Annotated in this window: 80 protein-coding genes and 4 tRNA genes; 38 read left to right on the top strand and 46 right to left on the bottom strand. The window is 72.2% G+C overall.

All coding sequences use genetic code 11. From position 1 onward, the window contains the following. Window positions 1-633: molybdopterin oxidoreductase family protein (locus tag ACIGFK_RS37820; protein WP_400055488.1), on the top strand; the 633-nt coding region annotated here is incomplete at its 5' end. On the opposite strand, the gene ACIGFK_RS37815 is transcribed toward ACIGFK_RS37820, so the two are convergent. Both ACIGFK_RS37815 and ACIGFK_RS37810 read right to left on the bottom strand, forming a co-directional pair. After that, window positions 566-1,570 carry a nucleotidyl transferase AbiEii/AbiGii toxin family protein gene (locus tag ACIGFK_RS37815; protein WP_400055487.1) on the bottom strand — a complete coding sequence of 335 codons (1,005 nt, stop codon included), beginning with the start codon at window positions 1,568-1,570 and terminating at the stop codon, window positions 566-568. The genes ACIGFK_RS37820 and ACIGFK_RS37815 overlap by 68 nt on opposite strands. Next, window positions 1,567-2,148 carry a hypothetical protein gene (locus ACIGFK_RS37810; protein ID WP_376656760.1) on the bottom strand — a complete coding sequence of 194 codons (582 nt, stop codon included), beginning with the start codon at window positions 2,146-2,148 and terminating at the stop codon, window positions 1,567-1,569. The genes ACIGFK_RS37815 and ACIGFK_RS37810 overlap by 4 nt, the downstream gene beginning before the upstream one ends. A gap of 113 nt (window positions 2,149-2,261) precedes the next feature. Between ACIGFK_RS37810 and ACIGFK_RS37805 the strand changes: the two genes are divergently transcribed. After that, on the top strand, window positions 2,262-3,425 hold the full coding sequence (locus ACIGFK_RS37805; protein ID WP_376656759.1) for an RNA polymerase sigma factor: 1,164 nt from the start codon (window positions 2,262-2,264) through the stop codon (window positions 3,423-3,425). 66 nt (window positions 3,426-3,491) lie between these two features. Here the strand turns inward: ACIGFK_RS37805 and ACIGFK_RS37800 are convergent, their stop codons facing one another. From ACIGFK_RS37800 to ACIGFK_RS37785, 4 genes are all read right to left on the bottom strand, one after another. Further along, window positions 3,492-5,414, bottom strand: a complete 1,923-nt coding sequence (locus ACIGFK_RS37800) for an ABC transporter ATP-binding protein (RefSeq protein WP_376656758.1) — start codon at window positions 5,412-5,414, stop codon at window positions 3,492-3,494. Next, a complete protein-coding gene (locus tag ACIGFK_RS37795; protein ID WP_376656757.1) occupies window positions 5,411-7,144 on the bottom strand; it encodes an ABC transporter ATP-binding protein in 1,734 nt (577 codons plus the stop codon). Before ACIGFK_RS37795 ends, ACIGFK_RS37800 begins: the two co-directional genes overlap by 4 nt. A gap of 121 nt (window positions 7,145-7,265) precedes the next feature. Beyond that, complete coding sequence (locus ACIGFK_RS37790; protein ID WP_376656756.1) at window positions 7,266-8,738, bottom strand: FGGY family carbohydrate kinase; 1,473 nt, start codon at window positions 8,736-8,738, stop codon at window positions 7,266-7,268. A gap of 105 nt (window positions 8,739-8,843) precedes the next feature. Beyond that, entirely contained in the window at window positions 8,844-9,146 is a 303-nt protein-coding gene (locus ACIGFK_RS37785; RefSeq protein WP_376656755.1) for a YtxH domain-containing protein, read from the bottom strand. Window positions 9,147-9,291: 145 nt separating this feature from the next. Between ACIGFK_RS37785 and ACIGFK_RS37780 the strand changes: the two genes are divergently transcribed. The 5 genes from ACIGFK_RS37780 (at window position 9,292) to ACIGFK_RS37760 (ending at window position 11,074) form a co-directional block, all read left to right on the top strand. After that, window positions 9,292-9,364 (top strand) — tRNA-Asn (locus ACIGFK_RS37780). A 5-nt stretch (window positions 9,365-9,369) separates the two neighbouring features. Continuing rightward, window positions 9,370-9,442: transfer RNA gene (locus ACIGFK_RS37775), tRNA-Asn, on the top strand. A 188-nt stretch (window positions 9,443-9,630) separates the two neighbouring features. Then, window positions 9,631-9,704: transfer RNA gene (locus tag ACIGFK_RS37770), tRNA-Ile, on the top strand. A gap of 218 nt (window positions 9,705-9,922) precedes the next feature. Continuing rightward, complete coding sequence (locus ACIGFK_RS37765; RefSeq protein WP_376656754.1) at window positions 9,923-10,336, top strand: SHOCT domain-containing protein; 414 nt, start codon at window positions 9,923-9,925, stop codon at window positions 10,334-10,336. A 36-nt stretch (window positions 10,337-10,372) separates the two neighbouring features. Continuing rightward, window positions 10,373-11,074, top strand: coding sequence for a GAP family protein (locus ACIGFK_RS37760; RefSeq protein ID WP_376656753.1), 702 nt, complete (start codon window positions 10,373-10,375; stop codon window positions 11,072-11,074). On the opposite strand, the gene ACIGFK_RS37755 is transcribed toward ACIGFK_RS37760, so the two are convergent. The 3 genes from ACIGFK_RS37755 to ACIGFK_RS37745 form a co-directional block, all read right to left on the bottom strand. Beyond that, window positions 11,064-12,056 carry a hypothetical protein gene (locus ACIGFK_RS37755; protein WP_386472027.1) on the bottom strand — a complete coding sequence of 331 codons (993 nt, stop codon included), beginning with the start codon at window positions 12,054-12,056 and terminating at the stop codon, window positions 11,064-11,066. The genes ACIGFK_RS37760 and ACIGFK_RS37755 overlap by 11 nt on opposite strands. A gap of 42 nt (window positions 12,057-12,098) precedes the next feature. Next, the gene (locus ACIGFK_RS37750) at window positions 12,099-13,715 is read right to left on the bottom strand and encodes an MFS transporter (RefSeq protein ID WP_400055484.1); all 1,617 of its coding nucleotides are present in this window, start codon (window positions 13,713-13,715) and stop codon (window positions 12,099-12,101) included. 117 nt (window positions 13,716-13,832) lie between these two features. Continuing rightward, window positions 13,833-14,990: a glutamate--cysteine ligase gene (locus ACIGFK_RS37745; protein WP_376659160.1), complete on the bottom strand. Its 1,158-nt coding sequence runs from the start codon at window positions 14,988-14,990 to the stop codon at window positions 13,833-13,835. A 214-nt stretch (window positions 14,991-15,204) separates the two neighbouring features. On the opposite strand from ACIGFK_RS37745, the gene ACIGFK_RS37740 reads away from it, so the two are divergent. After that, window positions 15,205-16,473 (top strand): MFS transporter, encoded by a 1,269-nt coding sequence (locus tag ACIGFK_RS37740; protein WP_376659159.1) that lies wholly within the window; start codon window positions 15,205-15,207, stop codon window positions 16,471-16,473. Window positions 16,474-16,498: 25 nt separating this feature from the next. Here the strand turns inward: ACIGFK_RS37740 and ACIGFK_RS37735 are convergent, their stop codons facing one another. Next, a complete protein-coding gene (locus ACIGFK_RS37735) occupies window positions 16,499-16,861 on the bottom strand; it encodes a cupin domain-containing protein (RefSeq protein WP_376659158.1) in 363 nt (120 codons plus the stop codon). A gap of 49 nt (window positions 16,862-16,910) precedes the next feature. On the opposite strand from ACIGFK_RS37735, the gene ACIGFK_RS37730 reads away from it, so the two are divergent. Continuing rightward, a complete protein-coding gene (locus ACIGFK_RS37730) occupies window positions 16,911-17,723 on the top strand; it encodes an AraC family ligand binding domain-containing protein (protein WP_376659157.1) in 813 nt (270 codons plus the stop codon). A 123-nt stretch (window positions 17,724-17,846) separates the two neighbouring features. Next, complete coding sequence (locus ACIGFK_RS37725) at window positions 17,847-18,920, top strand: esterase-like activity of phytase family protein (protein ID WP_400055481.1); 1,074 nt, start codon at window positions 17,847-17,849, stop codon at window positions 18,918-18,920. Here the strand turns inward: ACIGFK_RS37725 and ACIGFK_RS37720 are convergent. The 3 genes from ACIGFK_RS37720 to ACIGFK_RS37710 form a co-directional block, all read right to left on the bottom strand. Beyond that, the gene (locus ACIGFK_RS37720; protein WP_376659155.1) at window positions 18,917-20,269 is read right to left on the bottom strand and encodes a carboxyl transferase domain-containing protein; all 1,353 of its coding nucleotides are present in this window, start codon (window positions 20,267-20,269) and stop codon (window positions 18,917-18,919) included. The genes ACIGFK_RS37725 and ACIGFK_RS37720 overlap by 4 nt on opposite strands. A gap of 4 nt (window positions 20,270-20,273) precedes the next feature. Beyond that, complete coding sequence (locus ACIGFK_RS37715) at window positions 20,274-20,942, bottom strand: hypothetical protein (RefSeq protein ID WP_400055480.1); 669 nt, start codon at window positions 20,940-20,942, stop codon at window positions 20,274-20,276. 91 nt (window positions 20,943-21,033) lie between these two features. Beyond that, on the bottom strand, window positions 21,034-21,735 hold the full coding sequence (locus tag ACIGFK_RS37710) for a LysE family transporter (protein ID WP_376659153.1): 702 nt from the start codon (window positions 21,733-21,735) through the stop codon (window positions 21,034-21,036). Window positions 21,736-21,804: 69 nt separating this feature from the next. On the opposite strand from ACIGFK_RS37710, the gene ACIGFK_RS37705 reads away from it, so the two are divergent. Then, entirely contained in the window at window positions 21,805-22,245 is a 441-nt protein-coding gene (locus tag ACIGFK_RS37705) for an Lrp/AsnC family transcriptional regulator (protein ID WP_376659152.1), read from the top strand. 67 nt (window positions 22,246-22,312) lie between these two features. On the opposite strand, the gene ACIGFK_RS37700 is transcribed toward ACIGFK_RS37705, so the two are convergent. Then, window positions 22,313-23,878: a GAF domain-containing protein gene (locus ACIGFK_RS37700; protein WP_376659151.1), complete on the bottom strand. Its 1,566-nt coding sequence runs from the start codon at window positions 23,876-23,878 to the stop codon at window positions 22,313-22,315. Then, the gene (locus ACIGFK_RS37695) at window positions 23,875-24,912 is read right to left on the bottom strand and encodes a rod shape-determining protein (protein ID WP_376659150.1); all 1,038 of its coding nucleotides are present in this window, start codon (window positions 24,910-24,912) and stop codon (window positions 23,875-23,877) included. The genes ACIGFK_RS37700 and ACIGFK_RS37695 overlap by 4 nt, the downstream gene beginning before the upstream one ends. Window positions 24,913-25,123: 211 nt before the next feature. Here ACIGFK_RS37695 and ACIGFK_RS37690 point away from each other — a divergent pair, with 211 nt between their 5' ends. Then, window positions 25,124-25,834: an esterase/lipase family protein gene (locus ACIGFK_RS37690; RefSeq protein ID WP_400055478.1), complete on the top strand. Its 711-nt coding sequence runs from the start codon at window positions 25,124-25,126 to the stop codon at window positions 25,832-25,834. On the opposite strand, the gene ACIGFK_RS37685 is transcribed toward ACIGFK_RS37690, so the two are convergent. Further along, window positions 25,831-26,391 carry a hypothetical protein gene (locus ACIGFK_RS37685; protein ID WP_400055476.1) on the bottom strand — a complete coding sequence of 187 codons (561 nt, stop codon included), beginning with the start codon at window positions 26,389-26,391 and terminating at the stop codon, window positions 25,831-25,833. The genes ACIGFK_RS37690 and ACIGFK_RS37685 overlap by 4 nt on opposite strands. A gap of 78 nt (window positions 26,392-26,469) precedes the next feature. Here ACIGFK_RS37685 and ACIGFK_RS37680 point away from each other — a divergent pair, with 78 nt between their 5' ends. Continuing rightward, a complete protein-coding gene (locus ACIGFK_RS37680) occupies window positions 26,470-27,192 on the top strand; it encodes a hypothetical protein (RefSeq protein WP_376659147.1) in 723 nt (240 codons plus the stop codon). Window positions 27,193-27,261: 69 nt separating this feature from the next. On the opposite strand, the gene ACIGFK_RS37675 is transcribed toward ACIGFK_RS37680, so the two are convergent. Beyond that, window positions 27,262-27,684: a MarR family winged helix-turn-helix transcriptional regulator gene (locus tag ACIGFK_RS37675; RefSeq protein ID WP_376659146.1), complete on the bottom strand. Its 423-nt coding sequence runs from the start codon at window positions 27,682-27,684 to the stop codon at window positions 27,262-27,264. Between the two features lie 95 nt (window positions 27,685-27,779). Between ACIGFK_RS37675 and ACIGFK_RS37670 the strand changes: the two genes are divergently transcribed. The 3 genes from ACIGFK_RS37670 to ACIGFK_RS37660 all read left to right on the top strand — a co-directional run bounded on the left by ACIGFK_RS37670 (window position 27,780) and on the right by ACIGFK_RS37660 (window position 30,182). Next, window positions 27,780-28,802: an NADP-dependent oxidoreductase gene (locus ACIGFK_RS37670; RefSeq protein ID WP_376659145.1), complete on the top strand. Its 1,023-nt coding sequence runs from the start codon at window positions 27,780-27,782 to the stop codon at window positions 28,800-28,802. A 64-nt stretch (window positions 28,803-28,866) separates the two neighbouring features. Continuing rightward, window positions 28,867-29,289, top strand: coding sequence for an organic hydroperoxide resistance protein (locus tag ACIGFK_RS37665; protein ID WP_030657091.1), 423 nt, complete (start codon window positions 28,867-28,869; stop codon window positions 29,287-29,289). A gap of 77 nt (window positions 29,290-29,366) precedes the next feature. Next, window positions 29,367-30,182 (top strand): EI24 domain-containing protein, encoded by an 816-nt coding sequence (locus tag ACIGFK_RS37660; RefSeq protein WP_386471998.1) that lies wholly within the window; start codon window positions 29,367-29,369, stop codon window positions 30,180-30,182. A 3-nt stretch (window positions 30,183-30,185) separates the two neighbouring features. Here the strand turns inward: ACIGFK_RS37660 and ACIGFK_RS37655 are convergent, their stop codons facing one another. From ACIGFK_RS37655 to ACIGFK_RS37645, 3 genes are read right to left on the bottom strand one after another with little or no spacing between them, the layout of a single operon-like run. Continuing rightward, window positions 30,186-30,917, bottom strand: a complete 732-nt coding sequence (locus ACIGFK_RS37655; RefSeq protein WP_376659143.1) for a hypothetical protein — start codon at window positions 30,915-30,917, stop codon at window positions 30,186-30,188. Window positions 30,918-30,922: 5 nt separating this feature from the next. Beyond that, entirely contained in the window at window positions 30,923-31,633 is a 711-nt protein-coding gene (locus tag ACIGFK_RS37650) for a carbon-nitrogen hydrolase family protein (protein ID WP_386471995.1), read from the bottom strand. 5 nt (window positions 31,634-31,638) lie between these two features. Then, window positions 31,639-32,628 carry a LysR family transcriptional regulator gene (locus tag ACIGFK_RS37645; RefSeq protein WP_376659141.1) on the bottom strand — a complete coding sequence of 330 codons (990 nt, stop codon included), beginning with the start codon at window positions 32,626-32,628 and terminating at the stop codon, window positions 31,639-31,641. A gap of 58 nt (window positions 32,629-32,686) precedes the next feature. Between ACIGFK_RS37645 and ACIGFK_RS37640 the strand changes: the two genes are divergently transcribed. After that, complete coding sequence (locus tag ACIGFK_RS37640; RefSeq protein WP_400055474.1) at window positions 32,687-33,502, top strand: NAD(P)-dependent oxidoreductase; 816 nt, start codon at window positions 32,687-32,689, stop codon at window positions 33,500-33,502. On the opposite strand, the gene ACIGFK_RS37635 is transcribed toward ACIGFK_RS37640, so the two are convergent. From ACIGFK_RS37635 to ACIGFK_RS37625, 3 genes are all read right to left on the bottom strand, one after another. Next, window positions 33,499-34,623 (bottom strand): low temperature requirement protein A, encoded by a 1,125-nt coding sequence (locus ACIGFK_RS37635; RefSeq protein ID WP_376659139.1) that lies wholly within the window; start codon window positions 34,621-34,623, stop codon window positions 33,499-33,501. The two genes, ACIGFK_RS37640 and ACIGFK_RS37635, sit on opposite strands and share 4 nt — an antisense overlap. 115 nt (window positions 34,624-34,738) lie before the next feature. Continuing rightward, entirely contained in the window at window positions 34,739-35,719 is a 981-nt protein-coding gene (locus tag ACIGFK_RS37630) for an endonuclease/exonuclease/phosphatase family protein (RefSeq protein ID WP_376659138.1), read from the bottom strand. A gap of 70 nt (window positions 35,720-35,789) precedes the next feature. Then, the gene (locus ACIGFK_RS37625) at window positions 35,790-36,371 is read right to left on the bottom strand and encodes a TetR/AcrR family transcriptional regulator (RefSeq protein ID WP_376659137.1); all 582 of its coding nucleotides are present in this window, start codon (window positions 36,369-36,371) and stop codon (window positions 35,790-35,792) included. A 101-nt stretch (window positions 36,372-36,472) separates the two neighbouring features. Here ACIGFK_RS37625 and ACIGFK_RS37620 point away from each other — a divergent pair, with 101 nt between their 5' ends. After that, a complete protein-coding gene (locus ACIGFK_RS37620) occupies window positions 36,473-38,977 on the top strand; it encodes a beta-glucosidase (RefSeq protein ID WP_400055472.1) in 2,505 nt (834 codons plus the stop codon). A 99-nt stretch (window positions 38,978-39,076) separates the two neighbouring features. Here the strand turns inward: ACIGFK_RS37620 and ACIGFK_RS37615 are convergent, their stop codons facing one another. Further along, entirely contained in the window at window positions 39,077-39,973 is an 897-nt protein-coding gene (locus ACIGFK_RS37615; RefSeq protein ID WP_400055471.1) for an SGNH/GDSL hydrolase family protein, read from the bottom strand. Between the two features lie 247 nt (window positions 39,974-40,220). Here ACIGFK_RS37615 and ACIGFK_RS37610 point away from each other — a divergent pair, with 247 nt between their 5' ends. Next, a complete protein-coding gene (locus tag ACIGFK_RS37610) occupies window positions 40,221-40,715 on the top strand; it encodes a DUF3145 domain-containing protein (RefSeq protein ID WP_030160508.1) in 495 nt (164 codons plus the stop codon). Window positions 40,716-40,777: 62 nt separating this feature from the next. On the opposite strand, the gene fabF is transcribed toward ACIGFK_RS37610, so the two are convergent. The 5 genes from fabF to ACIGFK_RS37585 all read right to left on the bottom strand — a co-directional run bounded on the left by fabF (window position 40,778) and on the right by ACIGFK_RS37585 (window position 45,682). Continuing rightward, window positions 40,778-42,043, bottom strand: a complete 1,266-nt coding sequence (gene fabF, locus ACIGFK_RS37605; RefSeq protein WP_376660494.1) for a beta-ketoacyl-ACP synthase II — start codon at window positions 42,041-42,043, stop codon at window positions 40,778-40,780. 79 nt (window positions 42,044-42,122) lie between these two features. Further along, window positions 42,123-42,374, bottom strand: coding sequence for an acyl carrier protein (locus ACIGFK_RS37600; RefSeq protein WP_386472500.1), 252 nt, complete (start codon window positions 42,372-42,374; stop codon window positions 42,123-42,125). A gap of 56 nt (window positions 42,375-42,430) precedes the next feature. Further along, entirely contained in the window at window positions 42,431-43,435 is a 1,005-nt protein-coding gene (locus ACIGFK_RS37595; RefSeq protein WP_376660492.1) for a ketoacyl-ACP synthase III, read from the bottom strand. Between the two features lie 19 nt (window positions 43,436-43,454). Continuing rightward, window positions 43,455-44,372, bottom strand: coding sequence for an ACP S-malonyltransferase (locus ACIGFK_RS37590; RefSeq protein WP_376660491.1), 918 nt, complete (start codon window positions 44,370-44,372; stop codon window positions 43,455-43,457). An 89-nt stretch (window positions 44,373-44,461) separates the two neighbouring features. Continuing rightward, window positions 44,462-45,682, bottom strand: a complete 1,221-nt coding sequence (locus ACIGFK_RS37585; protein ID WP_376660490.1) for a PucR family transcriptional regulator — start codon at window positions 45,680-45,682, stop codon at window positions 44,462-44,464. Window positions 45,683-45,762: 80 nt separating this feature from the next. Between ACIGFK_RS37585 and ACIGFK_RS37580 the strand changes: the two genes are divergently transcribed. Beyond that, complete coding sequence (locus tag ACIGFK_RS37580) at window positions 45,763-46,419, top strand: pirin family protein (RefSeq protein ID WP_376660489.1); 657 nt, start codon at window positions 45,763-45,765, stop codon at window positions 46,417-46,419. Here the strand turns inward: ACIGFK_RS37580 and ACIGFK_RS37575 are convergent. Further along, complete coding sequence (locus tag ACIGFK_RS37575; RefSeq protein ID WP_376660495.1) at window positions 46,416-47,234, bottom strand: serine hydrolase domain-containing protein; 819 nt, start codon at window positions 47,232-47,234, stop codon at window positions 46,416-46,418. The genes ACIGFK_RS37580 and ACIGFK_RS37575 overlap by 4 nt on opposite strands. A gap of 79 nt (window positions 47,235-47,313) precedes the next feature. Between ACIGFK_RS37575 and ACIGFK_RS37570 the strand changes: the two genes are divergently transcribed. Next, window positions 47,314-47,697, top strand: coding sequence for a MerR family transcriptional regulator (locus tag ACIGFK_RS37570; protein ID WP_376660488.1), 384 nt, complete (start codon window positions 47,314-47,316; stop codon window positions 47,695-47,697). Beyond that, window positions 47,694-48,713: an aldo/keto reductase gene (locus tag ACIGFK_RS37565; protein WP_400055467.1), complete on the top strand. Its 1,020-nt coding sequence runs from the start codon at window positions 47,694-47,696 to the stop codon at window positions 48,711-48,713. Before ACIGFK_RS37570 ends, ACIGFK_RS37565 begins: the two co-directional genes overlap by 4 nt. A gap of 134 nt (window positions 48,714-48,847) precedes the next feature. Here the strand turns inward: ACIGFK_RS37565 and ACIGFK_RS37560 are convergent, their stop codons facing one another. The 3 genes from ACIGFK_RS37560 to ACIGFK_RS37550 form a co-directional block, all read right to left on the bottom strand. After that, window positions 48,848-49,684 (bottom strand): DUF4429 domain-containing protein, encoded by an 837-nt coding sequence (locus ACIGFK_RS37560; protein WP_386472507.1) that lies wholly within the window; start codon window positions 49,682-49,684, stop codon window positions 48,848-48,850. A gap of 75 nt (window positions 49,685-49,759) precedes the next feature. Then, window positions 49,760-50,995: an alpha/beta hydrolase gene (locus ACIGFK_RS37555; RefSeq protein ID WP_400055465.1), complete on the bottom strand. Its 1,236-nt coding sequence runs from the start codon at window positions 50,993-50,995 to the stop codon at window positions 49,760-49,762. Window positions 50,996-51,158: 163 nt separating this feature from the next. Next, window positions 51,159-51,806 (bottom strand): TetR/AcrR family transcriptional regulator, encoded by a 648-nt coding sequence (locus ACIGFK_RS37550; protein WP_400055463.1) that lies wholly within the window; start codon window positions 51,804-51,806, stop codon window positions 51,159-51,161. Window positions 51,807-51,925: 119 nt separating this feature from the next. Between ACIGFK_RS37550 and ACIGFK_RS37545 the strand changes: the two genes are divergently transcribed. Together ACIGFK_RS37545 and ACIGFK_RS37540 are read left to right on the top strand one after the other, a co-directional pair. After that, window positions 51,926-53,518 carry an MFS transporter gene (locus ACIGFK_RS37545; protein WP_386472515.1) on the top strand — a complete coding sequence of 531 codons (1,593 nt, stop codon included), beginning with the start codon at window positions 51,926-51,928 and terminating at the stop codon, window positions 53,516-53,518. Window positions 53,519-53,727: 209 nt separating this feature from the next. Next, window positions 53,728-54,108: a peptidase inhibitor family I36 protein gene (locus ACIGFK_RS37540; RefSeq protein WP_386472518.1), complete on the top strand. Its 381-nt coding sequence runs from the start codon at window positions 53,728-53,730 to the stop codon at window positions 54,106-54,108. Here ACIGFK_RS37540 and ACIGFK_RS37535 read toward each other — a convergent pair. Both ACIGFK_RS37535 and aceE read right to left on the bottom strand, forming a co-directional pair. Continuing rightward, window positions 54,089-54,874, bottom strand: a complete 786-nt coding sequence (locus ACIGFK_RS37535) for a potassium channel family protein (protein ID WP_386472521.1) — start codon at window positions 54,872-54,874, stop codon at window positions 54,089-54,091. The genes ACIGFK_RS37540 and ACIGFK_RS37535 overlap by 20 nt on opposite strands. A 71-nt stretch (window positions 54,875-54,945) precedes the next feature. Further along, window positions 54,946-57,678: a pyruvate dehydrogenase (acetyl-transferring), homodimeric type gene (aceE, locus tag ACIGFK_RS37530; protein ID WP_376660480.1), complete on the bottom strand. Its 2,733-nt coding sequence runs from the start codon at window positions 57,676-57,678 to the stop codon at window positions 54,946-54,948. Between the two features lie 462 nt (window positions 57,679-58,140). On the opposite strand from aceE, the gene ACIGFK_RS37525 reads away from it, so the two are divergent. The 6 genes from ACIGFK_RS37525 (at window position 58,141) to ACIGFK_RS37500 (ending at window position 62,688) form a co-directional block, all read left to right on the top strand. Further along, entirely contained in the window at window positions 58,141-58,566 is a 426-nt protein-coding gene (locus tag ACIGFK_RS37525; RefSeq protein WP_371678684.1) for a DUF3052 domain-containing protein, read from the top strand. 223 nt (window positions 58,567-58,789) lie between these two features. After that, a complete protein-coding gene (locus ACIGFK_RS37520; protein WP_400055461.1) occupies window positions 58,790-59,248 on the top strand; it encodes a peroxiredoxin in 459 nt (152 codons plus the stop codon). Between the two features lie 102 nt (window positions 59,249-59,350). After that, window positions 59,351-59,926, top strand: a complete 576-nt coding sequence (locus ACIGFK_RS37515; RefSeq protein WP_376659784.1) for a TerD family protein — start codon at window positions 59,351-59,353, stop codon at window positions 59,924-59,926. Window positions 59,927-60,125: 199 nt separating this feature from the next. After that, window positions 60,126-60,701 carry a TerD family protein gene (locus ACIGFK_RS37510; protein WP_376659783.1) on the top strand — a complete coding sequence of 192 codons (576 nt, stop codon included), beginning with the start codon at window positions 60,126-60,128 and terminating at the stop codon, window positions 60,699-60,701. A 25-nt stretch (window positions 60,702-60,726) separates the two neighbouring features. Further along, the gene (locus ACIGFK_RS37505; protein ID WP_376659782.1) at window positions 60,727-61,848 is read left to right on the top strand and encodes a DUF475 domain-containing protein; all 1,122 of its coding nucleotides are present in this window, start codon (window positions 60,727-60,729) and stop codon (window positions 61,846-61,848) included. A 99-nt stretch (window positions 61,849-61,947) separates the two neighbouring features. Beyond that, window positions 61,948-62,688, top strand: coding sequence for a Tellurium resistance (locus ACIGFK_RS37500; RefSeq protein WP_376659781.1), 741 nt, complete (start codon window positions 61,948-61,950; stop codon window positions 62,686-62,688). A 53-nt stretch (window positions 62,689-62,741) separates the two neighbouring features. Here the strand turns inward: ACIGFK_RS37500 and ACIGFK_RS37495 are convergent, their stop codons facing one another. Next, a complete protein-coding gene (locus ACIGFK_RS37495; protein ID WP_376659780.1) occupies window positions 62,742-63,488 on the bottom strand; it encodes a TerD family protein in 747 nt (248 codons plus the stop codon). 194 nt (window positions 63,489-63,682) lie between these two features. On the opposite strand from ACIGFK_RS37495, the gene ACIGFK_RS37490 reads away from it, so the two are divergent. The 4 genes from ACIGFK_RS37490 to ACIGFK_RS37475 are packed head-to-tail and all read left to right on the top strand — an operon-like array spanning window position 63,683 to window position 68,833. After that, complete coding sequence (locus ACIGFK_RS37490; protein ID WP_400055459.1) at window positions 63,683-64,849, top strand: HpcH/HpaI aldolase/citrate lyase family protein; 1,167 nt, start codon at window positions 63,683-63,685, stop codon at window positions 64,847-64,849. 8 nt (window positions 64,850-64,857) lie between these two features. Continuing rightward, window positions 64,858-67,356 (top strand): phosphoribosyltransferase, encoded by a 2,499-nt coding sequence (locus tag ACIGFK_RS37485; protein ID WP_400055457.1) that lies wholly within the window; start codon window positions 64,858-64,860, stop codon window positions 67,354-67,356. Beyond that, window positions 67,353-68,174, top strand: coding sequence for an HAD family hydrolase (locus ACIGFK_RS37480; protein WP_376659777.1), 822 nt, complete (start codon window positions 67,353-67,355; stop codon window positions 68,172-68,174). Before ACIGFK_RS37485 ends, ACIGFK_RS37480 begins: the two co-directional genes overlap by 4 nt. Further along, complete coding sequence (locus tag ACIGFK_RS37475) at window positions 68,171-68,833, top strand: O-methyltransferase (RefSeq protein WP_376659776.1); 663 nt, start codon at window positions 68,171-68,173, stop codon at window positions 68,831-68,833. The genes ACIGFK_RS37480 and ACIGFK_RS37475 overlap by 4 nt, the downstream gene beginning before the upstream one ends. Window positions 68,834-68,878: 45 nt before the next feature. Here the strand turns inward: ACIGFK_RS37475 and ACIGFK_RS37470 are convergent, their stop codons facing one another. From ACIGFK_RS37470 to ACIGFK_RS37460, 3 genes are all read right to left on the bottom strand, one after another. Continuing rightward, complete coding sequence (locus tag ACIGFK_RS37470) at window positions 68,879-69,100, bottom strand: zinc ribbon domain-containing protein (RefSeq protein WP_376659775.1); 222 nt, start codon at window positions 69,098-69,100, stop codon at window positions 68,879-68,881. A gap of 25 nt (window positions 69,101-69,125) precedes the next feature. After that, complete coding sequence (locus tag ACIGFK_RS37465) at window positions 69,126-69,647, bottom strand: DUF4383 domain-containing protein (RefSeq protein ID WP_376659788.1); 522 nt, start codon at window positions 69,645-69,647, stop codon at window positions 69,126-69,128. A gap of 528 nt (window positions 69,648-70,175) precedes the next feature. Next, on the bottom strand, window positions 70,176-71,465 hold the full coding sequence (locus ACIGFK_RS37460) for a hypothetical protein (protein ID WP_376659774.1): 1,290 nt from the start codon (window positions 71,463-71,465) through the stop codon (window positions 70,176-70,178). 65 nt (window positions 71,466-71,530) lie between these two features. Between ACIGFK_RS37460 and ACIGFK_RS37455 the strand changes: the two genes are divergently transcribed. Continuing rightward, a tRNA-Val gene (locus tag ACIGFK_RS37455) sits at window positions 71,531-71,605 on the top strand. Window positions 71,606-71,890: 285 nt separating this feature from the next. Here ACIGFK_RS37455 and ACIGFK_RS37450 read toward each other — a convergent pair. Genes ACIGFK_RS37450 through ACIGFK_RS37440 form a run of 3 tightly spaced genes read right to left on the bottom strand, consistent with a single transcriptional unit; the run spans window position 71,891 to window position 73,300 of the window. Then, complete coding sequence (locus ACIGFK_RS37450) at window positions 71,891-71,965, bottom strand: 50S ribosomal protein bL37 (protein ID WP_099895366.1); 75 nt, start codon at window positions 71,963-71,965, stop codon at window positions 71,891-71,893. A gap of 46 nt (window positions 71,966-72,011) precedes the next feature. Then, window positions 72,012-72,599, bottom strand: a complete 588-nt coding sequence (locus ACIGFK_RS37445) for a hypothetical protein (protein ID WP_400055455.1) — start codon at window positions 72,597-72,599, stop codon at window positions 72,012-72,014. 50 nt (window positions 72,600-72,649) lie between these two features. Next, the gene (locus ACIGFK_RS37440; protein WP_400055453.1) at window positions 72,650-73,300 is read right to left on the bottom strand and encodes a TerD family protein; all 651 of its coding nucleotides are present in this window, start codon (window positions 73,298-73,300) and stop codon (window positions 72,650-72,652) included. A 95-nt stretch (window positions 73,301-73,395) separates the two neighbouring features. Between ACIGFK_RS37440 and ACIGFK_RS37435 the strand changes: the two genes are divergently transcribed. Next, a complete protein-coding gene (locus ACIGFK_RS37435) occupies window positions 73,396-74,049 on the top strand; it encodes a hypothetical protein (protein WP_376659771.1) in 654 nt (217 codons plus the stop codon). Window positions 74,050-74,056: 7 nt separating this feature from the next. Then, window positions 74,057-74,284 (top strand): DUF2277 domain-containing protein, encoded by a 228-nt coding sequence (locus ACIGFK_RS37430; protein ID WP_376659770.1) that lies wholly within the window; start codon window positions 74,057-74,059, stop codon window positions 74,282-74,284. 233 nt (window positions 74,285-74,517) lie between these two features. Here the strand turns inward: ACIGFK_RS37430 and ACIGFK_RS37425 are convergent, their stop codons facing one another. The 4 genes from ACIGFK_RS37425 to ACIGFK_RS37410 form a co-directional block, all read right to left on the bottom strand. Next, window positions 74,518-75,063 carry a hypothetical protein gene (locus ACIGFK_RS37425; RefSeq protein ID WP_376659769.1) on the bottom strand — a complete coding sequence of 182 codons (546 nt, stop codon included), beginning with the start codon at window positions 75,061-75,063 and terminating at the stop codon, window positions 74,518-74,520. 441 nt (window positions 75,064-75,504) lie between these two features. Then, window positions 75,505-76,128 carry a DedA family protein gene (locus tag ACIGFK_RS37420; protein ID WP_386472542.1) on the bottom strand — a complete coding sequence of 208 codons (624 nt, stop codon included), beginning with the start codon at window positions 76,126-76,128 and terminating at the stop codon, window positions 75,505-75,507. 161 nt (window positions 76,129-76,289) lie between these two features. Further along, the gene (locus tag ACIGFK_RS37415; RefSeq protein ID WP_400055450.1) at window positions 76,290-77,957 is read right to left on the bottom strand and encodes an alkaline phosphatase D family protein; all 1,668 of its coding nucleotides are present in this window, start codon (window positions 77,955-77,957) and stop codon (window positions 76,290-76,292) included. A 104-nt stretch (window positions 77,958-78,061) separates the two neighbouring features. Beyond that, on the bottom strand, window positions 78,062-78,706 hold the full coding sequence (locus ACIGFK_RS37410) for an HNH endonuclease family protein (RefSeq protein WP_386472551.1): 645 nt from the start codon (window positions 78,704-78,706) through the stop codon (window positions 78,062-78,064). A 508-nt stretch (window positions 78,707-79,214) separates the two neighbouring features. Here ACIGFK_RS37410 and ACIGFK_RS37405 point away from each other — a divergent pair. After that, complete coding sequence (locus ACIGFK_RS37405; RefSeq protein WP_376659766.1) at window positions 79,215-79,796, top strand: TMEM165/GDT1 family protein; 582 nt, start codon at window positions 79,215-79,217, stop codon at window positions 79,794-79,796. The last annotated feature ends 1,270 nt before the right edge of the window (window positions 79,797-81,066 follow it).

Raw genomic sequence — 81,066 nt, 5'->3', positions numbered from 1 at the left:
GAGAAGGGGTTCCCGACCGAACCCGAGGAGGTGTTCGACGAACTGCGCCGCGCCTCGGCGGGCGGCCCGGCGGACTACTCGGGCATCGACTACGCCCGCATCGAGGCCGAACAGGGCGTCTTCTGGCCCTGCCCCGACGGCACTTCGGGCACGCCCCGCCTCTTCCTGGACCGGTTCGCCACCGAGGACGGCCGCGCCCGCTTCGTCCCCGTCTCCCACCGCGAGGCCGCGGAGACCCCCGACGCCGACTACCCCCTCCTCCTCACCACCGGCCGGGTGGTCGCCCAGTACCAGTCGGGCGCCCAGACCCGCCGCGTCGACGAGCTGAACGCGGCCGCCCCCGGCCCCTTCGTGGAACTCCACCCCCGCCTCGCCGCCCGCATCGGCGCCGTCGAGGGCAGCCCGCTGGCGGTCACCTCCCGGCGCGGCCGCGCCGTGGCCCCGGCCAGGATCACGGACGCCATCCGCGCGGACACGGTCTTCATGCCGTTCCACTGGCCGGGCGAGGGCCGCGCCAACACCCTGACCAACCCGGCGCTGGACCCGACCTCCCGGATGCCGGAGTTCAAGGTCTGCGCGGTCCGCGTCGAGCGGGCCGAGGTGTCTGCGGAGCCCCCTCGAAAGTCGGCGTGACCGCCGCCACCAGCCGCCGTGCGTACTCCTCCTCCGAGCCGGCGAGCTGCGGGTACTCCGCCGCGAAGTGCTCCCACTCGTGGCCGACGTTCCCGTAGGCCGCGATGTCCTCCAGGGTCACCCCCGGGTTCGGAAGCGGCTGTTCGGGCGCCAGCCGGAACACCTGGTCCAGCAGTTCCCACGGCAGCGGATACCGCTCGGCGAGCAGGACCGCGTCGTACAGGTCCTTGCCCTGCGGATGGGCGTCGCTCACCAGCCACAGCAGCTTCCAGGCCAGGGAGAGGGCGGGCGGGGCCGCCAGGACCACGGCCCCGCACTTCAGCTCCGTCAGCTCGGGTTCGGCCGGCAGCCTCTCGTTGAACACGAAGTCGAGCTGGACCTGCCCGGCCGGCAGTCCCGGCACCTCCCACGGGACCACCATCCGCAGACCCGGTACCCGGTCGTAGGTCCAGATGTCCTCGACCACCGCGCCGGACGCCTTGATCCCGGCCCGCCCGGCCGCACCGGCGGCGATCGCGTCCAGCATCCGCGCCGTCCGCCCGTCCCCGATGTTCCAGCTGCGCGGCACGACCACGAAGTCCAGGTCGCCCGGCTCCCGGGCCGCCTCCCCGAACCAGTCGGCGAGCAGCACGCTCCCGCGCAGCACCAGCGAGTCCCCGTAGGCCGATTCGGATACGGCCATCAGTACGGCGTCCAGCGCCGCCCGCCGGGCGGCCAGCCACGCGGCGGTCCGCGCCGGGTCCTCGAACTCCGGGTCGGCACCCCGGTACGCCCGGCTGAAGTGCTTCAGTGACGGATCGAACACCGCCTTCTGACGGAGGCCGTCACCCGTCACCGGCCGCAGCGTCAGCGGGAGGCCGCGTGCCCGGCGCGTCTCCTCGTCCAGCGGCTCCCGTGGGAGCTCGGTGCTCCGCCAGTCGAAACCCTGCCACGTCATCGTGACGTCCCCTCCTCCATCCACCCGTCGTCCACCGACAGGTCGCTGTCGTACAGCACGAACTCCCGCTCCTCCGAGCGGATCCCGTACCCCGCCGAGCAGAGCGCCGCGACCAGCGCGTCGCAGGCCGACCCCGCCTCCGCCGCCGTGCCGCGCCACCGCTGGGTCACGAACCGCTCGTGGCGGCCCCCGGACAGGACGCGGCGGGCGTTCCACGACAGGTGGGCCCCGTGCGGGACCACCAGGGACTCCAGGGCCGCCCGGTCGAAGCCCGCCGGCAGCAGCAGCTTCAGGTGGTGCTCGAAGTAGCCGCCGCCCGGGCCCGGCCGTTCCGTGGTCCAGGGGACCGTCTCCACCTTCACGCGGACCGGGTCGAAGCCCGCCGCCCGCAGCTGCGGCACCAGGCGCTCGTGGCCCGTGCGGTCCCGCAGGGTCAGCATCGGCTGCGACACCATCCGGCCCCGGGCCAGCAGGATGTGGGTGACCTTCAGCTCCCGCGCCCCGGCCCACGCGTCGAGGCGGGCCAGCGCCTCCGCATCCGCGCAGCGCACCGTGACATGGGTTTCGTACGTGTGCATGGCGCAGATCCTCTCGGACATGTGTCCGATCCGCATCGGCATAACGGCCAAGGGGTAACCATCGGTCACGTGCCGGACTCAGAAAGTGCTCGCACGCCCCTCGTGGCCGCGATGTGTCGTACCCCACACTGAGGTGCGGTGCCCCCGTCCTCGGAGCCCTGGAGGTCGCCCCCGTGCAGACCCGGACCCTGACCGTGAACGAGAGCGAGTCCTCGGAGGTCGAAGCCGTGGACGAAGAGCCCGACGCCGAAGCCGACGCCGACGCCGAAGGCGAGGCCGACCCCGGGCCCGAGGTGCTGGAGCTGATCGAACAGCCCGTGCCGCAGCAGCGCAGGCGCAGCAACGCGGAAGGCGGGGGCGGATCCGGGCCCTCCGCCGATCTGTTCCGCCAGTACCTGCGCGAGATAGGCAGGATCCCGCTGCTCACGGCCGCCGAGGAGGTCGACCTCGCACGGCGCGTCGAAGCCGGCCTGTTCGCCGAGGAGAAGCTCGGCAACACCCCCGACCTCGACTCCCAGCTCGCCGTCGACCTCGACAAGCTCGTCGTCATGGGCCGGATGGCCAAACGCCGTCTCATCGAGTCGAACCTGCGGCTCGTGGTCTCCGTCGCGAAACGGTACGTGGGCCGCGGGCTCACCATGCTCGACCTGGTGCAGGAGGGGAACCTCGGGCTCATCAGGGCCGTGGAGAAGTTCGACTACGCCCGCGGGTACAAGTTCTCCACGTACGCCACCTGGTGGATCCGGCAGGCGATGTCCCGGGCCCTCGCCGACCAGGCCCGGACCATCCGCGTGCCCGTCCACGTCGTCGAGCTCATCAACCGCGTCATCCGCGTGCAGCGCCGCATGCTCCAGGAGCGGGGGTACGAGCCCACCGCCGAAGAGGTCGCCGTCCACCTGGAGCTGACCCCCGAGCGGGTCATGGAAGTGCTCCGCCTCGCCCAGGAGCCGGTCTCCCTGCACGCACCGGTCGGGGAGGAGGACGACGTCGCGCTCGGCGACCTCATCGAGGACGGCGACGCCGCCTCACCCGTCGAGTCCGCCGCGTTCTTCCTGCTGCGCGAGCACCTGGAAGCCGTGCTCTCCACGCTCGGCGAGCGGGAACGCAAGGTGGTCCAGCTCCGCTACGGGCTGGACGACGGCCGCCCGCGCACCCTGGAGGAGATCGGCCGGATCTTCGGCGTGACCCGCGAGCGGATCCGCCAGATCGAGTCGAAGACCCTCAACAAGCTGCGGGACCACGCCTTCGCCGACCAGCTCCGCGGCTACCTGGACTGAAACGGGAAGGGGCGCCCCGAAGGACGCCCCGCCCCGCTCGGCCGAGGACCGAAGACGGCCCTGGTCTCAGTCGACCTCGGCCACCGCCTGCGCGAACTGCGCCGCGTACAGCCGCGCGTACGCGCCGCCCGAGGCCAGCAGCTCCTCGTGCGTGCCCTGCTCCACGATCGATCCGTTCTCCATCACCAGGATCACGTCCGCGTCGCGGATCGTGGACAGCCGGTGCGCGATCACGAAGGACGTACGGCCGTGCGCGAGCCGCGCCATCGCCTTCTGGATCAGCACCTCGGTACGGGTGTCGACCGAGCTCGTCGCCTCGTCGAGCACCAGGATCACCGGGTCCGACAGGAACGCCCGGGCGATGGTGATCAGCTGCTTCTCGCCCGCGCTGACGCCCGCGCCCTCGTCGTCCAGCACGGTGTCGTAGCCGTCCGGCAGGGTGCGGATGAACCGGTCGGCGTGGGCGGCCCGCGCCGCCTCCTCGATCTCGGCGCGCGTCACCTCGCGCGAGGCGCCGTAGGCGATGTTCTCCGCGATGGTGCCGCCGAACAGCCAGGTGTCCTGGAGCACCATGCCGATGGAGCCGCGCAGCTCCTCGCGGGTCATCTTCGCGATGTCCACGCCGTCCAGGGCGATCTCGCCGCCCGTGACCTCGTAGAACCGCATCAGCAGATTGACGAGCGTGGTCTTGCCGGCGCCCGTCGGGCCGACGATCGCGACGGTGTGACCCGGCTCGACCTTCAGCGACAGGTTCTCGATCAGCGGCTTGTCCGGCTCGTAGCGGAAGGCCACCTTGTCGAGGGTTACCTGACCGCGCAGCTCCTCCGGCCGCTCCGGAACCTCCGCGTCCGGCTCCTGCTCCTCGGCGTCCAGCAGCTCGTAGACCCGCTCCGCCGAGGCGACGCCGGACTGCACGAGGTTCGCCATCGATGCGACCTGCGACAGCGGCATCGAGAACTGCCGCGAGTACTGGATGAAGGCCTGCACGTCACCGATCGACAGGGTGCCCGAGGCCACCCGCAGACCGCCGACGACCGCGACCAGCACGTAGTTGATGTTCGATATGAAGAACATCACCGGCTGCATCAGACCGCTGACCAACTGCGCCTTGAACGAGGCCCGGTACAGCGCCTCGTTCTGCTCGGCGAAGATCGCGGCGGACTCCTTCTGCCGGCCGAAGACCTTCACCAGCGTGTGCCCCGAGTACATCTCCTCGATGTGGGCGTTGAGCGCGCCGGTCGTCTTCCACTGCGCCACGAACTGCGGCTGCGACTTCTTGCCGATCTTCGCCGCGACGACGACCGAGACGGGAACCGTCACCAGCGCGACCAGCGCCAGCAGCGGCGAGATCCAGAACATCATCGCGAGCACGCCGACGATCGTCAGCAGCGAGTTCAGCAGCTGCCCCATCGTCTGCTGGAGCGTCTGCCCGATGTTGTCGATGTCGTTCGTGGCCCGACTGAGCACCTCGCCGCGCTTCTGCTGGTCGAAGTACGACAGCGGCAGCCGCGACAGCTTCGCCTGCAGCTCCTCGCGCATCCGGTACACGGTGCCGTTCATGACGTGGTTCGACAGCCGCGTCGCCACCAGCATCAGCAGACCGGCCAGCGTGAAGACCACCAGCGCCCACACGGCCACGACCCCGACGGCACCGAAGTCGATGCCCTCGCCCGGGGTGAAGTCGGTGCCGGACAGCATGTCCGCCATCCCGCCCTGGCCCTTGGCGCGCATCCCGTCCAGCGCCTGCTGCTTGGTGATGCCGGCCGGCATCTGGCGGCCGACGATCCCCGCGAACACCAGGTCGGTGGCCTCGCCGAGGATCTTCGGGCCGACCACCGCACAGCCGACGCTGCCGACGACGGCGGCGACCATGCCCCACAGCTTGGCCCGGTCCTGGGCGAGCTGGCCCAGCAGCCGCTTGCCCGATCCCTTGAAGTCCAGGGACCGCTGGGCCGGTCCCATCATCATCCGTCCTCCGGGCCCGCTCATGCGGCCTCCGCCTCCGTCAGCTGGGAGAGCACGATCTCCCGGTAGGTCTCGTTGCCGGCCATCAGCTCGTGGTGGCGCCCCTCGCCGACGACCTCGCCCTCGTCCAGCACGATGATCCGGTCGGCGTCGCGGATCGTGGAGACCCGCTGGGCGACGATGACCACGGTCGCCTCCTCGGTCTCGCGGCCGAGCGCCGCGCGCAGCGCCGCGTCCGTGGCGTAGTCCAGGGCCGAGAAGGAGTCGTCGAAGAGGTAGATCTCCGGGCGCTGCACCAGCGTGCGGGCGATGGCCAGACGCTGGCGCTGGCCGCCGGAGACGTTGGTCCCGCCCTGGGTGACGGCGGCCTCGAGGCCCCCGTCCAGCGCGGACACGAACTCCTTGGCCTGGGCCACTTCCAGGGCCCGCCACAGTTCCTCGTCGGTCGCGTCCGGCCGCCCGTAGCGCAGGTTGGAGGCGACCGTTCCGGAGAAGAGGTACGGCTTCTGCGGGACCATGCCGACCGTCCTGGCGAGCAGCTCCGGGTCGAGCCGGCGCACGTCCTCGCCGTCCACGAGCACCTCGCCGCCGGTCGCGTCGAACAGCCGCGGCACCAGGCCCAGCAGGGTGGACTTGCCGCTGCCGGTGGAGCCGATCACCGCGGTGGTCTCGCCGGGGCGGGCCACCAGGTTCACCCCGCGCAGCACGGGTGCCTCGGCGCCCGGGTAGCGGAAGTCGGCGCCGCGCAGCTCGAGCCGGCCGCGGACGAGGAGCTTCTTCACCGGGTCCGTCGGCGGCGCCACGCTCGACTCCGTGTCCAGGACCTCCTGGACGCGCTCGGCGCAGACCTCGGCGCGCGGCACCATCATGAACATGAAGGTGGCCATCATCACGGCCATGACGATCTGCATCAGGTAGGCGAGGAAGGCCGTCAGCTGGCCGATCTCCATGCCGCCGCTGTCGACGCGCATCGCACCGAACCAGATGACCGCGACGCTGGAGATGTTCACGACCAGGATCACGGTGGGGAACATGAGGGCCAGCAGCTTGCCCGCGGCCAGCGAGACCCCGGTGAGGTCCGCGTTGGCCTCCCGGAAACGGTCCTTCTCGTAGTCGTCGCGGACGAAGGCGCGGATCACCCGGTTGCCGGTGATCTGCTCGCGCAGCACCCGGTTCACGGTGTCGAGCCGGTCCTGCATCTTGCGGAACAGCGGCCGCGTCTTGAAGACGATCGCGCCGACCGAGAGGCCGAGCACGGGGACCACGGCGAGCAGTACGCCCGACAGCTTCACGTCCAGCGAGAGCGCCATGAAGATGCCGCCGACGCACATGATCGGCGCCGAGACCATCAGCGTGAAGGTCATCAGGACCAGCATCTGGATCTGCTGGACGTCGTTCGTCGTACGGGTGATCAGCGAGGGGGCGCCGAACTGCCCCAGCTCCCGTGCGGAGAAGCTCTGCACCCGGTCGAAGACGGACGCGCGGATGTCGCGGCCGACCGCGGCCGCGGTGCGGGCGCCGTAGTAGACGGCCCCGGCGTTGCAGACGAGCTGGACGAGCGAGACGCCGAGCATCAGTGCGCCGAAGCGCAGGATGTAGCCGGTGTCCCCGTGGACGACACCGTTGTCGATGATGTCCGCGTTGAGGGTGGGCAGGTAGAGGCTCGCGCTGGTCTGCAGCAGTTGCAGCAGCACCAGCGCGGCGATCGGTTGCTTGTACGGACCGAGATGGGTCCGCAGAAGTCGTATGAGCACGCGTAGGCTCCGGTCGGCATGATCGAGGGGTTCAACCCATATTGGGCCAACCGGCCCCCCGATCCCCAGCGGATTTCGCAAAGCCCGGTCAAAAGGCGTAGACCGGGCTGCGCCCGCCGCCCTACGGCTGCGGAGCCCCCGAACCCTGGAACGCGCCGGGGTGGATCTGCTCCCGCGTCGCGATGTACTGCTGCCGCACGGCCTGCCCGGCCGCGAGCTCCTCGCCCGGCTCGAACACCTGGGCCGCCGCGGCCGGCCAGACCGGCGGGGTGTGCGGGGCGAGCGTGCCCTGCGCGACCCCGAGCGCCCACGCCGCCTGCCGCGCCGAGCCCAGCGCCGCGTAGTCGGCCGGCGCCGGCACGACGATCTGCGTCCCGAACAGCCCCGGGGCCGCGGCCTGTACGGCGGGCAGCTCGGCCGCCGCGCCGAGCAGGAACACCCGGCGGATCCCGGCCCCGCGCGAACGCAGCACGTCCAGCGCGTCCACGAGCCCGCACAGCATGCCCTCGAACGCGGCCCGGGCCAGGTGCTCCGGCTTCATGGAGTCCCGGCGCAGCCCCGACAGGGTCCCGGCGCTGTGCGGCAGGTTCGGCGTCCGCTCACCCTCCAGGTAGGGGAGCAGGACGAGTCCGTGCGCGCCCGGCGTCGACTTCAGCGCGAGCTCGCTCAGCCCTTCCAGGTCGGTGCCCAGCAGTTCGGCGGTGCCGCGCAGGGCCCGTACGGCGTTGGAGGTGTTCACCACGGGCAGGTGCATGCCGCTGGCGTCGGCCAGCGAGGTGATCAGCCCGCCCGGCTCCGACAGCGCCTCGTGGTGCACCGCCATCACCGAACCGGAGGCGCCGAGCGAGACCACGGCGTCGCCCGGGCCGAGCCCGAGCCCGAGCGCGGCGGCCATCGTCTCGCCGGTGCCCGCGGAGATCAGCAGCCCCTCGGGCGTGGTCCCCGCGGCGTCGGCCGGGCCGAGCACCTCGGGCAGCAGCGCCCGGTGGCCGAGCGCGAGCTCGACCAGGTCGGGCCGCCAGGATCCGGTGGCCGGGGACCAGTAGCCGGTACCGGAGGCGCCGCCCCGGTCGGTGGTCCGCCGGGCGGGCCGGCCCAGCAACTGCCATACCAGCCAGTCGTGCGGGGACATCAGCACGGCCACCCGCCGGGCCGCCTCGGGCTCGTTGCGGGCCATCCAGGCCAGCTTCGCGAGGGGCTGCGCGGAGTGCGGGACCGAGCCCACCGCCTCGGCCCAGGCCGCCCGACCCCCGAGGGCGTCGATGAGGTCGGCGGCCGCGACCTGGCCGCGCTTGTCGTTGCCGACCAGGGCGGGACGTACGAGGGCGCCCTGCGCGTCGAGCGGGAGCAGACCGTGCTGCTGGGCGGAGACGCCGATGGCCTGGACCCCTTCGAGGAGCCCGCCGCCGGCGGCCTCGCCGAGGGAGAGCAGCCAGGCCTGGGGGTCGGTTTCGTAGGGGCTCGCTCCGTCCGCATCTGCCGGGGGCTGTGGATGGGGCGCGTAGCCCTGGCGCAGGACGGCACCGGTTTCGGTGTCACAGACGACGATGCGAGTGAAGGCTGAAGAGCTGTCCAGCCCGGCGACTATCCCCATACGGAGAATTCTGCCGCACATACGACCGGTCCTGACCTCTCCGGAGTGCGCGGAAGTCCCCGGAACCCCACGGGTCCCGGGAACCTCACGGTCTCACGCACCGGCTCAGGTGTTGCTGGTGCCCCAGTCGTCCTCGAAGCCCCCGTACCGGCGGTCCCGCAGCCCGCGCACCCGCCCGGCCAGGGAGGCCGGGACCGCGTCGCCGACCTTGTCGCTCACCGCGGCGAAGGCCTTCCCGGCGTACACGCGCCCCTGGTGGCCCGCGGTCTCGGCGGCGTTGCGCACCGCCGGGTTCTGCGCGAGCTCCCGCGCGGACTTCTTCATCTGCTCGTACCGCTCGCGCCCGGCCCGGGTGCCGAGGACGTAGCCGAGGGCCAGTCCGGCCAGGAACGTCGCCTTGTACCGCATGCCTGCCACCCTTCGTCGTGTGGTGCCCGGCCTGCTGTCGATACCGATTGGCGGAGCACCCCCCTGCTTGCGCTAATCTATGACTCGCAACGGGCGCTCGCCCCCCGGCAAGGCCGGAGGTGGGCCGTTCGATGCACCGCAGCAATCCCCTGTAGCTCAATTGGCAGAGCAGCCGGCTGTTAACCGGCAGGTTACTGGTTCGAGTCCAGTCGGGGGAGCGCGGTCCCCTGTAGCTCAATTGGCAGAGCATTCGGCTGTTAACCGGAGGGTTGCTGGTTCGAGTCCAGCCGGGGGAGCAAGCAAGAGAAGAAGAGGGCCCCCAGCGGGTCCTCTTCTTTTTTGCCCGGTCCTGGAACCGGGCAGCCCTCAGGACGGTCTCTCTGAACAGGCGAAGCCGATCATGCGAGGCATCCGAGGCAGGAGATCGTATGAGCGGCTATGCTGCGGCAGACGGCGCGCACAGATGTACGCGCCACGCCGTGAAGGGGCGGTAGCTCAGCCGGTTAGAGCAGCGGACTCATAATCCGTCGGCCGTGGGTTCGAGTCCCACCCGCCCCACTGCAAGCCGCAGGCGAAGAAACGTTCTCGCCTGCGGCTTCGGTGTTTTCAGGGGCCGTCGTGGCGGCGGGGCCGGTGCGTGGCGGCCGTGTGGCCGCCGTCACCCCGGGGGCTCCTCGCGCGGGCGGGCCCGATCCCGCCCGCGTGGCGATCAGCAGTCGTCGGGCCGACGATGGGACTGCCGGGAGGCCCGTGCCGCCGGCGATTGGAGACCGGCCATGACGGACTCGTTGCAGGACCTGGCCATGGACTACCCGCTGCTGGGCGCGTTCTGGACCCTGATGATGATCTTCCTGTGGGTCCTCTGGTTCTGGCTGCTCTTCCGCGTCTTCGCCGACGTCTTCCGCGACGACGACCTGAGCGGCTGGGGCAAGGCGGGGTGGACCGTCTTCGTCGTCATCCTGCCGTTCCTCGGGGTGTTCGTTTACCTGATCGCCCGCGGGCGCGGGATGGGCGAACGCGACATGCGGCGGGCCCGCAGCCGCGAGGAGCAGTTCCGCTCCTCCGTGCGCGAGAGCGCCGGGACCGCCGGCCACGCGGACGAGCTCGGCCGGCTCGCCGAACTCAGGAACCGCGGGGACATCACGGCCGCCGAGTTCGAGCAGGCCAAGGCCAAGGTCCTCGCTTCCTAGGGCGGAGCCGCCCGCGCCGGCTGAAGGTGCGCTGACATGGTGCTCGACCTGCTGTTCATCGGCCTGATCATCACGATCTACCCGTTGCCGATCCTGGCCTTCGTCCTGGTCGTGTCGGCGCCGCGCGGGGTGTGGAAGGGGCTGGTGTTCATCCTCGCCTGGCTCGGCTGCCTCGTCGTGGTGATCGCCATCGTGTTGCTCCTGACCAACGGGGAGCCGCCACCGCCGCGGTCCCCGCCCTCCACGGCCGTGCTCGCGATCAAGCTGCTCCTCGGGGTGGGACTGATCGTCTACAGCGAGCGCAAGCGGCGCCGGAGGAAGCGCGCGGCCGCGGCGGCAGCCGTCGGCGGTGGTGGGGCCGAGCAGGCTGAGGCGGCGGCGGAACCCGCCAAGAGCCCCATCACCTCCCGTACGGACCAGGCCACCTTCTGGTCCGCGGCCACGCTCGCCGTGCTGCTCCAGCCCTGGGGCATGGTCGGCCTCGCCGCCACGACCGTCGTGGAGGCGGACCTCTCCCACGGCGAGACGTTCCTGGTGCTGCTGGCGTTCTGCATCCTCGCCAGCGCCACCCTGCTGGCCATGGAGCTGTACATGGTGTTCGCGCCGGAGCGGGCGCATCTGGCGCTGACGAACCTGCGCGACTGGCTGGACCGGCACAAGGAACCGGCGATCGTCGTCTCCTGCCTCGTGCTCGGGCTGTGGATCGTGGGCCGGAGCCTCTACGAGCTCACTTCCTGAGGTCGTCGGGGCAGGCGGCGGCCGGGTCGTCGTGGGTGAGGGCGCAGATCATCCGGGCGCCGCGGTCGTGGTCGGGGTACGTGCTCAGCAACTCGGCCTCGAAGTCATTCCACTGGCGGGTGATCTCGGCGGTGGCTCCGGCCGTCGCGTGCCCGAAGTTGTCGTCCGCCGTCGAGCGGGCCCTTGCAGCGGTGTCCTTGTTCAGCACGCGGTCGTGGGGGACGCGGCCGTCGCAGTCGGCGGGTTTGACGCCGGTGGAATCGAAGTCCGGGTAGCAGCCGGTGGTGAGGTCGGCCGGGATGTGCGCTCGGGCGTCGCGGGTCCAGTCGGCGTCCTCCATCGCGCTGTAGCGGCGGATGTCGAGGAACGGCGCGGGGGCCGTGCGTCCCAGACCGGGCGGGTTGTCGACCGAGACGGGGCCCGGCGCGGCCCGGTCGGTCCAGTTGGAGTGCGAGTAGAAGTCCTCGATCGGGTGCCAGCCGCGGCCGAGTTGCTCGAGGACGGCGCATTTGGCCCGGTCGGAGGTCTCGGACCAGGTGCACGGCGCGGACAGGTCGCTCTGGTCCGCGCGCACCCTGCCCTCGGCGTCGACGAGGCCGTCGGCGGCCCGGACCGCGGCCCGGAACCGGGCGACGGAGGTGCGGATGCAGGCGAGGAGCTCGGTGGTGGCCTCGTCCCGGGTGCGGGGGTAGGCACGGGTGTAACGGGGTGCGAGGTAGTCGGCGTTGTCGCAGTGCAGGGGGCCGATGTCGAAGTAGGGCGGGCGGTCGTTCGCGTTGACCGCCCCGCTGCGGGCATCGGCCATCGCGGTCAGCGTGACGGGCTCCCAGGGCAGCGCCGCCCGGGTGACGGCCTCGTGGTTGCCGCCGGTGAAGGCATGGGCGGGGCCGCCCGGCACGGCGGCCAGGGCCGCCGCCAGGAGGGCTGCGACGGCCGCGGAGGAGGTACGGGATCGGCTCCCCGGCCGCGGGAGGTCGGCCATGCCTCCATGCTGCGCGCCCGGCCGGGCCCCCGCACACGGGCGCTACGGCTCCGGTGAGCGGGGCTGGGTCGAGGGGATCCGCTGGGTGAAGAACAGGGCGACGATCGCGGCGAAGGCCAGGACGGCGAGCGCCGCGCGCAGGCCGTCGAGCCTGGCCTCGGCGTTCGCGTCCAGTGCCGCCTGGGTCACCTCCGGGCTCGTGCCGGCCTCGTCGAGGGCGGTCTTCAGCTGGGCGTCGGACAGGAACGGTGCGCCGCTCTCCAACTGGACGGTCGCCTGGCTCGTGACGCTGTCCGGGACCGCCGGATTCTCCGCGACGCTGGTCAGGAAGGAGGCCGTGAGCGCGCCGATCATGATCGATCCGGCGAGTGCCGTGCCGATCGAGGCGCCGAGGTTCGTGACGGCGTTCTGTACGCCGCCGACTTCGTCGCTCTGCGCCTGCGGCACCGCGGACACGGTGACCGAACCGAGCTGGGATGCCAGCGCCCCCATGCCGAGGCCGATCAGCAGCAGGGGGACGGCGACGACTTCCGGGCCCGCGTCCAGGTCGAGCGCGAGCATCAGGACCACCGCTCCCGCGAGCAGCGCGAGGATCCCGAGCCGCACCACCCGCCGCGGCGAGACGTCCGGAAGGAAGCGGGGAATCAGGATCGCGGCCGCCAACAGGCTCACCGAGAGCGGCAGCAGCCGGGCGCCGGTCGCCAGCGCCGACAGGCCCAGCGCGACGGACAGGTAGAGCGGGACGACGAAGAACACGCCCATCTGTACGAGGTACTGGAAGAAGAACATCGTCAGGCCGCCGGTGAGCTGCTTGTTCTCCAACATGCCGGGATCGACGAGGGGATCCCGGCTCCGCGCGACGACCCCGGCCTCCCAGCGGAGGAAGAGCCAGAGCAGCCCCAGACCCACCAGCATCAGCCACGTCGTCAGGGACACTCCGATCCACGCGGGCGCGTCGGGCTTCGGCTGGAACCAGCCCCATTCGTCGGAGCGCAGCACGCCGTAGACGAACAGCCCGAGTCCGAGCGCGGAGAGGAGGATGCCCAGGAAGTCGATGCGCCGGCGTTCGGCGGGCGGGGCGTCCGCGATGCGGCGCGCGAGCGCCAGGATGGCGAGCACCACCAGGACCTCCCCGGCGAAGACCCACCGCCAGGAGAAGTACGTCGTCGCGATGCCGCCGATGAGCGGTCCGACGGCGATCGCGATCGCCCCCGCGGCCATGATGAGGCCGTAGGCGGCGGGGCGGCGCTCGACGGAGAAGTTGCCGGCGACCAGCGACACGATCGCGGGCAGGATGAGCGAGGCCCCGATCCCCTCCAGGAGGGACCAGCCCAGCAGCAGCACGGTGAGGTTCGGCGCCAGCGCGGTGGTCAGGGAGCCCGCCCCGTAGATGCAGCAGCCGATCACGAAGGCGCGTTTGCGGCCGATCAGCGCCCCGACCTTGCCGCCGGGGATCATGAACATCGCCATCACGAGGGTGTACGCGGTGATCGCGCCCTGGATGCCCGTCACGCTCGTGCCGACGTCCTCGGCCACCGTGGCGATGGAGACGTTCATGACGGAGCTGTCGAGGGCCATCAGGAACTGTCCGGACGCGAGCGTCAACAGGACGATCCGCGCCTTCGCCGAACTCTGTGCCGTGCCTGCCCGGGATGACATGGACGCATGCTTCCAGCCCTCCCGGCAGCCGCAGGGCAGACCCGCCGCGCAGTCGACCGGACGGGTGCGGCGCCGGGGCGGGCGCCGCACCCGTCCGGTGCCCGGTCGGAAGTCCTCCTAGAAGTTGTCCGTCTCGTCCGCCAAGTGGCGCAGTACGTCGTTCAGGTCCTGGCGGCGGGCGAAGGCGGCGCGCTGGCGGTGGGCGCCCGAGCCGTCGCGCAGCAGGCCGCCCAGGGTCTTGGCCGCGTGGTCGAGGTCGCCCGACTCGGCCAGTTCCGGGGCGACCAGGTCCAGCAGGGCCTCCGCCAGGTCCGCCGCCGGGAGTTCCGCCCCCGTGTACGGGTCGAGGCCGAACCCCTCCAGCCCGTCGTGGGCGGCCCGCCAGCGCGCGAGGCGCAGTACGTCGTCCCGTACGGGTGGATCGGGGCGCTCCTCCGCGATCTCGCGCAGGGCCGTCGCCACCAGGGCGCGGGCCAGCTCGGCCTGCAGTACGGCTCCGTCGATGTCCGGGGACATGTCGGGCGCCCGGAACTCCAGCGTCGGCCAGCGCCCCGAGGGGCGGAGGTCCCAGTAGACCATCTTGGTGTCCAGGGCCGCCCCGGAGCCGAGCAGGGTCTGCACCGAGCGCCGGAAATGGGCCGTGGACGTGAAGTGCGGGGGCAGCCCCGCCGAGGGCCAGCCCGACCAGGCCATCGCCCGCCAGCTGGCATGACCCGTGTCACGGCCGCCCCAGAACGGCGAGTTGGCGGCCAGCGCGATCAGCGTCGGCAGCCACGGTCTGACCCGGTTGGACACCGCGACGGCCGTGTCCTCGTCGAGGCTGCCCACGTGGACGTGGCGGCCGCAGCTGACCAGGGTGTCGGTGAGCGCGCCGAAGCGGCGGTGCTGCTCGCGCTGGCGCGGCTCGTCGTCGGTCAGGTGCAGCGGCCCCTCCACGGCCACGACCGGCGAGGGAGCGGCCAGCAGCCGGCAGCCGTGGGCGCGGGCCGCGCGGCCGAGGGTGCGCCGCAGCGCGGCGAGCTCCGTGCGCAGCGAATCCGCCGCGCCGGCGACCGGGGTGGAGATCTCCACCTGGTAGCGGGTGCCCTCCGCGTGCAGTTCGCCGGGCAGCCCGCCCGCGGTGGCGAGGACGAGCGGGGCGGCGGGGACCACCCGGAAGGTGCGGGCGTCGACGAGGAGGAACTCCTCCTCGACACCGATGGTGAGGGGGACGGTGGTGCGCACCGTGTTCCGCGCGGTGCCGGTGCTCGTGGTGCTGTTGCCAGGTTCGATCACTGCGCCTCCCTGGACATACGAGTCTTTTCATCATGAGCTGAACGGCAGGCGAGTAGCGCACGGCGATTCGGTCAAATGTCCGGTGATAGTGGCGGGTTACCGGCAAGGGATCGCCCGCGCCGGGATGCCGGAGCCGGGTGGGGCGACTGTTGCCGGTGTGTGAACGCCGAAAAACCGGCTCGGCGGGCCGACGGGCCGGTGGTTACCATCCGCTGTGCCCGATACGACCACGCCCACCCGCCCCCGCCCCCGGCGCCGAATATTCGCCGACCTCACCCCGCTGCGCACTTCCGTGCACTACCGGCGGCTGTGGGTCGGCAGCACCATCTCCTGGCTCGGGCAGGCGATGACCGCCCTCGCGATCTCGCTCCAGGTCTACGAGATCACCCGCTCCAGCTTCGCCGTCGGGCTCGTCGGACTCTTCGCGCTCGTCCCGCTCGTCGCCTTCGGCCTGTACGGCGGCGCCATCGCCGACACCCTGGACCGGCGCAAGCTCGGCCTCTACAGCGCCCTCGGCTCCGCCGGGCTGTCCATCGCGCTCGCCGCGGCCGCGCTGCTCGACTACCACCGGGTGTGGTTCCTGTACGCCGTCGTCGCGCTCCAGGCGGTGGCCGGGGCGCTCGCCGGACCGGCGCAGTCCGCCATGATCCCGAGGCTGCTGCCGGCCGAGCAGCTGCCCGCCGCCAACGCGCTGAACTCCGTGACCATGACCTCCGGCACGATGATCGGCCCGATGCTGGGCGGGCTGATCGTCGGCTGGTGGGGCTACCAGGCCGCGTACCTGATCGACGCCGTCACCTTCACCGCCGCGCTCTACGCGATGTGGAGGCTGCCCTCGATGAAGCCCGACCGGGCGGAGGGCGAGCGGGGGAGGGCCTCCGTCATCGACGGCCTGCGCTTCCTCGGCACCCGGCCCAACATCCGGATGACCTTCTTCTCCGACATGGCCGCCATGGTGCTGGCGCAGCCGAAGGCGCTGTTCCCCGCCGTCGCCGGGCTCTGGTACGGCGGCGACGCGAAGACGGTCGGCCTGCTGGTGGCCGCGCCCGCCGTCGGGGCGCTGCTGGGCGGGCTGTTCTCGGGCTGGCAGGGGCGGATCCGCCGGCACGGGCTGGCGATCCTGCTGTCCGTGGCCGGGTGGGGGCTGGCCATCGCCGTCTTCGGACTCACCCGGAACCTGTGGCTCGGGCTGCTGTTCCTGGCCCTGGCCGGGTGCGCCGACACCATCTCGATGGTGTTCCGCAGCACGATGATGCAGGCCGCGACCCCGGACGAGATGCGCGGCCGCCTCCAGGGCGTGTTCATCGTGGTCGTCGCGGGCGGGCCCCGGCTCGGTGACTTCCTCTCCGGGACCGTCGCCGATCTGACGTCCCCCGCCGTGGCGGTCACGGGCGGAGGCCTCGCGTGCGTGCTCGTGCTGGGGCTGCTGGCCCTGCGCTGGCGGGGCTTCGCCCGGTACGACGCGCGGTCGCCGCAGGCCTGACCGCTGCGACCGCCGGGCCGAGGCGTTACGCGTCCACCGGCTCCCGGGTGCGGGGGCCGCCCGCGGTGCCGGTGTTGGTGGTGCCGGACGGCTCGAACAGCAGGAGCTCGACCTCCCCGTCGGCGGCCGGGCAGTGCTCCACCCCGCGCGGGACGACGTGGATCTCGCCGGGGCCGAGGACCACGTCCCCGTCGCGCAGCCGGATCGTCAGCGTGCCGCTGACCACGAGGAACAGTTCGTCGGTGTCCTCGTGGGTGTGCCACACGAACTCGCCCTGCAGCTTGGCGACCTTGACCTCGTAGTCGTTGACTCGTGCGATGCGGCGCGGGGCCCAGTGCTCGGTGAAACCGGCGAGCTTCTCGGCGATGTTGACCTTCGGTGTCGTCATGCGGACAGCCTGCCGGGGCGGCCGCGCGGCGGTCTTGTACGTTCCTGACATGGCCCCCTTACGCCCGCGCAGCAGCGTCTGCGCCTGGCGGCCGCCGGTGGACGGCATCGCCGAGGTCTTCCACGCCCACTTCACCGAGCACGCGTACCCCGCCCACGTGCACGACACCTGGACGCTGATGATCCTGGACGGCGGGCGCGTCGACTTCGCCCTCGACCGGGAGCGGCACGGGGCCGGGGCCTCGGACCAGGTGATCCTGCTGCCGCCCGGGGTGGTCCACGACGGGCGGACCGTGACCGAGGCCGGCTTCCGCAAGCGGAACCTGTACCTGGACACCTCCGTGCTGCCGGAGCGGCTGACCGGGGCCGCCGTCGACGCTCCGCTGCTGTCCGATCCGGTGCTGCGCGAGCGCGTGCACGGGCTGCACCTGGCGCTGGCGGATCCGGATCCGTTCGAGGCCCAGTCGCGGCTGGCCTTCGTACGGCAGCGGCTGCACCGGTGGCTGACCGGGCGGGAGGCGCCCGCGGGAGGGGAGCCGGGGGCCGGGCTCGCCGCGCGGCTGCGGGAGCTGCTCGACGCCCGCGTCGTCGAGGGCATCACCCTGGAGGAGGCCTCGGCTGAGCTGGGGGGCGTCCATCCCACGCACCTGATCCGGAGCTTCCGGACGGCGTACGGGCTGCCGCCGCACGCCTACCTCACCGGGCGGCGGGTCGCGGTGGCGCGGGGACTGCTGCTGGCGGGGATGGGTCCGGCTGCCGCGGCCGCGGCGGCCGGGTTCTACGACCAGGCGCACCTGACGCGGCACTTCGGGCGGCACGTGGGGACCAGCCCGGCCCGGTTCGCCCGATCCGGGCGGTTGTGAAGGGGAGTTGGCGGGATCGTTGCCGTCGTGTTGCGGGGTCTTCCCATTTGTTTCTAATCGACATATGACAGTTCGGCAGTCCCAACTCACCTGTCATCCCGTCGAATCAGGAGGAAGGCCTTCATGCGCCTTCGTACGCTCGCCGCCGCCACCGTGGCCTCCGTCGCGCTCTGCGGCACGCTCGTGCCGCCCGCTGCCGCGGCGGCCCGGCCGGCCGACGGGAGCGCCTGCTCCCCGTACCTCTCCGTCGCGGGCTACTCCGACTCGCTGGACAAGACCACGCTCGACGGGCGGCTGGTCGGCGGGATCTCCGGTCTGGCCGTCGACGAGGACGGCACGGTGGCCGCCGTCTCCGACAAGTCGGCGCTGTACTCGCTGAAGGTCGGCCGCGGCGACACCCCGACGGCCGGGGCCACCGCGCGGCTGCCGCTGACGGACGGCACGGGGAAGGCGATCGACTCCGAGGGGATCGTCGTCGACCGGGACGGGTCGTACCTGATCACGGACGAGTTCGCACCCGCCATCAGGCGCTACGGCCGGGACGGCCGGGTGCTGGGCACGCTGCCGATCCCGGACGACTTCCGGCTTGCACCCGAGGGCCGGGCCGCCGCCAACACGACCTTCGAGTCCCTCACCCTGCTGCCCGGGGGCCACACGCTGGTCGCGGGCGTCGAGGGCGGGCTGGCCGGGGACGGCAAGGACGCGCAGGGCCGGACCCTGCAGCGGATCCAGACCTGGGAGCGGCGCGGCGGGGAGTTCGTACTGGGCCGCCAGTTCGCCTATCCGGTGGACGCGGGGCACGGACTCGTCGAGCTCGCGCCGACCCGCGACGGGCGGCTGATCGTGCTGGAGCGCGGTTTCACGAGGGAGTTCGCGATCACCGTGCGGCTGTACGTCGCCGATCCGCTGGGCGCGACGGACACCTCGAAGGTGCGGACGCTGACGGAGGGCCCGGGGCTGCGGCTCGCCCGCAAGACCGGTATCGGGGACTTCAACGACTGCCCGACGCTGGGGGCCCCGTCGAAGCTGCCGCAGAACCACCCCCTCGTCGACAACGTCGAGGGCATGGCCGTCACCGACTACGACGGCCCCGGCCGGGTCCGGCTGCTGCTGGCCAGCGACGACAACGAGTTCGCCCAGCAGATCACGCGGCTGTACAGGGTGGACGTGAAGCTGCCGAGGCGCAGCTGGTACTAGGGCCTGTCCGCGGGCGTGACGATGCCGCGGGCGACCCCCAGGGCGACCAGGTCCTGGGGGCGGATGCGGAGCTGGTCGGCCGTGGCGGGGGCGGCGGCCGCAGGGCGCTTGAGGATGGCCGCCGCCAGCTCCGGGGCGATCACCGAGAAGTAGCTGTCCGGGGTGACCCAGGTGTTCCCCGGTGCCGCCAGCGCGAGCGCGCCGCCCGAGCCGCCCTCGCCGATGAGCAGGGTCGTGACGGGGACGGCCGCGCCGGCCAGCGCCGCGAACGTGTCCGCGATGGCTGCGCCGGCGCCCGCGTGTTCGGCGGCGGCGTCGTTGGCCGCGCCCGGGGTGTCCACCAGGGTGAGCACCGGGATGCCGAGCCGGTCGGCGAGGCGGATGACGCGGGCGGCCGTACGGTAGCCCGCCGGGCGGGTCGCGGTGCCGCACTGGGCGGCGTACGCGACGGCCCGCCCCTCGCGCAGCCCGAACCCGCACAGCATGCCGGGGTCGGTGCCGCCGGCGCGGTCCCCGGAGAGCGGCATGCGGAGCTCGAAGTAGGCGTCCAGGTACGCCCCGGCGTGCGGGCGGTCGGGGTGCCGGGCCTGCCGGACGGCCTCCCAGCCGCTGTGCGGGGGTTCCGCCGCGGCCAGCGCATGAGGGGGCTCGGCGGGCCCGGCGGGCCGGGGCGCGGTCAGCAGGCGCAGCCAGTCCGCGAGGGCGCCGGGCAGCTCGGGGGCGGGGACCACGGCATCCACGTGCCCGGCCGCGTACTGCCCCTCGGCGGAGTAGGCCGCCGGGTCCGCGTCGGCCGGGCGCACCCGGGAGCCGGCGAAGCCGACCTGGGCCCCCGGGAGCGCGAGGACCACGTCGGCCCCGGCCCCCAGGGTGGCCCAGCCGCCGCCGGTGGTGGGGTCGCGCAGCACGGCGAGCTGGGGGAGCCCGGCCGCCCGGGTCAGCACGCACTGGCGGGCCACCCGCTGGAGCTGGGTCAGCGCGAGCATGCCCTCCTGCATCCGGGAGCCGCCGGTGGCGATGAGGGAGACGAGGGGGAGGCGGTGCTCGCGAGCGTAGGTGTACGCGGCTTCGAGCCGGTCTCCGGTGCGCTCGCCGAGGGATCCGCCGAGGAAGCCGAACTCGAAGGAGACCAGGGCCGCTTCGTGCCCGCCGATGCGGGCGGTGCCGGTGACGACCGACTCCTGCTCGCCGGTCCGCCCGGAGGCGCGGGCGCGGGAGTCGTCGTAGCCCTCCCAGGCGAGGGGGCCGTCCGGCGGCGACTCCCGCCGGGGCGCGGGGAGTTCGGCGAAGCTGCCGGGGTCGGTCACGGAGGCGATGGCCGCGCGGGCCGAGAGGCGGGTCGTCGTCACGGGGTCACCCTAGGGGGTGATCCGCAGGCCGGTCCGGGAGATGAGGGGCGGTCACGGGCCGGAAGAGGGGGAGGTCCCGGGGGAAGAGCGCGACGGTGAAGAGGAGGGCGCCGAGCGGCATCAGGTCGAGGCTCGCGGCCATGACGGCCGTACCCAGCACCACCAGGGCGGGACGCCAGGCGCCGACGCGGCGCCGGACGGCGAGCTGGACCAGGAGCCAGACGAGGCCGACGTAGAACAGCATCGGGCCGACGGTGTAGACGGCGGGCAGCACCCCGGGGTGGCTCTGGACCTCGTCGAAGAGCCGGTTCATCTCCGGCCGGTCGGCGGCGCTCAGGCCGACGACGAGGTCGATGGCCGCCTGGGCGACGACCGCCAGGGTGCCGGCGAGACCGAGCAGGGCGCCGGCGCCGGCGCTCGCCCGGCCCGCCGCAGTGGCGGGCCCGGTCATCCGGCGCAGGGCCGGGAAGACCAGGGCGAACTGCAGGACCCCCGCGAGCAGGGCGATGTGGCCCACGGTCCAGGCGGGGCCCGGGCCGTGGCCGGGGTCGCCGAGCCGGATCGCACCGTAGGCCAGGATGCACAGGGGCGCGGAGACGAAGGCGGCCCGGGTGAGGGGGGCCGGCCGGGGGTGCTGACGGTTCTCGCGGTGGTGCAGGGGCCGAGTGGTCATGTACCGATCATTTCGGCCGGGGTGCGGGACCGTATCCGGCATCACCCCGAGATCACCCCCGAGCGGCCCCCGAGGGCTCCCCGGCGGTTCGTCACAGGGACGGCAGCGGGAAGGCGATCTTGAGGGCGTAGGCCGCGACCAGGCCGTAGCCGAGGCGGAAGGTCCAGACGCGGGCGGTGTCGGAGATGCGGGCGCCCGCGAGGGAGCCGACGGCGACGAGGGTCTGCTGCCAGAGGAGCGAGGCCGCGCCTACCCCGACGAGGAACGCGGCCCCGGCCGCTCCGGTGGAGAGGCTCGCGCCCTGGGCGGTGGTGAGGGCGGCGAAGTAGAGGGCGGTGGTGGGGTTGACGGCGGTGAGCCCGACGTACCGGGCGAAGGCCTTGGCCGGCCGGCCGGGCGGTGCGCCGGTAGGCGGGCCCGCCTCGGGGCTGAGCGCTGCGACCCCCGGCGGGGCCTGACTGCCGGGGCTCCGCCCCGGACCCCGCTCCCCGAAGGCCGGAGGGGCTGGAACCGTACGCAGGCCGTGGGCGGCGATGGTGAGGAGGATGAGGGCCGAGGCCAGGCGGACCCAGGCCTCGACCGGGGCGATGTGGGAGGCCACCCAGGGGCCCAGCCCGGTCGCGAGGGCCGCATAGGCGAGGTCCACCGCCGCGATGCCCGCAGCCGCGGCGATCGCCGTGCGGCGGTGGCGCATCGCCTCCTGGAGCAGCAGCACGCTCATCGCGCCCATCGGCATCGCCACGCCGAGGCCCGCCGCCGCGCCGCCCAGGGTGGGGGAGAGGAGTTCGGTCATGCCGAGAGGTTCGGGGGGCGGGGGCCGGGGGCGCGGGCGAATACCGGGCCCGACTGCGAGAATCGCGGCATGGACCGCCTCGACAGGGAAATCCTCGGCATCCTGCAGGAGGATGCGCGGATCTCGTACCGGGACCTCGGCACCCGCGTCGGCCTCAGCGCCAACGCCACCGCCGACCGGGTGCGCCGGATGCGCCGGGACGGGGTGATCCGCGGATTCACCGTCGTCGTGGACCCGGCCGCCGACACCCGGGGCGGGCTCGTCGTCTTCATCGACCTCACGCTGCGCCAGGACACCACCAACGAGGAGTTCGAGCAGCGGGTCGCGAAACTTCCCGGGATCACGGAGGTGGTGCACGTGACGGGGGAGTACGACTACCTCGTACGGGCCCGCGCGGCCGATCCGGCGGCGCTGGACGGGTTGCTGCGGCGACTCAAGCGGGAGGCGGGGGTGGCGCAGTCGAGCACCCGGATCGCTCTGCGCGCGGCCGCTCGCCCGTCGCGGACGTAGGCTCCGCTGCGCTCCGGGGGCTCCGCCCCGGACCCGCGCCTCAAACGCCGGCGAGGCCGGATTTCGGTTAGAGCGCCGCTTCCCAGGTCACCGTCGTGCCCCGGGTGCCCGCTTCCGGGCGGCCGTCGTCCGACACGGTGAGCCTGACCCGGGACGGGGTCGCGTCGACCTCGACGTCGATGGAGGTGACCTCCGCGCGGCGGTGCGCCGCCGCCAGGGCGCTGCGGAGCGCGGAGAGCAGGTCGGCCGCCACCGGGTCCGGGAGCAGCGCGTCCACCGCGCCCGCGAAGTGCACCGAGGGCTGGAAGCCGAGCAGTACCGCCGCCCCGCCCGTTTCGCGCAGGACCCGGCCCCGGAAGGTCGTCGGGGCGTCGGTCGGGGGCTGCTGGAGGGCGAAGATGGCCGTCCGGACCTCCTGGATCGTGGAGTCCAGTTCGTCGACGGCGTGGCTCAGCTCCTCGCCGACGGTGTCCCCGGTCGGCGCGTTCGAGGAGCGCCGCCGGGTGGACTCCAGCATCATCTCCGTCGCGAACAGCCGCTGGACCACGAGGTCGTGCAGGTCCCGCGCGATCCGGTCGCGGTCCTCGTAGACCGCCAGCTGCTCGCGGTCGTGCTGGGCGTCCGCCAGTACGAGGGCCAGCGCGGCCTGGGAGGCGAACTGCGAGGCCAGCAGCCGGTCCACGGCGTCGTACGGGGGGCCGCCGCGGGCGCGCGGCAGGGCGAGGGTGCCGATCAGCTGGCCGCCGCTCTGGAGCGGCAGCATCATGCTGGGGCCGAAGCGCTCACGGACGTGCGTGGTCATCCGGGGGTCGGTCGCCGAGTCCTCTATGAAGACGGGTTCGCCGCCCAGGAGTTGCGTCAGGACGGGGCTGCCGGGTGCGATCGCCGTGCCGACCAGGTCCCCGGGGTCCCCGTGCGTGGAGGCGGCCACGATCTCCATGCCGCCCTCGGGGGTCGGCTGGAGCACCACCCCGGCCGCGGCGTCCGCGAGCAGCCGGGCCCGTTCGGCCACGCACATCAGGGCGTCCGCCGCCGGCCGGCCGGCCAGCAGGGTCGTGGTCACCGCGGCGGCGCCCTCGATCCAGCGCTCCCGGCGGCGCGCGGTCTCGTACAGCCTGGCGTTGCCGATCGCTATCCCCGCCTGCGAGGCCAGGACGCGCAGCAGGGCGATGTCCTCGTCGGCGAACGCCCCGCCGCCGCGCTTCTCGGTCAGGTAGAGATTGCCGAAGACCTCCGTGTGCACCCGGATCGGGACGCCCAGGAAGCTGCGCATCGGGGGATGGCCCGGCGGGAAGCCGGCCGCGCGGGGGTCTTCCGTGAGGTCGTCCAGCAGGAGCGGGCGCGGGTCCGTGACGAGCGCGCCGAGCACGCCGGACCGGCCGTCAGGAAGGTGCGGGATGGCGCCGCGCTGGGCCTCGGTCATCCCGGCAGTGAACAGCGCGGTCAGCCGGGCGCGCTCGGGGTCGACCACCCCGAGCGCCGCGTACCGCGCGGAGCACAGCTCGGCCGCCGAGTCCACGATGTGCTGGAGGGTGGTGCGCAGCTCCAGCTCGGAGCCGACGCTGAGCACCGCCTCCAGCAGCACCGGGAGGCTCGCCGCTTCCTCCTCGGGCTCGGGCCCGGCGTCCGTCATCCGGCCAGCGGGTTGAGAACCATGGGGGCGATCTTCCCTTCGAGCATCGCGCCGAGACCGAGCACGGCGCACACGTCCGGCCGTTCCGCGATGGCCACGGGCATTCCGGTGGCGTCCCGCAGCATCTGGTCCAGCCCGGGCAGCAGGGCGCTGCCACCCACCATCATGATCCCCCGGTCCGTCAGATCGGCGACCAGGTCGGGCGGGCAGTCCCGGAGCACCTTGCCGATGCCGTCGAGCACGGCGGTCAGCGGGGTGCGGATGACCTCGCGTACGGCCGCCGTGTCCACGTGGACGGAGCGGGCCAGTCCGGTGGCCACGTCGCGGCCGTGGATCAGGGTGGAGGCGGGTCCGCCGTCGGTGATCCCGGCTCCGTGCAGGGCCAGCTGGAGCGGCCGGACGGCCTGGCTGGGCAGCATCAGCTCGTGCGCGTGGCGCAGGTGCTGGACGACGGCGTGGTCGATGGCCTCGCCGCCGACGGGGATGCGCACGGCGGTGACGATGGAGCCGAGGGAGAGGACGGCCACCTGGGTGGTCGCCGCCCCGCACACCATGATCATCGTCGCGGTCGGCTGCTCCACGGGCAGTCCGCAGCCGACGGCCGCCGCGATCAGGGTGTCGACGAGTTCGACGCGGCGGGCACCGAGCCCGACGAGCGTCTCCACGGCGGCCCGCTGGGCGAGCGGGTCCGCGTCGTGCGGGGTGCAGGCGGCGGCCCGCAGCCGCGGCTTGCGGCGCAGGGCGCGGCGCAGTTTTTCGCCGAGCAGGTGGCGCAGCATGCGCTGGGCCATCTCGATGTCGACGACGGTGCCGCCGGAGACGGGACGCACGACCCGGATGTAGTCGGGTGTGCGGCCGGTCATCCGCTCGGCGAAGGTCCCCACGGCGATGAGTGCACCGGTCCGCGTGTTCACCGCGGCGCAGCTGGGCTCGTCGACCACGAGGCCGGCTCCCTTGACGTACACGCGGGTGCTGGCCGCCCCCAGGTCGACGGCGACGTGGCAGCGGCGCAACTGCTCAAGACTGACGGTCACGGCAGATCCTCCCGAGAGCGCTGACGCAAGAAGACCGACGGAACTGCCGGTCGCTTTTCATATCATCTCGGGCATTTCGGACTTACCGCCCGTTGGGCTGCTCCGGCCGGGGGTGTCTCGCAGCTGCAAGGGAGTGGATTTCTGTACCGACAGGCAGCATCATGCCCGCACCGCACGAGCTACTCATGCGTAACAAGGTAAAGGGGACCCGATGCTGACGACCCGCCAGAGGCTGCTGGCGCTCCTGACGCTCTGCCTCGCGCTGCTCGCACCCCCGGCGGCCCAAGCCGCCGGCCGGGTCGCGGCCGAGGCCCCTGACCGGGCGGCATCGCACCGTCCGGTGGTCTTCGTGCACGGCTACAACGCGGACCCGGGCGTCTGGGGAGCCCTGCGCGAGGACCTGCGCGCCGCCGGATACGCCGACTCGGAGCTCTTCTCCTTCGGCTACGACACCCACCAGTCGGTCAACGAGGTCCTTTCGGGCCGGCTCGCCGCCTACGTCGAGGACGTCCGCAGGCAGACCGGCGCCGCCAAGGTCGACGTCGTCGGGCACTCCTTCGGCTCGCTGGTCAGCCGCTGGTACGTGAAGTTCGGCGGCGGCGGGGCCGTCGTGGACCACTGGGTCTCCCTGGCCGGCCCCAACCACGGCACCTCCACCGCGTGGGCCTGCGCCCTGTGGGACCAGGCCTGCCGGGACATGACCCCCGGTTCGTACGTGGTGAAGAACCTGGGCAGCGGGGACGAGACTCCGGGCGCCGTGAAGTACGCGACCTTCTGGTCCGACTGCGACGAGGTCGTCAACCCGGACGCCAGCGTGCCGCTCTCCGGGGCCGTCAACACGCCGGTCGGCTGCCTCAAGCACAACGACCTGCTCGGCGACGACGCCACCGCGGCGGGGGTGCGCGCCTTCCTCGCCTCCTAGGAGGTGTCGGCGGTCGACACGCGCTGGAGCAGGCCGTACGTGAACTCCGCCACGCACGGCCCGCCCGGCGCCCCGAAGGCCAGGCGCCAGCGCGTCGGGGCGGTGCCCTCCATCGGCCGCACCGGGGCGAAGGCCCGCGCCACCTCGTCCACGGTCGCCGACCACGGCTGCAGGTCCGCCGCCGACTCCAGTACGGGCCCGGGCGCGCCCGGGGCCCGTACCAGCCACTCGTTCCACACCGCCCCGTCCGGCGCGGCCAGCACCTCGAAGCGCAGGTCGGGCCAGAGCGGCACCGGCCACAGCAGGGCCTCGCACTCCAGGTCGCCGATCGTGCGACGTTCGGCGGACTCGGGCGGGCCCAGCACCGAGCGGTACCGGGCGAGGGCGCCGCGGGAGCGGGGCGACCGGACCATGGCCTGCCAGCGCTTGTTGGCCTCGCGCTGGTCCGCGAGGGAGGCGCCGAGCCGGCGGCGGGCCTCGTCCGCGAGGTCCGGCTGGAAGTCGGCCATCCGCCGCAGAAGCACCAACTGGAAGGCCGTGGGCCCGAAGGACGTCATGGAGGAGACGATTCCACACAGGATCCTTACGTTCTCGGGATCTTTATGTTGCCGGGGAGCACGTAGCCTGCGGGCGCCATGAACTTCTGCCACGCCTGCCAACGACACCTCAATGGCGCACTGGCGTGCGCCGGATGCGGGACCCCGGCCGAGTACCTGACCGCCGCCCCGCCCGCTGCCGGGAGCCCCGGGGCGCCCGGTTATGCGGTGCCGCCGGTGCCCGAGGCGCCGACCGCCCTGGCCGACGTGTTCGCGGACTCGCTCGTCACGCTGTCCGTCCCGAACGAGCGCAGGGCCGGTGCGCGCCGCCGCGCCGAGCGCCGCAGACGCAGCCGCATGACGCTGACCGTCACCCTCGGGGTGCTGCTCGCCACCGCGGCCTCGCTGGCGGTGGTCCGGATGGCCGCGGACGGGGAGCGCACCGACCGCGCCTCCGAGGTGGTGCTCACCGACGACGGCCCGAAGCAGCCGGCCCCGCTGCCGGATCTGCCGACCTCGGGCGCACCCACGGGGCCGGGCGGCAAGGCCACGGCGAAGGTCGCGGCCGGGCCCGCCAAGAAGGCCGCGCCCGTGAGCCTGACGCCGGGGCCGACGTCCTCGGTCCCCGAGCCGACGCTGTCGCCCACGCCCTCGGACGCCCCCAGCCCGTCGAAGTCCGGAAAGCAGGGCGGGAAGGGCAAGCCCTCCCCGAGCCGTTCGGCTTCGGGCACCCCGACGTCGACCCTCAGCGGGATCCCGACGCCCACACCGACGCCGACGAAGACGAAGTGCAGTTCGTGGTGGAACCCGCTCTGCTGGTGACCCGGGGCGCCCCGGCGGCCTGAGCAGGCCCGGCGGGCCCGCCGGGCCCGCCTGCGGGCCTGCGGGCCGTCAGTCCAGCATCCGCTTGAGCAGGTCCCGCAGGACCGCCCGCTCCGCCGGGGACAGTCCGGCCAGCGGCTCGCGCGCGAAGTCCAGTGACTCGCGCAGCCGCTCGGCGGTCTGCCGGCCCTCCTCCGTGGGGGCGGCCAGCTTCACCCGGCGGTCGGCGGGATCGGGGTGCCGCTCGACCAGGCCGCGCGTCTCCAGCCGGTCCACGATCCCGGTCACGTTCGACGGCTCGCAGCGCAGCTTCTGCGCGATGCGGCGCATCGGCATGGGCTCCATGGCGAGCATGTTGAGCACCTTGGCCTGCGCTCCGGTCAGCTGGTGGCTGGCGGCCGCGTGCTCGTACTCCATGTGGTACCTGGCCACGACGTCGCCGATGAGTTCGACGACCTCGACGGTCACTGGGTCTGTGCGACGACTGGGCATGGATCCAGAGTACCGACTTACTTGACAACATGAAATATCCAGGCGCATGGTTGTTTCACCTAGTGAAGCAATTCCGTTCTTACCAGGAGCGCCGCATGTCTGAGATCCCCGCCGTGAGCCGCGAGTGGCACCTCGTCCGTCGCCCGCAGGGCTGGCCCGTCGCCGAGGACTTCGCCCTGCGCGAGGCGCCCGTGTCGGCCGAGCCCGCCGCCGGCCGGATCCTCGTACGGAACCTCCACATGTCCGTGGACCCCTACATGCGCGGCCGGATGAACGACACGAAGTCCTACATCCCGCCCTTCCAGCTCGACGAGCCGATGCAGGGCGGTGCGGTCGGCGAGGTCGTCGCCTCCAGCGCCGAGGGCTTCGCGGTCGGCGACCACGTCCTGCACATGCTGGGCTGGCGCGAGTACGCGGAGCTCGACGCGAAGCACGCCACCAAGGTCGACGCCTCGCTCGCCCCGCTCTCCGCGTACCTCGGCGTCCTCGGGATGCCGGGCCTGACCGCCTACGCGGGCCTCTTCGAGGTCGCCTCCTTCAAGGAGGGCGACTCCGTCTTCGTCTCCGGCGCGGCCGGTGCGGTCGGCAGCCTCGTCGGCCAGTTCGCGAAGATCAAGGGCGCCTCCCGGGTGATCGGCTCCGCCGGCTCGGACGAGAAGGTGACGCTCCTCACGGAGAAGTACGGCTTCGACGCCGCCTTCAACTACAAGAACGGCCCCGTCGCCGAGCAGCTGCCCGCCGCCGCCCCCGACGGCGTCGACGTCTACTTCGACAACGTCGGCGGGGACCACCTGGAAGCCGCGATCTCCTCGATGAACGTGCACGGCCGGGCGACCCTGTGCGGTGCCATCGCCGGTTACAACGACACCGAGGCCGCCCCCGGCCCGCGCAACCTGATGATGGTCATCGGCAAGCGGCTGCGCCTGCAGGGCATCCTCGTGGGCGACCACGCCGGGCTCCAGCAGCAGTTCGTCCAGGACGTCGCCGGATGGCTGCGTTCCGGTGAGCTGCGGTACGACGAGACGGTCGTCGAGGGCGTCGAGAACGCGACGTCCGCCTTCCTCGGCATGCTCCGCGGCGAGAACACCGGAAAGATGATCGTTTCTTTCACCGGTTAGTCTCTCTCTACACCGTCGTGACCGTGGGCGCGAGTCGCGGCGATTACCAGGAGGATTTCCTTACATGTCCATCCAGCAGTCCGACGTCGCGTACACCGCTGTCGCCACCGCCGAAAACGGCCGTGACGGCCGCGTCGCCACCAACGACGGCCAGCTCGACGTCGTCGTGAACCCGCCGAAGGAGCTCGGCGGCAGCGGCGCCGGCACCAACCCGGAGCAGCTGTTCGCCGCCGGCTACAGCGCCTGCTTCCAGGGCGCCCTGGGTGTCGTCGCGAAGAACGTGAACGCCGACATCTCCGGCTCCACGGTCACCGCCGAGGTCGGCATCGGCAAGAACGACGAGGGCTTCGGCCTGATCGTCAAGATCTCCGCCGTGATCCCGAACGTGGACGCCGCCACCGCCAAGGAGCTCATCGAGAAGGCGCACGAGGTGTGCCCCTACTCGAAGGCCACCCGCGGCAACATCACCGTCGAGCTCGCCGTCTGATCCGGCACCGCTCGCCGAAGGCCGCACCCCGACGGGGTGCGGCCTTCGCCGTTTCCGGGGCCCCATAAACTGCCGCCATGCGTGATCTTGCGGAGGGGTTCCGGTACCTGCTGGCCGGACAGAGATGGGTGCTGCGCCACGGACGGTGGCTGGGGTTCGGGCTGCTGCCCGGGCTGGTCTCGCTGGTCCTGTACGCCGGCGCGCTCATCGGGCTCGGCTACGGAGCCGACGACTTCACCGCCTGGGCCACCCCCTTCGCCGACGACTGGAGCTCGCCCTGGCTCGCCCTGTTCCGGGGCTTCCTGACCTTCCTGGTCTTCGGCCTCGGGCTCTTCCTCGCGGTCATCACCTTCACCGCCGTGACCCTGCTGATCGGCCAGCCCTTCTACGAGTCCCTCTCCGAGCAGGTCGACCGCAGCGAGGGCGGCGAAGCCCCCCAGTCCGGGCTGCCGCTCTGGCTGGAGCTGTGGATCTCGGCCCGGGACAGCCTGAAGGTGCTCGGCCGGGTCGTCCTCTACGGGCTGCTCCTCTTCGCCCTCGGCTTCGTCCCCGTGATCGGGCAGACCGTGGTCCCGGCGCTCGGCTTCTGCGTCTCCGGCTACTTCCTGACCCAGGAGCTCACCGCCGTCGCCCTCCAGCGCCGCAAGGTCGAGCTGTCCGAGCGGCTGGTCCTGCTGCGCTCGCGCCGGATGCTGGTGCTGGGCTTCGGGGTGCCGCTGGTGCTGGCGTTCCTGGTGCCGCTGGTCGCCGTCTTCCTGATGCCGGGTGCGGTGGCGGGGGCCACGCTGATGGTGCGGCACCTGACGCAGGCCGACGAGGAGCCCGCCGGGGCCGCCCCGGCCCCCGAGGACGCACCCACCGGCTTCGGGCCGCCCCCGCCCGCGTACTCGTAACCGCTACACCCGCGGCTGCACCCACAGCGCCTCGCCGACCGCGCACAGCTCCCCGTCGGCGGTGGCCAGGGCCGTGCCCACGGAGTACTTGCGGCCCGAGCTCTCCAGCAGCCAGGCGTACGACACCAGCCCCTCGCCCACCGGCACCGGCCGCAGCAGCCGGGCGGTCAGCGCAGCCGTGACCGCACCCGCCGGGCGCCCGTCGAGCAGCCGCCCGGCGGCGTTCCCGGGGCAGTCCAGGGCGCCCCACACCAGCTCGGCCGGCAGCATCCCGTCCGGGCCGGCCAGCTCCCGGCCGGGCGTCCAGGCGGTGGCGACCGTCCCGCCGCCCGGCACCGCCCCGCAGTGCAGGCGCAGCCCGGTGGCGGGAGTGCGGTCCAGGCCGCAGCCGAAGCAGTCGACCTGCCCGTCCGGCGGCGCCGCCCGGTAGGCCTCGGCCGCCGCCGAGGCCCGCTCCCACGAGGGCGCCGCCGGGGTGCCCGCGCCCTCGAAGGCGGCCGGGCTCGCCACGGCCAGCTGCACCCCCTCCGCGCCGGTCAGCTCGCAGCCGCCCCCGGGGGTCCCGGCGAGCCGGACGGGGGTCTCCGTCGGCGCGGGCCGCCGGAAGTCCACCCGTACGGTCGGCGCGGTGGCGCGCGCTGCCAGCAGGCCCGCGACGTAGCCGCCGTAGGCCACCCCCGGGTAGCCGTGCAGGTGTTCCGGAACCGTGATCGTCTCGAAGGCGAAGGTACTCATACCGATCAGCTCATCACATCGACCGTCACCACGGACGCCGTACGGTCGTCCGCCTCGGCCAGCAGCTCGCCGCCCGGCCCCCACACCGCCGCGCCCCCGCAGCCGGTCCACGGCCCCGCAGGTCCCACGTGGTTGGCGAGGACCACGTACAGGCCGTGCTCCTTCGCGATCCCCGGGTGGAGGGTGGCGCGCTCCTCGATCCCGCCGCCCGTCCCGTACAGGGAGCTCGCCAGGTGCACCCGGCAGCCGTCGGCCGCCGCCCGGCCGGTCAGCTCGGGGAAGTGGTTGTCGTAGCAGATCCCCAGGGAGAAGCGGATCCCGCCGAGTTCGAAGCGGCCGTCGGTCCCGCCCGGCCGGAAGACGTCCTGTTCGTGCCGGTAGAGGTGCTGCTTCAGGTACGTGGTCACGTGCGCGCCGTCCGCGTCGTGCACCAGCGTCGCGATGGCGGGCCGCGGGCCGCCGGTGGGCACGGCGACGTTGACCGCGGTCGCGATCCCGGCGGAGCGCAGCGGGTCCAGCCGGGGGTCGCCGGCGCCCGTCCACAGCCCGGGATCGGCCGCCAGTGCCGTCAGCTCGTAGCCGGTCAGCGTGAACTCGGGGAACACGACCAGCCCGGCGCCCTGTTCACGGGCCGCGGCGGCGAGCGCGGCGGCCCGTGCGGCGTTGGCGGGAACATCGGCGGGTATGCAGGTCAGCTGCGCTGCGGCGATCTTCACCCGGCTCAGCTTGCCAGGCCGGCGGCGGTCTCCTTGAGCAGGGCCAGGAAAGCCGTGGCGGCGGGGGAGGGGGCGATCCCCTGCGGGGTGGCGGCGTAGACCCGGCGGCGCGGGGTGTCCTGCGGATGCAGTGGTACGAGCACCAGGTCGGCCCGCGCGGAGGAGGCGGCGAGCTCGGGCAGCAGGGTGACACCGAGCCCGGCGGCGACGAAGCCCTGCTTGGCGATCCAGTCGGCGGCGAAGAGGCCGGCGCGCGGGCGGAACCCCCGGGCCACCGCGGAGCCCAGCAGCGTGTCCTCGGGGCGGGCGCCGCCCGTGATCCACACCTCCTCGGCGAGCTCGGCCAGCCGCAGGCCGTCGCGGTCCGCGAACCGGTGCCCGAGCGGCAGGGCCACGTACATCCGCTCGTCGAGCAGGTGGTGCGGGGTGCAGCCGCGGGGCGGCTCGCCGGAGGTCTCGGCCACCACCGCGAGGTCGAGGTCCCCGGAGGCCAGCAGCGCCAGGTGCCCGGCCGACAGCCCCTCGGTGCGGGTGACCTCGACCGCGGGGTGGCGGGCCCGGAACACGGCCAGGGTGCGCGGCAGCAGCGCGGCATCGGCCGTGGCGAAGGCGCCGATCCGCAGCCGGCCCGCGCCGAGCGTGCGCAGCGCGTCGAGTTCGGCGCGGGCGGCGCGCAGCCGCTCGCCGACCGCCTCGGCGTGCGGGAGCAGGATCCGGCCCGCCTCGGTGAGCCGGACCCCGCGCGGGAGGCGGTCGAAGAGCGGGGTGCCCCATTCGTCCTCCAGGGTCCGGATCTGCCGGGAGACCGCGGACTGGGTGTAGCCGAGGGAGCGGGCGGCTGCGGTGAAGGAGGCCAGGCGGGCGACGCGCAGGAAGACCTCGTACAGGCCGTGTGAGGCGGACGGGGCCGGCGAGGCGGGTGAGGTGCGCGGGGCCGACGAGGCGGGTGAAGTGCGCGGGGCAGGCGCGGCGGGCGAGCCATGCGGAGTGGGCATGGCCACCATGCTAGACATTCGCTTGTCGCATGGCGGGGCCGGATCTAGCGTCGGGGCCATGGACGCAACGGACACAGCACAGAAGATCGCCTTCCTCGGCCTCGGCAACATGGGCGCCCCGATGGCCCGTCACCTGCTCGGCAGGGGCCATGCGCTGACGGTGTGGAACCGGACGCCGGGCCGGACGGAACCCCTGGCGGCGGCCGGTGCGGCCGTCGCGGACACGCCGGCCGCGGCGGTCCACGGCGCGGACCTCGTCATCACGATGCTGGCCGACCCGGCCGCCCTGAAGGCCGTCTCCGAGAGCGTGCTGCCGGCCCTGCGGCCCGGGGTCCACTGGATCGACACCTCCACGGTCGGGCCGGAGGCCGTGCACGAGCTCGCGGAGCGGCTGCCGGCGGGGGTGACCCTGACCGACGCGCCCGTCATGGGCAGTGTGGACCGGGCGGCCACGGGGGAGTTGTGGGTGCTGGCCGGGGGACCGCTGCCCGGCCCCGTCCGCGCGGTGCTGGACGCACTGGGCGAGGTCACCGAGTGCGGCCCGGCCGGTGCGGGCGCCGCGCTCAAGCTGGTGCTGATCAACGCGGTGGTCGGCGGGGTCGGCCTGGTCGCCGAGGCGCTGACGCTGGGCCGCGAACTGGGCCTGCCCGAGGCCCTGGTCCGCGCGGAGCTCGCCCGGGGGCCGCTGGCGGGCGCGGTGGCCCGTACGTACGCGGACGCCTCCCACTTCCCGGTGGCCCTGGCCGCCAAGGACGTGGGCCTGGCCACCGCCCGCGCCCCGCTCCCGATCCTGGAGGCGGTCCGGGCAGCGCTCACGGCCCGCCCGGACCTCGCGGACCAGGACCTCTCGCACCTCAGGCCCGGCGTCGCCTAGGCGGTGGGCGCCGGGCCGCCCGGGAGGCCGCCGCGGGTCCGGACGAGGGCGAGTTCCGCCAGGTTCAGGAGGGTGACCAGCGCCGTCAGGAGCGCCAGGGCGGCCACCGAGGGCAGCAGTGCGGCCGGCGGCAGCAGGGCCAGGGCCACCCCGGCGGCCACCAGCCGGGTCACCGACCAGGACCGGAAGAGGTGCCAGCGCGTGTACCCGAAGGTGGCGAGGTAGAGGGCGCAGCCCCCGTACAGGAGGGCGGCCACGCCGAGCGGGAGGCGTTCGCCGGGGTGCGCGACGGCCTCGGCCATGCCGACGGCCACCGCGATGACCGAGGCGATCAGCGAGAGGTGCCCGTACGAGAGGACCTGCCGGGCGACGTCCGCCCGTACGGCTGCGGTCTCCAGCCCGTGCCGGACCGCGCTCGCCGCCAGGTGGAAGTAGACCCACCACAGGCTGCACACCAGGGTGAAGGCGACGGCGACGGCCGCGAGCGAGCCGGCGCCGAGCTCCGGGGAGGAGGCCACCGGGGCGCCGACCGCCACGATCGACTCGCCCAGCGCGATCATCACGAACAGGCCGAACCGCTCGGCGAGGTGCCCCGATTCGAACTCCAGGCGCATCATGTTGCGGCGCGTCAGCCGCGGCGCGGCCAGGTCCACGGCCGCCGCCAGCGCCCACAGCCCGGTCCGGGCCCCTCCGTCGAGGAACCCGCCCGCCAGCAGCAGCGGGCCGCTGATCAGCACCGACAGCACGGCCGGGGTGGGCGTCGGGCGCCGCCCGGGGACGTGGGCCAGCGCCGCGAGCAGCAGGCGGGCGCAGAAGTAGGCGCCGGCGAACAGCAGCCCGCGCTCCCCGAAGGCCTCCGGCAGGGCCAGCGCCATCATCAGGCCGCACAGCCCGGCCGCGAAGAGCGCGATCCGGTTCAGCGGCCGCTCCGCGTCATGGGTGTTGGAGTACACGGTGTTGCCGACCCACACCCAGTAGATCGGTATGAACGCGATCACGGCCCGCCCGGTGCCGCTCCAGCCGTGGTCGTGGTGGAGCAGCGCCGACACCTGTGTCACGGCGAACACCAGCACCAGGTCGAAGAACAGCTCCGACCACGCGACCTTCTTCTCGGTCTCCATCCCCAACTCCCCCCGGTAGCCCGTCGGGAGAAGGATGCACGGGTGGATCGCGCGGCCGCACGCCGGGTCCCCGTGTCGGAGCCCGGCGTGCGGCCTCGGCGTGCGGCCCGGTCCGTCAGGCCACGACGGAAGCGACGGCCACGGACTCGATCACGACGTGGTGGTCGGAGAAGGCCGAGTCGGCCACCGCGCACCAGCGCCGGGTCTGATTGCCGAAGAGGTAGTCGATCTTCGCGCCGGAATCGTGGGTGGCGCGCCCGGTGCGCGAGGCGCCCGTCTGGTCGCACTCCTGGTAGCCCTCGGTGCCCGGGCCGGTGGAGTAGAGGCCCTCAGGCCACACCCAGGCGTCCTTGTTGTTCGGGTCGTCCGGGGGGAGCGAGTTGAAGTCCCCGCCGAGGACCGTCTTGGGGAAGGTGTTCACGATGGCTTTGATCTCCGCGAGCTGGTCGTCGCGGTAGTCCCAGGTCGGGTGGTCCGGGTTGCTGCCCAGGGGAGAGGTGTGGACGTTGCAGAGCCGGACGTTCCAGTACACCGCCGTCGCGCACTGGAAGGGCCTCTGCTGGCCGACGTACGGCTGCGTCAGCGGGTACTCCCGGGCGTCCGCCATCTGGCCCTTGAGCACGATCGCGGTCCCGATGCGGTCGGCCCGCCCGGTGTCCTCACCGCAGCGGCTGTTCCACTTGCCGTCGGCTCCCTGGGACCACTGGTACGGGGCGAAGCTCTTGCTCCAGCCCGGGCCCAACTGGGCCATCAGGGCGGTGAGGTCGTCCTCGCACACTTCCTGGAGCAGGGCGGCGTGGACGTAGTCGTTCTGGACGTGGTACTTGACCACGTCGGTCTTCTGCTGCGCTGTGCCGGTCCCCTCGCAGTGCCAGGTGGAGCGCTGCGATCCGCACATGTTCCACGACATGACCTGGAGGTTCTTCGCCGTTACCATCCCCGCCTCGGGTGGGCCGGTGCGGTCGCCGGCTGCGATGCTCGCGGTCTCGGCTGTCACGGCCGCGGCGGCCGGTGCCGAGGCCGTGCCGAGCGTGGCGGCCAGTGCCAGTGCCAGTGCGCCTGCCGCCCCGGCGATCGTCTTCGTCGGTCCGGACATTCCCATGAACCTGCCACCCCTCGTACGCGGTTCGTCTCGGCGATCAAGGTATCCGCCGGTCCGGTGGCGGTCAGGGCCGGGTCCCGGGCCCCCGCAACAGTGCGAGGAAGGAGCGGAACGCGGCCGGCATGTCCACCGACTGCGGGGCGAGCAGCCACTGGTACTGGAGCCCGTCCATGACGGCCGTCAGCAGCGGAGCCGCCTCTTCCGGGGTGAGGCCCGACGGGAGGCGGTCGCCGAACTCCCGGCGCAGCAGCGAGGCCATCCCGCGGCGGACCTGCTCGTAGCGCTCGGTGAAGAACCCGCGGGCGGGATGCTCCTCGGTGACGCTCTCGCCGAGCAGTGCCGAGAAGGTCTGCACGATGCCCGGGCGCATGGCGTTGTACTCCACCAGCGAATCCAGCAGGTCCAGGCGCCAGCTGTCGGCGGAGACGCGCGAGCCGCCGCCCGTGTCCCACCGGTCGCGCTCCTCCAGCACCGCGACCAGCAGGGCCTCCTTGGTCGGGAAGTAGTGCAGCAGCCCCTGCTGGGTCAGGCCCACGCGCTCGGCGACCGTGGCCAGGGCCGCGCCCCGGTAGCCGCGCTCCGCGATCACCTCGAGCGCCGCGAGGACGATCTCCTCGCGGCGCTCCTCGCTCCTGGCTCGGACCATCGCCCGCACCCCTTCCCTTCACGGCCTCCAGAGGACCGTACGGCATCCGTACATCACGAACACATCACAAACCCTACCGTTCAACAGGGAACGGGTCCACGATGGGGGGCACCGCACCGCACCCGCACCGCAATCGACGAGGAGGCACGGCCGTGACCGATGCCGATCAGGCCCGCGAGCAGATCCGTGAAGACGCCGTGGAAGCGGCCCTGGACAAGCTGGATCTCGACACCAAGGCCCGCCTGCTCGCCGGGCAGGACATGTGGACCCTGCCCGAGATCCCCGAGATCGGGCTGAAGTCCCTGGTCATGTCCGACGGCCCCATCGGGGTCCGCGGCGTGCGCTGGACCGCCGACGACCCGTCCATCGCGCTGCCCTCGCCCACCGCGCTCGCCGCCGCCTGGGATCCGGAGCTCGCCCGCCGGGCCGGCCGGCTCCTCGCCCAGGAGGCCCGCCGCAAGGGCGTCCACGTCCTCCTCGCCCCCACCGTCAACCTGCACCGCTCCCCGCTCGGCGGCCGGCACTTCGAGTGCTACTCCGAGGACCCCTACCTCACCGGCGCCGTCGGCAGCGGCTACGTGAACGGCGTCCAGGACGGCGGGGTCGGCACCACCGTCAAGCACTTCGTCGGCAACGACGCCGAGACCGAGCGGTTCACCGTCGACAGCGTCATCGCCCCGCGCCCGCTGCGCGAGCTCTACCTGGCGCCCTTCGAGGCCATCGTCGAGGGCGCCCGCCCCTGGGGCATCATGACCGCCTACAACCGGGTCAACGGCACGACGATGACCGAGCACCAGTACCTCGTCAACGAAGTCCTGCGCGCCGAATGGGGCTTCGACGGCTGCAACGTGTCCGACTGGATGGCCGCCCGCTCCACCACCGGGGACATCCTCGGCGGCCTGGACGTGGCCATGCCCGGCCCGCAGACCGTCTACGGACCCGCCCTCGCCGAAGCCGTCCGCGCCGGGGAGGTCCCCGAGTCGGCCGTCGACGCCGCCGTGCGCAACGTGCTCCGCCTCGCCGCCCGCGTCGGCGCCCTGGAGGGCGTCCCCGCCGTGGTCGAGGAGCTCCCGGCCGCGATCGACGGCCAGGCCCTGGCCCGCGAGCTCGCCGCCCGCGGCTTCGTCCTCGTACGCAACGAGAACGGCACACTGCCGCTCGACGGCACCTCCGGCGGCACCGTGGCCCTCAGCGGAGCGGCCGCCCGCGACGCCCGCATCCTCGGCGGCGGCTCCGCCACCGTCTTCCCCGAGCGGCTCGTCTCCCCGCTCGACGGGCTCTCCGCCGCCCTCCCGGAAGGGGCCCTGACCTTCACCGTCGGCGCCGACCCGTCCGACGAACTGACCCCCGCCGACAAGGGCTTCGAGCTCCGTGCGATCTGCCGCGACGCCTCCGGAACGGTCGTCGGCGAGGGCAGCCTGCCGACCGGCCAGGTCCAGTGGATCGGCGACGACCTGCCCGCCGGTGCCACGTACGCGAACATGGCGAGCATCGAGGTCACCGGCACCTTCCTGCCGCGCGAGAGCGGCGAGCACGCCTTCGGCACCCGAGGCCTCGGCGCCTTCGCCCTCGCCGTCGACGGCGAGCGGCGCTGGGAGGGCGTCCAGGAGATGGGCAACGAGGCCGACCCCTTCGAGGCCTTCTTCGGCGCCCCGAGCGAGCGGACCCGCCTCACCCTCACCGAGGGCGTGCCCGTCGAGGTGTCGCTGACCTATCAGGTCCCCGACACCAGCGGGCTCCCGATGCGGGCCGTCATGTTCTCGCTGCTCCACCTCGGCCCGCGGCGCGACGCCGACGAGCTGATCGCCGAGGCCGTCGAGGCGGCCCGCGCCGCCGACACCGCCGTCGTCGTGGTCGCCACCACCGAGCGGGTGGAGTCCGAGGGCTACGACCGCACCGACCTCGTGCTCCCGGGCCGTCAGGACGACCTGGTGCGCGCCGTCGCCGCCGTCAACCCGAACACCGTGGTCGTCGTCAACGCGGGCTCCCCGGTGGAGCTCCCGTGGCGCGAGGACGTCGCCGCCGTGCTCCTGGCCTGGTTCCCCGGGCAGGAGGGCGGGGCCGCGCTCGCCGACGTCCTCCTCGGGGACAAGGAGCCGGGCGGGCGCCTGCCCACCACCTGGCCCGCCCGCTTCGCCGACGCGCCCGTCACCGAGGTCGTCCCCACCGAGGGGCGGCTGGAGTACACCGAGGGCCTGTTCATCGGCTACCGGGGCTACGAGGCGCAGTCGGTCGAGCCGGCCTTCCCCTTCGGGCACGGCCTCGGCTACACCGACTGGTCGTACGAGTCCCTGGAGGTCACCCCCGACACCGCCCGGGTGCGCCTCACCAACACCGGCACCCGGCCGGGCCGCGAGGTCGTGCAGATCTACCTGGCCCCCACCGCCGATTCCGTGGAGCGCCCGGCGAGCTGGCTGGCCGCCTTCGCGGGGGTCGAGGCGGGCCCCGGCGAGAGCGTCGAGACCGAGATCGCCCTGCCCGCCCGGGCCTTCGAGATCTGGGACGAGGAGGCCCGCGGCTGGCAGCGGATCGGCGGCACCTACGAGGTCCGCGCGAGCCACTCGCACGGCGACACCCGGCTGAGCGCGACGCTCGACCTCGCGTGACACGCCGTATGGCCGGAAATCACCCCTGTTGGGGTGGATGAGGAGCCGGACCGGGGGAAGGTCCTGACGCCTGCCCCCGGTCCTTCGTTCATACGAGCGTCAACGCGGCGGTTCCGCGGCCGTCACCTGTCGGTGCGCCAGTTCCGCGAGCCGCGCCTGCCCGTCCTTGCCCGGATGGAACCAGTCCCAGCGGCTCAACTGATCCGCCGAGAAGGGGTACTGGAACACCGCGCCGCCGTCGTAACGGCACAGCGCGTCCTTCGAGCAGACCTCGCGCAGCACCTCGTTGTACTCCACCACCCGCGCCCGCACCTGCTCGCGCCGGGCCTTCGCACCGGAGCCCGCGGACAGCGGATCGGCGAGCATCGACTGGCAGATCCCCAGCTTCCAGATCTGCCGGACCATCGGGCTGTCCTTGCCCTGCTCCCACAGCCGCTGGAGGTCCGGCACGCTAGAGACGTAGACCTGTGAGGCGGGCGAGGCGGCCCGCAGCCCGGCGAGGGCCTGCTCGAAACCGGCCCGGAACTGCGCCACCGGCGTCATCGACGAAGCCGTGGGCCGACAGGCGTCGTTCGAGCCGACCATGACCGTGACCAGGTCGGGCTTGTGTCCGGCGGCCTCGGCCAGCTGTCCCGGCAGGTCCGCCATCCGCGAGCCGGTCACCGCGAAGTTCCAGCTGCGCCCCGAGGCCTCGACGTCCCCGATGAGGCGCGCGGCGAGGGAGCGCACCGCGGGGTCGTTGCCCGTGGCCCAGGAGACCTCCGGGCAGTCGGCCAGCACCGAACAGGCGTCGAAACCACGGGTGATCGAGTCGCCCACCGCCGCGATGGACGCGGGCGCCGTGTTCCAGCGCGGCCCGGCCCGGCCCTCCCGCCCGCCCCCGCCGTCCGACCCGCCCGGGCTGCACCCGGTCATCGCGCCGGCCAGCAGCACGGCCGTCGCGCCCGCGCCCGCGAGTGCGCGGCGCGCGCGGCGGCGTGCGGGGGTGGTGCGCATGGGAAGGTCCCCTCCTCGTCGCCCCGCGTCGTCCGGGGGTCCTGCTGAGTGAAAGCTCTGCGTTTGCGGGCCTCGGAGCGACCGTACGTCACACCACGACCCCTGGCGCACGGTAGCTTTTTCCCGTGGCGTTTCGGCCGCAAGTCCCGTAGCGCAATGTCAAATAATTTCCGTTACATTACATCACGTCACATACTGTCCGTTTTCTGGAGTTTATTCCCGACCTCGTCCCACACTGGAGGTCCCGGTGACGACACGTGGAGTTCTGTACGTGCATTCCGCACCGCGCGCGCTCTGCCCGCACGTGGAATGGGCTGTAGCGGGCGTGCTCGGGGTGCGGGTGAACCTCGACTGGATCCGTCAGCCCGCCTCCCCCGGCACCTGGAGAGCCGAGTTCTCCTGGCAGGCCGAAGCGGGCACCGCCTCGAAGCTCGCCTCCGCGCTGCGCGGCTGGCACCTGCTGCGCTTCGAAGTGACCGCGGAACCCTGCCCGACCGCCGAGGGCGAGCGCTACAGCTCCACCCCGGAACTGGGCATCTTCCACGCCGTCACCGGCATGCACGGCGACATCCTCATCCCGGAGGACCGGCTGCGCGCCGCCCTCGCCAGGTCGGCGCGCGGCGAGACCGACCTGGAGGCGGAGATCGCCAAGCTGCTCGGCAAGCCCTGGGACGACGAACTGGAGCCCTTCCGCTACGCGGGCGAGGGCGCCCCGGTCCGCTGGCTCCACCAGGTGGTCTAGGACGTGAAGAAGGGGCCCCGCCCGGCATTCGCCGGGCGGGGCCCCTTCTTCACGTCCTTACGTCACACGCTGCGGAAGGCGAGCGTCACGTTGTGACCGCCGAAGCCGAAGGAGTTGTTGATCGCGGAGATCGGGCCGTCGGCCGGCAGCTTGCGCGGCTCGCCGCGCACGATGTCCGCGTCGATCTCGTCGTCCAGGTCGTCGATGTTGATCGTCGGCGGGGCCAGCCGGTGGTACAGGGCCAGCACGGTCGCGACGGTCTCGATGCCGCCGGCGCCGCCGAGCAGGTGACCGGTCATCGACTTGGTCGCGGAGATCGCGATGTGGTCGAGGTCGTCGCCCAGAACCTTGCGCAGGGCCTTCAGCTCGGCCGTGTCACCCTGCGGGGTGGACGTGGCGTGCGCGTTGAGGTGGACCAGCTCGGCCGGGTCGAGGCCCGTGTTGTCGAGCAGGTTCTGCACGGCGGCAGCGACACCGCGGCCCGTCGGCTCCGGCTGCGCGATGTGGTGGCTGTCCGCGGACAGGCCCTGGCCCAGCACCTCGCAGTAGACGCGGGCGCCACGCGCGGCGGCGTGCTCCGCGGACTCCAGGATCACCACGCCGGCGCCCTCGCCCAGCACGAAGCCGTCACGGGCCTTGTCGTACGGGCGGGAGGCCGTGGTCGGGCTCTCGTTGTTCTTGGACATCGCCATCATGTTGGCGAACGCGGCGATCGGCAGCGGGTGGATCGCCGCCTCGGTGCCGCCCGCGACGACCACGTCGGCACGGCCGGTACGGATCATCTCGACGGCGTAGCCGATGGCCTCGGCGCCGGAGGCGCAGGCGCTGACCGGAGTGTGCACGCCCGCACGGGCGTTGACCTCCAGGCCGACGTTGGCCGAGGGGCCGTTCGGCATGAGCATCGGGACGGTGTGCGGGGAGACCCGGCGCACACCCTTTTCCTTCAGTACGTCGTACTGGTCGAGCAGGGTCGTCACGCCGCCGATACCGGAGGCGATGACGGTGCCCAGGCGCTCGGGGACGATGGACTCGTCCTCGCCGGCCGGAGCGGTGTAACCCGCGTCGGCCCAGGCCTCGCGGGCCGCGATGACGGCGAACTGCGCCGAGCGGTCCAGCTTGCGGGCCAGGGGGCGGGGCAGGACCTCGCTCGGGTCCACGGCGACCGGGGCGGCGATGCGGACCGGGAGTTCGGCGAAGCGCTCGCCCTCCAGGGGCTTCACGCCGGAACGGCCGGCAAGCAGACCTTCCCAGGTCGAAGCGCTGTCGCCACCCAGCGGAGTGGTTGCGCCGATACCGGTGACGACCACGGTGCGATTGGTCGGGCTCACAGGAATTCTTTCTCCACGTCTCAGGGGGTGCTGAATTGTCACGGCGCCACCGCCGGGTGGCGACAAACGCTCGTCAGGCTCAGGCGGCCTGGTGCTTCAGGATGTAGTCGGCAGCGTCGCCGACCGTCTTGAGGTTCTTGACGTCCTCGTCCGGGATCTTGACGTCGAAGCGCTCTTCGGCGGCGACGACGACCTCGACCATGGACAGCGAGTCGACGTCCAGGTCGTCGGTGAAGGACTTGTCGATCTCGACGTCCTCGACCGGGATGCCCGCGATCTCGTTGACGATCTCCGCGAGACCCTCGACGATCTCTGCCTGCGTGGCGGCCATGTGGCGCTCCTTCTATAGCTACTGAGGTGGAACAGGACCGGGAACGGATCCCGGCCCTAGGGGAGGGTAACGACCGTCGCGGCGTAGACGAGTCCCGCCCCGAAGCCGATGACGAGCGCGGTGTCGCCGCTCTTCGCCGCTCCGGTCGCCAGGAGCCGCTCCATTGCGAGCGGAATCGAGGCGGCCGAGGTGTTGCCGGTGGTCTCCACGTCACGGGCGACCGTCACGTGCTCCGGCAGCTTCAGAGTCTTCACCATCGAGTCGATGATCCGCATGTTTGCCTGGTGCGGAATGAAGACGTCCAGGTCGTCCGCGGTGATCCCGGCGGCGTCGAGCGCCTGCTGGGCCACCTTGGCCATCTCGAAGACGGCCCAGCGGAAGACCGCCTGACCCTCCTGCGTGATGGCCGGGAACTTCTCGCCGCCGTCCTTGCCGAGGTACTCGTCCCACGGCACGGTCTGCTTGATGGTCTCGGACTTGTCGCCCTCCGAACCCCACACCGTGGGGCCGATGGCCGGCTCGTCCGAGGGACCGACGACCACGGCGCCGGCACCGTCGCCGAACAGGAAGGCCGTCGCGCGGTCCTCCAGGTCGGTCAGGTCCGACAGCCGCTCCACACCGATGACGAGCACGTACTCCGCCGAGCCCTCGACGACCATGCCCTTGGCCAGGGTCAGGCCGTAGCCGAACCCGGCGCAGCCGGCGGAGATGTCGAAGGCGGCCGGCTTGACGGCACCGACCCGGTGCGCGATCTCGGTCGCGACGGCCGGGGTCTGCTTGAAGTGCGAGACCGTCGAGACGATCACCGCACCGATCTGCTCGGGCGAGACGCCGGCGTCGGCCAGCGCCTTGCCGGAGGCCTCCACCGACATCGCGGCGACGGTCTCCTCGGGCGAAGCCCAGTGTCGCGTCGCGATGCCGGACCGGGAACGGATCCACTCGTCGGAGGAGTCGATCGTCTCGAGGATGACGTCGTTGGGCACCACACGGGCCGGGCGGTAACCGCCGACACCGAGGATGCGGGCGTACGGGGAGCCCTTGGCCGGCTTGATCTTGGACATGCTGTGTGGGCTCCTTCGCTCAGGCCGACTGCTCGGCGACGAGCGCCGCGGCCTTGTCGAGATCGTCCGGCGTCTTCAGGGCCACGCTCGGAACGCCCTTCAGCGCGCGCTTGGCCAGGCCCGTGAGGGTGCCGCCGGGGCAGAGCTCGATGATTCCTGTGACGCCCAGCTCGCCGAACGTCTCCATGCACAGGTCCCAGCGGACCGGGTTCGCGACCTGGCCGACCAGGCGGGCGACGACGTCGGCACCCGAGGAGACGACGGCGCCGTCCTTGTTGGAGACGTACTTCAGCGCCGGGTCCGCCGGGGAGAGGGCCTTGGCGGCCTCCTCCAGCGTGGCGACCGCCGGGGCCATGTGGTGCGTGTGGAAGGCGCCCGCGACCTTGAGGGCGACGACCTTCATGGAGCCCTCGGGCTTCTCGGCCTCCAGGGCAGCGATCTGCTCCATGGTGCCGGCGGCCACGATCTGGCCCGCTCCGTTGATGTTGGCCGGGGTCAGGCCCAGCTTCTCCAGGTGGGCGACGACCACGTCGCGGTCGCCACCGAGGACCGCTGCCATGCCGGTCTCGGTGACCGCGGCGGCCTCCGCCATGCCGAGGCCGCGCGTCCGTACGAACGACAGCGCGTCGGCCTCGGACAGCACGCCCGCGACCGCGGCGGCGGTGATCTCACCGACGCTGTGACCGGAGACGGCTCCGAAAGCAGCGGTCGAACCCAGGGCGGACGCGGACAGCAGACCCGCGGCGACCAGCAGTGGCTGGGCCACCGCCGTGTCGCGGATTTCGTCGGCGTCAGCCTTCGTGCCGTAGTGGGCAAGGTCCAGCCCGATGGCGTCGGACCACGCGGCAACGCGGTCGGCGGCACCGGGAAGGTCCAGCCAGGGAGTCAGGAAGCCGGGCGTCTGAGCGCCTTGGCCGGGAGCGACGAGTACGAGCACCCTCACACTCTCTCTTGTGGATGGTCCCTGCCGCCCGTGGGGACAGGGACCAAGAACGGTCGGGGTAATTGTTGATGTCCGACAAAAGTCTAGGACTGAGGATCCCCGTCGGCCAGGCGCCCCAGAATCAGGGCGATCCGCAGCGTGAACGCCGAGCGGACATCCGACGGCGACCATCCGGTGACGTCGGTCACACGTCGGAGCCGGTAGCGCACCGTGTTGGGGTGCACGAACAGCATGCGGGCGGCCCCTTCGAGACTGCTCGCCTGCTCCAGGTAGACGCTCAGCGTCTCCAGCAGCGCCGACCCCGCTTCCTCCAGCGGTCTGTAGATCTCCTCCACCAGCTGCTCGCGGGCAGCGGGATCCGAGGCGATGGCGCGTTCCGGCAGGAGATCGTCCGCCAGCACCGGCCGCGGGGCGTCCTGCCACGCCGTGCAGGCCTTCAGCCCGGCCGCCGCGGCCTGCGCCGACTTCGTCGCGTTCAGCAGGTCGGGCACCACCGGGCCGGCCACGACCGGACCCGCCGCGAACGGCCCGATCAGGGACTTCGCGACCTGCAGCGGGTTGTCGCTGCCGCCCGCGATGACGACCAGGCGGTCGCCCAGCACGCCCGTCAGGACCTGGAGCTTGTGGTGGCGGGCCGCACGCCGGATCGCCTCGACCGTCAGCTCGCTGTCCCCCTCGGGCGCGGTGCCGAGCACCACGCACACGTGCTCCGGGGAGTTCCAGCCGAGCGCCGCCGCACGCGACAGCGCACCCTCGTCGGCCTCGCCGGACAGCACCGCGTTGACGACGAGGGACTCCAGCCGGGCGTCCCACGCGCCGCGGGCCTCGGCGGCCTGCGCGTACACCTGGGCCGTCGCGAAGGCGATCTCCCGGGCGTACACCAGCAGCGCCTCGCGCAGGATCGACTCGTCGCCCGGCGCCGCCACCTCCTCGATCGCGGCCTCCATGACCTCGATCGTGGTGCGGACCATCTCCACCGTCTGGCGCAGCGTGATCGCCCGGGTCAGCTCGCGCGGAGCCGTCCCGAAGACGTCGGTCGAGATCGCCTGGGGGGTCTCGGGGTGCCGGAACCACTCCGTGAACGCGGCGATGCCGGCCTGCGCGACCAGGCCGATCCAGGACCGGTTCTCCGGGGGCATCGCCCGGTACCACGGCAGGGTCTCGTCCATGCGCGCGATCGCGTTCGCGGCGAGTCTGCCGGAGGACTTCTCCAGCCGGCGCAGCGTCGCGGCGTGCGGATGGGCGGGAGCCGCGGGATGCGCGGCCTGTGTCGCGGGGGAATGCTCACGTTCGGGTTGGGGCACGTGACAAGACTGCCTTATCGACGGGGCTGCGCGGAGTCCGGTCCCGTGCCCGGCGCCGCCCCGGCGCTACCGTGGCCCCCATGATTGATGTGCGCCGCGGTACGGACCGGTACGAGGGCGGGGACCCGGACGCCGGGATCACCAGCCGCCACGCCTTCTCCTTCGGGTCCTTCTACGACCCGGACAACCTGCGCTTCGGACCCGTCCTGGCCTGCAACGAGGAGACCCTCGCCCCGGGCGCCGGATTCGACGAGCACCCGCACAGCCACACCGAGATCGTCACCTGGGTCGTCGAGGGCGAGCTCACCCACCAGGACAGCACCGGAGAGCAGGGCGTGGTCCGCCCCGGGGACGTCCAGCGGCTCAGCGCGGGTTCAGGGGCGCGGCACGTCGAGCGCAACGACGGCGCGCAGCGACTGCGCTTCGTGCAGATCTGGCTCGCGCCCCTCGCCGCCGGAGGGGAGCCCTCGTACGAGGTGGTCGCGGACATCGACGACGCCACGCCGTACGGGATCCCCGCGGCCGGCGCCGTACTCCACGTCCGGCGGCCGGGCGCGGGGGAGCGGGTCCCCGTACCGGAGGCGGAGCGGGTCTACCTGCACGTGGTCCGCGGGGACCTTCGCCTGGACGGCGCGGAGCTCGGCCCCGGGGACTCGGTGCGGATCACCGGCGAGAAGGGCCTGGAGGTCACCGCGGGTTCCCCGGGGGAGCTGCTGATCCTGGAACTTCCCGCTTAGCGGGACCGCAGTTCGGCCAGGACCGCGTCGGTGAACGGGGTCCACGCCGCGACGGCCCACGGGCCGAAGGCGCGGTCCGTGAGCGCCACGCACGCCGCGCGGGCGTCCGGGTCCACCCACAGGAAGGTGCCCGACTGGCCGAAGTGGCCGAAGGTGCGCGGCGAGGAGGAAGCGCCCGTCCAGTGCGGGGACTTGCCGTCGCGGATCTCCATGCCGAGCCCCCAGTCGTTGGGGGACTGGTGGCCGTACCCCGGCAGGACGCCCTTGAGGCCGGGATGGACGACGGAGGTGGCCTCCGCGACCGTGCGGACGTCGAGGAGCCGGGGCGCCTGCAGCTCGGCGGCGAACCGCAGCAGGTCGGCCACGGTGGAGACGCCGTCCTTGGCGGGGGAGCCCTCCAGGCTGCTGGAGGTCATGCCGAGCGGCTCGAAGACGGCCTGGTGCAGGTACTCGGCGAAGGGGATCCCGGTGGCCTTGGCGATGTGGTCGCCGAGCACCTCGAAACCGGCGTTCGAATACAGCCGGCGGTCCCCGGGCGGGGCCGTCACTCGGTGCTCGTCGAAGGCCAGGCCGCTGGTGTGCGCGAGGAGGTGACGGACCGTCGACCCCTCGGGCCCGGCCGGCTCGTCCAGCTCGACGGCCCCCTCCTCGTACGCGACGAGGGCGGCGTACGCGGTGAGCGGCTTGGTCACCGAGGCCAGCGGGAAGCGGTGGCCGACGGGCCCGTGGGAACCGGCCAGGCTCCCGTCGGCGCGCACGACGGCCGCCGCGGCGGTCTCCACCGGCCAGGTCTCGATGATCCGCAGGCTTTCCATGCTGTTGACGCCCTCCACGCTCTCCATGCCGCCGAGCCTACTTGCTTGGAGTGCACTCAAGGGTTTTAGCGTGGGGGCCATGAGCCAGAGCCTGACGCAGACGCGGTACACGATCAGCGAGGTCGAGGCCCGCACCGGTCTGACCCAGCACACCCTGCGCTGGTACGAGCGGATCGGACTGATGCCGCACGTCGACCGCTCCCATTCGGGGCAGCGCCGCTTCAGCGACCAGGACCTCCACTGGCTGTCCTTCGTGGGCAAGCTGCGCGCCACCGGGATGTCGGTGGCGGACATGGTCCGCTACGCGGAGCTGGTGCGGGAGGGCGACCACACGTTCGACGAGCGGCGCGCGCTGCTGGAACGGACGCGGAGCGAGGTGCGGGCGCGGCTCACGGAGCTGACCGACGCGCTCGCGGTACTGGACTACAAGATCGGCATTTACTCGGGGAAGGCACGGTCATGACGGAGCAGAAGAAGATCGATCAGGTCGAGCTCGGCAAGGGCGGGCCGCTGGTCGGCGTCCAGGGCCTCGGCTGCATGGGCATGAGCGAGCACTACGGGGCCACCGACGAGGCCGCGGCCCGCGAGACGCTGGACGCGGCGCTGGCCGCCGGGGTGACCCTCATCGACACGGCGGACGTCTACGGGCAGGGGAAGAACGAGGAGTTCCTCGCCCCGTTCGTGGCCGCGCACCGCGACGAGATCACCCTCGCCACGAAGTTCGGCATCGAGCGCAACGAGGACCCGGCGTACCGGGGCATCCGCAACGAGCGCACCTACATCCGCCGGGCCGTCGAGGGCAGCCTGCGCCGGCTCGGCACGGACGTCATCGACCTGTACTACATGCACCGGCGCGACCCGGCCGTGCCGCTGTCCGAGTCGGTGGGGGAGATGGCGGAGCTGGTGGCCGAGGGCAAGGTCCGCCGGCTCGGGCTCAGCGAGGTGACCGGCGCGGAGCTGCGGGAGGCCCACGCGATCCACCCGATCGCGGCCCTCCAGTCGGAGTGGTCGCTCTTCAGCCGGGACGTGGAGCGCAGCGCGGTCGGCGCGGCGGCGGAGCTGGGCGTGGCCTTCGTGCCGTACTCGCCGCTGGGGCGGGGCTTCCTGGCGGGGGCGTTCGTGGACGCGGCCGCCGAGCTGTCGGAGGGCGACTTCCGGCTCCGCCAGCCGCGGTTCAGCGGCGACAACGCGAAGGCCAACGCGGCGCTGCTGGCCCCGATCCGGGAGGTGGCGGCCGAGCACGGCGCCACCCCGGCGCAGATCGCCCTGGCGTGGGTGCAGCAGCGGGCGCAGGTGCACGGCCTGACGGTGATCCCGATCCCGGGCACCCGCAAGCCGGCGCGCCTCCGCGAGAACACGGCGGCTGTGGGGATCACCCTGACGGCGGCGGAACTGGCCCTGCTGGAGCCGATCGCCGCGGGCGTCGCGGGGGACCGCTACCCGGACATGACCTTCACCTCGGTGGTCCGCGAGTCCTGACCCCGTTCGGCCGCGGCGCCGCTGCCGGGGGCTGGAAGATCCAGCCTCGCCGGCGTTTGAGGCGCGGGGTCCGGGGGGAGCCCCGGGGAACGGTGGAAGGGCGGGTAGGGGACGGCCCCGCGCAGCGGCTCCGCCTACAAGGGCTCCGTGGTGAAACGATCCCGCAGCGCCGCGTACTCGGCGTCCGTCAGCAGCCCCGCACTGTGGAGCTCGCTCAGGTGGTGGAGCCGCTCGCCGGAGTCCCGCGCGCGGGGCACCGACGACACCGCGGCCCGCCCCCGCACCGCGGCGAGCACGGCCGCCGCGAACGGCAGCGACTCGTGCACCGCCCCGTAGCCCATCCCGAACACGGCCGCCGCCAGGTCGTGGTCCGGCCGGGGATCCCCGGCGGCGTCCCGCAGCAGCAGCCGCAGGTGCCCGCCGGGTCCTTCGGGGGAGCGCCACTCCACGCCCGTGAGCGCGGACAGCGGATAACGCTGGTCGCACGCCTTCCACTTGGTGCTCGTGGCACCCGTACGGGACCAGTGGAAGGTGATCGCGGACCCGTCGAAGCCCACCCGCGCGTCGTACGCCTTCAGCAGCAGCGGCGGCCGCGGCACGCCGACCAGGAACCGCTCGGCCGGCTCCGCCCGGTCCGGACCCAGCCGGGACAGCAGGGCGTCGGCGAAGGCTGCGGCCTGCGGGGCCCGTTCGCCCGGCAGGACCAGCCGGTACGGGTCGCAGACCTCCCGCAGCTGCCCCGCGGCGGCCTCGACCAGCGGATCCGCGCCCGGCCGCGGGACGGCGCGCAGCACCACCGTGTCCCGCTTCCCGGGGGTCAAGGCCACCCCGGACACCGCTTCGAAGGGGATCCGGCGCGGGCCGACGGCGTGAAAGAGCCTTGGCGTTCGCATCCCCCGTGCGAAGCGGATGAGCACCGAGTCCGAGTCGAACTCCCAGACGGCATGGTTTCCGGCCAGTACGTCACCCATGCGGCACATCGTAAAGGGAGGCGCCCCCGTGCGTCCCCCTCGCTGCGGGGCCCGTTTTCCGGTGCTCCGCGTGCGTCAGTCCTGCTCCGCCCCGGAGACTCCGCGTCCGCAGGCGTCTGCCCCGGTCGCGCAGATGATGGAACCGAAAGTGCCGGTTCCGACCTCGGCGAAGTTGTGCAGCGAGTCCGTGCCTGGCGTGAAATAGCCGGTGTGGCTCTTGGCCCCGGCCGAGGACAGGAGCCGCGCACCGAAGTCGGGGGAGACCGGGTCGGCGCCGTGGCCGAGCCCGCCGACCTCCAGGTGCGGGACGTCGGCGATCCAGTCGCCCTGGTCGCGGGTGGCCCAGACCCGGGCGCCGGTGTGGAGTCCGGCGACGTTCTGCGTGCGCATGCCGGGGCTGCCCGCCACCACGATGTCGGTGACCCGGGCGGGGAGTTCGTGCGCGGCGACCCCGCACACCACCGATCCGTAGCTGTGGCAGAACAGGGCCACGCTGGAGTCCCCCGGCAGGGCCCCGGTCAGCGCCTTCAGGCGGACGGCGCCGTCGAAGGCCATGTGGCCGGTGGCCGCGTCCATGCCGACCCCGGTGGGGGCGGTGTAGCCGGCCCAGGCGATGACCGCGGTCCGGCTGTCGGGCGCGGCCGCGCGCTCGGCCTCGTACAGGGACTCGGCCATGCCGACGGGGGCCGTGAAGTGGCGCTGGGTGCGCTCGAAGGTGAGCGCGTCGGTGTCGACGCCGGGGACGATCACCGAGACCCGGCGGGCCCGGTCGAGGTCGCCGAAGACCTCGGCCACCAGGCCGGTGCCGGTCGGGTCGAAGGCGAAGATCTGCCGGCCCGGTTCGGCGAGCGAGGCGAAGCGGTGGGAGCGGCGGACGGCCGTGGCGCGGTCGGCGGGGGTGAGGGCGACGTCGCGGCTGCGCGCGTCCTCGACCTTGGCGGCCTGCAGCAGGCCGAGGAGGTTGGCCCGGTAGCGGGTCGCGGCCGGGGCGCCGTCGAGGTTGCCGACGACGAGGGGGTAGTTCTCGGCCAGGTCGGACCGCTGGGCGGGGTCGAGGCCGGCGAAGAAGTGGGCCACGGTCGGGGCGTCGGCGTCCGCGCGCGGGACCGGGCGGCCGTCGACCCGGGCGCCCGCCCAGGCGGCCAGCGCGGCGGCCCGCAGCGGGGTGCCGCCCTCGGGGCGGTGCACGGCCGTCCAGCCGGTGGTCGCGAGCAGGACGAAGACCACCGCGAGCGCGAGCAGGGCACGCAGGGCGGCAGGGCGCGGGTCGGCGCCGAGGGCGGTGGGGTGGGCGAGGCCGGGCACGTTCACTACGACCAGCGTATGAGACGTCTTCCCGCCAGGAGGCTCCGGGTGACGCGCCTCACGGCCGACCGGGTGCCGGTGTGAAGCACGGTGAGGCCGTTCGGCCCCGGACCGCACGGCCTCGCCGGCAGGCGGCAGTTGATCAGTCCGGGGGATATGTGCGGGAGCGTCAGACCGGTGTGCGCCAAGGGGCCGACAGGGCCGGGCCGATCTGGTCGAGGTAGGTCTCGGTCATCCGGCGGATCGTGGCCACGCTGGTGTCCTCGCCCTGGCCCCAGAGCCGCCCGGTGACCCTCATCACGCCGGTGAAGGCGGCGACGGCCACCCGGGGGCGGGCGTCGGCGTCGACGTCGAGCCCCTCGCGCTCCGCGATCAGCTGCGCGACCCGCTCCTCCAGCTCCGTGGAGCGCCGCAGGTGGACCGCGAGCAGCGCCGGGGTCGATTCGATCATCCGGTAGGTGCGCATGTAGAGGTCGACCGGGACCACCTCCGAGATGGCCTCGTCGAGGGTGTCCCACGCGTCGAGCACCGCCGCCCGCATCGCCTCGAAGGGGCCTTCCGCGGCCGGCCGGGAGCGCAGCGCCGCGACGAAGTGCGACTCGACGAGGTCCTGGACGGCGAAGGCCACCTCCTCCTTGTTCGCGAAGTAGCGGAAGAAGGTGCGCTGGGACACGTCCACGGTGTCGGTGATCTCGTCGACGGTCGTCCGCTCGTACCCCTGGGCGAGGAAGAGCAGCAGAGCGGCGCGCAGCAGGGCGTCCCTGGTGCGCCGCTTCTTGCGCTCGCGCAGTCCGCCGGCGGCTCCGGCGTCGGTCATCACCGCAAGGGGTCCTCTCTGACGCTGAGTGAGGGGTCAGGGTACCTGTGACAGACCTGACAGTGACTGTCTCGTTGACCCGTCTGTGAAGTGTCAGTCGCTGTCACTAGCCTGTCCGCATGACTAGTCAGATCACCCTGGCCAAGGAAGCAGACCCCGCCCCGCCCCGCTCGGGGCTGCGCGGCCACCCCTGGCTGACCCTCTTCGCCGTGGCGATCGGCGTCATGATGGTCACGCTCGACGGCACGATCGTCGCCGTCGCGAACCCCGCGATCCAGCAGGACCTGAGCGCCACGCTCGCCGAGGTGCAGTGGATCACCAACGGCTACCTGCTGGCCCTCGCGGTCTCCCTGATCACCGCGGGCAAGCTCGGCGACCGCTTCGGCCACCGCCAGACCTTCCTCATGGGCATCGCGGGCTTCGGGCTGTCCTCCGCCGCGATCGGCCTGTCCACCGGCGTCGAGCTCGTCATCGGCTTCCGCGTCGCCCAGGGCCTGTTCGGCGCGCTGCTGATGCCCGCCGCGCTCGGCCTGCTGCGCGCCACCTTCCCCGCCGAGAAGCTCAACATGGCCATCGGCATCTGGGGCATGGTCATCGGCGCCTCGACGGCGGCCGGCCCCATCGTCGGCGGCCTGCTCGTCGAGCACGTCAGCTGGCAGTCCGTGTTCTTCATCAACGTGCCCGTCGGGATCGTCGCGCTGCTCTTCGGCCTGTTCATCCTGGTCGACCACCGGGCGGAGAACGCCCCGCGCTCCTTCGACGTCCTCGGCATCCTGCTGCTGTCGGCGGCGATGTTCTCCCTCATCTGGGCCCTGATCAAGGCCGCGGAATGGGGCTGGGGCGACTCCCGGACGCTGCTCTTCCTCGGCGGCTCCGTGCTCGGCTTCTTCCTCTTCACGCTCTGGGAGACCAAGGTCTCCGAGCCGCTGATCCCGCTGGGCATGTTCCGCTCGCTGCCGCTGTCCGCGGGCGCCGTTCTGATGGTGCTGATGGCCTTCGCCTTCATGGGCGGCCTGTTCTTCGTCACCTTCTACCTGCAGAACGTGCACGGGATGAGCCCCGTCGACAGCGGCCTGCACCTGCTCCCGCTGACCGGCATGATGATCATCGGTTCGCCGCTGGCCGGCGCCGCCATCACCAAGGTCGGCCCGCGCATCCCGCTCGTCGCCGGCATGGTCGCCACCGCGGCCGCCTGCTTCGGGATGGCGCGCCTCACCCCGGAGACCGGCACGCTCACGATGTCGCTCTGGTTCGCCCTGCTCGGCCTCGGCCTCGCGCCCGTCATGGTCGGAGCCACCGAGGTCATCGTCGGCAACGCCCCGCTGGAGCTGTCCGGAGTGGCCGGCGGGCTCCAGCAGGCCGCCATGCAGGTCGGCGGAAGCCTCGGCACAGCCGTCCTCGGCGCGGTCATGGCCAGCACCGTCGGCAACTCGTTCGGGGACAACTGGCGGGCCGCGGAGCTGCCCCCGCTCACCCCGGAGCAGACCGGACTCGCCGAGAAGGGGGTCCAGGTCGGCATGGCCCCGGTGCCCCAGGGAGTCCCGGCCGAGATCGCCCAGAAGATCACCGACGTCGCCCACCGGACGTTCGTGGACGGCATGGGCACCGCCTTCACCGTCGCCGGCGTCGTCGCGGTCCTCGCCGCCGTCGTCGCCTGCTTCACCAAGCGCGGCGAGAACGCCGCCCAGGGGGCGGGCGCGGCCCACATCTGAGCCGCCGTCCCCGGCCGTCTCCCCGACCCCGGAGGCGTCAACTCCGCATGCACGACAGCCCCGCCGGACGGTTCCGGCGGGGCTGTCGCCTATCCGGGTGGAGCTGCCGGAGCCCCCTTCCGCCCGCCCGTCCCCGCAGGTCAGCGTGGGTAGCGGCGAAGCCCCGGAGACGGTCCGGGTGCCGCCCGTCATCAAGGAGTTGACCCGTCATGCGTACGTGGAACACCGCTTTCGCCGTCCTCGCCCTGACCCTGACCGCCCTGATCCCCAGCACAGCCGGCCCCGCGCACGCGGCCGGCCCGCCGACGCTGAGCGGCTGCGCCACCGGCCAGCTGTGCCTGTGGGGGAAGGCCGAGTTCAAGGGCAAGCGGCAGACCTTCGAGCTGAGCGGCATCGACATCGAGAGCTGCACCGCCCTGCCCGCCGGGACCAGCGCGCAGTCCCTCGCCAACCGCACCGGCCGCCCCGTCACCACCTACCAGTCGGCCGAATGCGGGGAGACCGGCGAGTTCCAGACCTACTCCGGCGACGGGGTCTGGCTGCCCCAGTCGCCCTACCAGGTACGGGCCTTCAAGGTGTGGGAGCACTAGGAGCGGGCTCGCGCGGCGCCGGGGCACCCGGCTGGCCGGCCTCCCCGCCGCCCAGCCGGGCGACCTCGGCGCGCAGCGCCCGTACCTCCGCCTGGAGTTCCCGGAGGGCGACCAGCTGGAGCCGCTCCACCTGGTCGTCCCGCTCGAAACGGGCGATGAACCAGGCCGCGATGTTCGCGGTAACCACACCGAGCAGGGCGATCCCCGACAGCATCAGCCCGACGGCCAGCACCCGGCCCATGCCCGTCGTGGGGGAGTGGTCCCCGTACCCGACGGTCGTCATCGTGGTGAAGGACCACCACACCGCGTCGCCCAGGTTCTTGATGTTCCCGTCGGGCGCGTCCCGCTCCACGCTCAGCACCGCCAGGGAGCCGAACATCAGCAGCCCCACCACGGCCCCGGCCACGTACGTCGTCAGCCGGATCTGCGGAGCCATCCGGGCCCGCCGCCCCACCAGCATCAGGGTGGCGACCAGCCGGAGCAGCCGCAGCGGCTGGACCAGCGGCAGCACCACGGCCGCCAGATCCAGCCAGTGGGTCCGGACGAACTGCTTCCGGGCCGGGGCCAGGATCAGGCGTACGAGGTAGTCCAGGGCGAAGGCCCCCCACACCGCCCACTCCGCGTGGGTGCAGGCCCGGTGCACCGCCGGATCTGCGTCCGGCGCCACGATGGGCACGGCGTACGCGACGGCGAAGGCCAGCGCGAGGACCAGCAGCGGGGTCTGCGTCCACCGCTCCCAGCGCGCCTGACGTGAGGGTTCCTTCATGCGAAGCATCGTAAAGAACACGTAAGGGGTGCTGGGACAAGTGTCCCGGCACCCCCACGTAAGGGTGAAAGCTACGCGTCGCCGCCGGCCGCGCCCGGGTCCGCCGCCGCCACGTCCAGCAGCTGGTAGCGGTCCACCGCCTGCTTCAGCACCGAGCGGTCGATCTTCCCGTCCCGGGCGAGCTCGGTGAGCGTCGCCAGGACCACCGACTGCGCGTCGATGTGGAAGAAGCGCCGCGCCGCACCGCGCGTGTCCGCGAAGCCGAAGCCGTCCGCGCCCAGCGAGGTGTACGTGCCGGGCACCCAGCGCGAGATCTGGTCCGGGACCGACCGCATCCAGTCGGAGACCGCCACGAACGGACCCTCCGCACCCGACAGCTTCCGCGTCACGTACGGGACGCGCTGCTCCTCCTCCGGGTGGAGCAGGTTGTGCTCCTCCACCTCGACGGCCTCGCGGCGCAGCTCGTTCCAGGAGGTCGCCGACCAGACGTCCGCCCGGACGTTCCAGTCCTCGGCCAGCAGCCGCTGCGCCTCCAGGGCCCACGGCACGGCCACGCCCGAGGCCAGGATCTGCGCCCCGATCGCGCCCGCCGTCCCCGTCGACACCTTGTGGATGCCCTTGAGGATGCCGTCCACGTCCACGTCCGCCGGCTCCGCCGGGTGCTGGATCGGCTCGTTGTAGACGGTCAGGTAGTAGAAGACGTCCTCCGCCTCGGGCCCGTACATGCGCCGCAGACCGTCCTGCACGATGTGCGCGATCTCGTAGCCGTAGGCCGGGTCATAGGCGACACAGCCCGGGTTCGTCGAGGCCAGCAGCTGGGAGTGACCGTCCGCGTGCTGGAGGCCCTCACCCGTCAGGGTGGTCCGGCCCGCGGTCGCGCCCAGCACGAAACCGCGCGCCAGCTGGTCGGCCATCTGCCAGAACTGGTCACCCGTGCGCTGGAAACCGAACATCGAGTAGAAGACGTAGACCGGGATCAGCGGCTCCCCGTGCGTCGCGTACGCCGAACCCGCGGCGATCAGCGAGGCCGTGCAGCCCGCCTCCGAGATGCCGTCGTGCAGCATCTGGCCGGTCGGGGACTCCTTGTACGCGAGCAGCAGGTCGCGGTCGACCGCCTCGTACTGCTGGCCCAGCGGGTTGTAGATCTTGGCGCTCGGGAAGAAGGCGTCCATGCCGAAGGTGCGGTACTCGTCCGGCGCGATCAGCACGAAGCGCTTGCCGATCTCCTTGTCCCGCATCAGGTCCTTCAGGATGCGGACGAAGGCCATCGTGGTGGCGATCGACTGCTGGCCCGAGCCCTTCTTGGCGGCCGCGTACGTCGTGTCGTCCGGCAGCTGCAGCGGCTTGGCGCGCACCACGCGGGTCGGCACGTAGCCGCCGTGGGCGCTGCGCTGGTCGTGCATGTACTGGATCTCGGGCGAGTTGCGGCCCGGGTGGTAGTACGGCGGGGCGCCGCTCTCCAACTGCTGGTCGGTGATCGGGATGTGCAGGCGGTCGCGGAAGCGCTTGAGGTCGTCGACCGTCAGCTTCTTCATCTGGTGCGTCGCGTTGCGGCCCTCGAAGTTCGGGCCGAGCGTCCAGCCCTTGACCGTCTGCGCCAGGATCACCGTCGGCTGGCCCTTGTGGGCCTTGGCCGCCGCGTAGGCCGCGTAGACCTTCTTGTGGTCGTGGCCGCCGCGTCCCAGGTGCTGGATCTGGTAGTCGGTCATGTTCTCGACCATCGCGCGCAGCCGCTGGTCACCGCCGAAGAAGTGCTCACGGATGTACGCACCCGATTCGGTGGCGTACGTCTGGAACTGCCCGTCCGGGGTGGAGTTCATCTTGTTGACCAGGATGCCGTCGCGGTCCTGGGCCAGCAGCGGGTCCCAGGAGCGGTCCCAGATCAGCTTGATGACGTTCCAGCCGGCGCCGCGGAACTGCGACTCCAGCTCCTGGATGATCTTGCCGTTGCCGCGGACCGGGCCGTCGAGGCGCTGCAGGTTGCAGTTCACGACGAAGGTCAGGTTGTCCAGGCCCTCGCGGGCGGCGATCGACAGCTGGCCGAGCGACTCCGGCTCGTCCATCTCGCCGTCGCCGAGATACGCCCAAACGTGGGACTTGGAGGTGTCCGCGATCCCGCGCGCCTCCATGTACCGGTTCATCCGGGCCTGGTAGATCGCACCGAGCGGGCCGAGGCCCATCGAAACGGTCGGGAACTCCCAGAAGTCCGGCATCAGCCGCGGGTGCGGGTAGCTCGAAAGGCCGTAGGGAGCCTTCGACTTCTCCTGCCGGAACGCGTCGAGCTGCTGCTCGGTGAGCCGGTCCAGGAGGTAGGCGCGGGCGTAGATGCCGGGGGAGGCGTGGCCCTGGAAGAAGATCTGGTCGCCGCCGTCGCCCTCGTCCTTGCCCCGGAAGAAGTGGTTGAAGCCCACGTCGTAGAGGGAGGCGGAGGAGGCGAACGTGGCGATGTGGCCGCCGACGCCGATGCCCGGACGCTGGGCGCGGGAGACCATGACGGCCGCGTTCCAGCGGGTGGCGTTCAGGACCTTGCGCTCGATCTCCTCGTTGCCGGGGAAGAACGGCTCGTCCTTGGTGGCGATCGTGTTGACGTAGTCCGTGCTGCGCATCTCGGGCACGGCCACGCGCTTCTCGCGGGCCCGCTCGATCAGCCGCAGCATGAGGTAGCGGGCGCGTTCACGGCCCCGTTCGTCGACCGCTGCGTCCAGGGAGTCGAGCCACTCCTTCGTCTCCTCCGGATCGAAGTCCGGGACCTGACTCGGGAGGCCGCCAATGATGATCGGATTGCGATCGGATGCGGAAGCCACGCTGTTCCTTCGCTGTCGGGGGAAGTCGTGCTGTAGGCCGTAACTGGGTTCGCCGCCTCCCATGGTCTTACTCTCGGCCGAGATCGTCATCTGTACCACCGGGTAACCCCTGGCGTCGGCAGGAAACGTAGGGGGTGGCCGGCGGCGGGACCGGCGGCGGGACCGGACAGATCGCAACCTTACGCCCAAGCCGGACAGCGCATTCGCAAGGCCGTTCGTCCCTCAAACAGGTAGGAAAGTCCTCAAGCGATGCCGAATGAGCTGGAATGGTGTGGGATGAATCACGAGAGGTCCGTGCGGGAAGGCTGAAAGTTGCGGCGAGACGGCCGCAATCGTCACCGTTTCGACGGTCTCGGCGGCCGGGTACTTGCGCGATCCGCCGCTCCCGTGTGGACTACGCCCAATGCTGCGCGTACGCGCGCCGCCGAAGAACATTCACCGAACATGAGCAGGAGGCACCCCGTGAGCGCGACCGCGGACCACGCGGAGAGCCTGGCCGCCCGGCTGGGTTTCCAGTCCGAACAGGTGGTCCAGGAGATCGGCTACGACGACGACGTCGATCAGGAATTCCGTGACGGCGTCGAGAAGCTCGTCAGCGAGCTCGCCGACGAGGACTACGACGACGTCGCCGACGCGGTGCTGTTGTGGTTCCGCGACGAGGATGGCGATCTGACGGACGCCCTGGTCGATGCGACCGAGCTGGTCGAGGACGGCGCACTGATCCTGCTGCTGACCCCCAAGACGGGCCGTGACGGCTACGTCGAGGCCAGCGACATCAGCGAGGCCGCCGAGACGGCCGGCCTCTCGCTTGCCAAGGGCCTGCCCGTCGGCAAGGAGTGGACCTCTACCAAGCTGGTGACGCCGAAGGCCGCCAAGGCCAAGCGCTGAGCCGCACCCGCAGCCGAGCGGAGACGCACCCACACCCCGCCGACCAGGTGACCCCCGGTCGGCGGGGTGTGTGCGTTCCCGGCTCTTGGGGCCCCAGGGCTAGGGTCTGTCGTCAACCTCCCGTCTGCCCTGCGGGCGACGAGGGGAGTTTGACGACAGACCCTAGGCTTTGACTCACCCGAACAGCCCAACGCAGGGATGCGGGAACGAAGGGATGCGAGAGATGGCGATCGAGGTCGGCGACAAGGCCCCGGACTTCGAGCTCAAGGACAACCACGGCGCGACGGTGCGGCTCGCCGACTTCCGGGGAGAGAAGGCCGTGGTGCTGCTCTTCTACCCGTTCGCCTTCACCGGCGTCTGCACGGGTGAGCTGTGCGAGCTGCGCGACCAGCTCCCCCGCTTCCAGAACGACGACGTGCAGCTCCTCGCGGTCTCCAACGACTCCGTGCCCACCCTGCGGGTCTTCGGCGAGCAGGAGGGCTTCGACTACCCGCTGCTGTCGGACTTCTGGCCGCACGGCGAGACCTCCCGCGCCTACGGAGTCTTCGACGAGGAGAAGGGCTGCGCGGTCCGCGGCACCTTCATCATCGACAAGGACGGCGTCGTGCGCTGGACCGTGGTCAACGGGCTGCCCGACGCCCGGGACCTGAACGAGTACATCAAGGCGCTCGACAGCCTCTAAAAACCCCCTGTGGGGCGGGAACCCGTCACTAGGATCGAAACGTTGATCCGATTGCAACCGCACGACGGGGCACCGCCCCACACAGAACCCAATGGAGGACCAGTGGGAGTCAGCCTCAGCAAGGGCGGCAACGTCTCGCTGACCAAGGCCGCGCCTAACCTGACGGCGGTCATCGTCGGTCTGGGCTGGGACGCTCGCACCACCACCGGCGTCGACTTCGACCTCGACGCGAGCGCGATCCTGACCAACGACCAGGGCAAGGTCGCCACCGACGCGAACTTCGTCTTCTTCAACAACCTGAAGAGCCCCGACGGCTCGGTCGAGCACACCGGCGACAACACCACCGGTGAGGGCGAGGGCGACGACGAGGCGATCAAGGTGAACCTCGCCGGCGTCCCGGGCGATGTCGCGAAGATCGTCTTCCCCGTCTCGATCTACGAGGCCGAGGCCCGCCAGCAGAGCTTCGGCCAGGTCCGCAACGCGTACATCCGCGTCGTGAACCAGGCCGACAACACCGAGCTCGCCCGCTACGACCTCTCCGAGGACGCCTCGACCGAGACCGCCATGGTCTTCGGCGAGCTGTACCGCAACGGTGCGGAGTGGAAGTTCCGCGCCATCGGCCAGGGTTACGCCTCGGGCCTGCGCGGCATCGCGCAGGACTTCGGCGTCAACGTCTGAGCCTTCGAGCAGTCCAACCGTCCGGCGCCGTGCACTGTGTGTACGGCGCCGGACCGGCTTTACCGCCGCCGGGGCACGCGCTGCCACGGGGGCACCCGAAGCCGGCGCACCACCGCGCGGCACCATTGCCACCGCACCGCCGCGGCACCACCGTCACCGCACCACCGCAGCCACACCGTCGTCCGGGGAGGACCACAACATGGGCGTCACACTCGCCAAGGGGGGCAATGTCTCCCTCTCCAAGGCCGCACCGAACCTCACCCGGGTTCTGATCGGCCTCGGTTGGGACGCGCGCTCCACCACGGGAGCCGACTTCGACCTCGACGCCAGCGCGCTGCTGTGCAACAGCGGCCGCGTGCTCGGGGACGAGTACTTCGTCTTCTACAACAACCTCAAGAGCCCCGACGGCTCGGTCGAACACACCGGGGACAACCTCACCGGCGAGGGTGAAGGCGACGACGAGTCGATCATCATCGACCTCACCAAGGTGCCGGAGATGGTGGACAAGATCGTCTTCCCGGTCTCCATCCACGAAGCGGACGTCCGCCGGCAGAGCTTCGGCCAGGTCAGCAATGCCTTCATCCGCGTGGTGAACCAGGCGGACGGCCAGGAACTGGCCCGCTACGACCTCTCCGAGGACGCCTCCAGCGAGACCGCGATGATCTTCGGCGAGGTCTACCGCTACGGGGGTGAATGGAAGTTCCGGGCGGTAGGGCAGGGGTACGCGTCGGGCCTCCGGGGCATCGCTCTAGACTTCGGGGTCAACGTTTCGTAAAGCCGTACAAGACGATGGGGTGCCAGTGGTTCTGAAAACCTTCGGCTGGTCGTTCGCAGTCACTGCGCTCGGTCTGGCCGCAGCGGTGTTCTACGGGGGGTGGACCGCTTTCGGGATCGTCGCGATCCTGACCATCCTGGAGATCTCGCTGTCCTTCGACAACGCGGTGGTCAACGCCGGAATCCTGAAGAAGATGAACGCCTTCTGGCAGAAGATCTTCCTCACGGTCGGCGTGCTCATCGCGGTCTTCGGTATGCGACTGGTGTTCCCCGTCGTCATCGTTGCGATCAGCGCAAAGATCGGGCCCATCGAGGCCGTTCAGCTGGCGCTGAACGACAAGGAGCAGTACCAGCAGCTCGTCACGGACGCCCACCCGTCCATCGCCGCCTTCGGCGGCATGTTCCTGCTGATGATCTTCCTCGACTTCATCTTCGAGGAGCGTGAGATCCAGTGGCTCGCCTGGCTGGAGCGCCCGCTCGCCAAGCTCGGCAAGATCGACATGCTGTCCGCGTGCGTCGCGCTGATCGTCCTGGTCATCGCCTCGATGACCGTCGCCACCCAGGCCCACCAGCACGGCGGCGTCCACGTGGACAAGGCGCAGACCGTCCTGATCTCCGGCGTCCTCGGCCTGATCACCTACATGATCGTCGGCGGCCTCTCCGGCTACTTCGAGAACAGGCTCGAGGAAGAGGAGGAGGCCGAGCACGAGGCCGAGGAGGAGGCGAAGAAGAGCGGCAAGCCCGTCACGGCCGTCGCCATGGCCGGCAAGGCCGCCTTCTTCATGTTCCTGTACCTCGAAGTCCTCGACGCCTCCTTCTCCTTCGACGGGGTCATCGGCGCCTTCGCCATCACCAACGACATCGTGCTCATGGCCCTCGGCCTCGGCATCGGTGCCATGTACGTCCGCTCGCTGACGGTCTACCTGGTCCGCCAGGGCACCCTCGACGAGTACGTCTACCTGGAGCACGGCGCGCACTACGCCATCGGCGCGCTCGCCGTCCTCCTGCTCGTCACCATCCAGTACGAGATCAACGAGGTCATCACCGGCCTCATCGGCGTGGTGCTGATCGCCTGGTCCTTCTGGTCCTCGGTGCGGCGCAACAAGAAGCTCGAGCTGGAACCGGAGGGTTCCGCCGCGGAGGCATGACCGGCGCGGTAATGCGGAACGCTCCATGTGCGGGGCGGCCGGGCGGGTCCACGGACCCGGCGGGCCGTCCCGCTTCCGTACGTATCAGGGGGGTAGGGGATGGGATTCTTCGACGGCATCCTGGGCAGCCGGTCCGGCCAGTTCCAGTCGGGCAGCGCCTCGTCGAACGCGATCGAGCTGACCAGGCGACATCCGACGGTGTCGCTCACCAAACAGGGGGCGGTCCACGGCAATCTGCGCGTCAACCTGTCCTGGCGGATGCGCACCTCGGACATCGGCGGCCGCTCGGGCCAGAGCGGCCAGCTCTTCCGGCACCCCTTCAAGCTCTTCAAGCCCGACATGGTGCAGGCGCACACCCAGGGCATGGTCAACGTCGACCTCGACCTCGGCTGCCTCTACGAGCTCACCGACGGCAGCAGGGGCGCCGTGCAGCCGCTGGGCAACCTCCTCGGCGACATCAACGACCCGCCGTACGTGAAGCTCAGCGGCGACGACCGGTTCGGATCGGCGTCGGGCGAGACCCTCTACGTCAACCTCGACCACGCCGACGAGATCAAGCGGCTGCTGTTCTTCGTCTACATCTACGACCAGACCCCGGCGTTCGACCGGACCCACGCCCTGGTCACCCTCTTCCCGAGCGCCGGACCGCGCATCGAGATCGCGCTCGAGGAACGCCATCCGGAGGCCCGCTCCTGCGCGGTGGTGTCCTTCGAGAAGGTCAAGGGCGAGCTGATCGTGCGGCGCGAGGTGAAGTTCGTCTACGGGTTCCAGGCCGAGCTGGACCGGCTGTACGGCTGGGGGCTCCAGTGGGGGCGGGGCTACAAGAGCGCCAAGAGCTGACGCCGGGGCTCCCTACGGAGCCCCGGCGCCCCCACGGCGGCCGGTCCGGCGGGTCAGCGCCGGATGAACTGCGGGCCCTGCACCGGCAGCCGGAACGTCGGATCCCCGCCCGGACCCGGCACCGGAGCCGGGGACACCGGCTGCGGGTACCCGTAGGCGGGCTGGACGGCCGGCGGGGCCTGCGTGGGCGGGGCCATCGCAGCGGTCTGCTCGGCGGTGGGCCCTGCGGCGGGCTGCGCCTCGGCATCGGGGGCGTTCTCGTCGACCGAGATCCCGTGGTCGGTCGCGAGCCCCACGAGGCCGTTGGAGTAGCCCTCGCCCAGCGCGCGGAACTTCCACCCCTCGCCCCGCCGGTACAGCTCCCCGCACATCAGCGCCGTCTCGGCGCCGGTCTCGGGCCGGACGTCGAAGTAGGCCAGCGGGTCGGAGCTGCCGCCCGGGGAGGCGTCGTAGAGCAGGATCCGCAGGTCACGTACCCGGCGGAACGGCACGTCCTCGGCCGAGGCCACCACCAGGATCCGGTCCACGCTCGGGGTCACCGCGCGCAGGTCCGCCTGCACGGCGTCGGTGACCGCGTCGCCGAGCTGCTTCTTGCCGAGCCGCCAGACGGCTCCGGAGGGGTGCCGGGGCTGGTTGTAGAAGACGAAGTCCTCGTCCGAACGCACCCGGCCGTCGGGGCCCACGAGGAGCGCGGAGGCGTCCACGTCCGGAACCTCGGGGCCACCGGTCCAGCGCAGCACCGCCCGGACCGCCACCGCGGTCACCGGGATGTTCGAGCCCTTCTGCATCGAGTGCGTCATGCCCGTCATCCTGCCCTCCCGGGGTGGAGCGGGACAATGCGGCCCCCCGTAAGGCCTTGTCCCGAACGAAAGAGCTGGGCATGGTGCAAGGGGGTTACCTGAATTTCATGTGCTTGAGGAATTTTTGACTCGCGTTCGTACGTACTATTACCGGCCACGCCAGTTGGGCCGCCGAGGCAGTACGGGGGAAGCACATGCGTCACTTTGGGCACATATCGCCCAGCGTCCGTAAGGACCTCTTCCACCAGGAGCCAGCGGAGTTCACAGCAGCGTCCCCCGCCCGGATCCTCGCGGCGGCGCTCGGTGCCACCCTCTACAGCCCGGCGACCCGCCCCGCGCTCGCCGCGGACATCCGCAAGCAGGCCGGCCGCGGAGTCGTCTCCATGGTCCTCTGCCTGGAGGATTCCATCAGCGACGCCGACGTCCTCGAAGCCGAGGAGAACCTCGTCCGGCAGTTCGCCGCGCTCGAGGCCGACGGCACGGAGCACCCGCTGCTCTTCATCCGCGTCCGCACGGCCGAGCAGATACCCGACCTCGTGCGCCGCCTCGGCGGTGCCGTGCGGCACCTGGCCGGTTTCGTGCTGCCGAAGTTCACCGAGGGCCGCGGCACCGCCTTCCTTGCCGCCGTCGCCGAGGCGGAGGCCGCGAGCGGACAGTCCCGGCTGTACGCGATGCCCGTTCTGGAGACCCCCGACCTCCTCCACCTCGAAACCCGCATCGAGGCACTCGCCGGCATCTCCCGCACCGTGAACGCCCACCGCGAACGCGTCCTCGCCCTGCGGCTCGGCGTCACCGACTTCTGCTCCGCCTACGGCCTGCGCCGCACCCCCGACATGACCGCGTACGACGTCCAGATCGTGGCCGGCGTCATCGCGGACGTGGTGAACGTACTGAGCCGGGCCGACGGCACCGGCTTCACCGTCACCGGCCCGGTCTGGGAGTACTTCCGCAGCCAGCAGCGCCTCTTCAAGCCCCAGCTGCGCCGCAGCCCCTTCCTGGAGGAGGGCGTCGAGGAACTGCGCACCGCACTCATCGAGCACGACCTGGACGGGCTGCTGCGCGAGATCGAACTCGACCGGGCCAACGGACTGCTCGGCAAGACCTGCATCCACCCCGCCCACGTCACGCCCGTGCACGCGCTGTCCGTCGTCTCCCACGAGGAGTTCAGCGACGCCCAGGACATCCTGCGCCCCGAGCGCGGCGGCGGCGGAGTGATGCGTTCCGCCTACACGAACAAGATGAACGAGGTGAAGCCCCACCGGGCCTGGGCCGAGCGCACCATGCTGCGCGCCGAGGTCTTCGGTGTGGCGAAGGAGGAGGTCGGCTTCGTCGACCTCCTCACGGCCGGGCTCCAGGTGTGAGCCGGCCGGTGACGGGGCTGACGACGAGGGAAGGCAAGAAGATCGACACCGTGTGGTCGGGAACGTGGGTCGCGGACCGTCTGGGCGTGCGGCTGCAGGACGCCGAGGAGGCGGCCGGCGGCCCGCGGCTCGGCGAGCTCCTCGGGCTCGCGCTGCGCCGCAACCCGAAGCGGGCGCACCTGCTCGTCTCGCAGGTGCTGGGCAAGCACGTCCCGCAGTCCCCGCAGACGGTGTACGCCGCCGGGTACGGGCTCGGGCAACGGGTACGGGCGCTCCTCGGCGAGGAGGCGGCCGCCTCCGCGGTGGTCCTCGGCTACGCGGAGACCGCCACCGGGCTCGGCCACTGCGTCGCCGACGGCCTGGGCCCCGCGCCCTACCTGCACTCCACCCGCCGCCCCGTCCCGGGCGTGGAGCCGGCGGGCGGCTTCGAGGAGTCCCACTCGCACGCCACCTCGCACCTGCTGCTGCCGCAGGACCCCGGGCTGCTCGCGGGCTCCGGGGCGCTGGTCCTGGTCGACGACGAGTTCTCCACCGGCAACACGGTCCTGAACACCATCCGCGACCTGCACGCCCGCCACCCCCGCACGCACTACGTGGTCGTCGCCCTCGTCGACATGCGCTCCCCGGCCGACCGCGACCGCCTCTCGGCCTTCGCCGCCGAACTGGGCGCCCGGGTCGACCTCGTATCCCTCGCCTCCGGCACGGTCACCCTCCCGGAGGGGGTCCTGGCCAAGGGCCGGGCCCTGGTGGAGGAGCACGAAGCCGCAGGGCAGGACCAGCCCCTCCGGTCGAGGGGCGGGGTCCGGGGCGGAGCCCCGGCGGACGGCCAGCAGCCGGTCACCCGCGTCGCCCTCGACTGGCCCGCCGGGGTACCGGACGGCGGCCGGCACGGCTTCACCGCGACCCACCGCGCGGAGCTGGAGGCCGCCCTCCCGGACCTCACCGCCCAGCTGACGGCAGCGCTCGGCACGGAACCCGGCCGCGTCCTCGTCCTCGGCAACGAGGAGCTCATGTACGCCCCCCTGCGCCTCGCCAAGGCCCTGGAAGAGGCCGGCGCGGCCCGCGAGGTCCGCTTCTCGACCACCACCCGCTCGCCCGTGCTCGCCGTCGACGACCCCGGCTACGCCATCCGCACCCGGCTCGTCTTCCCGGCCCACGACACCCCCGCCGACGGCCCCGGCGACCGGTATGCCTACAACGTCGCCGGAGCCGGCTTCGACGCCGTCGTCGCCGTCGTCGACTCGGCCGGCGACACCCCCGAACTCCGGACCGGACTGCTCGACGCCCTCGCCCCGCACACGGGCCGCGTCGTACTGGCCGTCGTCCCCTCGTACGCACCCCGCGTACCCGACCGGCAGGAGCCGATCATGCCCGAGCCCCTGCGCGGCCCCGACTTCTCCTCGTACGCACCCGAGGACGTCGGCTGGCTGCTCCAGGACTTCTCCGACGTCGAGCTGGAGGCCCCGACCGAGGAGCGCGAGGAGGCCATCCAGGCGGGCGGCGCGCACTACGCCGAGTCCCTGCCCGTCGAATACCAGCCGTCCCGGCAGTACCAGGAGCTCTACCAGAGCGCCCTCGAGGCCTCCGCCGCCCGCATGGCCAAGGCCGTCGGCACCGTCACCGAGACCGTCCTCGCCGAGCGCACCCCGTCCCCCGTCCTGGTCTCCCTGGCCCGCGCCGGCACCCCCGTCGGCGTGCTGATGCGCCGCTGGGCCCAGGCCCGCCACGGCCTGGACCTGCCGCACTACGCCGTCTCCATCGTCCGTGGCCGCGGCATCGACGCCAACGCCCTGCGCTGGCTCGCCGCCCACCACGACCCGGCCGACGTCGTCTTCGTCGACGGCTGGACGGGCAAGGGCGCCATCACCCGCGAGCTGCGCGCCGCCCTCGCCGAGTTCGAGGGCTTCAACCCGGAGATCGTGGTCCTGGCCGACCCGGGCTCCTGCGTGGACACGTACGGCACCCGGGAGGACTTCCTGATCCCCTCCGCCTGTCTCAATTCCACGGTCTCCGGTCTGATCTCGCGTACGGTGCTGAGGTCCGACCTGGTCGGTCCCGCAGACTTCCACGGCGCCAAGTACTACCGCGAGCTCGCCGGGGCGGACGTCTCCGTCGACTTCGTCGACACCGTCGCCGCCCGCTTCGACGAGGTCGCCGACGCCGTCGACGACGAGGTCAAGGAACTGCTGGCGGCCGACCGCACGCCCACCTGGGAGGGCTGGGCAGCGGTGGAGCGGATCAGCGAGGAGTACGGCATCCACGACGTCAACCTCGTCAAGCCGGGCGTCGGCGAGACCACCCGGGTGCTCCTGCGCCGGGTTCCGTGGAAGATCCTGGCGCAGCGCGGCGCCGGGGCCGACCTGGACCACGTACGGCTGCTCGCCGAGCAGCGCGGGGTCCCGGTGGAAGAAGTGGACGGGCTCCCCTACACGTGCGTGGGACTCATCCACCCCCGATTCACGCGCGGCGCCACCGGCGCCGACGGAAAGGCTGTGGCCTCGAAGTGACTGTCCTCGTAGCCAGTGATCTCGACCGTACGCTCATCTACTCGACGGCCGCCCTGGCCCTGAGCATGCCCGACCCGGTGGCCCCGCGGCTGCTGTGCGTCGAGGTGCACGAGAGCAAGCCGCTGTCCTACATGACGGAGACGGCGGCCGAGCTGCTGGCGGGACTCAAGGAGGACTCGTCGGTCGTCTTCGTCCCCACCACGACCCGCACCCGCAAGCAGTACCAGCGCATCCGCTTCCCCGGCCGCCCCGCCCCGTACGCGATCTGCGCGAACGGCGGCCAGCTCCTGGTCGACGGGGTGCCGGACCGGGACTGGCGGCGGGCGGTGGCGGCGAGGCTCGCGGAGGAGTGCGCGCCGCTGGAGGAGGTCCGCGAGCACCTGCTGGCCGCGGCCGACCCGGCGTGGCTGCGCAAGGCCAGGGTGGCGGAGGACCTGTTCGCGTACCTGGTCGTCGAGCGGGCCCTGGTCCCCGACGAGTGGCTCAAGGCGCTGACGGAGTGGGCCGGGGCCCGCGGCTGGACGATCTCGCTCCAGGGCCGGAAGATCTACGCCGTCCCGCGCCCGCTGACCAAGAGCGCGGCCGTGCGCGAGGTGGCCCGCCGCACCGGCGCCACGACCACCCTCGCCGCCGGCGACTCGCTGCTGGACGCGGACCTGCTGCTCGCCGCGGACCGGGCCTGGCGCCCGGGGCACGGAGAGCTGGCGGACGCGGCCTGGACGGCGCCGAACGTGACGGCCCTGACGACGGCCGGTGTCACGGCGGGCGAGGAAATCGTCCGCGAATTCGGCCGGGCGGTTGCGACACTGACCGCATGACCAAGGGCAATACGACCAAGATCACGGACGAGCTGTACCAGTACGTGCTCGACCATAACCCCCCGCTGGACGCGGTCCAGCGGGGGCTGGTGGCGACGACGTACGCCAAGTTCCCCGACGTCGCCGGAATGCAGTCGGCGGAGGAGCAGGGGCCGCTGCTGGCCTTCCTCGTCCGGCTGACGGGAGCCCGCCACATCGTGGAGATCGGCACCTTCACCGGCTTCTCCACGCTCTCCATGGCGCAGGCCCTCCCCGCGGACGGCCGGATCGTCGCCTGCGACGTCTCCGAGGAGTGGACGGCGTACGGCCGCGAGGCCTGGGCGGAGGCGGGCGTCGCGGACCGCATCGACCTGCGGATCGCCCCGGCGCTGGAGACCCTGAAGGCCATGCCGGCCGAACCGCACATCGACATGGCCTACATCGACGCCGACAAGCAGAACCAGATCGCGTACTGGGAGGAGCTCGTCCCGAGGCTGCGCACCGGCGGCCTGATCGTCACGGACAACACCCTGTTCCACGGCACGGTCGTCGACGAGTCGGCCGACGGCGCCGCGGCGGCGGGCGTCCGCGCCTTCAACGACCACGTCTCGGCGGACACCCGCATGGAGTCGGTCCTGCTGGCGATCTCGGACGGCCTCACGCTCTCGCGCAAGCGCTAGCTGTATTGCCCAGCTAGCCCGCGCCCGCCCCCGGCCGGGGGCGGCTCAGCCGCAGCCGCCCCCACCGCAGCAGCCGCCGCCCCCGCCTCCGCCACGCATGGCGGGAGCGGGGGCGCTGCTGGTTCCGCCGACGGCGACGGCGGACAGCAGCTTGACGGTGTCGGCGTGCCCCGCGGGGCAGTCGGCGGGGGCGGACGACTCGGCCATGGGCCGGCTGACCTCAAAGGTGTCGTCACAGGTGCGGCAGCGGAATTCGTATCGAGGCATGCGCACAGATTAGGCGCTGACCCAGTCAGGAGCGTGCGACCTGCTGCTCCCGGGCGGCCTGCTCGGGATGGCGGGCGCGCCAGTACGGATTGTCGTGCGGCAGGGCGCTGCCCACCCGCCCGTACATCCCGAACCACATCAGCATCACGCCGACGACGAAGCTGAACAGCACGTTCTGGATCTCGAAGGCGAGGAAGTTGAATCCGGTGTCCAGCAGGGCCAGATTGACGAAGCCGCTCACGATGAACGCGATCCCGAGCACGATGTTGAGCGTGGACGCGAAGGTTCCGCCGATCACCATCCCGACGAACAGCAGCCCGCCGATGCAGATCGACAGGACGCTCAGCGCGCCGTTGGTGTTCAGGGCGAGCACCGTGTCGCCGCCCGTGTCGAAGAACCCGATCTCGTCGATGAGCCCCAGGATCCCGAAGACGACCAGCAGCAGCCCGGTCAGACCCGCGCCGACCCGGTAGACCTTGCTGAGCTTGTGATCGGCGGGCAGGTGCTCGTCGAGCTTGGCGTTGACGGGGTGCAGGGCGCGCTGCACCCAGTGGTGGGAGACCGGTGGCGTGCTGGGCGGGTAGGGCTCGTGGGGCACGTACGGCGCGTAGTTCTCATGAGGCTCCGTGCACCCGTAGAGCGCATGCGCCACATAACCCTCGGGCCCGTGACCGGTGTGTCCCCCGTGCCCTTCATGAGCCCGCGGAACCTCACGAGCCCCGCGAACCGGCTCGTGCCGCTCGCTCCGCCGCCCCCGGAAGAGGCGAGGCCGATGAGATGAGTGGAAAGCGTGGGCAGCCATACCGCCCTCCTCTACTCCGTTCCCGGCAACCCGGGCACCTCCAGCATCCGCCGCCACGCACCCCAGAACAAATGCAGGCCCGCCAGGCCCGCCGCGTCCGACCCTGAAGAGCACCGCCCGGCCGCGGAGCAGTACGTCCGGTACCGGATCAGTCTGACCGGCCGCGGCAGACCGGCACACCCGGCACCGGATCACCTGGACCGGCCGGGGACAAGCCCGGCCGGCCGCGGACCACACGGGACCGCGGACTGCACGGGACCACCCCCATCGGGCTCACGCGCTGCCGCGCCGGTCCCGGATGTCGGCCACCACCCGGCCCACCGAGAGCCGGACCTCCTCCATCTCCTGAAGGAAGTGCCAGTAGTCGGGGTGCCTCCCTTCCAGCCCGGCCAGCGCCCGCTCCACCCGCGCCACCGACTGGTCCAGCGGCCCCGCATGCCTGGGATCGGGCACGCTGCGGCCCGCCATCGCCAGGCGCTGCGCGTCGCGGATCGCGAACCGGGTCCGGTCCACCTCCGCCTGCGGATCCCGCGCCACCGCCTCCAGCCGCGTCAGCCGGTCCTGCGCCGCCGACACCGCCTCGTCGGTCGCGTCCAGGGAGGTGCGGACCGCCTCGATCAGCGCCGCGACATCGGCCCAGCGCTGCTCGTCCCGCGCCCGTCCGGCCTCGAACAGCCGGTCCTCCGCCTCCGCGACGTCCCGTACGGCCTGGTCCGGCACGTGCTGGAGGTCCTGCCAGCACGCGGCCGAGAACCTCCGCCGCAGCTCGCTCAGCACCGGATCCACCCGGTCCGCGCGGTTGCGCAGCGCCTGGGCGCGCGTACGCAGGCTCACCAGCCGCCGGTCGATCTCCGCGGCCCGCTCCGGGAGGCGCGCCGCCTCGGCCCGTATGGCCTCCGCGTCCCGAAGGATCCGGTCCGCGCGCTGCACCGTCTCCTGGACGCCGTGCAGGGCCGCGCCCTGGTTCAGCTTGGTCAGCTCCGGCCCCAGCGCGGCGAGCCGCGCCGCCAGGTCGTCGGCCCTCATCCCCTTGGCCCGTACGGAGTCCAGCGCGTCACTGGCCGCCAGCAGCGCCGCCTTCGCCCGCTCCCGGGCCGGCGCGACCCGCGCCAGCTGCGTCTCCGCCTTGTCCAGCAGCGGCTGCAGGCCCTGCGCGAACCGGTCCAGCTCGCCCTTGACCCGCACCAGCTCGTCCCGGGCCCGCGTCAACTGCTCCCGGGCGCGCGCGGCGACCGAAGCCTCCAGCTCCGGCCGGTCCAGGTCGTGCGCGTCGACCGCCTCGATGTACACGTGGCTGACCTGGTCGATCCGCTGCCCGAGCGCGGCGAACCCCTCGCTCGCCTGCCGAGCCGCGGGCGACCCGTCCGCCGCCGCGATCGTCTCGATGGAGATCCGCAGGTCCCGCTGCGCGGTGTCCAACTCGTAGAACGCGGCCGCGGCCGCATCCTTGGCCGCCTGCGCGTCAGCCCGCCGACTCTCGTCCCGCCCGCCGAACCACCGCCGGGATGCCGTCGTCACAATCCCTCTCCCGTACGCGTCCGCGCCATCCGTGCCCCGGTCCATTCTCCCCCACGGGAACGGGTTTGCGTGGGGGGTGTGCCCGGCATGTAGGCTGTCCACTCATCCACGGGTGCGTAGCTCAGGGGTAGAGCGCTGCTCTTACAAAGCAGATGTCGGCGGTTCGAAACCGTCCGCGCCCACCAGTCAAAAGGCCCCCAACCGATTTTGGTTGGGGGCCTTTGGCGGCTTCAGGTGACGGCAGTTCCTCACTCGCTCGGCCGTCGACGTCGCAGCAGCCGGTCCATGTGCCCCATTGCCTCAGGCCGGCCGCCGTCGGTCACTGCGTCATTGGGGGCTTCCCGGGCCACATCATGCAGTTCTGTCTGCCGACGGCGTGCGTAGCCCTCGTAGTCCTTGGCCATGGCTCTCAACCTGCCACAGAGGGAGCCGCGAAGGCCCCCACCTGTGAAGGGTGGGGGCCCTGTGCGTCAGGCGTTGGGGCGCTTGCCGTGGTTGGCCTTCTTCTTCTTGCGGGCGCGCTTCTTGTTACCTCGCTTGGCCATACGGGACATCTCCCTGCATTCGGGGATCTTTCATGGCTTCGCCAGTCTAGGTTCCGGGGCGCTTGAACTCCACAGGGCCCGCGTTCATCTGGATGGTTCCATCCGGGTGGAGGACCGGTCGGCGTTCGGTCATGCGGCCGCTGTACGCCTCGATGTGGCGGATGGCCGCGCCGTTCGGGGCGGTGAAGTCGACGAGCGCTATGGCCACCCAGTAGCGGGTCTTGGTGTTCTCGTAGAGCGGGACCGTGATCGTGGAGCCGCGGCCGTCGGTGACGATCACGTGGGCGCCGAAGCTGCGGAAGGAGCCGAAGCCGTTGCTGAGGGCCGAGTACGCGCAGAGCAGGACGTAGCCCTGTTGCTCCGGGCGGGTGATGCGGAGGGTTTCGCGGCCGGGCTTGCGGGCGTCGCCGTCCAGCTTGATGAACGGGGCTTCGTGGAGGGAGCCGAGGTTCTTGTAGTAGACGGCCTGGGAGTTCTTGGCGGTGGTCGGGCCGGTCTTGACCAGGGTGCCGGGTTCGGCCGTGCCGGGCTGGGCGTGGGAGGCGGGTACGAACAGGGCGTAGAGGTCCAGGTCGGCGCCCCGCTTGCGGCGCTCCTCGCTGCCGCCGTCCCACTCCAGGGTGGCGGTGACCACCAGTTCCTGGTCCTTCTTGTCCAGGCTGATGGAGGCCTGGCCGCCCTTGTTCAGGCTGATCTTGCCGAGGGGGCGGGGCCTGGGCGCGTTCGGGGCTGGAAGGGGCGTGGGGGCCGGAATGGGGGAGGGGGTCGGAGTGGGGGCCGGAGTGGGGGAGGGGCCTCAGAGGGGGCCGGGGTGGGGGGTGCGGCCACCGTCACGCCGAAGTCCGTGGCCAGGCCCGCCAGGCCGTCCGCGTAGCCCTGGCCGATGGCGCGGAGCTTCCAGCCGGGGCCGCGGCGGTAGATCTCCAGCAGCAGTACGGCCCGTTCGCCGTCGGTGAGCGGCGGGAGGAGGAACTCCACCGGCTCCGCGCCGGCCTGGGCGGCCTGCACCCGTACGTCGCTCACCTCGCGGAACGTCCGGGCGGCGTCGTCGGGGTCGCAGCTCGCGATCAGGACCACCCGGTCCACCCCGGCCGGCAGGGCGGACGGGTCCACCTCGATGCGCTCGGGCCCGGAGGCATCGGCGGCGAGGTGGCGTACCGCCCCGGACTCCGCGGACGGCTGGTTGTAGAAGACCAGGTCGTCGTCCGACCGGACCCTGCCGTCCACGGTGACGAGCAGGGCGCTGAGGTCCACAGGGGTGCCCGTGCAGTGGAGCGAAGCGGTGATCGGATGTGTGGTGATGGGCGTGTTTCCGCCCTTTTCGAGCACTGCCATGTCCGTGCACCCCCACGTGTCGCCGTCGATGCCGTCACTGTGTCACAGGGCCCCGGCCCCTTGGCGGCGTCCAGGGGCCGTGGGATCGTCGGGAGATGGGCGAGTGGCTGGCGTGGGGCGGGGCTGCCGGGGTCGTCGCGGTGGTGCTGGTGGTGCTGGAGCGGGTTCGGGGCACCGGGTTCGAACGGCGGCGCGAGGAGGAGCGGGCACGGCTGCTCGCAGGGCTCGCCGACCCGGAAGCTGCGGTTGCGGCCGCGCCCGAGATCCGGCCGGGAGCGTCCAAATTCCAGGACGTGGGCGCCGTACGGCCTTCCGCAGGGCAACCGGAGGCGCGGCGGGACGAGTTCACGCCGCTGCTCGTCGAGTACTACGCGTACGGACTGACGCAGGCCCGGAGCAGCTTCGCGGCCGGCCAGAGGTTCGCCGGGGTGGGCGCGGTGATCCTGCTCTTCGGGGTGGGGTCGGCCGTGTGGAAGGCCGAGAGCAGCGGGGACCTGTACCTCGGGATCGTCAGCGGCTCCGTCGGACTGGTCGTGACCCTGATCGGGCAGCTGTTCCACCGGCGGGCCGACATCGCGCTGCGGCACATGACCGACCAGACCGCCTCCCTGCGCGACGACCGGCGGGCCGCCGAGACCATGCAGCAGGCCATCGGGCTGCTCGACGCGGTCGAGGACCGGGAACTGCGGGCACGGATCCAGGCCGGGCTCATCATGAAGCTGTCCGGGGCGGAACTGCCCCCGGCATAGTGGAGGTATGTGCCGCTCGATCAAGACCCTGCGCCCGCCCGCCATCCCCGAGAAGGCCACCGAGGAGGAGATCCGCGCCGCCGCGCTGCAGTACGTACGGAAGGTGTCCGGATTCAGAGCACCCGCCGCGCACAACCACGAGGTCTTCGAGGCAGCCGTGGACGCCGTCGCCGAGGCCACGGCGGCGCTGCTCGACGGCCTGCAGGTACGGGGGCAGGCCGCCGTTTCGGCCTGATCATCATGCGTGGGCCGGTTACGCGGCCGCCGCGGGGACGGCCGCCTCGACGAGGGAGGCGGCCGGTTTCCCCCGGAGCCGCCACCGCCTCGACCTCCACCTCGGGGAAGCGCTCCGCGTACGGACGCATCTGCGCCGGGGCGGGCGCCACCACCCGCGGGCGGGCCCCGCGCAGGACGAGACCAACGGCCATCTCCGCGACCGGGGGCGGGCTCGGGTAACCGGATGCGGGCTCAGGCGGCCGAGCGGCGGCGCAGCAGCCACACGCCGGTGCCGAGCGCCCCGGCCGCGAGCGCCCCGCCCGCGGCGATCTGACCCGCGCTCATGGAACCGAAGCTGCCGCCGATCCCGCCGCGGGCGGCGCCCGAGATGACCTGGAGCGAGAGGGTGACGCTCTCGCCGCCGGGGCCGCCGCACTCGAAGAGGACCCGGTGGGTGCCGGTGGAGGCGTTGCGGAAGACGTTGGCGCTGCCGAAGAGGTTGGTGGCCTGGAGGTTGCCCGGCGTCAGGCGTACCTCGCCGAAGGCGGTCGAGGTGGCCCTGCCGATCTTGGTGCCGCAGCCCTCGAGGTTGAGGGCGACGCGGCCGCCGGGGGCGACGGTGCTGGGGGAGACCGTGGCGGAGGGGAAGGCGTAGGCGAGCGTGGCGGGGGTGACGGCGGCCACGGCGAGGGTCGCGGCGGCGACGGCCAGTACGCGGCGGGGGGTGCGGGGGCGGGGGCCGTGCCGGCTGTCGGGGGGTTGGGCGGGCGGCGTGGCGTGCGGCGGCGTGGCGTGCATGGAGTGAACTCCTCGGGCTCCTCGAAACGGCGCGGCCAGGGCACGGATGTGACGCGGATTCGGTTGCGCACCGTGCTTCGGACGCTAGGAGCCCGGCCCGGGCACGGCGCGCGGGGTCGGGTGAACGGGTGAGGCGTTGCTCCGGCCGGGGGAGCGGGGCGGCTGCGCGCGCCGCGTTGGGTGACGGGCTGCCGTGCGTGGTGCGGAGCTGTGGATGGGGTCATGGTGCGAGCCCGTCCGCTGCACAGGGCTTCCCCCACCCCGCCCCTTCCCGAAACCGGGCTCTGCCCGGACCCGGTCCTCACACGCCGGACGGCTGGAAGACCCGGGGCTCCGCCCCGGACCCGCTCCTCAAACGCCGGAGGGGCTGGATTTCGGCTGGTGTCGTCCGCGGCGTGCGGCGTGCGACGTGCGGCGGTCAGCGGTGCTGTGCCAGGCCGGTCACGTGGCCGGGGTGGGGTGGGGGCGGCGGAGGAGGAAGGCTGCCAGGGCGCCCGCTGCGAAGAGGGCCACCAGGGAGAGGGCGGTGCCGAGCCACTGGGTGCCCAGCCACTGGGTGCCGAAGTAGCCGAGGGCCACGCTGTAGCCGGCCCAGGCCATGCCGGCCAGGACCGACCAGGGGAGGAAGTCCTTCACCTTGCGGTGGGTCTTGCCCGCACCCAGCGACACCACCGAGCGCCCCGCCGGGGCGAAGCGGGCGATGACGACGAGGGCGCCGCCGCCGCGGGCCAGCGCCGTGCCCAGGCGCTCATGGGCCCGGGTCAGCCGCCGGGAGCGGGCGATGGCCCGGTCCAGCCGGGCCCCGCCCCGCCGGGCCAGCCGGAACGCCGCCATGTCACCCAGCACCGACGCGGTCGTGGCGATCACGAGCAGGGCGAGGATGTCCGGGACCTGCGTGGTCACCGGTACGGGCCCCGCTGCCCCGGCGGCCGCTGCCGCGGCGGCCGCGGTGATCACCAGGACCCCGCTCGGCAGAACCGGAAGGAACACGTCGAGCACGACGGACACCGCCACCACGGCGTAGATCCATGGGCTCGCGGTCAGCGACCCCAGAGTCTCAAACAAAGCGGGACTCCCCAGTCCGGTTGACGTGCTGCGGCATGAAGCGCCGCGACGTCGCGGGGGAGCGGCAGGAGCGGCTGACAGCCATACAGCGTACGCCCGGCGGCCACCCCTTGAACCCCCGGGGCCGCCCCTCATCTCAGGTGTGTCAGCCGCACCACCACTTACATCGCGTCGGTCAGCTCCCGGTCCAGCAGGGTCTCGAGCTCGGCGCCGCTCTTGCCCTTCCTGCGCGCCTGGTGCAGCTGAAGCCGCGCCGTCCGGGCCGAGAGGGCCAGCGTCATCAGCTGGTTCCCGAACCAGGGGCCGCCCGTACGCCGCCAGCTCAGCGGCGGCCGGCCCGTGCGCCCGTGGCGGGTGAAGCCGCGGCCCAGCCACCGTCCCGTCCGCGACCAGCCCAGCCGGAAGCCCCACTTCACTGCGGTGTGGATGGAGTTGTGCACCGGCGAGCACGTCAGCTGGAACACCCGCGCCGTACTCGGTATTCGAGGTTCGGCGACATACGCGTGGTGCACGTCCCCGGACAGGACGGCCACCGTCGCCGGCGCCCGCGGCCCCGTCGCCACCTCTTCGATCAGATCCGTCAGCATCGCGAACGAGGCCGGGAACGCGGCCCAGTGCTCCAGATCGCTGCGCCGCCGCAGGTTCTCCCCGATCCGCGCCCACCGGGGCCCGCGATCGCCGCGGCACACCGCGGCGTTCCACGTCTCCGCGTCGTGGATCAGCGGCGGCATCAGCCACGGCAGCGACGACCCGATGAGGAGGTGGTCGTAACCGCCGTGTCCGGCCAGGGCGTTCTCGCGCAGCCACTCCAGCTCCGCCGGGTCGAGCATCGCCCGCCCGTCCTCGGCGAGCACCCGCGCCGCGCGGGTGTCCACCATGAGCAGCCTGGTCCGGCCGAAGTCGCGCCGGTAGCTCCAGCGCACCGTGCCCGGATCGGCGTCGGCCGAGGCTGCGAAGGCCCGGAGCGCATCCGTGCCGTCGGGCGTCTGCCGGATCGCCGCATACAGCGCGTCGGCCTCCAGCTCGGCGGGCGAGAGATTGCCCAGGTGCTGGTACACCCAGTACGACATCAGCCCGCTGAGCACCCGCTCCTGCCACCAGGGCGTCGCCCGCATCTCCGCCAGCCAGGCCGCGCTCGTGTTCCAGTCGTCGATGACGTCGTGGTCGTCGAATATGTGCAGGCTCGGCACGGTCGACAGCAGCCAGCGGATCTCCGGGTCGAGCCAGGACTCGTAGTAGAGCCGCGTGTACTCCTCGTAGTCGGCGACCTGAGCACCCGGCGCCTCCCGCAGATCCCGCCGGGCGGCCAGCCACTTCCGGGTCTCCTCCGACAGCGCGTCCGCATACACCTGGTCGCCGAGCAGCAGCAGGACGTCCGGGCGCACCGCCTCCCGGTCGGCGGCGAGCCGTGCCGCGAGGGTGTCGAGGGCGTCCGGGCCGTGCCGCCCGTGCCGCCCGGCGGGCGGTGCCGCCTGGCGGCACGAGCCGAAGGTGATGCGCACGCCCGGGGCGGTCCGGCCGGCACCCGGGCCCGCCACGGCCGGCATGCCGATCGTGCTCGCCGGAAAGCGGCTGTCGGGCAGCGGCCACACCCGCACCCCGTCGAGCAGCACCTCGTACTCCGTCACCGCGCCCGGGGTCAGACCCGTCACCGGAACGAGTGCGTAGTGATGGCCGGCTATCTGGAAGGTGCGCACGCTGCCGCCCGCCCCGTCCGCGCACCGGACCTCAGCCGTGCACGGGCGGTCCGCCTCGACCCATAGGGTGGCCGACCGGCCCGTGTCCCAGTCGACATGGCGCAGCAGTGGCCCCAGACGCAATCCGGCCATGCAACTCCCCCTCCTCCATATCCCCTTGGATCAAGGTACGCCGGGGAGGGGGAGCCGCGCCTCCCCCTGGCGGGGGAGAAGCGGGGGAGAAGCGGAAGGAAGGATCAGCAGCCGTTGAGGACGTTCACCAGCGCCGTCTTCTCGGCGGAGTCCATGCTCAGGCCCCAGTACTGCTTCACGTGCACCCACATCCGCGCGTACGTACAGCGGTAGGCGGTCCGCGAGGGCATCCACTCGGCGGGGTCGAGGTCGCCCTTGGCCTGGTTGACGTTGTCGGTGACCGCGATGAGCTGCGGGCGGGTGAGGTCGTTGGCGAACTGCTGGCGCTTGCTCGTGGTCCACGAGCTGGCGCCGGAGCGCCAGGCCTCGGAGAGCGCGACGACGTGGTCGATGTCGAGGTCGGAGGCGGCGGTCCAGGTGGCGCCGTCGTACTCGGAGTACCAGCTGCCGCTCACGGAGGCGCAGGAGGAGTCCGTGACGACGTTGACGCCGTCCCGCTTGAGGACGGTCTCGCGGGTGTTGCAGGTGCCGGAGACGGTGCTCCAGTGCGGGAAGAGGTCGCGGCTGTAGCCGGAGCCGGAGCCCTCTGCCTGCGGGGTGACCGTCGCCAGATAGGCGCGGGCGGCCGCGGCGCTGATGGGGGTGGGCGGGGCGGCCTGGGCGGTGGGGGCGTTGACGAGGGCGGTCAGCGCGGCGAGGGCCGCTGCCGATGCGAGCACGCCGAGTCGACGCGCGTAGACATTGGATATGAGTGCCATGAGGGGCCCCCTGGGTGGGGGGATGGTGGCCGTGCGGCCCCGGCGGGGCGCGGCCATGCTGTCGGCGCCGGGTTTCGCAGGGATGGGCGCCAGGTGACAGCCTGGCGACATGTGCACGTCACATCAAGTCGTGCAAGGCCCTTGTTTCAAACGGAAGTTGAGATTCCGGGATAGGGAGGGATGGTGGGGTCGGACCCTTCGGGACCAAAGGCCTATTCCGGGCGCGGCCGGGCGTCGCGTACTCTGTTCGGAGCAGAAGGGGAGTAGCTCTTCGCCGGACCGTCGACATACTGCTGGGTCATCCCAGCCGGCGCCCGGAGGCAGACCGCGAAAGCGGACCGCCAGCGAGACCTTCGGCCGCAGTGTCCTGTCCGTGTGGAAGCGCGTTTCGTGCGCGCGTACGCAAACCAGGGCGCCGCCGAGCCGAAGCGACCCCTGAAGCACCCCAGGTCTCTCGGTACCGATGGCGTCCTGCCCGACCGATTGAGGTTCCACCTCCGTGTTCAGCTTCACCGTGCTGGCGATCGCCTTCGGCGTCGTCTTCCTCGCCGAGCTCCCCGACAAGACGGCCCTCGCCGGCCTGATGCTCGGCACCCGCTACCGCGCCTCGTACGTCTTCGCAGGCGTGGCCGCCGCCTTCGCCGTGCACGTCGCGCTGGCCATCGCGGCGGGCAGCGTGCTCACCCTGCTCCCACACCGGCTCGTCCAGGCCGTCGTGGGCGTCCTCTTCCTGGCGGGCGCGGCGATGCTGCTCCTGAAGAAGAGCGACGGGGAGGAGGAGGTCAAGCCGCCCGCCGACCAGTCCTTCTGGAAGGTCTCCGGAGCCGGGTTCATGCTGATCCTGGTGGCGGAGTTCGGTGATCTGACCCAGATCATGACCGCCAACCTCGCCGCCCGCTACGACAACCCCGTGTCCGTCGGCCTCGGCGCCGTACTGGCCCTGTGGGCGGTCGCGGGCATCGGCATCCTCGGCGGGCGCACGCTGATGAAGTACGTGCCGCTGCGCCTGATCACCAAGGTTGCGGCGGCGGTCATGGCGGCGCTGGCGGTGTTCTCGCTGTACGAGGCGATCACGGGCTGACCGTCGGGACGGCGGCCGTGGTGGATGGCGGGCGGTGGGCCGAGTGGTCCGTACGGCCGGGACGGCTCGGGCGACCTGGGCTGCCCGGGCTGCCCGGGCAGCCCGGTGGCCCGGGCGGTCTGGGATGCCTGGGAGGCCTGGGCGAAGGTCCTGCCGATGGATGGCCCCGCCTCGTCGCATCGCTCTACTGCGGCCGTGGTCTCCAACCTGCCGGCCCCTGAGCGTTGGAGGGGTGGAGAGCGGCGGTGTCCGAGCTGGGCGGAATCAGAGTGGTCTTGGGGGGTTCCCGGCTGTCCCATCGTCCTTCCGGTTCGGGCCGGTCCGTCAAGAGCGCTCCTTCGTCGCGTCGCTTCGCGATCGCCTTCGGCGACCCTTGACCGACCGTCCCGCCCCGGAAAGACAAAGGACAGCCGGGAACCCCCCAAAAGGACGGGCCGGTCCGAGGACAAAGGACGGCCGTGTCGACGATGCCCGACCCCGCTCCGGCCCCCACTTTCCCCTCGGGCCCTGCCAGGCCGATCCCCGGACCGGGCAAGCGCAACGGATCGCTACGCGCTTCGCCTTGACGGCGTCCGACGGCCGCCTGGGGCTGGTCATAGCGCGACAGATCGCTACGCGCTCCTCGATGACGGCGTCCGACCGTCACCTGGGGCTGATCACAGCCGATGAGGGGGCCCGGAGGTGAATCGGTCGTCCGAAGAGGCCGATGGGAGAGGTGAAGGGGTGAATCCTCGGCCCATCCGAGCTGTATCCACCTCAAGACGCAGGCCTCACCACAAACTCACCACTAAATCCCCCCATTTAGGGCAATTTAACTCCTTCTTTCGACTGGCCTGCTGCCTGACGTGAGTACAGCTCGGCATGGCCGCTGTTTGGTGCTGTTTCTTCCCCATGGCGGCGGTCAGGCGCCGTCTTTGAGGGGTGGGTAGTGGTCTGTGGCGGCTTTTGACCAGCCCCGGACGGCCGTCGGACGCCGTCGGCGAGGAGCGCGTAGCGATCTGGGGCGAGACCAGCCCCGGACGGGTCGCAGACGCCGAGATCCGAGGAGCGCGTAGCGATTTGGTGCGCCCGATCTGCCCCGAGGGTCTTGTGGTCGAGGTTTGGGGGTGGGTGGCCGCCTGCCCGGTGCGGATGGCGGCCTGTGAGGGCCCGAGGCCGGGCCCGGCCCCGGCCGAAGCAGGGCTGGACATCGCTGAGATGGCCGTTTGTCGTCGTCTCCCCCGGCCCGTTCTTTTGGGGGTTTCCCGGCAGTCCTTGTCTTTCCGGGGCG

Origin of the sequence: Streptomyces sp. NPDC085524, from assembly GCF_044541755.1 — a bacterium.
In the GTDB taxonomy this organism is placed as follows: domain Bacteria; phylum Actinomycetota; class Actinomycetes; order Streptomycetales; family Streptomycetaceae; genus Streptomyces.
This window is presented reverse-complemented; position numbering and strand designations above follow the sequence as displayed.

Bases quoted from the DNA above. Each gene is read 5' to 3' on its own strand.
- ACIGFK_RS37800 (WP_376656758.1), bottom strand. From the start codon at position 5,414: ATGAGCGGGCCCGGAGGACGGATGATGATGGGACCGGCCCAGCGGTCC.
- ACIGFK_RS37785 (WP_376656755.1), bottom strand. From the start codon at position 9,146: ATGCGGTACAAGGCGACGTTCCTGGCCGGACTGGCCCTCGGCTACGTC.
- ACIGFK_RS37630 (WP_376659138.1), bottom strand. From the start codon at position 35,719: ATGTCCGGACCGACGAAGACGATCGCCGGGGCGGCAGGCGCACTGGCA.
- ACIGFK_RS37645 (WP_376659141.1), bottom strand. From the start codon at position 32,628: ATGCCCACTCCGCATGGCTCGCCCGCCGCGCCTGCCCCGCGCACTTCA.
- ACIGFK_RS37735 (WP_376659158.1), bottom strand. From the start codon at position 16,861: ATGACGACACCGAAGGTCAACATCGCCGAGAAGCTCGCCGGTTTCACC.
- ACIGFK_RS37675 (WP_376659146.1), bottom strand. From the start codon at position 27,684: ATGCCCAGTCGTCGCACAGACCCAGTGACCGTCGAGGTCGTCGAACTC.
- ACIGFK_RS37680 (WP_376659147.1), top strand. From the start codon at position 26,470: ATGAACTTCTGCCACGCCTGCCAACGACACCTCAATGGCGCACTGGCG.
- ACIGFK_RS37810 (WP_376656760.1), bottom strand. From the start codon at position 2,148: ATGCACACGTACGAAACCCATGTCACGGTGCGCTGCGCGGATGCGGAG.
- ACIGFK_RS37665 (WP_030657091.1), top strand. From the start codon at position 28,867: ATGTCCATCCAGCAGTCCGACGTCGCGTACACCGCTGTCGCCACCGCC.
- ACIGFK_RS37520 (WP_400055461.1), top strand. From the start codon at position 58,790: ATGGCGATCGAGGTCGGCGACAAGGCCCCGGACTTCGAGCTCAAGGAC.
- ACIGFK_RS37790 (WP_376656756.1), bottom strand. From the start codon at position 8,738: ATGGGGATAGTCGCCGGGCTGGACAGCTCTTCAGCCTTCACTCGCATC.
- ACIGFK_RS37640 (WP_400055474.1), top strand. From the start codon at position 32,687: ATGGACGCAACGGACACAGCACAGAAGATCGCCTTCCTCGGCCTCGGC.
- ACIGFK_RS37570 (WP_376660488.1), top strand. From the start codon at position 47,314: ATGAGCCAGAGCCTGACGCAGACGCGGTACACGATCAGCGAGGTCGAG.
- ACIGFK_RS37500 (WP_376659781.1), top strand. From the start codon at position 61,948: ATGGGATTCTTCGACGGCATCCTGGGCAGCCGGTCCGGCCAGTTCCAG.
- ACIGFK_RS37495 (WP_376659780.1), bottom strand. From the start codon at position 63,488: ATGACGCACTCGATGCAGAAGGGCTCGAACATCCCGGTGACCGCGGTG.
- ACIGFK_RS37540 (WP_386472518.1), top strand. From the start codon at position 53,728: ATGCGTACGTGGAACACCGCTTTCGCCGTCCTCGCCCTGACCCTGACC.
- ACIGFK_RS37580 (WP_376660489.1), top strand. From the start codon at position 45,763: ATGATTGATGTGCGCCGCGGTACGGACCGGTACGAGGGCGGGGACCCG.
- ACIGFK_RS37700 (WP_376659151.1), bottom strand. From the start codon at position 23,878: ATGACGGACGCCGGGCCCGAGCCCGAGGAGGAAGCGGCGAGCCTCCCG.
- ACIGFK_RS37545 (WP_386472515.1), top strand. From the start codon at position 51,926: ATGACTAGTCAGATCACCCTGGCCAAGGAAGCAGACCCCGCCCCGCCC.
- ACIGFK_RS37470 (WP_376659775.1), bottom strand. From the start codon at position 69,100: ATGCCTCGATACGAATTCCGCTGCCGCACCTGTGACGACACCTTTGAG.
- ACIGFK_RS37510 (WP_376659783.1), top strand. From the start codon at position 60,126: ATGGGCGTCACACTCGCCAAGGGGGGCAATGTCTCCCTCTCCAAGGCC.
- ACIGFK_RS37595 (WP_376660492.1), bottom strand. From the start codon at position 43,435: ATGTCCAAGATCAAGCCGGCCAAGGGCTCCCCGTACGCCCGCATCCTC.
- ACIGFK_RS37460 (WP_376659774.1), bottom strand. From the start codon at position 71,465: ATGGACCGGGGCACGGATGGCGCGGACGCGTACGGGAGAGGGATTGTG.
- ACIGFK_RS37705 (WP_376659152.1), top strand. From the start codon at position 21,805: ATGGACCGCCTCGACAGGGAAATCCTCGGCATCCTGCAGGAGGATGCG.
- ACIGFK_RS37815 (WP_400055487.1), bottom strand. From the start codon at position 1,570: ATGACGTGGCAGGGTTTCGACTGGCGGAGCACCGAGCTCCCACGGGAG.
- ACIGFK_RS37750 (WP_400055484.1), bottom strand. From the start codon at position 13,715: ATGTCATCCCGGGCAGGCACGGCACAGAGTTCGGCGAAGGCGCGGATC.
- ACIGFK_RS37475 (WP_376659776.1), top strand. From the start codon at position 68,171: ATGACCAAGGGCAATACGACCAAGATCACGGACGAGCTGTACCAGTAC.
- ACIGFK_RS37435 (WP_376659771.1), top strand. From the start codon at position 73,396: ATGGGCGAGTGGCTGGCGTGGGGCGGGGCTGCCGGGGTCGTCGCGGTG.
- ACIGFK_RS37715 (WP_400055480.1), bottom strand. From the start codon at position 20,942: ATGACCACTCGGCCCCTGCACCACCGCGAGAACCGTCAGCACCCCCGG.
- ACIGFK_RS37565 (WP_400055467.1), top strand. From the start codon at position 47,694: ATGACGGAGCAGAAGAAGATCGATCAGGTCGAGCTCGGCAAGGGCGGG.
- ACIGFK_RS37430 (WP_376659770.1), top strand. From the start codon at position 74,057: ATGTGCCGCTCGATCAAGACCCTGCGCCCGCCCGCCATCCCCGAGAAG.
- ACIGFK_RS37690 (WP_400055478.1), top strand. From the start codon at position 25,124: ATGCTGACGACCCGCCAGAGGCTGCTGGCGCTCCTGACGCTCTGCCTC.
- ACIGFK_RS37615 (WP_400055471.1), bottom strand. From the start codon at position 39,973: ATGCGCACCACCCCCGCACGCCGCCGCGCGCGCCGCGCACTCGCGGGC.
- ACIGFK_RS37550 (WP_400055463.1), bottom strand. From the start codon at position 51,806: ATGACCGACGCCGGAGCCGCCGGCGGACTGCGCGAGCGCAAGAAGCGG.
- ACIGFK_RS37560 (WP_386472507.1), bottom strand. From the start codon at position 49,684: ATGGGTGACGTACTGGCCGGAAACCATGCCGTCTGGGAGTTCGACTCG.
- ACIGFK_RS37670 (WP_376659145.1), top strand. From the start codon at position 27,780: ATGTCTGAGATCCCCGCCGTGAGCCGCGAGTGGCACCTCGTCCGTCGC.
- ACIGFK_RS37765 (WP_376656754.1), top strand. From the start codon at position 9,923: ATGACGGACTCGTTGCAGGACCTGGCCATGGACTACCCGCTGCTGGGC.
- ACIGFK_RS37535 (WP_386472521.1), bottom strand. From the start codon at position 54,874: ATGAAGGAACCCTCACGTCAGGCGCGCTGGGAGCGGTGGACGCAGACC.
- ACIGFK_RS37625 (WP_376659137.1), bottom strand. From the start codon at position 36,371: ATGGTCCGAGCCAGGAGCGAGGAGCGCCGCGAGGAGATCGTCCTCGCG.
- ACIGFK_RS37620 (WP_400055472.1), top strand. From the start codon at position 36,473: ATGGGGGGCACCGCACCGCACCCGCACCGCAATCGACGAGGAGGCACG.
- ACIGFK_RS37575 (WP_376660495.1), bottom strand. From the start codon at position 47,234: ATGGAAAGCCTGCGGATCATCGAGACCTGGCCGGTGGAGACCGCCGCG.
- ACIGFK_RS37685 (WP_400055476.1), bottom strand. From the start codon at position 26,391: ATGACGTCCTTCGGGCCCACGGCCTTCCAGTTGGTGCTTCTGCGGCGG.
- ACIGFK_RS37600 (WP_386472500.1), bottom strand. From the start codon at position 42,374: ATGGCCGCCACGCAGGCAGAGATCGTCGAGGGTCTCGCGGAGATCGTC.
- ACIGFK_RS37635 (WP_376659139.1), bottom strand. From the start codon at position 34,623: ATGGAGACCGAGAAGAAGGTCGCGTGGTCGGAGCTGTTCTTCGACCTG.
- ACIGFK_RS37440 (WP_400055453.1), bottom strand. From the start codon at position 73,300: ATGGCAGTGCTCGAAAAGGGCGGAAACACGCCCATCACCACACATCCG.
- ACIGFK_RS37755 (WP_386472027.1), bottom strand. From the start codon at position 12,056: ATGGCCGACCTCCCGCGGCCGGGGAGCCGATCCCGTACCTCCTCCGCG.
- ACIGFK_RS37490 (WP_400055459.1), top strand. From the start codon at position 63,683: ATGCGTCACTTTGGGCACATATCGCCCAGCGTCCGTAAGGACCTCTTC.
- ACIGFK_RS37660 (WP_386471998.1), top strand. From the start codon at position 29,367: ATGCGTGATCTTGCGGAGGGGTTCCGGTACCTGCTGGCCGGACAGAGA.
- ACIGFK_RS37655 (WP_376659143.1), bottom strand. From the start codon at position 30,917: ATGAGTACCTTCGCCTTCGAGACGATCACGGTTCCGGAACACCTGCAC.
- ACIGFK_RS37725 (WP_400055481.1), top strand. From the start codon at position 17,847: ATGCGCCTTCGTACGCTCGCCGCCGCCACCGTGGCCTCCGTCGCGCTC.
- ACIGFK_RS37425 (WP_376659769.1), bottom strand. From the start codon at position 75,063: ATGCACGCCACGCCGCCGCACGCCACGCCGCCCGCCCAACCCCCCGAC.
- ACIGFK_RS37415 (WP_400055450.1), bottom strand. From the start codon at position 77,957: ATGGCCGGATTGCGTCTGGGGCCACTGCTGCGCCATGTCGACTGGGAC.
- ACIGFK_RS37760 (WP_376656753.1), top strand. From the start codon at position 10,373: ATGGTGCTCGACCTGCTGTTCATCGGCCTGATCATCACGATCTACCCG.
- ACIGFK_RS37730 (WP_376659157.1), top strand. From the start codon at position 16,911: ATGGCCCCCTTACGCCCGCGCAGCAGCGTCTGCGCCTGGCGGCCGCCG.
- ACIGFK_RS37710 (WP_376659153.1), bottom strand. From the start codon at position 21,735: ATGACCGAACTCCTCTCCCCCACCCTGGGCGGCGCGGCGGCGGGCCTC.